At 67.0% G+C, this 112,961-nt stretch carries 103 protein-coding genes, 1 tRNA gene and 2 pseudogenes (2 of these 106 running past the window's edge); 36 read left to right on the top strand and 70 right to left on the bottom strand.

Annotated elements, in window-relative coordinates:
- Together aptA and PNO31109_RS02590 are read left to right on the top strand one after the other, a co-directional pair.
- On the top strand, window positions 1–1,120 hold the 3' portion of the coding sequence (gene aptA, locus PNO31109_RS02595; RefSeq protein ID WP_150554050.1) for an omega-aminotransferase AptA. It extends 209 nt beyond the left edge of the window; 1,120 of the gene's 1,329 nt are visible here — the last part of the coding sequence; its start codon lies beyond the left edge, outside the window; its stop codon occupies window positions 1,118–1,120.
- Window positions 1,121–1,270: 150 nt separating this feature from the next.
- On the top strand, window positions 1,271–2,797 hold the full coding sequence (locus PNO31109_RS02590; RefSeq protein ID WP_174966241.1) for a CoA-acylating methylmalonate-semialdehyde dehydrogenase: 1,527 nt from the start codon (window positions 1,271–1,273) through the stop codon (window positions 2,795–2,797).
- 190 nt (window positions 2,798–2,987) lie between these two features.
- Here PNO31109_RS02590 and pxpA read toward each other — a convergent pair whose 3' ends face one another.
- The 4 genes from pxpA to PNO31109_RS02570 are packed head-to-tail and all read right to left on the bottom strand — an operon-like array spanning window position 2,988 to window position 6,052.
- Window positions 2,988–3,728 carry a 5-oxoprolinase subunit PxpA gene (gene pxpA, locus PNO31109_RS02585; RefSeq protein WP_150554049.1) on the bottom strand — a complete coding sequence of 247 codons (741 nt, stop codon included), beginning with the start codon at window positions 3,726–3,728 and terminating at the stop codon, window positions 2,988–2,990.
- Between the two features lie 33 nt (window positions 3,729–3,761).
- Window positions 3,762–4,772 (bottom strand): 5-oxoprolinase subunit C family protein, encoded by a 1,011-nt coding sequence (locus PNO31109_RS02580; protein WP_150554048.1) that lies wholly within the window; start codon window positions 4,770–4,772, stop codon window positions 3,762–3,764.
- Window positions 4,769–5,422, bottom strand: coding sequence for a 5-oxoprolinase subunit PxpB (gene pxpB, locus PNO31109_RS02575; protein ID WP_150554047.1), 654 nt, complete (start codon window positions 5,420–5,422; stop codon window positions 4,769–4,771). The genes PNO31109_RS02580 and pxpB overlap by 4 nt, the downstream gene beginning before the upstream one ends.
- Window positions 5,423–5,425: 3 nt before the next feature.
- Window positions 5,426–6,052, bottom strand: coding sequence for a 5-formyltetrahydrofolate cyclo-ligase (locus PNO31109_RS02570; RefSeq protein WP_174966240.1), 627 nt, complete (start codon window positions 6,050–6,052; stop codon window positions 5,426–5,428).
- 23 nt (window positions 6,053–6,075) lie between these two features.
- Here PNO31109_RS02570 and PNO31109_RS02565 point away from each other — a divergent pair, with 23 nt between their 5' ends.
- The 4 genes from PNO31109_RS02565 to PNO31109_RS02550 all read left to right on the top strand — a co-directional run bounded on the left by PNO31109_RS02565 (window position 6,076) and on the right by PNO31109_RS02550 (window position 11,040).
- The gene (locus tag PNO31109_RS02565) at window positions 6,076–8,082 is read left to right on the top strand and encodes a lytic transglycosylase domain-containing protein (protein ID WP_150554045.1); all 2,007 of its coding nucleotides are present in this window, start codon (window positions 6,076–6,078) and stop codon (window positions 8,080–8,082) included.
- 51 nt (window positions 8,083–8,133) lie between these two features.
- Window positions 8,134–9,084, top strand: coding sequence for a complex I NDUFA9 subunit family protein (locus PNO31109_RS02560; protein WP_150554044.1), 951 nt, complete (start codon window positions 8,134–8,136; stop codon window positions 9,082–9,084).
- A gap of 64 nt (window positions 9,085–9,148) precedes the next feature.
- Window positions 9,149–9,793 carry a glutathione S-transferase family protein gene (locus tag PNO31109_RS02555; protein WP_150554043.1) on the top strand — a complete coding sequence of 215 codons (645 nt, stop codon included), beginning with the start codon at window positions 9,149–9,151 and terminating at the stop codon, window positions 9,791–9,793.
- Window positions 9,790–11,040: a multifunctional CCA addition/repair protein gene (locus tag PNO31109_RS02550; protein WP_150554042.1), complete on the top strand. Its 1,251-nt coding sequence runs from the start codon at window positions 9,790–9,792 to the stop codon at window positions 11,038–11,040. The genes PNO31109_RS02555 and PNO31109_RS02550 overlap by 4 nt, the downstream gene beginning before the upstream one ends.
- Window positions 11,041–11,113: 73 nt before the next feature.
- On the opposite strand, the gene PNO31109_RS02545 is transcribed toward PNO31109_RS02550, so the two are convergent.
- The 3 genes from PNO31109_RS02545 to PNO31109_RS02535 form a co-directional block, all read right to left on the bottom strand.
- Window positions 11,114–12,016 (bottom strand): glutamate/aspartate ABC transporter substrate-binding protein, encoded by a 903-nt coding sequence (locus tag PNO31109_RS02545; RefSeq protein ID WP_150554178.1) that lies wholly within the window; start codon window positions 12,014–12,016, stop codon window positions 11,114–11,116.
- Between the two features lie 270 nt (window positions 12,017–12,286).
- Window positions 12,287–12,481 carry a DUF2905 domain-containing protein gene (locus PNO31109_RS02540; RefSeq protein WP_150554041.1) on the bottom strand — a complete coding sequence of 65 codons (195 nt, stop codon included), beginning with the start codon at window positions 12,479–12,481 and terminating at the stop codon, window positions 12,287–12,289.
- Window positions 12,482–12,530: 49 nt separating this feature from the next.
- Window positions 12,531–13,754 carry a class I SAM-dependent methyltransferase gene (locus tag PNO31109_RS02535; protein WP_150554040.1) on the bottom strand — a complete coding sequence of 408 codons (1,224 nt, stop codon included), beginning with the start codon at window positions 13,752–13,754 and terminating at the stop codon, window positions 12,531–12,533.
- Between the two features lie 290 nt (window positions 13,755–14,044).
- On the opposite strand from PNO31109_RS02535, the gene PNO31109_RS02530 reads away from it, so the two are divergent.
- From PNO31109_RS02530 to glmS, 5 genes are all read left to right on the top strand, one after another.
- Window positions 14,045–14,887 (top strand): SDR family oxidoreductase, encoded by an 843-nt coding sequence (locus PNO31109_RS02530; protein ID WP_150554039.1) that lies wholly within the window; start codon window positions 14,045–14,047, stop codon window positions 14,885–14,887.
- A 21-nt stretch (window positions 14,888–14,908) separates the two neighbouring features.
- On the top strand, window positions 14,909–15,304 hold the full coding sequence (locus tag PNO31109_RS02525) for a dihydroneopterin aldolase (RefSeq protein WP_150554038.1): 396 nt from the start codon (window positions 14,909–14,911) through the stop codon (window positions 15,302–15,304).
- A 1-nt stretch (window position 15,305) separates the two neighbouring features.
- Window positions 15,306–16,262, top strand: a complete 957-nt coding sequence (gene ttcA / locus PNO31109_RS02520; RefSeq protein WP_370749666.1) for a tRNA 2-thiocytidine(32) synthetase TtcA — start codon at window positions 15,306–15,308, stop codon at window positions 16,260–16,262.
- Window positions 16,263–16,423: 161 nt separating this feature from the next.
- Window positions 16,424–17,785 (top strand): bifunctional UDP-N-acetylglucosamine diphosphorylase/glucosamine-1-phosphate N-acetyltransferase GlmU, encoded by a 1,362-nt coding sequence (gene glmU, locus PNO31109_RS02515; protein WP_150554037.1) that lies wholly within the window; start codon window positions 16,424–16,426, stop codon window positions 17,783–17,785.
- A 113-nt stretch (window positions 17,786–17,898) separates the two neighbouring features.
- The gene (glmS, locus tag PNO31109_RS02510; protein ID WP_150554036.1) at window positions 17,899–19,728 is read left to right on the top strand and encodes a glutamine--fructose-6-phosphate transaminase (isomerizing); all 1,830 of its coding nucleotides are present in this window, start codon (window positions 17,899–17,901) and stop codon (window positions 19,726–19,728) included.
- A 287-nt stretch (window positions 19,729–20,015) separates the two neighbouring features.
- On the opposite strand, the gene PNO31109_RS02505 is transcribed toward glmS, so the two are convergent.
- The 3 genes from PNO31109_RS02505 to PNO31109_RS02495 form a co-directional block, all read right to left on the bottom strand.
- The gene (locus PNO31109_RS02505; protein WP_150554035.1) at window positions 20,016–21,479 is read right to left on the bottom strand and encodes a DUF1254 domain-containing protein; all 1,464 of its coding nucleotides are present in this window, start codon (window positions 21,477–21,479) and stop codon (window positions 20,016–20,018) included.
- A 45-nt stretch (window positions 21,480–21,524) separates the two neighbouring features.
- Window positions 21,525–22,928 carry a DUF1214 domain-containing protein gene (locus PNO31109_RS02500; protein ID WP_206111354.1) on the bottom strand — a complete coding sequence of 468 codons (1,404 nt, stop codon included), beginning with the start codon at window positions 22,926–22,928 and terminating at the stop codon, window positions 21,525–21,527.
- 275 nt (window positions 22,929–23,203) lie between these two features.
- Window positions 23,204–23,587, bottom strand: coding sequence for a hypothetical protein (locus PNO31109_RS02495; protein ID WP_150554034.1), 384 nt, complete (start codon window positions 23,585–23,587; stop codon window positions 23,204–23,206).
- A gap of 204 nt (window positions 23,588–23,791) precedes the next feature.
- Between PNO31109_RS02495 and PNO31109_RS02490 the strand changes: the two genes are divergently transcribed.
- From PNO31109_RS02490 to PNO31109_RS02480, 3 genes are all read left to right on the top strand, one after another.
- Window positions 23,792–24,229, top strand: coding sequence for an Hsp20/alpha crystallin family protein (locus tag PNO31109_RS02490; RefSeq protein WP_150554033.1), 438 nt, complete (start codon window positions 23,792–23,794; stop codon window positions 24,227–24,229).
- A gap of 10 nt (window positions 24,230–24,239) precedes the next feature.
- On the top strand, window positions 24,240–24,647 hold the full coding sequence (locus PNO31109_RS02485) for an Hsp20/alpha crystallin family protein (RefSeq protein ID WP_150554032.1): 408 nt from the start codon (window positions 24,240–24,242) through the stop codon (window positions 24,645–24,647).
- 96 nt (window positions 24,648–24,743) lie between these two features.
- Window positions 24,744–25,109 carry a hypothetical protein gene (locus PNO31109_RS02480; protein ID WP_150554031.1) on the top strand — a complete coding sequence of 122 codons (366 nt, stop codon included), beginning with the start codon at window positions 24,744–24,746 and terminating at the stop codon, window positions 25,107–25,109.
- Window positions 25,110–25,212: 103 nt separating this feature from the next.
- Here PNO31109_RS02480 and PNO31109_RS02475 read toward each other — a convergent pair whose 3' ends face one another.
- Complete coding sequence (locus PNO31109_RS02475) at window positions 25,213–26,370, bottom strand: porin (RefSeq protein WP_150554030.1); 1,158 nt, start codon at window positions 26,368–26,370, stop codon at window positions 25,213–25,215.
- A gap of 642 nt (window positions 26,371–27,012) precedes the next feature.
- Between PNO31109_RS02475 and PNO31109_RS02470 the strand changes: the two genes are divergently transcribed.
- From PNO31109_RS02470 to PNO31109_RS02460, 3 genes and pseudogenes are all read left to right on the top strand, one after another.
- Window positions 27,013–28,137 carry a saccharopine dehydrogenase family protein gene (locus tag PNO31109_RS02470; RefSeq protein WP_150554029.1) on the top strand — a complete coding sequence of 375 codons (1,125 nt, stop codon included), beginning with the start codon at window positions 27,013–27,015 and terminating at the stop codon, window positions 28,135–28,137.
- A gap of 261 nt (window positions 28,138–28,398) precedes the next feature.
- Window positions 28,399–29,556 (top strand): annotated as a pseudogene (locus PNO31109_RS02465) (cysteine desulfurase family protein); the annotation flags it as partial.
- A gap of 237 nt (window positions 29,557–29,793) precedes the next feature.
- Complete coding sequence (locus PNO31109_RS02460; RefSeq protein ID WP_150554027.1) at window positions 29,794–31,263, top strand: catalase; 1,470 nt, start codon at window positions 29,794–29,796, stop codon at window positions 31,261–31,263.
- Between the two features lie 259 nt (window positions 31,264–31,522).
- Here PNO31109_RS02460 and PNO31109_RS02455 read toward each other — a convergent pair whose 3' ends face one another.
- Window positions 31,523–32,455, bottom strand: coding sequence for a DUF72 domain-containing protein (locus PNO31109_RS02455; RefSeq protein WP_150554175.1), 933 nt, complete (start codon window positions 32,453–32,455; stop codon window positions 31,523–31,525).
- 239 nt (window positions 32,456–32,694) lie between these two features.
- Between PNO31109_RS02455 and PNO31109_RS02450 the strand changes: the two genes are divergently transcribed.
- The 5 genes from PNO31109_RS02450 (at window position 32,695) to PNO31109_RS22380 (ending at window position 37,080) form a co-directional block, all read left to right on the top strand.
- Window positions 32,695–34,779, top strand: a complete 2,085-nt coding sequence (locus PNO31109_RS02450) for an ATP-dependent helicase (protein ID WP_150554026.1) — start codon at window positions 32,695–32,697, stop codon at window positions 34,777–34,779.
- A complete protein-coding gene (locus PNO31109_RS02445) occupies window positions 34,766–35,257 on the top strand; it encodes a GNAT family N-acetyltransferase (protein WP_150554025.1) in 492 nt (163 codons plus the stop codon). Before PNO31109_RS02450 ends, PNO31109_RS02445 begins: the two co-directional genes overlap by 14 nt.
- Window positions 35,258–35,543: 286 nt before the next feature.
- Window positions 35,544–36,335 carry a bestrophin-like domain gene (locus PNO31109_RS02440; RefSeq protein WP_174966239.1) on the top strand — a complete coding sequence of 264 codons (792 nt, stop codon included), beginning with the start codon at window positions 35,544–35,546 and terminating at the stop codon, window positions 36,333–36,335.
- Between the two features lie 77 nt (window positions 36,336–36,412).
- Window positions 36,413–36,694, top strand: a complete 282-nt coding sequence (locus tag PNO31109_RS02435) for a DUF1653 domain-containing protein (RefSeq protein ID WP_150554023.1) — start codon at window positions 36,413–36,415, stop codon at window positions 36,692–36,694.
- A 191-nt stretch (window positions 36,695–36,885) separates the two neighbouring features.
- Entirely contained in the window at window positions 36,886–37,080 is a 195-nt protein-coding gene (locus PNO31109_RS22380) for a DUF6726 family protein (protein ID WP_306345272.1), read from the top strand.
- A gap of 422 nt (window positions 37,081–37,502) precedes the next feature.
- Here the strand turns inward: PNO31109_RS22380 and PNO31109_RS02425 are convergent, their stop codons facing one another.
- From PNO31109_RS02425 to PNO31109_RS02395, 7 genes are all read right to left on the bottom strand, one after another.
- Window positions 37,503–38,675 carry an alpha/beta fold hydrolase gene (locus tag PNO31109_RS02425; RefSeq protein ID WP_150554021.1) on the bottom strand — a complete coding sequence of 391 codons (1,173 nt, stop codon included), beginning with the start codon at window positions 38,673–38,675 and terminating at the stop codon, window positions 37,503–37,505.
- Between the two features lie 157 nt (window positions 38,676–38,832).
- Complete coding sequence (locus PNO31109_RS02420) at window positions 38,833–40,245, bottom strand: HdeD family acid-resistance protein (RefSeq protein ID WP_150554020.1); 1,413 nt, start codon at window positions 40,243–40,245, stop codon at window positions 38,833–38,835.
- 216 nt (window positions 40,246–40,461) lie between these two features.
- A complete protein-coding gene (argG, locus tag PNO31109_RS02415) occupies window positions 40,462–41,796 on the bottom strand; it encodes an argininosuccinate synthase (protein WP_150554019.1) in 1,335 nt (444 codons plus the stop codon).
- Window positions 41,797–41,946: 150 nt separating this feature from the next.
- Entirely contained in the window at window positions 41,947–42,843 is an 897-nt protein-coding gene (locus PNO31109_RS02410; protein WP_150554018.1) for a LysR family transcriptional regulator, read from the bottom strand.
- Window positions 42,844–42,972: 129 nt separating this feature from the next.
- On the bottom strand, window positions 42,973–43,821 hold the full coding sequence (locus PNO31109_RS02405; RefSeq protein ID WP_150554017.1) for a DMT family transporter: 849 nt from the start codon (window positions 43,819–43,821) through the stop codon (window positions 42,973–42,975).
- Between the two features lie 531 nt (window positions 43,822–44,352).
- Window positions 44,353–45,354, bottom strand: coding sequence for a pyridoxamine 5'-phosphate oxidase family protein (locus PNO31109_RS02400; RefSeq protein ID WP_241014250.1), 1,002 nt, complete (start codon window positions 45,352–45,354; stop codon window positions 44,353–44,355).
- Between the two features lie 7 nt (window positions 45,355–45,361).
- Complete coding sequence (locus tag PNO31109_RS02395; RefSeq protein WP_150554016.1) at window positions 45,362–46,060, bottom strand: glutathione S-transferase family protein; 699 nt, start codon at window positions 46,058–46,060, stop codon at window positions 45,362–45,364.
- A gap of 142 nt (window positions 46,061–46,202) precedes the next feature.
- Between PNO31109_RS02395 and PNO31109_RS02390 the strand changes: the two genes are divergently transcribed.
- Window positions 46,203–47,096, top strand: a complete 894-nt coding sequence (locus tag PNO31109_RS02390; RefSeq protein WP_150554015.1) for a LysR family transcriptional regulator — start codon at window positions 46,203–46,205, stop codon at window positions 47,094–47,096.
- 177 nt (window positions 47,097–47,273) lie between these two features.
- Here the strand turns inward: PNO31109_RS02390 and PNO31109_RS02385 are convergent, their stop codons facing one another.
- From PNO31109_RS02385 to PNO31109_RS02360, 6 genes and pseudogenes are all read right to left on the bottom strand, one after another.
- Window positions 47,274–47,570, bottom strand: a complete 297-nt coding sequence (locus PNO31109_RS02385; RefSeq protein WP_150554014.1) for a hypothetical protein — start codon at window positions 47,568–47,570, stop codon at window positions 47,274–47,276.
- Between the two features lie 410 nt (window positions 47,571–47,980).
- Window positions 47,981–48,057 (bottom strand) — tRNA-Val (locus PNO31109_RS02380).
- 84 nt (window positions 48,058–48,141) lie between these two features.
- Window positions 48,142–48,927: pseudogene (locus PNO31109_RS02375) on the bottom strand (NYN domain-containing protein); the annotation flags it as partial.
- A gap of 68 nt (window positions 48,928–48,995) precedes the next feature.
- The gene (locus PNO31109_RS02370) at window positions 48,996–50,429 is read right to left on the bottom strand and encodes an MFS transporter (RefSeq protein ID WP_150554012.1); all 1,434 of its coding nucleotides are present in this window, start codon (window positions 50,427–50,429) and stop codon (window positions 48,996–48,998) included.
- 142 nt (window positions 50,430–50,571) lie between these two features.
- The gene (locus PNO31109_RS02365) at window positions 50,572–50,766 is read right to left on the bottom strand and encodes a DUF2783 domain-containing protein (RefSeq protein WP_150554011.1); all 195 of its coding nucleotides are present in this window, start codon (window positions 50,764–50,766) and stop codon (window positions 50,572–50,574) included.
- 29 nt (window positions 50,767–50,795) lie between these two features.
- Window positions 50,796–52,490: an FAD-dependent monooxygenase gene (locus PNO31109_RS02360; protein WP_150554010.1), complete on the bottom strand. Its 1,695-nt coding sequence runs from the start codon at window positions 52,488–52,490 to the stop codon at window positions 50,796–50,798.
- Window positions 52,491–52,681: 191 nt separating this feature from the next.
- Between PNO31109_RS02360 and PNO31109_RS02355 the strand changes: the two genes are divergently transcribed.
- Window positions 52,682–53,140 (top strand): MarR family winged helix-turn-helix transcriptional regulator, encoded by a 459-nt coding sequence (locus PNO31109_RS02355; RefSeq protein WP_150554009.1) that lies wholly within the window; start codon window positions 52,682–52,684, stop codon window positions 53,138–53,140.
- A gap of 73 nt (window positions 53,141–53,213) precedes the next feature.
- Here PNO31109_RS02355 and PNO31109_RS02350 read toward each other — a convergent pair whose 3' ends face one another.
- Both PNO31109_RS02350 and PNO31109_RS02345 read right to left on the bottom strand, forming a co-directional pair.
- A complete protein-coding gene (locus tag PNO31109_RS02350; RefSeq protein WP_150554008.1) occupies window positions 53,214–54,926 on the bottom strand; it encodes an acid phosphatase in 1,713 nt (570 codons plus the stop codon).
- A gap of 275 nt (window positions 54,927–55,201) precedes the next feature.
- The gene (locus tag PNO31109_RS02345) at window positions 55,202–56,131 is read right to left on the bottom strand and encodes a LysR family transcriptional regulator (protein WP_150554007.1); all 930 of its coding nucleotides are present in this window, start codon (window positions 56,129–56,131) and stop codon (window positions 55,202–55,204) included.
- 124 nt (window positions 56,132–56,255) lie between these two features.
- Between PNO31109_RS02345 and PNO31109_RS02340 the strand changes: the two genes are divergently transcribed.
- Both PNO31109_RS02340 and PNO31109_RS02335 read left to right on the top strand, forming a co-directional pair.
- Entirely contained in the window at window positions 56,256–56,996 is a 741-nt protein-coding gene (locus PNO31109_RS02340; protein ID WP_150554006.1) for a DsbA family protein, read from the top strand.
- A 79-nt stretch (window positions 56,997–57,075) separates the two neighbouring features.
- Window positions 57,076–57,696 (top strand): NAD(P)-dependent oxidoreductase, encoded by a 621-nt coding sequence (locus tag PNO31109_RS02335; RefSeq protein WP_150554005.1) that lies wholly within the window; start codon window positions 57,076–57,078, stop codon window positions 57,694–57,696.
- Window positions 57,697–57,834: 138 nt separating this feature from the next.
- On the opposite strand, the gene alkB is transcribed toward PNO31109_RS02335, so the two are convergent.
- The 5 genes from alkB to PNO31109_RS02310 all read right to left on the bottom strand — a co-directional run bounded on the left by alkB (window position 57,835) and on the right by PNO31109_RS02310 (window position 61,936).
- A complete protein-coding gene (alkB, locus tag PNO31109_RS02330) occupies window positions 57,835–58,494 on the bottom strand; it encodes a DNA oxidative demethylase AlkB (protein ID WP_150554004.1) in 660 nt (219 codons plus the stop codon).
- Window positions 58,491–59,225 (bottom strand): 2OG-Fe(II) oxygenase, encoded by a 735-nt coding sequence (locus PNO31109_RS02325; protein ID WP_150554003.1) that lies wholly within the window; start codon window positions 59,223–59,225, stop codon window positions 58,491–58,493. Before PNO31109_RS02325 ends, alkB begins: the two co-directional genes overlap by 4 nt.
- A complete protein-coding gene (ada, locus tag PNO31109_RS02320) occupies window positions 59,222–60,424 on the bottom strand; it encodes a bifunctional DNA-binding transcriptional regulator/O6-methylguanine-DNA methyltransferase Ada (RefSeq protein ID WP_241013706.1) in 1,203 nt (400 codons plus the stop codon). Before ada ends, PNO31109_RS02325 begins: the two co-directional genes overlap by 4 nt.
- Window positions 60,425–60,512: 88 nt before the next feature.
- Window positions 60,513–61,502: a CopD family protein gene (locus PNO31109_RS02315; protein WP_150554002.1), complete on the bottom strand. Its 990-nt coding sequence runs from the start codon at window positions 61,500–61,502 to the stop codon at window positions 60,513–60,515.
- Window positions 61,502–61,936, bottom strand: coding sequence for a copper resistance protein CopC (locus tag PNO31109_RS02310; RefSeq protein WP_150554001.1), 435 nt, complete (start codon window positions 61,934–61,936; stop codon window positions 61,502–61,504). Before PNO31109_RS02310 ends, PNO31109_RS02315 begins: the two co-directional genes overlap by 1 nt.
- A gap of 350 nt (window positions 61,937–62,286) precedes the next feature.
- Between PNO31109_RS02310 and PNO31109_RS02305 the strand changes: the two genes are divergently transcribed.
- Complete coding sequence (locus tag PNO31109_RS02305; RefSeq protein WP_150554000.1) at window positions 62,287–63,537, top strand: GTP-binding protein; 1,251 nt, start codon at window positions 62,287–62,289, stop codon at window positions 63,535–63,537.
- Between the two features lie 130 nt (window positions 63,538–63,667).
- Here the strand turns inward: PNO31109_RS02305 and PNO31109_RS02300 are convergent, their stop codons facing one another.
- On the bottom strand, window positions 63,668–64,387 hold the full coding sequence (locus PNO31109_RS02300; protein ID WP_150553999.1) for a pirin family protein: 720 nt from the start codon (window positions 64,385–64,387) through the stop codon (window positions 63,668–63,670).
- Window positions 64,388–64,738: 351 nt separating this feature from the next.
- Here PNO31109_RS02300 and PNO31109_RS02295 point away from each other — a divergent pair, with 351 nt between their 5' ends.
- Window positions 64,739–65,620 carry a PhzF family phenazine biosynthesis protein gene (locus PNO31109_RS02295; protein WP_150553998.1) on the top strand — a complete coding sequence of 294 codons (882 nt, stop codon included), beginning with the start codon at window positions 64,739–64,741 and terminating at the stop codon, window positions 65,618–65,620.
- Between the two features lie 24 nt (window positions 65,621–65,644).
- Window positions 65,645–66,226 (top strand): IMPACT family protein, encoded by a 582-nt coding sequence (locus PNO31109_RS02290; protein WP_150553997.1) that lies wholly within the window; start codon window positions 65,645–65,647, stop codon window positions 66,224–66,226.
- A gap of 69 nt (window positions 66,227–66,295) precedes the next feature.
- Here PNO31109_RS02290 and PNO31109_RS02285 read toward each other — a convergent pair whose 3' ends face one another.
- From PNO31109_RS02285 to PNO31109_RS02265, 5 genes are all read right to left on the bottom strand, one after another.
- Window positions 66,296–66,835, bottom strand: coding sequence for a cupredoxin domain-containing protein (locus PNO31109_RS02285; RefSeq protein WP_241013707.1), 540 nt, complete (start codon window positions 66,833–66,835; stop codon window positions 66,296–66,298).
- Window positions 66,832–68,178, bottom strand: coding sequence for a multicopper oxidase family protein (locus tag PNO31109_RS02280; protein ID WP_150553996.1), 1,347 nt, complete (start codon window positions 68,176–68,178; stop codon window positions 66,832–66,834). Before PNO31109_RS02280 ends, PNO31109_RS02285 begins: the two co-directional genes overlap by 4 nt.
- Window positions 68,175–69,839 carry a TolC family protein gene (locus PNO31109_RS02275; RefSeq protein WP_150553995.1) on the bottom strand — a complete coding sequence of 555 codons (1,665 nt, stop codon included), beginning with the start codon at window positions 69,837–69,839 and terminating at the stop codon, window positions 68,175–68,177. The genes PNO31109_RS02280 and PNO31109_RS02275 overlap by 4 nt, the downstream gene beginning before the upstream one ends.
- Before the next feature lie 1,311 nt (window positions 69,840–71,150).
- Window positions 71,151–71,552 (bottom strand): hypothetical protein, encoded by a 402-nt coding sequence (locus PNO31109_RS02270; RefSeq protein WP_150553994.1) that lies wholly within the window; start codon window positions 71,550–71,552, stop codon window positions 71,151–71,153.
- 155 nt (window positions 71,553–71,707) lie between these two features.
- A complete protein-coding gene (locus PNO31109_RS02265) occupies window positions 71,708–72,196 on the bottom strand; it encodes a hypothetical protein (RefSeq protein ID WP_150553993.1) in 489 nt (162 codons plus the stop codon).
- Window positions 72,197–72,825: 629 nt separating this feature from the next.
- On the opposite strand from PNO31109_RS02265, the gene PNO31109_RS02260 reads away from it, so the two are divergent.
- The 4 genes from PNO31109_RS02260 to PNO31109_RS02245 all read left to right on the top strand — a co-directional run bounded on the left by PNO31109_RS02260 (window position 72,826) and on the right by PNO31109_RS02245 (window position 76,624).
- Window positions 72,826–73,341, top strand: a complete 516-nt coding sequence (locus tag PNO31109_RS02260; protein ID WP_150553992.1) for a hypothetical protein — start codon at window positions 72,826–72,828, stop codon at window positions 73,339–73,341.
- A gap of 318 nt (window positions 73,342–73,659) precedes the next feature.
- Window positions 73,660–73,926, top strand: coding sequence for a hypothetical protein (locus PNO31109_RS02255; RefSeq protein ID WP_150553991.1), 267 nt, complete (start codon window positions 73,660–73,662; stop codon window positions 73,924–73,926).
- A 549-nt stretch (window positions 73,927–74,475) separates the two neighbouring features.
- On the top strand, window positions 74,476–75,516 hold the full coding sequence (locus PNO31109_RS02250) for a porin (protein ID WP_150553990.1): 1,041 nt from the start codon (window positions 74,476–74,478) through the stop codon (window positions 75,514–75,516).
- Window positions 75,517–75,775: 259 nt separating this feature from the next.
- The gene (locus tag PNO31109_RS02245; protein ID WP_150553989.1) at window positions 75,776–76,624 is read left to right on the top strand and encodes a 3-hydroxybutyryl-CoA dehydrogenase; all 849 of its coding nucleotides are present in this window, start codon (window positions 75,776–75,778) and stop codon (window positions 76,622–76,624) included.
- A 109-nt stretch (window positions 76,625–76,733) separates the two neighbouring features.
- Here PNO31109_RS02245 and PNO31109_RS02240 read toward each other — a convergent pair whose 3' ends face one another.
- The 9 genes from PNO31109_RS02240 to PNO31109_RS02200 form a co-directional block, all read right to left on the bottom strand.
- Complete coding sequence (locus tag PNO31109_RS02240; protein WP_150553988.1) at window positions 76,734–77,681, bottom strand: NAD(P)H-dependent flavin oxidoreductase; 948 nt, start codon at window positions 77,679–77,681, stop codon at window positions 76,734–76,736.
- A gap of 370 nt (window positions 77,682–78,051) precedes the next feature.
- Window positions 78,052–78,975: an MBL fold metallo-hydrolase gene (locus tag PNO31109_RS02235; RefSeq protein WP_150553987.1), complete on the bottom strand. Its 924-nt coding sequence runs from the start codon at window positions 78,973–78,975 to the stop codon at window positions 78,052–78,054.
- Between the two features lie 37 nt (window positions 78,976–79,012).
- The gene (locus PNO31109_RS02230) at window positions 79,013–79,444 is read right to left on the bottom strand and encodes a MaoC family dehydratase (protein WP_150553986.1); all 432 of its coding nucleotides are present in this window, start codon (window positions 79,442–79,444) and stop codon (window positions 79,013–79,015) included.
- A gap of 79 nt (window positions 79,445–79,523) precedes the next feature.
- Window positions 79,524–79,802 carry a DUF1289 domain-containing protein gene (locus PNO31109_RS02225; RefSeq protein ID WP_150553985.1) on the bottom strand — a complete coding sequence of 93 codons (279 nt, stop codon included), beginning with the start codon at window positions 79,800–79,802 and terminating at the stop codon, window positions 79,524–79,526.
- Between the two features lie 8 nt (window positions 79,803–79,810).
- Window positions 79,811–80,248 (bottom strand): thioesterase family protein, encoded by a 438-nt coding sequence (locus PNO31109_RS02220; protein WP_150553984.1) that lies wholly within the window; start codon window positions 80,246–80,248, stop codon window positions 79,811–79,813.
- A gap of 40 nt (window positions 80,249–80,288) precedes the next feature.
- A complete protein-coding gene (locus PNO31109_RS02215) occupies window positions 80,289–80,807 on the bottom strand; it encodes a YbaK/EbsC family protein (RefSeq protein ID WP_150553983.1) in 519 nt (172 codons plus the stop codon).
- A 51-nt stretch (window positions 80,808–80,858) separates the two neighbouring features.
- Window positions 80,859–81,794, bottom strand: coding sequence for a hydroxymethylglutaryl-CoA lyase (locus PNO31109_RS02210; RefSeq protein WP_150553982.1), 936 nt, complete (start codon window positions 81,792–81,794; stop codon window positions 80,859–80,861).
- 47 nt (window positions 81,795–81,841) lie between these two features.
- Window positions 81,842–82,786 (bottom strand): 2-hydroxyacid dehydrogenase, encoded by a 945-nt coding sequence (locus tag PNO31109_RS02205; RefSeq protein WP_150553981.1) that lies wholly within the window; start codon window positions 82,784–82,786, stop codon window positions 81,842–81,844.
- A 486-nt stretch (window positions 82,787–83,272) separates the two neighbouring features.
- Window positions 83,273–83,824, bottom strand: coding sequence for a YaeQ family protein (locus PNO31109_RS02200; RefSeq protein WP_150553980.1), 552 nt, complete (start codon window positions 83,822–83,824; stop codon window positions 83,273–83,275).
- A gap of 208 nt (window positions 83,825–84,032) precedes the next feature.
- Here PNO31109_RS02200 and PNO31109_RS02195 point away from each other — a divergent pair, with 208 nt between their 5' ends.
- Complete coding sequence (locus PNO31109_RS02195; protein ID WP_150553979.1) at window positions 84,033–84,869, top strand: alpha/beta fold hydrolase; 837 nt, start codon at window positions 84,033–84,035, stop codon at window positions 84,867–84,869.
- Window positions 84,870–84,961: 92 nt separating this feature from the next.
- On the opposite strand, the gene PNO31109_RS02190 is transcribed toward PNO31109_RS02195, so the two are convergent.
- From PNO31109_RS02190 to PNO31109_RS02165, 6 genes are all read right to left on the bottom strand, one after another.
- A complete protein-coding gene (locus PNO31109_RS02190) occupies window positions 84,962–85,339 on the bottom strand; it encodes a helix-turn-helix domain-containing protein (protein WP_150553978.1) in 378 nt (125 codons plus the stop codon).
- A gap of 575 nt (window positions 85,340–85,914) precedes the next feature.
- Window positions 85,915–86,733 carry a helix-turn-helix domain-containing protein gene (locus PNO31109_RS22340; RefSeq protein ID WP_306345227.1) on the bottom strand — a complete coding sequence of 273 codons (819 nt, stop codon included), beginning with the start codon at window positions 86,731–86,733 and terminating at the stop codon, window positions 85,915–85,917.
- Between the two features lie 128 nt (window positions 86,734–86,861).
- Window positions 86,862–87,785 (bottom strand): DMT family transporter, encoded by a 924-nt coding sequence (locus tag PNO31109_RS02180; protein WP_150553977.1) that lies wholly within the window; start codon window positions 87,783–87,785, stop codon window positions 86,862–86,864.
- Between the two features lie 381 nt (window positions 87,786–88,166).
- Complete coding sequence (locus tag PNO31109_RS02175) at window positions 88,167–88,412, bottom strand: hypothetical protein (protein ID WP_150553976.1); 246 nt, start codon at window positions 88,410–88,412, stop codon at window positions 88,167–88,169.
- Between the two features lie 1,137 nt (window positions 88,413–89,549).
- Window positions 89,550–90,764: a porin gene (locus PNO31109_RS02170; RefSeq protein WP_150553975.1), complete on the bottom strand. Its 1,215-nt coding sequence runs from the start codon at window positions 90,762–90,764 to the stop codon at window positions 89,550–89,552.
- A 214-nt stretch (window positions 90,765–90,978) separates the two neighbouring features.
- Entirely contained in the window at window positions 90,979–91,887 is a 909-nt protein-coding gene (locus PNO31109_RS02165) for an NAD(P)-dependent oxidoreductase (RefSeq protein WP_150553974.1), read from the bottom strand.
- A gap of 240 nt (window positions 91,888–92,127) precedes the next feature.
- On the opposite strand from PNO31109_RS02165, the gene PNO31109_RS02160 reads away from it, so the two are divergent.
- Window positions 92,128–92,940, top strand: a complete 813-nt coding sequence (locus tag PNO31109_RS02160) for an AraC family transcriptional regulator (protein WP_150553973.1) — start codon at window positions 92,128–92,130, stop codon at window positions 92,938–92,940.
- A 124-nt stretch (window positions 92,941–93,064) separates the two neighbouring features.
- Here the strand turns inward: PNO31109_RS02160 and PNO31109_RS02155 are convergent, their stop codons facing one another.
- From PNO31109_RS02155 to PNO31109_RS02080, 16 genes are all read right to left on the bottom strand, one after another.
- Window positions 93,065–95,086 carry an acetyl/propionyl/methylcrotonyl-CoA carboxylase subunit alpha gene (locus PNO31109_RS02155; protein ID WP_150553972.1) on the bottom strand — a complete coding sequence of 674 codons (2,022 nt, stop codon included), beginning with the start codon at window positions 95,084–95,086 and terminating at the stop codon, window positions 93,065–93,067.
- 200 nt (window positions 95,087–95,286) lie between these two features.
- The gene (gene bioB / locus PNO31109_RS02150) at window positions 95,287–96,342 is read right to left on the bottom strand and encodes a biotin synthase BioB (protein ID WP_150553971.1); all 1,056 of its coding nucleotides are present in this window, start codon (window positions 96,340–96,342) and stop codon (window positions 95,287–95,289) included.
- A 51-nt stretch (window positions 96,343–96,393) separates the two neighbouring features.
- Window positions 96,394–97,188 carry a dethiobiotin synthase gene (bioD, locus tag PNO31109_RS02145; protein WP_150553970.1) on the bottom strand — a complete coding sequence of 265 codons (795 nt, stop codon included), beginning with the start codon at window positions 97,186–97,188 and terminating at the stop codon, window positions 96,394–96,396.
- The gene (gene bioF, locus PNO31109_RS02140) at window positions 97,181–98,389 is read right to left on the bottom strand and encodes an 8-amino-7-oxononanoate synthase (protein WP_150553969.1); all 1,209 of its coding nucleotides are present in this window, start codon (window positions 98,387–98,389) and stop codon (window positions 97,181–97,183) included. Before bioF ends, bioD begins: the two co-directional genes overlap by 8 nt.
- Window positions 98,386–99,762, bottom strand: coding sequence for an adenosylmethionine--8-amino-7-oxononanoate transaminase (bioA, locus tag PNO31109_RS02135; protein WP_150554171.1), 1,377 nt, complete (start codon window positions 99,760–99,762; stop codon window positions 98,386–98,388). Before bioA ends, bioF begins: the two co-directional genes overlap by 4 nt.
- A 320-nt stretch (window positions 99,763–100,082) precedes the next feature.
- Window positions 100,083–100,874, bottom strand: a complete 792-nt coding sequence (locus tag PNO31109_RS02130) for an enoyl-CoA hydratase/isomerase family protein (RefSeq protein ID WP_150553968.1) — start codon at window positions 100,872–100,874, stop codon at window positions 100,083–100,085.
- A gap of 18 nt (window positions 100,875–100,892) precedes the next feature.
- Entirely contained in the window at window positions 100,893–102,500 is a 1,608-nt protein-coding gene (locus PNO31109_RS02125) for a carboxyl transferase domain-containing protein (RefSeq protein ID WP_150553967.1), read from the bottom strand.
- Between the two features lie 153 nt (window positions 102,501–102,653).
- Window positions 102,654–103,076 carry a YchJ family protein gene (locus PNO31109_RS02120; protein WP_150553966.1) on the bottom strand — a complete coding sequence of 141 codons (423 nt, stop codon included), beginning with the start codon at window positions 103,074–103,076 and terminating at the stop codon, window positions 102,654–102,656.
- An 18-nt stretch (window positions 103,077–103,094) separates the two neighbouring features.
- On the bottom strand, window positions 103,095–103,700 hold the full coding sequence (locus PNO31109_RS02115) for a 2-hydroxychromene-2-carboxylate isomerase (protein WP_150553965.1): 606 nt from the start codon (window positions 103,698–103,700) through the stop codon (window positions 103,095–103,097).
- 210 nt (window positions 103,701–103,910) lie between these two features.
- Window positions 103,911–104,588, bottom strand: a complete 678-nt coding sequence (locus PNO31109_RS02110) for an SDR family oxidoreductase (protein ID WP_150553964.1) — start codon at window positions 104,586–104,588, stop codon at window positions 103,911–103,913.
- A 40-nt stretch (window positions 104,589–104,628) separates the two neighbouring features.
- Window positions 104,629–105,813, bottom strand: a complete 1,185-nt coding sequence (locus PNO31109_RS02105) for an acetyl-CoA C-acetyltransferase (protein WP_150553963.1) — start codon at window positions 105,811–105,813, stop codon at window positions 104,629–104,631.
- Between the two features lie 150 nt (window positions 105,814–105,963).
- Window positions 105,964–106,644: a carbonate dehydratase gene (can, locus tag PNO31109_RS02100; RefSeq protein WP_150553962.1), complete on the bottom strand. Its 681-nt coding sequence runs from the start codon at window positions 106,642–106,644 to the stop codon at window positions 105,964–105,966.
- A gap of 48 nt (window positions 106,645–106,692) precedes the next feature.
- The gene (gene aceK, locus PNO31109_RS02095; protein ID WP_150553961.1) at window positions 106,693–108,531 is read right to left on the bottom strand and encodes a bifunctional isocitrate dehydrogenase kinase/phosphatase; all 1,839 of its coding nucleotides are present in this window, start codon (window positions 108,529–108,531) and stop codon (window positions 106,693–106,695) included.
- Window positions 108,532–108,631: 100 nt separating this feature from the next.
- Window positions 108,632–109,813 carry an isovaleryl-CoA dehydrogenase gene (locus PNO31109_RS02090; RefSeq protein WP_150553960.1) on the bottom strand — a complete coding sequence of 394 codons (1,182 nt, stop codon included), beginning with the start codon at window positions 109,811–109,813 and terminating at the stop codon, window positions 108,632–108,634.
- Between the two features lie 126 nt (window positions 109,814–109,939).
- On the bottom strand, window positions 109,940–110,404 hold the full coding sequence (locus PNO31109_RS02085) for a PaaI family thioesterase (protein ID WP_150553959.1): 465 nt from the start codon (window positions 110,402–110,404) through the stop codon (window positions 109,940–109,942).
- Between the two features lie 278 nt (window positions 110,405–110,682).
- Window positions 110,683–111,120, bottom strand: coding sequence for a MerR family transcriptional regulator (locus tag PNO31109_RS02080; RefSeq protein ID WP_150553958.1), 438 nt, complete (start codon window positions 111,118–111,120; stop codon window positions 110,683–110,685).
- A gap of 251 nt (window positions 111,121–111,371) precedes the next feature.
- Here PNO31109_RS02080 and PNO31109_RS02075 point away from each other — a divergent pair, with 251 nt between their 5' ends.
- Window positions 111,372–112,454: an MBL fold metallo-hydrolase gene (locus tag PNO31109_RS02075; RefSeq protein ID WP_150553957.1), complete on the top strand. Its 1,083-nt coding sequence runs from the start codon at window positions 111,372–111,374 to the stop codon at window positions 112,452–112,454.
- Window positions 112,455–112,589: 135 nt separating this feature from the next.
- Here the strand turns inward: PNO31109_RS02075 and PNO31109_RS02070 are convergent, their stop codons facing one another.
- Window positions 112,590–112,961: the 3' portion of an MFS transporter gene (locus tag PNO31109_RS02070; protein ID WP_150553956.1), read on the bottom strand. 948 nt of this gene lie beyond the right edge of the window; only the last 372 of its 1,320 coding nucleotides appear in the window; its start codon lies beyond the right edge, outside the window; the stop codon is at window positions 112,590–112,592.

The raw sequence follows: 112,961 nt of genomic DNA, 5'->3' as shown, positions 1-112,961 counted from the left end.
CCAGCAGGCCGGCGAGATGGACTTCGCCCCCACGTTCCAGATGGGCCATCCGAAGGCGTTCGAGGCGGCGAGCAAGATCGCCGCGATCACGCCGCAGGGCCTCGATCGCATTTTCTTCACGAATTCGGGCTCGGAGTCCGTCGACACGGCGCTCAAGATCGCGCTCGCCTACCATCGCGCCCGCGGCGAAGGCCAGCGCACGCGCCTCATCGGCCGCGAGCGCGGCTACCACGGCGTGGGTTTCGGCGGCATTTCGGTCGGTGGCATCTCGCCGAACCGCAAGGCGTATTCGGGCCAGTTGCTGCCGGCCGTCGATCATCTGCCGCACACCCTGAACATCAAGGAAGCGGCTTTCACCAAGGGGCAGCCGGCTTGGGGCGCCCATCTGGCAGACGAGCTCGAGCGCATCGTCGCGCTGCACGACGCCTCGACCATCGCGGCGGTGATCGTGGAGCCGCTCGCCGGCTCGACGGGCGTGCTGGTGCCGCCGCAAGGCTATCTGCAGAAACTGCGCGAGATCTGCGACAAGTACGGCATTCTGCTGATCTTCGATGAAGTCATCACGGGTCTGGGCCGCCTGGGCAAGCCGTTCGCCGCGCAGTACTTCGGCGTGACGCCGGACATCATGACGATGGCCAAGGGCGTGAACAACGCGGCCGTGCCGATGGGCGCCGTCGCCGTGAAGACGAGTGTGCACGACGCCATCGTCGACGCCGGCAACGCGGGCGCCATCGAGTTCTTCCATGGGTACACGTACTCCGGTCACCCGCTTGCGGCGGCCGCGGCGTGCGCTGCGCTCGATCTGTACAGGAGCGAAGGCCTGTTCGAGCGCGCCGCCAAGCTCGCGCCGCACTTCGAGAAGGTCATCCACGGCCTGCGCGACCTGCCGAATGTCGTCGATATCCGCAACCTCGGCATGGTCGGCGGCATCGAGCTGGCCACGCGCGACGGCAAGCCGGGCGCGCGCGCTCACGAAATCTTCGTCAAGTGCTTCGAGAAGGGCGCGCTGGTCCGATACACGGGCGACATTCTCGCGTTCTCGCCGCCGCTGATCATCAGCGAAGCGCAGATCGACGAGTTGTTCGGCATCGTCGCCGAAGCCATTCGCGAGACCGCTTAAGGAGCACCGCGGGCGACGGCGCCGCGGCGGCACAGGGCCGCCGGTCTTTCTCAACCATTCCCATCACATGATGGCGACACCGGCGCGTGCCGCCGGCGTCGTCATCGGACAGCAACGTCTGTCCTCGACATCGTCTTTACGGAAATCGACATGAATCAACGAGTGAGCACCGAGCGTATCGAACATTGGATTGGCGGCGCGAGCGTCGCATCGGGCGAAGCCGAGCTGCGCTTCGGCGAAGTGACGAACCCCGCCACCGGCGAGGTGATCCGACAGGTCGCGCTGGGCGGCGCGGCGGACGTTGCGAAGGCCGTGGCCGCCGCGCGTGCCGCGCTGCCGGCATGGCGCGCCACGCCGCCGATGAAGCGCGCCCGCGTCATGATGAAGTACCGCGAACTGCTCGAAGCGAATCGCGAGGCGCTCGTGCAACTGATCACGCAGGAACACGGCAAGACGCTGGACGACGCGCGCGGCGAAGTCACGCGCGGCATCGAGGTGGTGGAGTTCGCCATCGGCATCCCGCATCTGCTCAAGGGCGAGATCGCACCGCAGGTCGGCACGGGCGTCGATACGTATTCGATCCATCAGCCCGTCGGCGTATGCGCCGGCATCACGCCGTTCAATTTCCCGTCCATGGTGCCGCTGTGGATGTTCCCGATGGCGGTGGCCTGCGGCAACACGTTCGTGCTCAAGCCGTCGGAAAAGGTGCCTTCGGCGGCGCTGCTGCTCGCGCGCCTGGCCAGGGACGCTGGCCTGCCCGACGGCGTGCTCAATGTCGTGAACGGCGACAAGGCAGCCGTCGATGCGCTGCTCACGCACCCCGACGTGAACGCGGTGTCCTTCGTGGGCTCGACGCCGATCGCGCAGTACATCTACGGCACGGCGTCGGCGCACGGCAAGCGCGTGCAGGCGCTTGGCGGCGCGAAGAACCACGGCGTGGTCATGCCCGACGCCGATCTCGACTTCACCGTCGACGCGCTGATCGGCGCGGCCTACGGCTCCGCTGGCGAGCGCTGCATGGCGATTTCGGTGGCCGTGGCCGTGGGCGAGGTGGCCGATGAGCTGGTGGCGCGGCTGGCACGGGCGGCAAAGGCGCTGCCGGTTGGCGATGGCACCGACCCTGCTGCGCAGATGGGCCCGCTGATCACGCGCGTGCATTGCGACAAGGTGCGCGGTTTCGTCGACGCGGGCGTAGAGGAAGGCGCCCGGCTGGTGGTCGATGGCCGCGGCCTGAAGGTCGCGCAGCGCGAGGACGGCTTTTTCATCGGCCCGTGCCTGTTCGATAACGTGACGCCGGAGATGTCGATCTATCGCCACGAAATCTTCGGGCCCGTGCTCTCGGTCGTGCGGGTGAATACGCTGGAAGAGGCGATCGCGCTGATCAACCGCAACCCGTATGCCAACGGCACGGCGGTCTTCACGACGTCGGGCGGCGCGGCGCGCCGCTTCGAGGACGAGATCGAAGTCGGCATGGTCGGCGTGAACGTGCCGATTCCGGTGCCCGTGTCGTACTTCTCGTTCGGCGGCTGGCGCAATTCGCTGTTCGGCGACCAGCATATCTACGGACCGGAATCGGTGCGCTTCTACACGCGCTCGAAGGTGGTCACGCGCCGCTGGTCGGAAGGGCGCGCGGCGAACGCGACGTCGTCGCTCGTCATGCCGACGCTCGGCCAGTAAGCGAGGTCGGTAAGCGAGGTCGGTAAGCGAGGTCAATAAGCGAGGTCGGCAAGCTGGCCCGGTGAGCTGGCCCAGCAAGCCGCGAGCCGCCGGCAAGGACGGAGAGCCGCAAGGGGCGCCGCCGCAATGCAAACGCCGTCCGGGGCTGCCCCGCGGACGGCGTTTTTTTACGCGCATGGTGCGGCAACGATCAGCGCACCGGTGCGATCTCGACGCCCTCGCCGATCAGGAAACTGCGAATGCGCTGCGCGAACTGGAGCGCATGTTCGCCGTCGCCATGCAGGCAGACGGTCTCGGCCCGGATGGGCACCAGCGAGCCGTCGATGGCGCGCACATGCTGCTCGCGCACCATCATGAGCGTCTGCGCGAGCGCGTCTTCTTCGCGCTCGATGAGCGCGCCGGGCGTGCCCCGTTTGACGAGCGATCCGTCGGGGTTGTAGCCGCGATCGGCGAAGACTTCTTCGACGGCGCGCATGCCCGCCGCGTGCGCGGCCTTGACGAGCTCGCCGCCTGCCAGCCCGAAGATTGCCAGATCGGTGTCGAAAGCGCGAATCGCCTCGACCAGCGTCTCGGCGAGCGCCGGGTCGCGCGCCGCCTGGTTGTACAGCGCCCCGTGCGGCTTGACGTGCGAGAGCCAGCCGCCTTGCGCGCGGACCATCGCGGCGAGCGCGCCGATCTGGTAGAGCATGCCGGCGCGAATTTCGTCGAGCGGCAACTGCATCTCGGTGCGGCCGAAGTTCTCCCGGTCGGGGAAGCTCGGGTGTGCGCCGATGGCCACGCCATTGTCCAGCGCCCAGCGCACCACCTGCTGCATGGTGCCCGCATCGCCCGCGTGCCAGCCGCATGCGACGTTGGCGGAGCTGACCAGCGTCAGCAAGGCCTCGTCGGAGTCGCAGCCTTCGCCGAGGTCGACGTTCAGATCGATCTTCATGTTGCGTATTTCTCCTGCGGGGGACGTCTCGCGTCAGCGTTTGCGCGAGACGGCGGGCATGCGCGGCGGCTTCAGGATGCCGCGATCATGCCAGGCGAGCGCGCGCTCGATCTGTGCAAGATAGCGCAACTGCTCGCGCCATGCTTCGCGCGCTTCGGCCGCCGCGCATTCCGAAAAGTACAGCGTGCTGCCCAGACGCGCCTGCCCGAGGCGCCACAGATCCGCGCTGATCACCGTGCCGATCTTCGGGTAGCCGCCGGTGGTCTGGGCGTCGGCCAGCAGGATGATGGGCTGGCCCGACGGCGGCACCTGAATCACGCCCGGCAACACGCCGTGCGAGAGCAGGTCGTGCATGCGGTTCTTCTTGCGCGCGAGCGGCTCGGGGCCCGAGAGCCGATAGCCCATGCGGTTGCTGTTGGGCGTGACCTGCCACGGATTCTCCCAAAATTGCCTGTGGGTGGCGGCGGTGAAGTCGTCGTATTCGGGGCCGGGCAGCACGCGCACGCGGTGGGCGAGCGGGTCGGACAGCCACAGCGGCGGACGCACGCCCAGCGCTGCGGCCTTGCGCGCTTCGGCGCTGGCGTGGCCCATGGCGATGCGATCGCCGTCGCGCAGGGCACGGCCCTCGAAGCCGCCGAAACCGGCCGTGAGATCGGTGCTGCGCGAGCCGAGCGCCTCGGGCACGTCGATGCCGCCGGCGACCGCGAGATAGGTGCGCATGCCGAAGCGCGCGGGGCGCAGCGTCAGCGTCTGGCCGCGCGTGACGGGAAAGCGCCACCACGACCACACGGGCGTGCCGTCGAGATCGGCACGGCAGTCGGCGCCTGTCAGCGCCACCAGCGTGGAAGATGTGAAGCGCAGCGCGCACGCCCCCATCGTGATCTCCAGGGTGGCGGCATTCAGTTCGTTGCCGACCAGCCGGTTCGCCACGGCACAGGCGAGTGGGTCGACCGCGCCGCCGCTCGCGACGCCGAATTCACGTTGTCCGGTTCGGCCCAGATCCTGCACCGTGGTGAGGAGGCCGGCTCGCAGGATGTCGATCACAGGTCGAGGCTCGCGATGGTGAAACGCACGCGATCGCCCGGCGCCAGCAGGGCGGGCGGGCTCGCGGCGGGGTCGAACAGGGCGCGCGCGGTATGGCCGATGATTTGCCAGCCGCCCGGCGACGACAGCGGATAGATGCCGGTCTGGTTGCCGCCGATGCCCACCGAGCCGGCCGGCACCGACAGGCGCGGTTCGGCCCGGCGCGGCGCGGCGATCGACTCGTCGAGGCCGCCGAGATAGGCGAAGCCCGGCTGAAACCCAATGAAATAGACGATGTATTCCGGCGCCGTGTGGCGTTGCACGACCGTCTTCGGCTGCAGGCGCGCGTGTCGCGCGACCTCGGCGAGATCGGGGCCGTGCCGGCCGCCGTAGTGCACCGGGATTTCGATCTCGCGCCCGACCTCGCCGGCGCTCGGGGGTGTGTGCCAGAGCTCGCGCAAGCGCTCGCCGAGCACTTCGATGTCGGTGGCGAGCGGATCGAACAGCAGCGTGAGGTTGTTCATGCCGGGCACCACTTCGCGAACGTCGGGCCAGTCGCGGGCGAGTGCGGCGACGTGCCACACGCGCCGCTGCGTGGCGAGCGTGGGCGTGGCGCCGGCTTCGCACACGAGCGCGCTGTCGCCAAGCGGCAGGATTTTGAGCGTTGTCATGAATTAGCGATCGTTGCCGCGCGCACGCGCAAAGGTGGCCGATTCGGTCACGATGGCGTCGAGCGCCAGGTCGTGGGCTTCGGCGTCGAGATGCTCGATCTCGAGCGCGTCGTAGGCGATGCCGAGCGTTTGCGGCGGCGGTGTCATCGAATGCAGCGTGCGATCGTAGAAGCCGCCGCCGTAGCCCAGCCGCAGTCCGTCGCGCGTGAAACCCACGCACGGCACGAGCAGCAGGTCGGGCACGAGCACTTCGGTGTCGAGCGGCACGGGAATGCGATAGCGGCCTTGCGTCATGGGCGTGTCGGGCGTCCAGTGATGAAAGACGAGCGGGGTTGCGGGCGCGGCGACGACCGGCAGGGCGGCCAGGCGCGGTTCCCCGGCCGGCGCCTTCGCCAGCCATGCCGAGACGGCGCCGCGCGCGTCGAATTCTCCCTGGATTGGCCAGTAAAAACCCACGCACCGCGGCGCGCGGCGGGCCAGTTCGTCAGCGAGCCTCGCGGCGAGCGCGGCGTCGCGCACCTCGCGCGCGTCGAGGTGGTTGCGCACGGCCAGCAAAGCCCGCCGCAATTGGGCTTTGCCGGACGTCTGCGCCGCCGATCGGGCGGGGTCCCGTGCTATGCTTGAACTCACTTTTTACCCGACGCTCCACGAAGATGTCCGAACGTTTGACCCGAGTATATCGCGCCGCCGCGCTTGCCCTGAGCGCCGCGGCGCTCGTCGCATGCAGCACGACCCAGGCAACCGGTCGTCCCAAGGCGCCGGCGGCGGCCACTCGCGCCGCGCCTTCGGCCGACGTGCTCTCGCAACGCTCGCCCGACGACATCTTCGTACAGCTGCGCGAAGCGGCGCGCACCAACGACGCCCCGCGTGCCGCGGCGCTCGCGGCCATGCTCACCGATTACGACGTGCCGTCGTATGTGCAGTACTTCCAGATCAAGCCGCGCATGTTCGACCGCTCGGGCAAGGCGCTGCTCGACACGCCCGACGACGAGATCCGCGCCTTCCTGCGCACCTACGAGGGCCAGGCAATTGCCGATCGCCTGCGCAACGACTGGCTGCTCGTGCTGGGCAAGCGTCACGACTGGCAGACGTTCGACGCCGAATACCCGAAGTTCGTGCTCGACGACGACACCCAGGTCAAGTGCTACGCGCTGATGTCGCGGGCCGCGCGCGGCGAGAACGTGACGCAGGCGGCCATCGACCTGCTCACCGCGCCGAAGTACTACGGCGAGGGCTGCGTCGACATGATCGGCACGCTGGCCGCGAACGGCCAGTTGCCGCGCAAGGAGGTCTGGCACCAGATCCGCCTCGCCTACGAGGAAAACTACACCTCGCTCGGCAAGCAGATCGCCGATGCGCTCGGCAGTGTGCGTCCCGACGACAGCCTGCTCGATATGGCGGCCTCGCGTCCGGCGCAGATCCTCTCGCGCGGCGTGGACGGCTCGGAGGCCTCGCGTCAGCTCGCCCTGCTCGCGACCGTGCGCATGGCGCGCAGCGACGCGATGCTCGCCGCGAGCAGCTTCGCGGGCATTGCGGGCAATCTCTCGCAGGACGAGCGCGCCGTCGGCTGGGGCGCCATCGGCATGCGCGGCGCGCTGTCGCAGAACCCCATGGCGATCAACTGGTACCGTCAGGCGGGCAACGCCAAGCTCTCGAATACCGCGCAGGAGTGGAAGATCCGCGCCGCGCTGCGCGCTGGTGACTGGAACCTCGTGCGCGCGGGCATCGAAGCGATGCCGCAAGCGCTGCGCGACGACGGCGTGTGGACGTACTGGTATGGCCGCGCGCTGCGCGAAGCCGGGCAGGGCGAGGCCGCCCGCGCGCAATTCCAGAAGATCGCTTCGCAGCCGAATTTCTACGGTCAGCTGGCCAACGAAGAGCTGGGCAACAAGACGACGCTGCCGCCGCGCACGACCGTCACGAAGGCCGAGGTCGACGCCAACAGCGCGAATCCGGGCTTTCGCCGCGCCGCGAAGTTCTACGACCTCGGGCTGCGCTTCGAGGGCAACCGCGAGTGGAACTGGGAGTTGCGCAACATGACGGACCGTCAGTTGCTCGCCGCCGCACAGTACGCCAACAAGATCGAGCTGTTCGACCGCGCCGTGAACACGGCCGATCGCACCAAGCTCGAGCACGACTTCACGCTGCGCTACCTGATGCCGTTCCGCGACAAGGTCGAGCCGCGCGCGGCCGCCGTCGATCTGGACGAAGCCTGGGCGTATGGCCTGATTCGTCAGGAGTCGCGCTTCATCATCAACGCCCGTTCGTCGGCGGGCGCCGGCGGGCTGATGCAGATCATGCCGGCCACGGCGAAGATGGTCGCCAGGCAGATCGGCATGGACTATCAGCCCGGCATGATGCACGACATCGACACCAACATTCGTCTGGGCACGAGTTACCTGGCGGACATCTACAACAAGTTCGACGGCTCGGCCGTGCTGGCCTCCGCGGGCTACAACGCCGGACCGGGACGCCCGCGCGCGTGGCGCTCCACGCTGGATCGGCCGGTCGAAGGCGCCATCTTCGCGGAGACGATTCCGTTTAACGAGACGCGCCAGTACGTCGAGAACGTGCTGTCGAATACCACGTACTACGCGGCCCTGATCACGGGCCGCCCGCAATCGCTCAAGGAGCGGCTCGGCATCATTCTGCCCCAGTGACGGGCAAGGCCCGCGAGCCGCGAACCCACGGTCCTGATGCGGAGGTGACGCATGCGCTATAACGTTTGTGTCGTCGGTGGCACCGGTTTTATCGGCGGCCACCTGGTAGCCCGGCTCGTGACGATGGGGCACGTCGTTCGCGTGCCGACGCGGCGCGCCGAGGCCGCCAAGGCGCTCGGTGTGCTGCCGGGCGTGGAGCTCATCGAGTGCGATGTCCACGATCCGCGTGCGCTCGAGCGCGTGATTGCCGGCTGCGATGCCGTCATCAATCTCGTCGGCGTGCTGCACGGCGATCGCGGCACGCCATACGGCCAGGCGTTCGCGAAAGCCCACGTGGAGTTGCCGCGCAAGATCGCGCAGGCATGCAGCAATCGCGGCATCGACCGAATCCTTCACATGAGCGCGCTGGGCGCCGACCCCCACGGCCCGAGCATGTATCAGCGCTCGAAGGGCGACGGCGAGGCGGCCATTCGCGAGACGGGCATCCCGGCGACGATCTTCCGTCCGTCGGTGGTGTTCGGCCCCGGCGACAGCTTCCTGAATACGTTCGCGAAGCTCCAGCGTCGCCTGCCGATTGTGCCGCTCGCCTGTGCGAGCGCGCGCTTCCAGCCGATTTACGTGATCGACGTGGCGCAGGCGTTTGCCAGTGCACTCGAGAACGACGCCACGCTCGGCAAGACTTACGAACTGGGCGGGCCAGCCGTCTACACGCTGGAGGCCATCGTGCGCTTTGCCGGGGCGGTGTGCGGATGCGAGCGGCCGATCGTGCCGTTGCCCGACGGCGCCGCTCGCCTGCAGGCCGCGCTTTTCGAGAAGCTGCCGGGGGACCCGATCATCACGCGCGACAATCTCGACTCGATGCGCGTCGACAACGTGATGAGCGGCCCGCTTGCGCCCGAGCTCGGCCTCACGCCGAACGGGCTGGAAATCGCCGTCGACTATCTCGACGGCGATAGCTGGGAGCGCCGGCTGTCGGCGTACCGGCGTCTCGCGGGACGCTGAACGCCCCGGCGTCATTTCAATCGAGCGCGCCCGCATGAACGAGGCGCGCGCAAGGAAGACTCTCATGCAACTGATCGTCGCGAACAAGAAATACTCCTCCTGGTCGATGCGCCCGTGGGTGCTGCTCAAGCACTTCGGCATCGCGTTCGAAGAATGCAACGTGTGGCTCGCGCAGCCCGATACGCGCGAGCAGATCCTGCGCTATTCGCCTACCGGCAAGGTGCCGTGCCTCGTCGACAACGGCATCACGGTGTGGGACTCGCTCGCAATCTGCGAATACCTCGCGGAGAGCTATCCGCATCTGCCGCTGTGGCCGAAGTCGCGCGAGGCGCGCGCGCATGCGCGCAGCATTTGCGCCGAGATGCACAGCGGTTTCACGGCGCTGCGCACCAATATGTGGATGAACGTCGCGGCGCATTGGCCCGGCGCGGGCGCCACCCCCGAGGTGCTGGCCGACGTCCGTCGCATCGAGGCGGTCTGGGAAGACTGTCTTGCGCGCTACGAGGGTCCGTTCCTGTTCGGCGACTTTACGATTGCCGACGCGTTCTACGCCCCCGTGGTCATGCGCTTCGCGACCTTCGAGCCGGCGCTGTCGGCCCGCGCGCAGGCATACGCCGATCGCATTCGCGAAGTGCCGGCCGTGCAGGCGTGGGTGGCGGCGGCGCGGGGCGAGACCCACAGCATCGCTTACTACGACGTGCATCCATGAAGATTTACGCGGTCGGCGGCGCCATTCGCGACGCCATGCTGGGCCTGCCCGTCAAGGATCGCGACTACGTCGTCGTGGGCGCCACGCCCGAAGAGATGGTGCGGCGCGGCTTCAAGCCGGTAGGCCGCGACTTTCCGGTGTTTCTTCATCCCACCACGCGCGCCGAGTACGCGCTCGCCCGTACCGAGCGCAAGACCGCGCGCGGCTACCATGGCTTCTCGTTCTACTTCGCGCCCGAGGTCACGCTGGAGGAGGACCTCGTGCGGCGCGACTTCACGATCAACGCCATGGCGCGCGAAGTTCTGCCCGACGACAGCCTGTCCGAAGAGCTGATCGATCCCTACGGCGGCAAGCGCGACCTGGAGGCGGGGTTGTTTCGCCACGTCGGGCCGGCGTTTGCGGAAGATCCGGTGCGGATTCTGCGCTGCGCGCGCTTTGCCGCGCGTTTCACGGCGTTCTGCGTCGCGCCGGAGACGCTCTCGCTCATGCGGGAGATGACGGCCAACGGCGAGGTCGACGCGCTGGTGGCCGAGCGCGTCTGGCAGGAGATCGCACGCGGGTTGATGGAGCATCGTCCGTCGCGCATGTTCGATGTGTTGCGCGATGCGGGCGCGCTCGTGCGCATCCTGCCGGAGATCGATCGCCTGTGGGGCGTGCCGCAGCGCGCCGACTACCATCCGGAAGTCGATACGGGCGTTCACGTCATGATGGTGCTCGACTACGCGGCGCGGCAGGGCTATTCGCTGCCGGTGCGGTTTGCGGCGCTCACGCACGATCTCGGCAAGGGCACCACACCGGAGGACGTGCTGCCGCGCCACGTCGGGCACGAGGGGCGCAGCGTGGGCCTGCTCGGGCCGTTGTGCGCACGTCTTCGCGTGCCCGTCGAGTGTCGCGAACTGGCGCAGGTCGTGGCGCGCGAGCACGGCAACATCCACGCGAGCGAGAAGTTCGGCGCGTCGGCACTGGTGCGTCTGCTGGAGCGTTGCGACGCGCTGCGCAAGCCCGAGCGTTTCGTGGAGATCCTGCAGGCATGCGAAGCGGATGCGCGGGGGCGGGGGGGGGACTTCGCCACGGCGCCCTATCCGCAGCGGGAACGCCTCATGGCGGCGCTCGAGGCCGCGCGGAGCATCGATGCCGGCGCCGTGGCGCGCCAGTACGCCGATCAGCCGGCGAAGATCCGTGACGCCGTGCAGGCCGCGCGCATTGCTGCGCTCGAGGCGGCCGGGTTCAAGGACCCCGCCGCCTGAACGCCGTGGCGCGCAGCGGTTCTCGCTGCGCCCGGGCGGCCGGCGTGGGAACGGCGTCGTGCGAACGCCGAAATTACTCGAACGCCTTGTCGTTCGGGTTCGCGTAGAGCTGCTTGAGCTGATCGCTCATCGGGAAGTTGAAGTTGATGTGCTTCGGCGGCACCGGCGATTCGAACCACTTCTTGTACATCGCATTGATTTCACCGCTCTTCATCACGCCGGCGAGCGTGTCGTCGACGAGCTTTTTGAACTCGGTGTCGCCGTGTTTCATCATGAAGCCATATGCCTCGAACGATTGCGGCGTGCCCGTCACGATCCAGTCGTCCGGGGTGCGGCCCATGGTGCGCGCGCCGGCGAGCAACACGTCGTCCATCATGAAAGCCTGGACGCGACCGCCCTGGAGCATGGTGAACGACTCGCCGTAGTCCTTGCCCGAGATGACGCTCATGTTCATCTTCTTGTCGTTGTTCATCTTGTTCAGAATGCGCTCCGACGTCGTGCCCGCGTTGGTCACCACGGGCTTGCCGGCCAGATCCGGGAAGTCCTTGATGCCCGAGTTCTTGTTCACGAGCAGGCGGGTGCCGGCGATGAAGAACGTATTCGAGAAATTGACCTGCGCCTGACGCGCCTTCAGGTTCGTCGTCACGCCGCATTCGATGTCGACCGTACCGTTCTGCACGAGCGCAATACGGTTTTGCGACGTCACGGGAATGAAGCGCACCTGCAGATCGGGCTTCTTCAGACGCGTCTTCACGCTGTCGACGATCTTGTTGCAAAGGTCCTGCGAGTAACCGATGACGTTGTGGTTGTTGTCGTAGTACGAGAACGGAATCGACGACTCGCGATGGCCGATCGAGATGACCCCGCTGCTCTCGATCTTCTGCAGCGTTTCCGATGCGGGCTGCGCCGTTGCGGCCCCCGCCGCGACACTCATCGCCACGCCCAGCATTACCCCGGTCCATCGCATCTTGATCATGTCCTGCTCCTGAAATGGTCTCACGTCGATATGAATCATTTGTTGCATGGTAATTTTTTTGCAACATATGATCAAATGGTCGTTAACCCTAGCGGAGCGGGGCCCGTAGGGCGAGAGGACCCCACCGGGACGTGAAAGCGCGGTGCGGTGGGGTCGTTGGCAGGAGGGGGCGGAACATGCACCGCCCGCCGAAGTGCGGCGGGGGGGCTGCGGGGGCGGCGGAGCGGTGGGGGGCGCGTTGCAACGGTTGTTGCGGATCGATGCGCTGCGTTACAGGACGCGGATCAGCAAATTGAAAACGAGCGAAAGCAGGACGGTCGAGGCGAACGGGAATACCACCTCACGTCCGCGCCAGCGGATGCGCACATCGCCGGGCAGACGGCCGATGCCGATCTTCGCGAGCCAGGGCGAGGCTGCCGACAGGACGCATATCGCGAAGAAGATCGTGAACATCCAGCGAAACATCGGCGAGGCCTCTCGATGAGAAGGAGGGAAGGCGCGGGCGTGGTGGACGTCAGAGGGCGTGACTGCGCTCGCCCGTGGCGAAGCCGATCAGTCCGGCCCATTCATCCATGCCGCGCCCGAACGCGATGACCTTGAAGAGCTCGCCCATTTCGGCTTCCGACAGCAGCTTCTGCGCGGCGGCCGCTGCCGGCAGATACGTCTTGGGATCGCTCGGATCGAGCGCGCTCATCAACTCGACGATACCGGCGTTCATCAGGAAGCGCGCCTGCGACGTGAAGCCGAGCAGATCGAGCCCGGCTTGTACGCCGGCGTCGGCGATGCCGGAAAATTCAACGTGCGCCGTGATGTCCTGCAGGCCCGGATAGTAAAACGGGTCGTCGTGCGCGTGATGACGGTAGTGGCACATCAGCGTGCCCTGTGCGCGCTGCGGATGATAGTACTCGCGCGCCGGAAAGCCGTAGTCGACGAGTAGCAGCACGCCGCGCGCGAGCAGCGGCGCGACGCTGCGCACGAAGGCCGCGGCAGCTTCATGCGTTTCGGTCAGATATTCCTGAGCCGGGGGCAGCGCCGCGAGCGGCGCGAGTGCCTCGGGCAATGCGCCGTCGTACCGCCGTTCTTCCCAGGCGAAACCGTCGGGCGTGCAGACCACGCCGCGCTCGAACCAGACCGGTCGGCCGTCCTGGCCGTTGGCCGGGGCGCGGCGCGCCCACAGGCGCACGGGCATGGCGTCGAGGACTTCGTTGCCGAGCATGACGCCGTGAAAGGCGTCAGGCAACTGATCGAGCCAGCTCACGCGATCGAGCAGATGCGGGGCCACACGGGCGATCGTGTCGCGCTGGCGCGCACGCAATTCGCCAGAGAGTTCCATGATCGAGTAACGCTCGCAAGGCGCCCCTTCGGCTTCGAGCGCAAGGAGCAGGTCCGCGGCGAGCCGCCCGGATCCCGCGCCGAATTCGAGCACCTTTGCATCGCCCGTCTGCTCGAAGATCTCGCTGACCTGGCGTGCAAGCGTGCGCGCGAAGAAAGGCGTGAGCTCCGGTGCGGTGACGAAGTCGCTGCCGTCGGCGGCCAGACGGCCGAACTTGGCGGCGCCCGCGGCGTAGTAGCCGAGGCCCGGCGCATAAAGCGCCAGCTCCATGAAGCGATCGAACGGGAGCCAGCCGCCGGCGTCGCGGATGGCGTCGGCAAGGTGCGCCGTGAGGCGGCGCGAGTGTTCGAGCGCGTCCGGCTCCGGAACGGGTAAACTATGGGGTTTCGGTGCGGCCTGATTCATGCGGGCATTGTAACGGAGTCGGTGCAGACTGGCTGCTGGCCATGACGATGCCTCTGCGGTGACCGATTTCGGTGGATTTTTTGGTGATTTCCTCCGATTTTCAGTCATTTTCACCAGTTTTCCGCCGGTCGGGGCGGGCGGATGGTCCGAACCCGAAGCGCCCCGAACGCCCGTTTGCCAGCGAGCGGGGCGTGCGGGCCGCACACCGTCCCGTGCCCCGGCCGCACCGGGATCGTTTCAGGCCCATCCGCTGACCCGCCCATTGACAGGAATTGACAGGAATTCGCCGCATGACCGTTGCATCGACGCCACGCTCCACGCCTGCCGCAAGCGAGCTCACCCGCACGTCCGACGTGCCGCGTGTGGCGCTCGTGACCGGCGGGGCGCGCCGCATCGGCCGGGCCATTGCGTTGCGGCTCGCGGCGCAGGGCTGGGACGTCGCCGTTCACTACGAACGCTCGCACGACGAAGCGCTCGAGACGGTCGCTGCCATCGAGGCGCTCGGCCGTCAGGCGGTAGCGCTGCAGGCGTCGCTCGCCGACGAGGCGGCGACGGCCGGGCTGGTCGGGCGTTGCGCCGCGTCGCTCGGCGTACCGGGGTGCCTGGTGAATAACGCGTCGCGATTCGAGTACGACTGTGCGCAGGACTTCGGCTACGAGGCGCTCGAGCGCCATATGCGGGTGAACGCCGGCGCGCCGCTGGTGCTCGCGCGCGAAATGCACGAGGCGCTGGGCGATGCCGGGCGCGGCGTCGTCGTCAACCTGCTCGACCAGAAGCTGGCGAATCCGAATCCGGACTACCTGTCGTACACACTGTCGAAGGCGGCGCTCGACGCGGCGACGACATTGCTCGCGCAGGCTTTCGCGCCGAGGCTTCGAGTGGTCGGCGTCGCGCCTGGCGTGACGCTGCTCTCCGTGGACCAGACGCCGGCCGGCTTCGCGGCGGCGCATGCCTGCACGCCGCTGGGCGCCTCGTCCACGCCCGAGGACATCGCGCAGGCCGTGGCGTATCTGGCCGATGCTCCGGCCGTCACCGGCACGGTACTGTACGTCGACGGCGGGCAACACCTCGCGAGCTCACCGCGCGACGTGAAATTTCTGACCGAGCCGGCCGACGCCGACCGGTCTCGTTGATAGTCATTACGAGTTTTCAAAATGCATAGCGCTCTTTCCCACCCTCGCCTGATGGACTGCCGTCGCATGTTCCTGCGCGACTATGAAGTGTTCATCAACATCGGCGTGCACGATCACGAGAAGCGTGGCGAGCAGCGCGTGCTGATCAACGTCCAGTTGTTCGTGCCGCTCGCCGAGAGCACGCCGGTGGCGGACAAGCTCGAGGAAGTCGTCGATTACGACTTCATGCGCCTCACGATCGCCAGGCGGGTGGGGCAGGGCCATATTCATTTGCAGGAGACCCTTTGCGACGACGTCGCGCGTGCGCTGCTGGCGCATCCGCGCGTGCGTGCAGTGGGCGTGTCGACCGAGAAACCCGACGTTTATCCCGATTGCCACTCGGTGGGCATCGAAGTGTTCATGATGAAGGATGCCTGACATGAGTGCCGTCATGCCCGAGACCGGTGCGCCGCTTGCCGCGACCGGAAATGCCACTGCCGACAGCGTGAAGAAGGCGCAGAAGCTCGCTTTCGAGAACAACAAGCTGGAAAAGCGCCTGTTCCGTCTGACGGGGCAGGCCATCGGCGACTACAACATGATCGAGCAGGGCGATCGCGTCATGGTGTGCATGTCCGGCGGCAAGGACAGCTACGCCATGCTCGATATCCTGCTCAAGTTGCGCGAGCGCGCGCCGATCGACTTCTCGATCGTGGCCGTCAACCTCGATCAAAAGCAGCCGGGCTTTCCCGAGCATGTGCTGCCCGATTACCTGCGCTCCATTGGCGTGGAGTTCCACATCGAGAACCAGGATACGTACTCGATCGTCAAGCGCGTGGTGCCCGAAGGCAAGACCACGTGCTCGCTGTGCTCGCGGCTGCGCCGCGGCATTCTGTATCGCGTGGCGGGCGAGCTCGGCGCGACCAAGATCGCGTTGGGGCACCACCGCGACGACATCATCGAGACGGTGTTCCTGAACCTGTTCTATGGCGGCAAGCTCAAGGGCATGCCGCCCAAGCTCCAGTCGGACGACGGCAAGAACGTGGTGATCCGCCCGCTCGCCTACGTGCGCGAATCGGACCTGGAGCGATACGCCGAATACAAGCAGTTCCCGATCATCCCGTGCAACCTGTGCGGCAGCCAGCCGAACCTCAAGCGCGCGGAGATGAAGGCGCTCATCCGGCAATGGGAGAAGCAGCATCCGGGGCGCATCAAGTCGATTTTCAGCGCGCTCTCGAACGTGATTCCGTCGCACCTGATGGACGCGAGCCTCCATGACTTCAAGAATCTTCGCGCGACGGGGCAGCCCGACCCGCTCGGCGATATCGCATTCGACGAAGCACCGTGCGGCGACGAGAACGATGCGGGCATCATTCGCATCACGCAGTTCGACGACTGATCGCCGGTCGCTGGCTCGTCCCAACTTGCCCCAATTTGTCCCAACTCGCTCCAGCTTGCCTCGGCCGCTCAACGTACTCTGACTCGCGGGTAGTCCCGCATGAGGCGCCGGACTACCCGATCCCGACAACCGCATTCCCGATTTCGTAACCTCACGACGCCATGAATATTGTGATTCTCGCCGCTGGTATGGGTAAGCGCATGCGCTCGAAGCTACCGAAGGTGCTGCAGCCGCTCGCTGGCCGACCGCTCCTGTCCCACGTGATCGCCACGGCGCGCAAGCTTGCCCCGCAGCGGCTCATCGTGGTGATCGGGCATGGCGGGGACGCCGTGCGCGAGGCCGTGGCCGGCGAGGGCATTGCGTTCGCCGAGCAGGCGCAGCAACTGGGCACCGGCCACGCCGTGCAGCAGGCCGCGCCGCTGCTCGACGAATCGGCGCCCACGCTCGTGCTCTACGGCGACGTGCCGCTCACGCGAGCCGAGACGCTGCAGGCGCTGCTCGAAGCCGCCGGCCGCGACAAGCTGGGCGTGCTCACGGTGGATCTGGAGAATCCGTCGGGCTATGGCCGTATCGTGCGCGACGCCGCGGGCAACGTACAGCGCATCGTCGAGCAGAAAGATGCCAACGAGGCCGAGCGCGCCATTCGCGAAATCAACACCGGCATTCTCGTGGCGCCCACGCGCGCGCTCAAGGGCTGGCTCGGCGGGCTCAAGAATCAGAACGCGCAGGGCGAGTACTACCTGACCGACGTGATCGCCTGCGCCGTGGCCGACGGCGTGCCGGTCGTCACCACGCAGCCGGCCTTCGCGTGGGAGCCCAACGGTGTGAACGACAAGGCGCAGCTCGCCGAGCTCGAGCGCGACTATCAGCGCAATGCGGCCGGCGCGCTGCTGGCCGCGGGCGTCACGCTCGTCGATCCGGCGCGTTTCGACGTGCGCGGTGAGATGACTTGCGGCACGGACGTCACCATCGACGTCAACTGCGTATTCGAGGGCAAGGTAACGATTGGCGACGGCGCGTTCATCGGCGCGAACTGCGTGATCCGCAACAGCACCATTGGCGCGGGCACCCGCATCGAGGCGTTCAGCCATCTGGACGGCGCGGTGGTCGGCCGCGACGCGCACGTGGGGCCGTATGCGCGGCTGCGCCCCGGCGCCGATCTTGGCGACGAAGTTCATATCGGCAACTTCGTCGAAGTGAAGAATGCCTCGCTCGCCAAGGGCTCGAAGGCCAATCATCTGGCGTATGTGGGTGACTCGACCGTGGGCGAGCGCGTGAACATCGGTGCGGGCACCATCACATGCAATTACGATGGCGCGAACAAGCATCGCACGGTCATCGAGGACGACGTGTTCGTCGGTTCCGACACGCAGCTCGTGGCGCCGGTGACCGTGCGCCGTGGCACGACCATCGCCGCCGGCACCACGGTCTGGAAGGACACGCCCGAAGGCGCACTCGTGCTCAACGGCAAGACGCAGGTGGCAAAGGAGGGCTACGTCCGCCCGCGCAAGCAGAAGCGGTAAAATCCGCAGTCATGTGTCGGTGCGCGAGCGGAGTCGCGCGTCGGCGAATCCAATACGGATCGGGATGGGTCCGAGTCATCGAGCCAGGGCCTCTGGCGTAAAGGAAAGCGAATATGTGCGGCATTGTCGGCGCGGTGGCGCGACGTAATGTAGTACCGGTGTTGGTCGAAGGGCTGCGTCGTCTGGAGTACCGCGGCTATGACTCGTGTGGCGTGGCCGTGCTGAAGGACGGCGTGCCGCAGCGCGCGCGCAGTGTGTCGCGCGTGGCCGATCTCGACGAACAGCTAACGCAGACGCATCTGGCCGGGCAGACCGGCATTGCCCACACCCGGTGGGCGACGCACGGTGCGCCAGTCACGAACAACGCGCATCCGATCTTCTCGCGCGACGAAGTGGCGCTGGTGCACAACGGCATCATCGAGAACCACGAAAGCCTGCGCGAGGAACTGCGCGGCCTCGGTTACGAATTCGTGTCGCAGACCGACACCGAGGTGATCGCTCACCTGATTCATCACCTCCTCACGAACGGCGCGGCCGGCGATCTGTTTCGCGCGGTGCGGCTGGCCACGCGACGTCTGCATGGGGCGTATGCCATCGCCGTGTTCCGCAAGCAGGAGCCGCATCGCGTGGTGGGCGCACGCGCGGGTTCGCCGCTGGTGGTCGGGGTGGGCGAGGGCGAGAACTTCCTCGCTTCCGACGCCCTGGCGCTGGCCGGCACCACCGATCAGTTCATCTACCTGGAGGAGGGCGATGTCGTCGAGCTGACGCTCGACGGCGTGACGATCGTCGATCGCAACGATGCGGACGCGCAGCGTGAAGTTCGCACGGTGCAGGCGTATTCAGGCGCGGTGGAGCTTGGCCCGTACCGCCACTACATGCAGAAGGAAATCTTCGAGCAGCCGCGCGCCATCGGCGACACGATGGAGGGCGTGGAGGGCGTTTCCCCCACGTTGTTCGGCGATAAGGCCGAAGCCGTGCTGAGCGGTATCGACTCGATTCTGATTCTCGCGTGCGGCACGAGCTACTACTCGGGCATGACGGCGAAGTACTGGCTGGAGTCACTCGCGCAGATCCCTACGCAGGTCGAAGTGGCGAGCGAGTATCGCTATCGCGACAGCGTGCCGAACCCGAAGGCGCTGGTCGTCACCATTTCGCAATCGGGCGAGACGGCCGACACGATGGCGGCGCTGCAGCATGCGCAGTCGCTCGGCATGACCAACACGCTCGCCATTTGCAACGTGGCGACGAGTGCGATGGTGCGCCAGACGGCGCTGCACTATCTCACGCGCGCGGGGACGGAAATCGGCGTGGCGTCGACGAAGGCCTTCACGACGCAACTGACCGCGCTGTTCCTTCTGACGCTGACGCTCGCCAAGCTGCGCGGCCGTCTGTCTGCAGCGCAAGAGGCCGATTACCTGACGCAGTTGCGTCACCTGCCGGCAGCGCTCAACAGCGTGCTGGCGCTCGAGCCGCAGATCATTGCGTGGGCGGAGGAGTTCGCCCGTCGCGAGAACGCGCTGTTCCTCGGACGGGGTCTGCATTACCCGATCGCCCTCGAAGGTGCGCTCAAGCTCAAGGAAATCTCGTATATCCACGCCGAGGCATATCCGGCGGGCGAACTCAAGCACGGCCCGCTGGCGCTGGTGACCGATCAGATGCCGGTGGTTACGGTCGCGCCGCGCGACGCGCTGGTCGAGAAGCTGAAGTCGAACATGCAGGAAGTGCGGGCGCGCGGCGGTCAGCTATACGTGTTCGCGGATGCCGACACGGAGATTTCGAGTGCCGAGGGCATCCACGTCATTCGTATGCCGGAACACTACGGCCTGCTCTCGCCGATTCTGCACGTGGTGCCGCTGCAACTGCTGGCGTATCACACCGCCTGCGCACGCGGCACCGATGTCGACAAGCCGCGCAATCTGGCGAAATCGGTGACGGTGGAGTGACACGGGATTCTGCTCGGACTCGCTGTCTAAAACAAATGGAAGCGCTTCAAAACACCCGCAAAGTTCTGACTATATGAGGGTCTCCTCCCATGGGAGCCGACCCGATAAGGCCAACGATGCTTTCGCTCGTTGGCTTTTTTTTGCGCAAAAACTCCCGGAAACACCTCTACCCTTTCCTCCAGCGCAGGCGCCACGTGGCTGTGCGGCGCCGGACGTATTAGATATGACGCCGGTCACATCCGTGCAGGGAATGACCTTGTGAGCTCGACGCCACTTCGGCAATGGAACTAACGAACTTCGTGGCGTACTACGGCGGGCGGGGTCCACGCGCCCGTTGTGGTTTCCATCTTCGGCCAATAAGCCCGGATGTACAGGGAAAAATCACCACTAGCCGGAGCGGGCAGCCAGTTCGCGGCGTGTGCGCTGTCGGGAGGCGTCGATTGCACGTATAGCGTCAACGACCCGTCGTCGTTGTATTTCAGGTCGCGGTTTTTTGTGCCGAGAGAGTATCGCTTGAGGCTGTTCGGAACAAAGAAGTGATGCTCGTTGTAAAGCGTGAGCGACCAAAATCCATTCACCGGCGGTGTGGCGCCTTTGGGAAACGTGACTGTGTACGCCTTTGCGCCGTTCAGTCGCTGCCCGTCGCTGTCGAAGTCCTGGTAAAAATACTTTGTCTCCGAAGGACCGTTGACGAAAATATTCGATTTTGCGACGGCCGTCCGGGTGAGGTAGTCGACGCCAAAGGCGGCATTGTTGTTCGTCGTGGACCAGTGGTTGGGCAGCGGGATGCCGAAATTCCGGAATTCGAATAACGGCGCGATCAGTTGAGCGTCTGCAAGCTTTAGCTCGTCATCAATGGCTTTGCGCATCGCCGGGCTTGACTTGGCCGCCTCGACCAGGGCGAGCGCTTGTGCGTACATGGATTCCTCGCCGGGGAGTGCCGGGGAGTCCGCGAGCGCTGCCGGAAGCACGTCGATAAACTTCTCTGGCACAACCCAGGACGTTTCACTGTCCCCCGAGTCTTGTGAAGGCACGCGCTTGAGAGAGCGCCAATCCGTGTGCTTGAACTTGCCATCGTACTGCGCCAGCGGATACATCATGACGCTGCCAAGAACCTCCTGAATCGCCGCCCGGTCGGCAGCCGTATCGTCCATAAACACGCGCGGAATCACGTTGCCAATATTGGTGGAAGCGCGAAACACCCGGCTAATACCTGGCGGAACATCGCCTTTCCAGTTTGGCCCCACCAGCATGTAAAAGCCGGGTTGGGTGTTGTACATCTTGCCGAGCTGCGCAAAGCTGTCGGTTCGCCCATCCACGACCTGATAGACCCAGAACCGGTTGCCAAAGTCCGGGACCTGGATAACGACGGGCGAAATATCGAGGGCCAGCAATCCTCCCCCATAAACGACGTCCTGATTAGGGCAGGCAACGAGACGAACATCCGGCGGGAAATAGTCCGTCAGCATGGTCAGCTCATTGAGCGGCGCCATCGGAGCCGCGCCGACGTACATGCGCGATTTGATCTGCGAGTACGCAAGTCTGCGACTCTCCATGTTGACCAAAGGCCATGCCCAGAAGAACGTGTTTCTGGCCACTTGTCTCGCATAGGCCTCCGTCATTCGGGTTCCGGTGGCTGGTCCCTCGGGCATGGATGCGGCCAGCGTCGGCGTTAGCGAAATTGGCGCGGCCGCGACGCCGACGCTACAGACGATAAGACATGTGGCGAACAGGCCAGTCAACGCTTTCATTTGAGTCACTCAAGGGGCGTCGTGCATAAAAGAGTGGCCGGGCCGTTACAGACCAACCTCGGTAACCGGAGCGGGCGTCCATTTACCTTCTCTGACCACGGTCTTTGGTACGTAGGCACGGAACGTCAGGGAAAACGGTTTTCCCCGAGCGGACGGCAACCAGTTGGACAGATACTCCGGTGATGGCTCGTCCGGGCCGATGAAAATTTTGAGTGAGCCGTCCGCTTCATGCTTGAGCGGCGAGTAGCTGTTCAGGTTGTAACGCTTGAGCGCGTTCGGTACAACGCGGTAGTCCGGCACACCCACCAGAATGATGGACCAATAGCCGTCCACCACCGAGGATGGAAGCTGGTCTGGCGGGAAGGACATCACATAGTTCTTCCCGCCATCGAACGTGCGTCCACTCGCGTCCTGCGTGCCAATAAAGTACAACACTTCATCGGGAACGTTTGCCCAGATTCCGAGATAGTTGGCGGCGGCACGCAGTCGATAATCGGTCCCATAATGACCGACGGTGCCGCCCCCGGTCCAACGGTTCCGGCTCGGGGCCGAGTCGTTGACCGCATACGCTTTAAATTTCGGAACCACTATCTGCTGTAGTTGGCTTGCGACTGCCGCACGCGTCGAGGCATCGGTTTGAACGCGGGTAGCCACGTCCCTTGCCGCTTGTTGTTGCTCCGCGGCTTTCGGCGAGACGTCCGCAGCACTGGCGATAAGGGCATTCACGTTGTCAAAAATGTCCACACCCGCGAGGTCCGCGTTGGAGAAATCCTTGAGGGCTGGCGGCGGGGAGATGCGCGGCTTGCCGATGACGCTCAGGCGGAACTGACGCTGAAGAGCCATCGCGCCGTCAGGGTCGTCTTTCAGTTCCACCCGCGCGAGCATCTTCGCCTTGGACGAGTGGAGCACTACCGGTGAGGCATCTGCAGGCAGCTTTACCTTGCTTGCCGGTGACACGAATGCAAATTTTCCATATGGCTTCGACGGGAAAGTGCGCTCATTAATGTTTGTGATGACTTCGCCCCATTCGTCAATGATTTGCGCGGTGTAATACCTTCCCGTGATCTTCGGGATATCAAGCACTGCTGCCGAATTGTCGTCGACGGCTATCCACGCTTCCAGGTAAGCGACGTCGAGATTGGGATTTACGAAATCGGCTGAACCCCTTGGGTTGTACTTGATGGTGTTGTATTTCACACCGGTTGCCGCTGCCAAATCGTGCTGTTCCTGGCGGACAACGAGCGCACGCCCCAGCAAATAAGTGTACGCAGTGGTCAGGGACGCCTCGTTCACAGAGGGCTGTGCAAAGGCGCGGGGCGCCGAGAGGACCAATACACCAACCGCGAACGCGAGGCGCATTGGCCAGCCGCGTGCCAGGGTGCCTGATCGCCTGCAGCCCCAAAAGGTGTTCCTAAAAGAACAGGAACGAAAAAGGAAGGCAACGGACATTTGAACTCCATCAGAAATAGATTTCAACGTCGACGCAACACCGAGGCGTGTCCAGAATACCTAAAGTTCGTTTCAATTGCCATGCGCGGGGTCACGCTGGCCTCCAAGCTGGAGGCGAGAGGTTCGCAGCCCGACTCATTGATGGTTTTCCGCAGACGAGATCGGCGAGACGTGCTTCTCGCCACTCGCCCGATGTCCTGACGATGGCCCCGGGCGGCTGCATGCGGCGAGCAACGCGTTGCGGCCGGTGACGGCAGGCGCGTCGCCGTGCGGCGTCAGTGCAAGGGCGGGACGGCGCCCACCTTCTCGGCGAGCATGCGCTCGTAGACGCCGAAGTGGAGATCGACTTCGCTTTGCGTGACGACGGTGACGTTCATTTGGATGGCTTCAGGCGGCAGTGCAAACACGGTTGCGAGCGCAACGCAGATCTGCGGCACCACGTTGACGTCGGCGTCGACGGTCGTCCCGGCGTCGACGCGCAAGCTGCCGTCGCGCGAGAACACGATTTCGACGATGCGCGCGCGAGCGCTCATGTTGTTCTCGATGGCCAGCGCGATGACGTTGGCCATTTTCCGCATTCCCTCCGTGGGAAATCCACGCTCGGCGCGCAAGCGCAGACGGTGGACGCCGATTGTCAGCCAATCCCATTCGAAATCCATTGTGCACCTCCGGATGTGGTCAACTGTGCCGTCAAATTGAGGGGCACATTTTTGATTTCAAGACCCCTTGAAATCCGGCGGAAGCGATCTATCTTAATGTTCCGTCAGTGCCTGCTGGCGCAAGGTTTGATGACCGCGTGTCATCGTGTTTTCGTTATTAACTCCGTCGCATCGATTGGGCGGAATTATTAGGAGAATGCGACCATGAGCGAATTTGACCTGAGCAATGGGATATTTGGAGAGCTGGACCGCCTCCACCGGGAGATGACGAACCTCTTTTCCGGCTTCCCGACCAGCATTCGGTCCTCACGCCCGGGAGCTTTTCCTCCCATCAATATCGGCACCACCGACGACTCGGTGGAAATCGTCGCCTTCGCGCCCGGCATGGATGCCAAGGCCTTCGACGTGACCATCGACAAGGGCCTGCTGACCATCTCCGGCGAGCGCCGGCGCGCCAGCGAGGAAGCGCGCGATACGCGATCGTACGCACAGGAGCGATTCACCGGCACCTTTCGCCGGGCGATCGAATTGCCGACCCACGTCGACCCGAACGACGTCAAGGCGCGCTACGCCAACGGCTGTCTGAGCATCAGCATCGGCAAGCGCGAGTCGTCCAGGCCGCGCGCCATTTCCGTGCAATGAGGAGGACATCATGAACGCGAACTCGCAACTCACGACGACTTCCCAAGGCCAGGCGCCATCGCGCCCGACGACGCAGGAGCCGCGACACCTCACCGTCTGCCCGGCCGTCGACATCGTGGAAGACGAGCATGGCGTGACACTGTGGGCTGATCTGCCCGGCGTGTCGAAGGACAAGCTCGACATCCGCGTGCAGGACGGTACGCTGTCCATCGAAGGCGAAGCGATGGTCCCCGCGCCGCAGAACCTCCGGCTGCAGCACGCCGAACTGAAGGAGCCGCGCTTTTCCCGCGCCTTCATGCTGAGCGCCGATTTCGACACGTCGAAGATCGAGGCGCAGCTCAGAGATGGCGTGCTCAGACTGACGGTGCCGCGTCGCGAGGAAGCGCGCCCGCGCAAGATCGAAGTGCAGGCAGCCTGATGCAGGCGGCCCGTGAATTTCGATGCGGGTTGATTCCTACGGTTCGCGCCTGCGGGCGTATGCCCGCGGGCGCATTTTTCGACATGCGAGAACAACATGAGAATGCTCTGGCCGAAGAGCGACGAGCCGCACGTAAAGACCAAGGTATTCGCGGTGCAGGCAAATCTCGACGAAACCGTGGCACTGATCCGAAGGTTCGCGCATGACGAATTCGCGCGCGCCATCGGTACCGAAACCCCGTCCGACCAGGACATCCGGGGCTTCATCCTCGATCGCCTGCGAAGCATGAAGCTCGATGCGGCCGAACCGTGGACGGAGCCTACCGTGCAACGCGTATTCGGCAGCGTGTACGTCATGCCGATGTTCGCGAAAATTGAAGGCGTGCGCGCCATCGAGGCCCGCCTTGTCGTGATGCCGGACGCACGCTACGCGCCGCGCACCTATATTCCGATATCGAATTAGCGGCGCGCCGACTCTGCCCGCAAAAAAGGGGAGCCCCTTGCAGGGCTCCCCTTCAAGCTGGAGCACTCAAACCAACAGTGGAACGTCTCGCGAAGACGTGGGCTCAGAACTTGTGGCGCAGGCCCGAGATCACGGCAGCCTGGGTCTTGGTGCTCGACGCACCGCCCGCGCCGTTGATCGACGCCGCCGTGGCGTCGCCCGCGGCCTTCTGGTAGATGCCCACGAGGTACACGTCCGTGCGCTTCGAGAGCGAATAGTCGACGGCGGCGTTGACCTGATGGTACTTCGGGCTCAGGTCGGCGAGCGTGGCGCTGCGCGTGCTGGCGTCCGTGTAGGTGTACGACAGGCCGAGCAGCAGCGACGGCGTGAGGTTGTACGTGCCGTTCAGTTCATAGTTCGACACGCGCGCGCCGGTGCCGCTCACGTACTTGAGTTGCGTGTTGCTGTACACGAAGCCGACGGCGGCCGGGCCGAAGCTGTAGCTGCCGCCCGTGGCCAACACGCGTTGCTTGTCCACGCCGACGGTCGCGGTGCCGATGCGCGCCGTATAGAAGTCGCCACTGTAGTCGCCAGCCACGGCGCCGCCCGTGTTCGTGCTGTTCGGCGAGCTCACTTCGAGGTAACCAATGCCGAACTTGACCGGGCCGTTGGCGTAGCTCGCACCTACGCTGTAGGCGCGGTTGTTGGCGAAGCCTGTGCCGCCCGTGCCGCTGCTGGCCTGGTTCGAGAAGCCATACAGGCCGCCGAACGTGAAGCCGGCATAGTTCGCGCTCGTGTACTTGATCGAGTTGTTGATGCGAAACGAGTTGTACAGGTTGTCCACGTCGCCGACGTGGGCGCCGAGCTTCGTGGCGAAGAGCTTCGCCGAGGTGAGGCCGCTCACGAAATCGACCACGGAGTCGTACTGACGGCCGATGGTCAGGCTGCCGAACGACTTGCTCGACAGGCCGACGAACGCCTGGCGGCCGAATTCACGGCTGCCCTGGCCCAGGCCGCCGTTCGTGAGGTTGAAGCCGTTCTCCAGGGTGAAGATGGCCGACAGGCCGCCGCCCAGATCCTCCGAACCCTTCAGGCCCCACCGGTTGCCGGATTGCAGGCCGTCGGCGGTGCCGAAGTTCTTGCTGCCGCCGACATTGCTCACGTAAGACAGGCCGCCATCCAGAACGCCGTACAGCGTGACGTTGCTCTGTGCCTGTGCCGCACCCGCGGCGCACACGGCGAGAACACCGCCCAGCGCGGCGGCCAATTGCGTCTTTTTCATTGGTCTATTCCTTTTCGATAACTTTGGATTGATGCGAACCCGTCGCTTTTTGACGAGCGCCCCGTGGGTTCGGGCCGAACTATATCGAAGGACCCGGCCATTCCATAGGTGTATTAACGAAATTCCGCGTGCAATGTATTGCCACTACAACGCAGCGCGATTTATCGCCGCGCAGTTCCGGAATTTCATGTGGATGACATATGCGAGCGCTATAAAACGCTGTGCGCGAGCCCTGCAGACACGGGGTGCGGTGCGGCGTGGCGTGGTGTCCGGTCATCCGGTCATCGCGCCGCCCCCCGCTCTCTTGCGCTCTCTTGAGCTTCTCCCGCCTTTATCAATCCCCGTTTTTCCCGTTTCGCCACTTCCTCTGGCTGTTTGTCCCACGGCCTATCCCGCTTGTCCTGTTCCGCGGCACGCGTGTCGACATCGACACTGCGTCCATCCGGCTTTGGCAGCGACACATGCCGCTTCTGTACAGTTCGTCATAAAGATCGTCAGTTCGACGTCAAATAAATGTTTATTGACGATTTGACGCTACATTTCATCTGATCCCCTCCATAGAATTGAGGCAGGGCACACGCAGTCAGAAGTGCTCACAAGGCGGCCTGCCGCACCGACCGTTGCTTTTTCGAGGGAAAGAACATGAAAAAAATCGCCTTGCTTGGCGCAGGCCACATCGGCCAGACCATCGCCCGCCTGTTGCACGACAGCGGTGACTACCGCGTGACCGTGCTGGACCGGAATCCGCAATCGCTGGCCTTCGTGCGCGAACACGCGCACGCGCTTGTCGAACTCGCCGGCGCGGGTACGGGAGATGCGGCGCATACAGGTGATACGGGCGCGTTGCAGCGCGCGGTCGCCGGACACGACGCCGTGATCAATGCGCTGCCCTATACGATGGCCACGAGCGCCGCAACGGCCGCGGTGGCCGCCGGTTGCCACTACTTCGATCTGACCGAGGACGTGGCGGCCACGCACGCGATCGCGCAGCTCGCCGAGGGCGCGTCGACGGCGCTCATGCCGCAATGCGGGCTTGCACCGGGCTTTATCTCCATTGCGGCGCACCATCTGGCGGCCGCCTTCGATCAGGTGGATTCGGTGAAGATGCGCGTCGGCGCATTGCCCGCATTCCCGACGAACTCACTCAAATACAACCTGACGTGGAGCGTCGATGGACTGATCAACGAATATTGCCAGCCGTGCGAAGCGATTCGCGACGGTGCGCCATTGACCGTGCAGCCGCTCGAAGATCTGGAGCACTTTTCGCTCGACGGCGTGGAGTACGAGGCGTTCAACACCTCGGGCGGCCTGGGGACCCTGTGCGAAACGCTGGACGGGCGCGTGCGCAATCTCGACTACAAATCGGTGCGCTACCCGGGGCATGGCGCGCTGATGAAGGTGCTGCTCAACGAACTGCGGCTCAAGGAAGATCAGGAAACGGTCAAGGCGATCCTCCGGCGCTCGATTCCGAGCACGCTGCAGGACGTGGTGCTCATCTTCGTGGTGGTGAGCGGGCTGCGGGCGGGCGTGCTCACGCAGGAGGTGTTTGCACGGAAAATCTTCGCCGAGCGCAACAATGGCCATAGCGCGAGTGCCATCCAGATCACCACGGCGTCGGCGATCTGCGCGGCCGTCGACATGTTTTTCGCGGGACAACTGCCGCAACGCGGCTTCGTGCGGCAGGAGCAGATCGCGCTGCCGGACTTTCTCGCCAACCGCTTCGGCCACGTCTACGCCCGGTCGACGCATATCGAATCGCTCTCGTAACGCCAGGAAAGCACGAGGGTCCGGGATGCATGCAACGCATCGCCTGCCGTGGCCCGACGATGGGGCCCGACGATGGGGCCCGACGTCATCTCGGGACTCCGGGGCCGTGAACGTGCTGGACTGGTGTTGGAAGGATTTTTCAAAAAAAGTGGGATTTTGGGAGGCAATTTTCGTGATGTGGCGCTTTGGCGAGTGATTCCGCAAGCCTTTTCTCTCATGCGGCGCGTAGGATCGATGCACGTTTTTTGCCCGAGACCGATCATGCGCGATAAGGAAACCCTCCACTACTTCGATTACGCCGCGACTACGCCGGTGGATGCCGCCGTCATTGCCGCGATGTCCGACTGCCTGGGCGTCGACGGGGTCTTCGGCAATCCGGCGTCGAGTTCGCACGCGGCGGGCGTGAGCGCGCGGCGCCTCGTGGAGCGCTCGCGCGCGCAGGTCGCGGCACTCATCGGCGCGCAGCCAGCCGAGATCGTCTGGACCTCGGGGGCCACCGAATCGAACAACCTGGCGATCAAGGGTTACTCGGAGCGCGGCCAGGCCCGCGCGCATCTGGTCACGAGCGTGCTCGAGCACAAGGCGATTCTCGATACGATGGCGAGTCTGGAGGCGCGCGGCGTGCCCGTGACCTATGTCACGCCATCGGCCACGGGCGAGATCACGGCCGACGCCGTGGCGGCGGCCATGCGTCCCGATACCGGTCTGGTGTCGCTCATGCTCGTGAACAACGAACTCGGCACGTTGACGGACGTGGCCGCGATCTCGAAAGTCGTGCATGCCGCCGGCGCCCTGCTGCACGTGGACGCCGCGCAGGCGCTCGGCAAGACGCCCATCGACGTCAAGGCGATGGGCATCGACATGCTTTCGATGTCCGCACACAAGGTGTACGGTCCGAAGGGCATCGGCGCGCTCTACGTGGACAAGGACGTCATGTCGCGAATCGCCCCGCAGATGCATGGTGGCGGACACGAGCGCGGCCTGCGTTCGGGGACGCTGGCAACCCACCAGATCGTCGGCATGGGCACGGCGTGCGAACTGGCAATGCGCAACATGGCGGCGGACAATGCGCGCATCGCGGAATTGAGCCGTCGGCTGCTCGACGGCGTGCTGGCGCTCGAGGGCGTGACGCACAACGCGGCGAGTGCGCAGCGCATTGCGCATACGCTCAGCCTGACGATCGGGCATCCCGGCTTCTTCACGTTCATGCTCGACCCGAACCTGGCGGTCTCGTCCACGTCGGCCTGCAATTCGGCGTCGGGACAGCCGTCGCACGTGCTGACGGGTATCGGCATGGACCGCGAGGCGGCCAGCCGGACGGTGCGCGTGAGCCTCGGGCGCTTCACCACGCCGGCATCGGTGGATTTCGCCATCGCCTGCTTCGAGCGCGTGGTTGGCCAGTGCCGCGCGCTCGCCGCCTGATCGGCGCGGGTCACTCTCGCCAGCAGGCCTCACCGGCGCCATCGGTTGGCGGCTATCGGGTCGGCGGGGGAAGAAGCGGTGGCGGACGGATCGCGCGCAAGCTGACGTTTCTTCAACGCATTGGGTGACATGAGACGAAAGTCACCGTCCTGTACTATGCTTTGAACGACTTGCGGATCCGCTGGCATCGATTCTCTCCTCTCCCCCCACCCCACCTTGATGTTGGAGGTCTGTATGAGCCAAGAGAAAGAACGTCTGGGCACCGGTTCGACCACAGGCGCGGGCGCGCCTGCCGCGAGCGACCGGAATACGTTGTCGGTCGGCGCCGACGGTCCGCTGCTGCTGCATGATGTCCACTTCATCGAGCAGATGGCGCATTTCAACCGTGAGAAGGTGCCTGAGCGCCAGCCGCACGCGAAGGGCGCCGGGGCCTTCGGCGTGTTCGAGACGACCGAGGACGTGAGTCGGTACACCAAGGCATCGCTGTTCCGCAAGGGCGCCAAGGTCGAGCTGCTGGCGCGCTTTTCCACCGTCGCCGGCGAGGCCGGCAGTCCCGATACCTGGCGTGACGTGCGCGGGTTCTCCCTCAAGTTCTACACCGACGAGGGCAACTATGATCTCGTCGGCAACAACACGCCCGTCTTCTTCGTGCGCGATCCGATGAAGTTCCCGCACTTCATCCGCAGCCAGAAGCGTTTGCCGGACTCGGGCCTGCGAGACAACCACATGCAGTGGGACTTCTGGACGAACAATCCGGAGTCGGCGCATCAGGTGACCTATCTGATGGGCGATCGCGGCTTGCCGCGCACCTGGCGTCATATGAACGGCTATGGTTCGCACACCTATATGTGGATCAACGCCAGCGGCGAGAAATTCTGGGTCAAGTATCACTTCCATACCCTGCAGGGTATGGAGTTCTTCACCAATGCGCAGGCCGCTGCGATGTCCGGTCAGGACGCCGACTTTCACCGCCGCGACCTGTTCGACGCCATCGCGCGGGGCGAGCATCCGAGCTGGATCCTGTCGGTGCAGGTCATGCCGTATGCCGACGCGAAGCAGTATCGCTTCAATCCGTTCGATCTCACCAAGACGTGGTCGCACAAGGACTATCCGTTGATCAAGGTGGGCAAGATGACGCTCAACCGCAATCCGGAGAACTTCTTCGCACAAATCGAGCAGGCGGCGTTCTCGCCGGGCAACACCGTGCCGGGGATTGGGCTGTCGCCCGACAAGATGCTGCTTGGCCGGGCGTTCGCATACAACGACGCGCAGCGCCACCGCATCGGCGCGAACTTTCACCAGTTGCCTGTGAACCGTCCGAAGGTGCCGGTGCAGTCGTACATGTTCGACGGTCAGATGGCTTTCGAGCACAGCGGCAACGCGCCGACGTATGCGCCGAACAGCGGCGGACGTCCATACGCGGATCAGACGGGCCCGGCCGAGGACGGGTGGGAGTCGGACGGTGACATGGTGCGCAGTGCCTATACGCTGCACAAGGACGATGACGACTTCTCGCAGCCGGGCGACCTCGTGCGCCGCGTGTTCGACGACGCGGCGCGCGCACGCCTGGTGGAGACCGTGTCCGGCGCCCTGCTCGCGGGCGTGCGCAGCCCGGTGCTCGAGCGCGCGTTCGACTACTGGAAGAAGATCGACGCCGACATTGGCGCCCGCATCGAGCAGGCGGTAATGAACGCGAAGGGGTAGGGGGCGTCACCAACGCATCAACTGCGGCAGGGGGTGGGGCGGCGTCCACCCTCTGCGCCAGGAAGCCAGCCGTCACGGCGGATGTGTTGCGTGTCCCCGGTTCCGATGTCGTGCCATGGCGCGGTTTCCGAAGGGACCCGGCTCGCCGATTTGCCGGCCTGGCACAGGAGGCCGGCAAATCGGCGTCGAAGTCCGGTGAATCGCGGCAGGCCCGAGGCGCTACGAGGGAATACGGAACGATGATGGTGCGAGCGGCGCGTCACCCTGTCGCGCGTGCGAGATTGGCAAGCGCCCGCTCGAAGGCAGCGGCGTTCTTCATGCCCTGGTCCTCGTGGTTCGTGTTGAAAAGCACGTGAGTGTCGTCCGCGAGCGCAGCGATGCGCTGCACGCGCGCCGAAATGTCGATCAGCTCGCTGGCGCTGTATTCGTAGACGAAGCGTCCCGACGAGGCCGTGACGTCGCGCCGGTTCCAGGCCGCCGCATTGCGGCCATGCAGGCGTACCACGCACAGGTCGTCGCGCGTCGTCGCCCATACCGCGGGCACGGTGTTGTCGAAGCCCGCGGGGCTGTCGACGATAGTGTGCGCGGCGCCGGTCTCGCGCAGCATCGCCAGCGTGGCGGCCTCGCGCGATGGCGTATCGAACCAGCTCCGATGCCGAAACTCCACAGCGTGCCGTTCGCCCTCGAGGCGACGCGCCGTCTCGAACACCAGTGCCCGCCCGGCGCGGTCGTTGCGCACGCGCGGCGAGAACTGGAAGTGGATCGCCGCCAGTTGCCCGCTCTGCCGCAACGGCTCGACGGCTTCGGAATATCGCCGCCAGAGCTCGTCGGTCAACTCCGCAGGCATGTCGGCCGGGGCGATCTCCATGCCGCCGCGCGCCGACTTTGCCCGAGGCGCCGCCAGCGCGTCGGCGATGTCCGGCGGCAGCGCGCTCAGCGGCGTCATGTGGCCGGTGAACGCGCGAAACGCCTTGACGTGAAATCGGAACGAGGGCGGTGTGCGTTGCGTCCACCGCCACGCCACGGCGGCATCGGGCAAGCGGTAATAGCTGCTGTCGACTTCGACCAGATCGAACTGCGACGCGTAATGGCGCAATCGGGCCTCGGGCGTGTCGACGCCCGGCGGATAGAAACGCCCGCACGCGATGAGCGTCGGGTCGGTCCAGGACGAGGTGCCGGTGCGAATGGTCATGAGCTTGCCGCACGGCCGCGGACGCAGCGCCGGCGCCGCGATGCGGCGGCGCATGGCCCGTGGCTCGAAAAGAGCGCCCGCGTCGGAAGCGAGGCGGGACTCGATGGGGGTTGAACCCATCGTTATAATGTACAAATATACAGTACTCGGGGTGCGTGCTCGCATGTGGATCACATGGGGCTCACATGCGCCTGCGCTGCCGACATTCGTCCGCACCCCCCGTTTTCCCGACGCTTCGCATGTCAGAACAGCCGACCCCGACCGCCCGCGACCCGTGGGCCGAACTCAATGATCGCCAGCGCGAGGCGGTCCACCATGGCGTGGGCGACGACGGCTCGCCCGGCGGGCCGCTGCTCGTCATCGCGGGCGCCGGGTCCGGCAAGACGAGCACGCTCGCGCACCGCGTGGCCAATCTTATCGTGCGGGGTGCGGACCCGAACCGAATCCTGTTGCTCACGTTCTCGCGCCGTGCCGCCAACGAGATGGAGCGGCGCGTCGGGGCGGTGCTGCAGAAGGTGCTCGGCCTGGCGTCCTCGCAGCCGCCGGCGCTGCCGTGGGCGCGCACCTTCCACGCCATCGGCGCGCGCCTGCTGCGCGATTTCGCGCCGCGCATCGGCCTCTCGGAAGCCTTCACCATCCACGATCGCAGCGATGCGGAGGACTTGCTCGGCCTGTCGCGTCATGAGCTCGGCTTTTCGAACACGCAGTCGCGGTTTCCGCTCAAGGGCACCTGCCTGTCCATCTATTCGCGCGTGGTGAACAGTCAGGCGCCGCTCGCCGAAGTGCTCGCCAAGCACTTTCCGTGGTGCGCGCAGTGGGAGGCGCAGCTCAAGACGCTGTTCGGCGCCTATGTCGATGCGAAGCAGGCGCAGCAAGTGCTCGACTACGACGATCTGCTGCTGTACTGGGCCGAGATGATGAGGGCGCCGGAACTCGCGCGAGCGCTTGGGGCGCGTTTCGACCATGTCCTCGTCGACGAGTATCAGGACACCAACCGCCTGCAGGCGCAGATCCTGCTCGCGATGAAGCCGGACGGGCGCGGGCTCACCGTGGTCGGCGACGACGCCCAGTCGATCTACGCCTTCCGGGCCGCCACGATCCGCAACATCCTCGACTTCCCCGGGCAATTCGCCGAGCCGGCGCACGTCGTGACGCTCGAGCGCAACTATCGTTCGACGCAGCCGATTCTCGATGCGTCGAACGCGGTCATCGCGGAATCGAGCGAGCGCTATGCGAAGGCGCTGTGGACGGACCGCCAGTCGGCGCGCCGCCCCCAGCTCGTCAACGTGAGCGACGAAGCGGGGCAGGCGCGCTGGGTGGCCGACCAGGTGCTCGCGCAGCGCGAGACGGGCACACGGCTCATGCAGCAGGCCGTGCTGTTTCGCACCGGCAGCCACAGTGCCGCGCTCGAGCTCGAGCTCACGCGGCGCAACATTCCTTTCGTGAAGTTCGGCGGCCTGAAGTTTCTCGAGGCCGCGCATGTGAAGGACATGCTCTCGATACTGCGCTGGGCCCACAACCCGGCAAGCCGGTTGTCGGGGTTTCGCGTCGCACAGCTCGTTCCCGGCATCGGGCCGGTGAGCGCAACGCGGCTGCTCGACGCGATGGCGCAGTCCGCCGCGCCCGCGCAGGTGCTGGCCGGGTTCAAGCCGCCCTCGGCGGCTGCGAACGACTGGCGCAGCTTCGTGGACGTTTTCCTGGCGTTGCACGACACGCGCGTTGCGTGGCCGGCCGACGTCGATCTGGCGCTGCGTTGGTACGCGCCGCTGCTCGCACAGCGCTTCGACGACGCGGCGGTGCGGCAGGCCGACCTGGAGCAGCTCGCCCGCATCGCCGGCACCTACGGTTCGCGCGAGCAGTTCCTGACCGAGCTGACGCTCGACCCGCCCGACGCGACCAGCGCGCAATCCGGCCCGCCGTTGCTCGACGAGGATTACCTGATCCTCTCGACGATCCACAGCGCCAAGGGCCAGGAGTGGCACTCGGTCTATGTGCTCAACGTCGTCGACGGGTGCATTCCGTCGGACATGAGCACCGGCGACGACGAAGACATCGAGGAAGAACGGCGCCTGCTCTACGTGGCGATGACGCGCGCGAAGGAGTCGCTGCAGCTCATCGTGCCGCAACGGTTCTACGTCCATCAACAGACAGGGCTCGGCGATCGTCACGTGTACGGCACGCGCAGCCGCTTCGTCTCGGACGCGATGCTGCCGTTGTACGAGCGGCTGCCGAAGCCGCGCGAGGGCGAGGCGCCGCAGGCGCCGGTCGGCGACGTGGCGTTACACATCGACGTGGCGCGCAGGCTTCGCAATGCGTGGTCCTGAGATTGTCTTGCGCGCCGCGCGTGCGACGGACGCCGATGCGCTGACGTCGCTGCTCATGCGGACCTATCACACGACGTGGGCGCCCATGCTGCGTGCCGAGGTCGCGGCGACGTTCGCGTCCGGCGAGCGCACGCGTGCCTATGTGCAGGCGCAGTGTCCCGCGTTCACGGTGGCGGTGCCGTGCGACGAGGCAGCGCGCGTCGTCGGCATGGTGCATGTGATCGGCGACTTCATCGATGCGCTCCATGTCGCGCCCGACCGGCAACGGCAAGGTATTGGTGCGCGGCTGCTCGCCCACGCGGAAGCCGGCATGCGGGCCAACGGCCACGCGCTGGCGCGGCTCGAGACCGATACGTTCAATACGCAGAGCCGCGCGTTCTATGCCCGGCACGGCTACGCCGAAGTCGCCATGTATCCCGACGAGGCCTGGGACAGCGGCTTCACGACGGTACTGCTGACGAAGCCTCTGGTTGCCTAGTACGTCAGGCATGGCCCGCATGTTCGGCCCTTCGGCTCCTTCGGCTCCTTTGGCGCTTCGGCTCCTTAGGCTCCTTCGGCCCCTTCGGCCGCTTCGGCATGGCCGCCGGGCCTTCCGGTTCGGTCCGTTCGTCAGGCAGCGAAATTTTCGGAAGTTGCCGTCCTCCATGCATCGGGTATAGTCGCCGCATCGGCGGCGCATGCCGGGGCGCGACCCTGGTGCTCTTGCCGTCGCCTGTCGCGCTGCCCCGCTGACATTCGAGAACGACAGAACAGGAAAAACCGGAATGCACTGGCTGGTTGATCAGATGACGTTGATGCCGACGGGCGTGCTGCTCGTCAGTCTGGCGCTTGCCACGGCATTGCTCGGGATCGGTGTGGCGTGGTTCGCGCGCGTCTTTCTGTTCGACCGGCTCCCGCACCCGTCCGATGCGCGCGGCACCGTGGCCGACGTCGTGCACGGCAGCTTGCTCGCCTTCATCGTCTTCGTGCTCGCGCACGTGCTGGGCGACGTGCGCGCCAATCTCGGCCACGCCGAAGACCAGGCGCTGCGCGAGGCGTCGGTGGTGCGGCGCCTCGATCGTGAACTCAAGGCCGTAGGCGACGCCGACGCACAGGTGGCGCGCGCCATGCTGCGCGACTACGTGCGCTCTGTCGTCACCGATGAGTGGTATACGCTGAGCACGGCCGATCCCGACCTGTCGCCGCGCACCGAAGACGCGCTGACGGCTTTCGTCGGGGCCACGCGCCGCGTCATTGCCGGGCATGAGGCCAGCGCCAGTTCCATCCGCACGTTGCTCGATCGCCTCGAAGAAGCGCGGCAGGGTCGTTTCGAGAATGCGACCAAGACCGTGCCAAGCGTGTTCTGGTGGGTCATTTCGCTCTTCATGCTGGCCGCGATGGCGATGAACGGGCGGTATCCGGCCACGTGGAAGAGCAATTTCATCGTTGCCATGCACATGGGAGCGATCGGTATGGTGATCGCGCTGATCGTCAACCTGGACGAGCCGTTTCGCGGCGCGTCCGGTATCTCGTCGGCGCCGCTGGCCAAATCGGTCGGCATCGTTTTGCCGCGCTGAACGTGCGGCGCCCTGAAGATTCATTCCGCGGCGGCGGCACGCCGTATCGTCCCGCGCACAAGCCGGAGAAGAGAACCATGGTTTCCAACGTGAACGCGCCGTCGGCGGAATCGACGCCGGAGATCGAGGCATTTCGCCCCGGCGTCTATCGCCATTACAAAGGCAACTGCTACCTCGCGCTGGGCGTGGCGCGTGCGGACGAGACGAACGAGCCGGTGGTCGTCTACACGCGGCTCTATCCACGTGACGGGCTGCCGATGAGTACGCGGTTGTTGCGCATCTGGAACGAACCGGTGATGACGGACGAAGGACCGGTCGCGCGCTTCACCTATATCGGCCACACGACGCCGGCTGCCTGAGCGGTGCTCCGGGGCATCGACTCATCGTTTCCGCACACCGCGGCACTCCCGCCTTTTCAGGACATTCCATGAATCCGCTATCGAACATGCGCCGCCAGGGCGCCACCGTCTCACCCGCCGGGCCCGCGGCGGTGAACTCCCAGGGGGACGCTGCGGCTACCCCTGCCGACGCGAACAGGGCGGGGCCGGCGATGTCGAGGCGCGCGCCGCGCGGCTTGCGCCGGTGGTGGGCGCTGTTTGCGATCCTGCCATTCGTGACGCCGGTGTCGGGATGCGGGTTGGTGGCCGCGCCGTGTCGCGTGGCGTCGGCCGGGCTGAAGATCGTGCCGGGCGTGGGCGGCGTGCTGGCCGCACCGACCGATGCGTGCGCGGCCGCCATCGATTGACGGGGCAGCGTTCGACGGGGCGCGACCGGTAGCGATTGGGCAGCGGTTGGACAGTGGTCGGACAGTGGTCCTGCGCTCGGGACAGGCGGGAAAGACGCCGGGGAAGATACTACGACGTCGCCACGAGGTCGCCACGAGGTCGCCGGAGTCCGCCGATAGCGCTCCCCTTGCGGGGAAACCGGGCGCAGAAAAAAAGAAAGCCCGCGCGTTTGCGGGCTTAATCCATATCAGGAGGAGACATGGAGGAGACAGGTTCAGTATAGGACGACTTGTTGCGACGCACCATATGTAGTTTTGCGTAAGTGTCCGTCCGTTGCGTATTCACAACGTCAGATAAACTCCCATGAAAACAAGGAGTTGCATGAACGTTCTGCCCTCCCGATCGGCTGTCATGGGCGAAGATCTCCGAAGATTTCCTCTATTTATTGTGCGCGTGCACGCTTGTCCGCCGCCAGGCGCTTGAGCACGAATGGAATCGAGTCGCGCAGCGACGGGTTGAGCGTCGCGTCGTGATCGAGGCCCGGGTACAGACGGACCACCGTGGCCGTGCCCGCCTCGGCGACATCGCGCGCGAAGGCCTGTTGCATCATCAACGGCACGTCGATGTCCTCCGAGCCCATGCCGATGAACACGGGATGCCGGATGCGCAGTGTCGGGTAGCGCAGCGACGGCGTCTGGTCGTGCAACAACTTCTGGATGTTCGGCTGAAGGCTGTTGCCCGCATTCAACCCCGCTGACGTGGAGCGCGCGGTGAGTTCGTCGATGCACAGCGTGCGGGCCGCTTCCAGTACGGGCAGCGCGTGCGCGGAGAAGTACCGCGCGGCCTGCAGAGACGGATTGCGGTCGGCCGCCGACAGGAACAGGTACATGGCGTAGGGGATCTTCGGATCGGGCGCGCCCGGGTCGGGCTGGCCCGCGAAGAGCATTGCGGCCGACGTCTTCGCATTGAAGTACGGCGTGCCGGTCAGCACCGTGGCGATCACCTTGACGTCCGGTGCGTAGGTCGGCTGATAGCCCGCTGCCGCGAACGCCGCGTGCGCGCCCTGCGACTGGCCCACGAGCACCACGCGGTTGCGCAAGGGGAAGGCGCTGCGCGCCGCGAGCAGACTGTCGAGCACGCTGTAGGCTTCGGCGCGCGCGTCCAGATAGTGATGCAGTCCCTGCGAGCCCAGCCCGGCGTAATCGGGGGCCACGACGGCAAATCCGAGCGAGAGCCAGGTGCCGAGATACTGGATGTCGCGCTGGCTGCGCACGTTGAGCGACGGCGCGCATGCGCTCGCGACGCCCACCGTTCCATGCGCCCACAGCACAACCGGCCAGCCACCCGGCGGCGGCGGTCCCTTGGGCAGGAACACGGCGCCGGTGTCCTCGCGCGCCTCGATGCCGCCCACACCGTCGATGGAACTGTAGCGGATGCGAAATTGCTCGCCGGCTTCGGGCAGGCCGTGATCGGCGTCGAGCGGCAGACGCTCGACCATGGCGCCGTGCGGGATGGCGGCGGGAGCGGCTTCGGGGGTGAGCGCGTGCGCGGCGCGTCCGATGACCAGGCTGGCGAACAGGGCGGCGCTCGCATAGCGCCACAGGCGGTTGAACATGTTGGACTGTCCTCGTCGTGGGTTGCGCTGCTGAAGCCGGGCCGGCCGGAAGAGCGCGCCCGGATGCCTGTCGTGCCGTCTCGTCAGTATAAGGGACGTGTCGCGTCACCTCATGTCGGGGCCTGCCCGTAGAAATTGCACCATGCTGCTTGGCCGGTCAGCCGTGCGAGGCCTGACCGCCCTGCGCCTGCGCCGCGGCCTGCTGCGCCGCCTGCTGTGCGGCCTCGCGCCACGCGCGCCGCGACCGGCGCATGCGGCGCAGCGCGAGCGACGACATCGTGATCCAGCCGAACGGCCGCGGATCGACCAGCATGCTTACCGCGCGTGCGTAGTCGAGCACCAGCCCCGGCGTCCATGCCATCGTCTTGGCCCGCTTGCGCAACTGTGCCGCGACCCAGAGTTCGGGGGTGAGCCACAGCCGCACGAACGTCCACCAGCCAGCATCGGCGCCGTCGGCCAACCGACCGATGCGCCCCTCGATCGCCGCTTCCAACGCCTTCGCGACACTGCTCGAACAGTTACGGTGCGTGAGGTTGTAGGTGGTGTTCTGCCGGTACGTCGCCCAAAACGCAGCCAACTGCTGCGGGCTGTAGTTGCGTATCCGGACCTTGACCGTCGACGGGCACCAGGCCTTCGATTCGGTCGCATAGTCCGGCTGGAAGACGCCCGGCACGTCGTTTTCCCGCGTCGCGCGCAGCAATTGGCCGAACTGGTCGGGCGAGCGATCGATTTCCTGCGCGGGGTAGAGGCTCACATACACGCCCTCGGGGCTCTCCAGGGCCGCATGACCGGTGGAGATCACGCCGTTGCGATCGACGGCGGCAATGTAACGGTCGATGACGGGGTGGCGCCGCGCGGGCGCCTTCGAAGAGCCCGACGGCGTCCACACGTGCACCGTGAGGGCCGGTTCGGATTCGGAGGGCGGGCCTTCCCAGCGAGGCGCGCGGGCACGCTGCGCCCACAGTCCGCGTTTGTCCTCCGGGCTGCCCAAGATCTGCTCCACGCGGAAATCACGCCGCATGCGCCGCGCGCGCATGGCCAGCACCAACACGTTCCAGCCGGTGAAGGCGAGGCCTAGACCGATGGCGTAAGGCAGCGTGCCCTTGTAATGCGTCGGGTACGGCTGATAGAAAAAGATGGCCACTGCGATTTCCAGCAGGCCGCCGGCCATCGCCCACGCCCAGCGCGGATAGCGCACCACGTAGGCGGCCGCGCACTGGAGCAGGCCGTCGGCGAGGAACAGCGTGCCGAAGAGCATCGAGAGCCAGAAGTTGCCGTGACTTTCGGGGAACATCAGCACGAGCAGCGCGGCGACGCTGAACGTGCCGCCCTTGACACCGCGCACCACGCGCTGGCCGCCCACGCCGATGCCGACGATCGCCAGCGTGGCGAGCCCCTCGAGCAGCAGCAGCCAGGCGAATACCTTGAGCGGGAAGTGCACCACGCCGTCGAGCGCGTCGACGATCAGTGCCAGCCCGAAGGCAAAAAACAGCGCGCCGATCCAGATCAGCGCGCGGGCCCGCCGGCGCAAATAGTCGACGCCAAGCAACAGCAATATCAGACGTACCAACGTTAGGTCTCCATCGCATGCCGCGCTGGTCCCGCGAGGGCGGGCGTCCGCGTGCATTATCGTGACGGGGGAATTATGAGAAAAAGCCTATTTGTCGCTATGTTAGCGCGGGATCGATGACAGGCCAAAAACAAAGGCGGCGCGCTCCTTTCGGGGCGCGCCGCCGGGTGCGGCAGGCGACGGGGCATCGCCTCGCGGGCAATGCCGTCAGCCGGCTCAGTCCTTCTTGCCTTCGAGCTGCGGCAGGGCGTCGTCGCTCGATGCGGTGAGCAGGCCGGTCTTGGCGTAGGTCATCAGCTTCTCGCGCGTATCGACGATGTCGAGCGTGCGCATGGTCAACTGGCCGATACGGTCGAGCGGCGTAAACACCGACTCGCCCTTTTCCATCGTCAGGCGCTCGGGCTTGTACGTGAGGTTCGGCGAGGTGGTGTTGAGCAGCGAGTAGTCATTGCCGCGGCGCAGCTCGATCGTCACTTCGCCGGTCACGGCACGCGCCACCCAGCGTTGCGCCGTCTCGCGCAGCATGATCGCCTGCGGGTCGAACCAGCGGCCCTGATACAGCAGACGGCCCAGGCGGCGGCCGTTCTCGCGGTATTGCTCGATGGTGTCTTCGTTATGGATGCCGGTCACCAGACGCTCGTAAGCGATGAACAGCAGCGCGAGACCCGGGGCCTCGTAGATGCCGCGGCTCTTGGCTTCGATGATGCGGTTTTCGATCTGGTCGCTCATGCCCAGGCCGTGGCGGCCGCCGATGCGGTTCGCTTCTTCGAACAGTTCGACGGCGTTGGCGAACGTCTTGCCGTTGAGCGCCACCGGCTGGCCTTCCTCGAAGCGCACCGTGACTTCCTCGGTCTTGATCGCGCAGTCGTCGCGCCAGAAGGGCACGCCCATGATCGGCTGCACGATCTTGATGCCCGTGTTCAGATGTTCGAGGTCCTTGGCCTCGTGGGTCGCGCCGAGCATGTTCGAGTCGGTCGAATAGGCCTTCTCGACCGACATCTTGTAATCGAAGCCGTTGGCGATCAGGAATTCGGACATCTCCTTGCGGCCGCCCAGCTCGTCGATGAACGTCTGATCGAGCCACGGCTTGTAGATTTGCAGGCTCGGGTTGGTCAAGAGACCGTAGCGATAGAAGCGCTCGATGTCATTGCCCTTGAACGTGCTGCCATCGCCCCAGATATTGACGCCATCTTCCTTCATGGCGGCGACCAGCATCGTGCCCGTGACGGCGCGGCCGATCGGCGTGGTATTGAAGTACGTGACGCCGGCCGTCGAGATGTGGAACGCGCCCGATTGCAGGGCGGCGATGCCTTCGGCGACGAGTTGCGCGCGGCAGTCGATCAGGCGGGCGTTCTCGGCGCCGTAGGCCATGGCGCGGCGCGGAATGTCGTTGTAGTCGGGTTCGTCCGGTTGACCCAGATTGGCCGTATAGGCGTAGGGAATCGCGCCTTTCTTGCGCATCCAGAGGAGCGCAGCGCTGGTGTCGAGACCGCCCGAAAAGGCGATGCCGACCCGTTGTCCCGTGGGGATGTGTTGCAGAATCGTGGTCATCGGCGTGCAAAAGCTGGGTTTTTAACCTGTCAAGTATCCCCGTCCGAGCTATGGATGGTCAAGTCTGGCGGCCAATTCCCGCCCGGACGGGAGTGCGCCGGGATCGCGCACGTTGCCTGAATCTTCGGCAGGCCGGCGATTGCGCCGGCCTTACCACCGGGCGCCGGCCACGCCGCACGCCGCGGCCAGAAAGTCCGCGAAGGCCCGAATGACGAGCGATGCCTGACGATGCTGGGGGTAGACGACATGAATGGCGGCCTCGGGCGGGGCGAACGCGTCGAGCACCGTCACGAGGCGGCCGTTGAGCAGGGCGGGCGCGACGATGAACACGGGCAGTAACGTGATGCCAAGGCCGGCCACGGCGGCGTCCCGGGCCAACTCGCCGTTATTGACGCGCAGACGGCCCGACACCGGGATGTCGAGGGCGTGGCCGTCGCGCTGGTACGTCCACGTCACGCGCTGGCTGTGGCCGTAGGGCAGCAGCGCGTGCTCGCGCAGCGCCTCCGGGGTCTCGGGCGTGCCGTGCGCCTCCAGATACCGCGGACTCGCGCACGTCACCATGCGCATGGGCGCGATGTTGCGGGCAATCAGCGACGAATCGGCCAGCGCGCCGATGCGCACCGCCGCGTCATACCCTTCGCCGATGATGTCCACCGTGCGGTCGTTGAGCTCGAGCTCGATGCTCACGTCCGGATAGGTCGAGAGAAACGACGGAATCACCGAGCCCAGGAACATCGTGCCGAACGACATCGGCGCCGAGACGCGCAGATTGCCGCGCGGGCGCTCGCCTTGACTGCTCACGGCGAGGTTGGCGGCCTCCACGTCTTCGAGAATGCGCCGCGCGCGCTCGTAGTAGATGCGGCCCAGGTCGGTCACGGCAAGCCGCCGCGTCGTGCGCAGTAGCAGCCGTGCGCCGAGCGACTGCTCCAGCGAGGCGATGCGGCGGCTCACGAACTGCTTCGAAAGCCCGAGTTTCGTGGCGGCGCCGGTAAAGCTCATCGCCTCCACGGCGTTGACGAAGATGCGCATGTCGTCGAGCAGATCCATCGTCCGGCGTCCTGTTGTAAGAGATGGGCAAGAGGCGGCGGGTGACAACGGGAGGCGGCGCCTCGTCATTGTCACCCGGCAAACGACAATCTTAGCCGGAAGCGCCCGACGCCGGGCGCCGCGCGGTGCTCATCGCAGGGCCAGCCGCAGCCCGAGCAGAATCGCTGCCGTTCCCGCCACCGCAAGCGCCGTCGGCCGGTGGCCGAAGATGCCCCAATCGAGCAGGGCGGTGACGACCGGCACCAGATAGAACAGGCTGGTGATGGTAACGAGGTTGCCCATCGCGATCATGCGGTAGAGCAGCAGCGTTGCGCCGACCGAAATCACGAGCCCCATGTACAGCAGCGCAAGCCAGAAGCCGGCGGACGCATCGACGTGCCAGGGCTGCGTCGGCACGACGACGAGCGCCATCGCGAGCCCGACCGCGTATTGCAGCGGCAGCACGTCGAGCGGCGTCTGGCGCGAGCCCTTCTGCGCGAGGGTCCCGAGCGTCATGCACGCGAGCGCGGCGAGCGCCCAGGCCGAGCCCGTGATGGAGAGCTGCGCCGAGAGCAGGCTTTGCGCGACCACGAGCGCCAGGCCGCCAAGGGCCAGCGCGAGCCCGGCCAGACGCCGGCCGCCATGCGCGCGTTCGAGCGCCACGAGCGTGAGGATGGGTTGCACGCCCATCACGGTGGCGAGCGCACCTGGCGTGATGCCATAGGCGAGCGAGAGCAGATACGCCGTCTGATAGCCGCCCACGAGCAGCACGCCGGTGCCGGCTACCTGCCAGCGCGTGCCCGCCGCCGGCCACCATTGACGCCGGGTGAGCGCGACGAGCGTGAGCGCGGCGAGCGCCACGCCCAGCCGGATCACCAGAAACGCGAACGCCGACGCGTGCGCGAGTCCCCACTTGGCGGCCAGCGCGCCGCCGCTCCACAACAGAACGAACAACAGCGTTGCGCCATGACGGCGCCACGCGAGTGCATCGACTTGCATCGATCTTCCCCTGCAAAAGGATGTCCGGCCCGGTGGCGTATGGCCCGCACGCCGCACATGCCGCGCACGTTGCGCACGTTGCGCGCGAAGGCGAGGCGAGCGGAGCGCAGGCCTGCAACGCAGGCGCGCAACGCGCGGGCCGAACAATCATTCGAATGAAAACGTGTCGGGACGGGCGACAGGCACCCGGCGACGTCGGACGTGGCCTCAGGCCACTGCGACGATGGCGACGGCGCTCGCCACTGCGGGCGATGCCACGCCGGCCGGCGGGGGAGGGGCGACTGCGACGAAGCGGGCGCGCAGCCGCGAGCCCGCACCGCGTTGCGGCGGCGCGACGGCAAATCGGACGGATGCGCGTGCAGTCATGGGTCGATCAGGGAAGCCGAAATCGAGAATGACGTCGAAAGGAGAATGACATCGAAACTGCCCGTCACTCGACGGGCGTGCGCACACTGTACACGGAGCCGGTTCCCGCGGCAAGCGGGCGGCAAGCAGGCGGCAAGCAGGCGGCGAGGGGGCAGCCAGATGGGCTCAGGCGCCCGGCCACATGCCGGTGCGCTCGAGCGTGGGCGACGCTTCGCCGTCGCGCCACGCGGCGGGCAGCGCACCGCGCACGCGTCGCGCTTCGCGCACGTGCAGCCTCACGAGCCGCTGCGCACCGGCGAAGCCGCTTTGCGATTCGTCTTGCCAGAGAATTTGCGCGTCGCCCGCCACATGCAGGAAGTCGCCCGTGGCGAAGTCGACGAAGACGAGGCCGGCGCGAGGATTCGCATGCAGATTGCCGAGCGTGTTGAAGTACGCGTTGCCGCGAAAGTCGGGCCACACGAGCGTGTTCGCGTCGTCCACCCGCACGAAGCCGGGCTTGCCGCCGCGATGCGAGACGTCCGTGCCGGCGCTGCGCTCGCTCGCGCCTTCGCCGGCGTAGTGCGTCGCGATGAAGAACGTATCGCTGCTTGCGATTTGCCATTGCGCGTCGTCGTCGAGCGCACTCTGCGGCGGCTCGGCCCGTGGTGGCATCTCGTGCTGCTCGGAGGTGATATCGCGCTTGCGGATGTATTGCGGACAGTTGCCGAAACTCTGCGCCACCCGAATGGCGAAGCCCTCGGCATCCGCCTCGACGATTCGCCCGTTGACGCGATTGCGACGCCGCGTGGAAGGCTCGAGCCCCAGCATGCCAACGCAGGCGCCGGCCGTGAGGGCGCCGTGCAGCGGATCGGTCGCGGGTGGCAGTGCGTTCACGCGCAGCACCGTCGGATCGGGCGAGTGGGCGAAACCTGGCGCGCCGCTCACGAGCGTGGCCCACGGCTGGCCGTGCGCGTCGAGCGCGCCGACGATCAGAAACGGCAGTTGCGCGAAGAACGTGCGGTGCTGATCGGGCATCGCGGTGCGGATCACGCGCGTGCCGAGTTCGGCCATGGCGTCGAGCGAGCCCGCGCGTTGCTGCACGGCGAGTTCGCCGGCATGGAATGGCGACAGCGGCGGGGCGGCGCAGGCGTCGGCCACGGCTCCAGGGCGAGAGGCGGGGACGGTCATGATGGCCTCACGCGGCCTTGCCGGCGTTCAGGCCGCACGGCGACGACGCCATCGGCAGGAAGCGCGGCAGGCTCGCCACGCGATCGAGCCATGCGCGCACGGCCGGGTACGGCTCGAGCGAGACGTTGCCCTCCGGTGCGTGCGCGAGATAGGCGTAGCAGGCCACGTCGGCGATCGTCGGGGTGTCGCCCGCGAGAAAGCGCGGCGCGCCCGGCGACGCCAGATGGGCCTGCATGCGCGTGAGCAGCAACGTCGCGCGTTCGTGCATCGCCGTGGTGTCCACGTCGCGCCTGAACAGCACGACGACGCGTGCCGCCGCCGGGCCGAACGCCAGATCGCCCGCGGCCACCGACAGCCAGCGCTGCACCTTTGCGGCGCCAAGCGGATCGCGCGGCAACCACGTGCCGCTCGCGTCATAACGGCTCGCGAGATAGACGAGGATGGCGTTCGAGTCGGCGAGCACCACGCCGTCGTCATCGATCGCAGGCACCTGTCCGAACGGATTGATGGCGAGATACGCCGGCTGCTTGTGCTCGCCTGTGGCGAAATCGATGTCCACCGTCTCATACGGCAGATCGAGCAGATGCAGCATCCACTCGACGCGATGGCAGTGTCCCGACAGCGCGTGGCGATACAGGCGGATGGGCCGCGCTGGGCGGGCGGGGGCGGTGGCGTGGGGTGTTGCGGTTTGGGCGGACTGGTTCATGGCGCGTCTCCGATAGTGAACTTGCCGCGAGCCGGACGACGGGGCCGGCGGCGGATGAGCCCATTCTCCATCTCGCCGTTTTACGGATAAATACGGGAAAGTTGATTTGACTACTCCAATATTCGGAGTAATGATGCGCGGCATGGACAAACTTCGTGCAATGCAGACATTCGTCGCCATCGTCGATCAGGGCAGCCTGAGTGCGGCGGCGCGCGTGCTGGGTGCTTCGCTGCCCGCGGTGGTGCGCACGCTCGCGGCGCTCGAGGCGTCGCTCGACGTGCGACTGCTCAATCGGACCACGCGCCGTATCGCGCTCACCGAAGAAGGGCGCACCTATCTGGACACCTGCCGGCAGATCCTGAGCGAACTGCACGAAGCCGAGGCGCGGCTCGCCGCACGGCACGAAGCGCCGAGCGGCACGCTCGTGGTCACCGCGCCGGTGCTCTTCGGCCAGTTGCATGTGGCGCCCGCACTGCACCGGTTCCTGCGCGCGTACCCGGCGGTCAAATGCCGGTTGCTGCTCAACGATCGCGTGGTCAATCTGTGGGAGGAGGGCATCGACGTCGGCATCCGCATCTCGCCGCTGGACGATTCCACGCTCGTCGCGCAGGGCATCGGCGCCATTCGACGCGTTGTGGTCGCGAGCCCCGCCTGTCTGGCCGAGCAGGGCGTTGTCGCGCATCCGCGCGAGCTGATCGGCAAGAACTGCATTCGCTCGCATGGCGGCGGCTACGGGCAGTGGCGATTCTGGGAGGCGGGGCGCGAGTTCGTCGTGCCGGTCGACGGCAACCTGGAGATCAATCACGGACTGACCGCCGTAGAGGCGTGTCTTGCCGGCATGGGCTACGGCTGCTTTCTGTCGTATCAGGTGGCCGCGCCGGTGGCCGACGGGCGGCTCGTGCGCGTGCTCAAGGATTACGAAGGCCCGGCCCGGCCCGTGAACATCGTGTATCCGCATGCGCGGCTGCTGCCTTCGCGCACGCGCGCGTTCGTGGAGTGGATGAAGCGGGAGCTGCGAGACGTGCCTGTGGTGTGAGCGCTGGAGGGGCGCAAGAGGGGGGCGAAGAGTGGGCGCAAGGGACGCAAGAGGGCGCGCAGATGGCCGCGTACCGGCAAGGGGGCCGGATAAAAGAACGCGGAAAGCGACAAGGCCGCTTCCCGCTTAAAAAGCCCGCCGACGCCACCGGCGGGCCGCTTCGTCCTTCATGAGCGATCAGTCGTCGCGGTCCCGACGCCAGCCGCGATGCCAGCCGCGATCGTGACGGTCTTCCCAGCGGCGCTCGCGCCAGTCATCCCACCGGTCGCGACCGTAGTACACGACCGGGCGCGGCGCCACGTAGACCGGTCGAGGCTGCACGTATACCGGTTGCGGTGCGACGTACACGGGCGGCGCCGAGACGACCGGTGCCGGCACGCCGAGATAGAGGCCCACGTCGACATGCGCCGAAGCGGCGCCCGAGGCGAGTGCGGCGGCGGCGCCGAGTGCCGCGATGACGAGAATGCGTTTCATGATGTCCTCCGTTGCGCGCGACGCTCGAGGCTTCGGTGGCGAAAACGCCGCGCGTGCAGGCAATAGTGATGCCGGTGATTCGGCGCGATGGGCGCACACGGCGGTGTTTGCCAGTGCTGGTGCGCGTGTCGTCGAATCGTTGTTGCCAGTGTATGGGCTGCGACGCACGACAGGTGCTACGAGTTTGTCGGGTGTGTGTCGTTTTGTAACGCCGGTGGACGGGCCCCCGCGCCGCCGTCCCGCCGGATGTCGCCGGAGGTGTCGCCAGAGGGGGCGCCATTCATCGACAGGCGGGCGACGCGTGCGTGACCGAAGCCCACGCAAAGCGCACGACAATGCACACGAAAGCGGGCACCGAAAAAACAAAAGGCGTCACGCGAAAACGCGCAACGCCTTGTGTCTTGATTCGTTGGTAGGCTCGATTGGACTCGAACCAACGACCCCCACCATGTCAAGGTGGTGCTCTAACCAGCTGAGCTACGAGCCTAGAAAGACCGCGAGTATAGGGTCAATTTTCGGAGCTGGCAAGTCTTTCGCGCGAAAATCCGGAAAAAAGTCTTCGGCGGCGTCACTCGCCGCGCTTGGCCGCGCCGCGACGCGGCTTGAGTCGCACCCAGATGCCCTTGTTGCCCCCGCTCCCCGAGCGTTGCTCCACGTCGAACAGGCCGATGGTGGCGACCAGATCGCTTAGCTTGCCGAAGCCGTAGTTGCGCGCATCGAAATCCGGCGCCTGCTTCGCGATGTGGCTGCCGATCGCGCCGAGACTCGCCCAGCCGTCCTCGTCGGACACGCCGTTCACGGCATTGCGCAGCAGGCGCACCAGCCGCGCATCGCGCTTGAGCTCGGAGGCACTGCGGCGCTTGCGCGGCGTCGGCGCTTCGTCGTCGTCCGGTTCGTCCTCCTGGCGCAGCAGTTCGGTGTAGATGAACTTGTCGCAGGCCGTGACGAACGGCTGCGGCGTCTTGCGCTCGCCGAAGCCGTACACGATCAATCCCTGCTCGCGGATGCGCGAGGCCAGACGCGTGAAGTCGCTGTCGCTGGACACGAGACAGAAGCCGTCGAAGCGCCCGGTGTAGAGCAGATCCATCGCGTCGATGATCATGGCGCTGTCGGTGGCGTTCTTGCCGACGGTGTAGCGGAACTGCTGAATCGGCTGGATCGAGTATTCGAGCAGGCACTTCTTCCATCCGTCGAGATTGGGCTTGGTCCAGTCGCCGTAGATGCGTTTCACGCTCGCCACGCCGTACTTCGCCACTTCGGTCAGCAGCCCTTCGACGATGGCGGGTGCGGCGTTATCGGCGTCGATCAGGACGACGAGCGTGGGGCCCTGGGCGGCCACCGGCGTTGTGACAGGCATGGCGAGGCTCCTTGAACGCGAAACGTTGCGAGATCAGGCGATACGGTACCGCATTATGGCCCGGATCCTCACGCATGCCGCGAGCGCGTTCCATCGTCGCGGTGTTGCCCCAGCGGCGCGAACCACAATACCGCAACGCCCGCGAGCAGACTCGCGGCGGCAAACATCAGCCCGGCGGTAAACGAATGCGTCCAGTCGCGCAGCGCGCCCACCACGATCGGGCTGAGCGCCGAGCCGAGATTGCCCACCGCGTTGATCACCGCGAGGCCCAGGGCGCGCGTGTGCGGCGCGAGCGTGCGCTCGGGCACCGTCCAGAAGATGGCCATCGCGGTGTAGGCGCCGGTCGAGGCCATGGCCACACCGGCCAGGCGCCACGACGGCTCCGGCGCGAAGCACGTCACCCCCCAGCCGGCGGCGGAGAACAGCATTGGCAGCACGAGGTGCCAGCGGCGCTCCTGCAGACGGTCGGAGCGGCGGCCCCACCAGATCATGCCGGCGATCGTGCATACGGACGGGATGGCGGCGAGCAGGCCGATCGTTACGTTGCTGCTCGTCGTGCCGAAGCTCTTCACGATCTGCGGAATCCACAACGATGCGAGCGAAAGCGTATTGACGAGGCAGAAATAGCCGAGCGCGAATTTCGCCACGCTCGGCGCGAGCATTGCGCGCCACATGCGCTGATCGGCGGCGTTCGCGCGCGGTGCGAGCCGGGCGGCCGCGCCCATGCGGTCGCGGGCGATCATTGCCAGCAGCGTCTGCTTTTCGGCGGCGCTCAGCCAGCGCGCGTCGGCGGGCTTGTCGTCGAGATACCACCACGTCACCAGACCGAGCAACACGGTCGGCAGGCCTTCGAGCACGAACAGCCATTGCCAGCCGGCGAGTCCGGCTACGCCGTCGAGCCGCAGCAGATAGCCCGACGCCGCGGCGCCGAGCGCAGACGTTACCGGCATCGCGATCATGAACCACGCATTGGCGCGCGCGCGCGCGGTGCTCGGGAACCAGTCGCCCATGTAGAGCAGCATGCCGGGGAGAAAGCCGGCTTCGGTGATGCCGACGACGGCGCGAATGAGATAGAGGCTCGTGGCGTCGTGCGCGAACATCGTGGCGCTCGACGCCAGCCCCCAGGCGACCAGGATGGCGCCGATCCAGCGGCGCGCGCCGAACTTCACCAGCATCAGGTTGCTTGGCACGCCGCACAGCACATACGTGAGATAGAACACGCTCGAGGCCATGCCGAACATCGTGCTCGTGAGGCCCAGGTCCCGGCTCATCGTCAGCGCGGCAAAGCCGACGTTGATGCGATCGAGGAACGAGAACAGGAACAGCACGAACAGAAAGCCGAGCAGGCGACGCGAGATCTTGCGCACGACCTGGCGCTGCGCGATCTCGCTGGCCGGGTCGGACAGCGCGCGCGTTGCCTCGGAGGGCTCGGCAGGGTTCGCGAGAGCGCAAGGGGTGGGGGCGATCGCCTGCGCGGACGCGGCGGACGTGATATGGCTCATGATGGGTGTCTTCTCCAACGCTCCCCGCCTTGTCTGGATGGCGGTGTTATGAAGTGGGCCCGCCATCGGGGGCGGGCGCCGGAAGTCAAGGCACGAAAGGTACGGAACGGTTCAGGGCGATGTGCGGTGGGCTGTGGGGACTTCAGGCGGGCTGCCGGCGCGACGCCTGCCCGATGAGATCGATCACGCGTTGCGGATCGTCGATCTCATGCGCGAGCAGCAGTGCGACCTTCGCGAGCCGCAACTCGCGTTCGTCTGCGGGAGCGTCGTCGATGGCCAGCGCGAGGGCGTCGTAAATCTCCTCGAGTCCGGCAATGGCGGTTTGTGCGTTTGTCATGGCGGTGCTTCCTTCGGCGTGCAGGCGATTCAGGCGCGGGCCGTCGCCTGCGTCAGCGCACGGCCCAGGCGGGCGGCGTCGAGCCGCTGCCAGCGTGCGCAGATGTGATGGTCGGGGCGCAACAGGTAGGCAGTGCCGTCCGTTGCACCGTACTTGCGGGCGGCGCGCCCGCCCGGATCGGGCAGCGTGAGGTCCGCGCCCGCGACCGCCTCGCGGGCCTGCGCGAAGGCGATCGCCGTCACCGGGATGCCGCGCTCGCGCCAGTCGGCGATTTCGCGCCGCAGCGCCTCGTCGAGCGGTGCGTCACCGAACGTCACCAAGTGGAAGGCGGCGCCGAGATGGTCGTACAGATAGTCGTCGTGGCCGAGCTTCACGTTGGGCGCCGGGGCGCCTGCGCACGGGCCGGCGCTCATGCGCGCATTGTCGTCGTCCCGGCTGTTGAGCGGCGAGTCGCGATAGTCGTGCGCGCGCGACGTGCGCCAGTGAAACAGCGGCCGCACGAACTCGTGATCGAGCGAGAGGTCGAGCACCGCGTCGCGCAGCAGGCGAAAGCCGTGCGTGGGTGGCGTCATGAAACGGGTGCTTTTGCCGGCTTCGGCGATGATCTCGCGCGCGGCGCCCACGCGGTCGTGCGTGTACGAGCGCAGCAGTTGCGCCGGCGCCGCGCCGCTCGCCACGGCCGCGAGTTTCCACGACAGGTCGATGGCGTCCTGAAAGCCGGTGTTCGCTCCGCGCACGCCGAAGATCGGCAGCAGATGCGCCGCGTCGCCCGCGAACAGCACACGACCATGCACGTAGTCGGGCAGTGTGAGCGCACGGGCCGAGTACACCGAACACCAGTCGAGCTCCCACGGCTTGCCGCCAAACCCCATCATCTCGAGTTGCGCGTCGATGCGCTCGCGGATCGTCTCCGGCCGCAATGCGTGCTCGGAGGTTTCGCTCGCGGGCAACTGATAGTCGACGCGCCAGATGCCGTCCGGCTCGCGATGCATCAGCACCGTATTGCCGGGGTTCCAGTCGGGCGCGAAGTAGGCGAGCCGCTCCGTCGGCAGGTCGAGATCGATGCGGATGTCCGCAATGACGAAGCGGCCTTCGTAGCTTGCGCCTTCGAGGCGCAGCCCGAGCGCGCCGCGCACCGTCGAGCGTGCGCCGTCGGCGGCCACGAGCCAGCGCGTGCGCTGCGCGTATTCGCCCTCGGGCGTGTCGATCCGCAGCGCCACGTGATCGTCGTGCTGCGTCAGGCCCACGAGCTTGTTGCCCCAGCGCATCTCCACGAGCGGCTCGCGCTCGATGGCATCCGCCAGATAGCTCTCGAGCACGTTCTGCTGCAGGTTGATGAGCGGTGCGAAGCGGTCGTCTTCATCGACCGGCGACTCCATGCGAAACACGCGCTGGCCGCGGTAGTACGAATTGCCGCTGGTCCACGGCAGGCCTTTGGCCACGACGGCGTCGGCCACGCCGACGGCCTGCAGGATCTCCTGCGAGCGACGCGTGAAAACGATGGCACGGCTGCCTTCGGACACCTGCTGCTCGGCGTGCAACACGACGCAGCGCACGCCGTGGCGGGCGAGCGCGAGCGCCGTGACCATGCCGATGGGCCCGCCGCCGACGACGGTTACCGGCGCTTCGGCCAGGTCCTCCGGCGCACAGCGCGGGAAGGCATGAGGATGGACGCGGTACGCGTGATATAGCGACGCGCGCGGCGTGGTCTCCGGTCGATGCATGATGCGACACCCATGAGGCTGCTCGGCGCACGCGCATCGGGTCCCGTGTCAGCGCAGAAACAGCGGATGCGCAGCACGCGATCGACAAAAAACGTCATCGAGCATTTGGTTGCTAACGCAACAATTCTAGTGTGCTAATGTTGCGTTAGCAACCAAATCACGACCCATTTCGCCTAGGGGAAAACACTGAAATGCGGCCAGCCCACAAGACCCTCGATCAGTTCCTGACTTACAAGATGCACCGCCTGATGAAGCAGCACGACAAGCGCATTGCGCAGTCGTATGCGCAGGGCGCGCAGCTGAGTCTGGCGGAATCGCGCGTATTGGCGGCCGTGGGGACGGCGGGGGCCTTGTCCAACTCGGAGCTCGCGCGCCGCGCGAATCTCGACAAGAGCCAGGCGAGCCGCGGCGCCGACGGGCTGGTGTCGCGCGGCCTCGTGCGCCGCAGCCCCGACGAGCACGACGGCCGCGCGGTCAAGGTCACGCTCACGCCCGAGGGCGAACGCGTGTGGCGCGTGGTGATCGCGGCGGCGCGCACGCACTACGACCGCCTGTTCGAGGCGCTCACCGACGACGAAATGCGCGTCTACGAGCGCCTGCTCGACAAGCTGCTGCTGCGCTCGGACGAACTGGACGAACAGGCGGACTGAGGGCGGCGCGGCCTCGGAGATCTCACGCGGCTTGCCTGCGGCCGATGTTGTCCGGGCGCCCAAGCCCGGGGCGTTACGCGAACGCGAGCGACTTCGTCAGATCGCCGGGCGGCATGGCGCCGCGCGCCGCAAACGCGGCGTTGCGGTGCGCGATGCCCTCGAGCGTGGGCAGATCGTACAGACGCGTGATGAAGCGCAGGATCGACGTGGTGTCGTAGAACGTATGGTCCACGTTGGCGCGCCTGGCGAACGGCGAGACGACCAGCGCCGGAACGCGCGAGCCCGGTCCCCAGCGGTCGCCCTTGGGCGGCGCCACGTGATCCCACCAGCCGCCGTTCTCGTCATACGTGATCACGACCATCATGTTCTGCCACTGCGGCGACTTCATCAGGTGCGCGAGCACGTTGGCCACGTGCTGATCGCCCGACGCCACGTCCGAATAGCCGGCGTGCTGATTCAGGTTGCCCTGCGGCTTGTAGAACGTGACGGCCGGCAGCTTGCCGGCGATCGCATCGGCGATGAATTTGTTGGAAATCGGGCTGTCGCCCTCACCGCCGTCGCGCAGGTGTCGCTCGCGCGCCGCCGTGCCCGGCGCGAACTGCGCGAAATAGTTGAACGGCTGGTGGTGGTACTGGAAGTTCGGCCTGTCCGCGCCGCCCTTGTGATCGAGCGCCGATTGCCACGCGCCGGCGTACCAGGCCCACGACACGCCCTTGTTCGAGAGCAGGTCGCCGATGGTGGCGTAGTTCTGCGGCGGCAGCGTCGCCGGGTTGGACGGATCGGCCAGATGCCGGTCTCCCGACGCGGCCGGCTTGATCGGCGACGGCTGGTAGGGCGGCATCATCGTGTTGACGGCGAAGCCGTCCGGCGTGATGGCGCCGTCGCGCACGAACCTGGGCTTGCCGTCCGCGGCCGAGGCGGGCGAGTCCGGCGCCACGGCCAGGCGGGTGCCTTGCGGGCCGTCGGCGAGCACCGCGATCTTGTCCTTCGCCGGGCTCTGTTCGGCATTCGGGTACACCGGCGGGCGCGCCGAGACCAGAAACTGGTGATTCAGGAACGAGCCGCCGAAAGCCGCCATGAAGAAGTTGTCGCACAGGGTGTACTGCTGTGCGATCTTGTACAGGTCCAGCGTTCTGGCGGTTTCGCCGTAGTAGCCCATCACGAGCCCGCCCGAGTCCGCCCACGCGGCGAACTGGTTGTTGGCGCCGCCGTTGATCTGCATCTGGTTCTGCCAGAACAGATGCCACAGGTCGCGCGTGATGACCGACTCCGGCAGTAGCTTGCCATCGGCGTCCTTGAGCATGTACGGCGCGTTCGGCTGACGCGCGAGGTCCTTTTCCGTGATGTGGTACTTCTTGCCGCCGATCGTCTGCGCGCGCGGCACCAGACCGTCGAAGACGGGCGGCAGCAGCGACATCGGCGTCTTGCCGTCGCGATCGAGCTGCGTGTAGACGGACGCGGGCACCTTCGAGAGCGGCGCTTGCACGCCGGGGAAATCGGCGAACAGATTGTTGAAGCTGCGGTTCTCGAGATAGATCACGACCACGGTCTTGATGTTGGCCTTGAGCTGGGCGTCGAACGTGCCGCCGGCAGCGACGGCCGTCGGTGCGCCGGGGTCTTGCGCGGCGCAGCCGGACAGCGCGCTCGTGGCGCCGGCGGCGCCGGCCGCGCCGATGGCGGCCAGGCCCTGCAATACGCGGCGGCGCGACGGGTCGGTCGGATCGTTGTCCTGGGCGCTGGGGTGTTGCGCGGGATCGTTCGGTCGGGATTTGGCGTCGTGGGTCATGATGTCCTTGTTGGCAAGTCAGGCGAGTCAATCGAGTGAGGCCAGTCGGGCGGTCGGATCGAGTGGATCGGCTGGATCGGCTGGATCGGGCACCGAGGCGCTGGCGTGCCCGCGACCGGACGGCAACAGGTAACCCGCGAGCGACGGCGTCACCCTGCCCGGGCGGGCGAGGCAGACGACGTTTTTACGCGCGGATCGTGACAATTCGGTGACGCCGCGATGGCGTCACGCGGTGCGAAACCCGGCAGGGGAGAGGCGGTGGCGGCGGCGCCGCGTCAGGCGGATGGCGGGGCGTGCGCGCCCGCGTAGCCGGAGTCCTCGAACAGCTCGGTGCGGAACTGCTCGGCCAGATCGTCGAGCAGCGCGCGCAATGCGCTCGGCATTTGCTTGCGCGAGATGTAGACGCCGTAGGCGGTCATGTCGCGCGGCACGTAGTCCGGCAACAGCGCACGCAGCGTGCCGGCGCGCAGATGCGGCAGCGCGGAGTACACCGGCTGCATGGCGATGCCCGCGCCCGCGAGCGTGGCCGCGAGCACGACGTTGGCTTCGTTCGCGGAGAAATTGCCGTCCACCGGCACACCGAGCGGCGCCCCGGCGTGCGTGAACTGCCAGAGGCTCTTGCTGAAGTACGCGTATGTCAGACAGTTGTGCAGCGCGAGGTCCTCGGCGCGTTGCGGCGTGCCGTGCCGCTGCAGATACGAGGGCGCGGCGCATACCACCGAGCGGCACGTCGCGAGCCGGCGGGCAATGAGGCCCGGCGACGGCTCGGTCGTCACGCGTATCGCGAGGTCGATGCGTTCGTCGACGAGGTCCACCGTGCGATCGGCCACCACGAGATCGATCGCCACGCCCGGATGTCTGTCGATGAAACGCGCGACCGCGGCCGCCAGAAACGCCTGCGCGAGCGAAGTGCTGCAGGCCACGCGCAACAGGCCGCGCGGCGCGCTGTCGGCGTGCGACGCGCAGGCCAGATCGTCGGCGATGCCGAGCATCTCGCGGCACCGGGGCAGGGCGTCGTTGCCGGCGTCGGTCAGGCTCACCGCGCGCGTCGTGCGATGCAGCAGCCGCGTGCCGAGCCAGGCTTCGAGTTCCGCCAGATAGCGCGACACCATGGCGCGCGACATGTCGAGCCGCTGCGCCGCGGCCGTCAGCGAGCCGCGATCGGCCACTTCGGTAAAGACGCGCATGGCAGTCAGACGGTCCATGATTTGCTCGAACGATGCAACAAAGTGATCGTCATTATGGGCTTTTTTGGAGCGATCGGCGCGACTACGATGGCAGGTATGAAACGCGCCGCGTATCGACGCCGGCATTGCACGGGACACACAAATGACGCAAGCACGATTGCATTACATCGCCGACCCGCTGTGCGGGTGGTGCTACGCCGCGGCGCCGCTGGTCAAGGCCTCGCGAGACGTGGCGGGGCTGGACATGGTCTTTCACGGCGGCGGCATGATGGCCGGGCCCAACGTGCAGCGCGTCACGCCGCAACTGCGCAATTACGTGATGCCGCACGATCATCGCATCGCTTCGCTGACCGGTCAGCCGTTCGGCGAGGCCTACTTCGAAGGGCTGCTGCGCGACACCACGGCCGTCTTCGATTCGGCGCCGCCCATCGCTGCGGTGCTCGCCGCCGAAGCCCTGGGCGGACGCGGCCTCGACATGCTCGCCGCCGAGCAGCAGGCCCATTACGTCGAGGGCCGGCGCATCGCCGATCGCGACGTGCTTGTCGAGCTCGCGGCGCAGCTCGGCCTGGCGCGAGACGCGTTCGCGAAGGCGTTCGATGCGCAGGACGCCCACGCCCTCATGCTGCACTTTCGCGACAGCCGTGCCTGGCTTGCTCGCGCGGGCGGCAGCGGCTTTCCGACGTTCGCGCTGGAAGTCGATGGCCGGCTCGAGCGGCTGGAGCCGGGCCGCTATTTCGGTCGGCCCGACGCCTGGCGCGACGCATTGCGCGAGCGGGTGCTCAAGGCACAGGCGGCACGGGCGGCAAAGGAGGCACGGGCGGCATCCGGCGATGGCGACGCCGCGCCGCTGCCGCAGTGCGGCCCCCAAGGCTGCGCCCTCTGAGCGGGGCGTCGGCATTGCGTCTCGTCCCCACACCGAACCGCGAATCGAATTTCCCCCCCTCGCTCCCAGGAGAGTCCTGATGAAAGTTGCCTTGATTGGTATCACCGGCCGCGTCGGTACGCGTGTCGCAGAAGAATTGCTCTCGCGCGGCCACACGGTCACGGGCATTGCGCGCAATCCGGAGCGCGTCGAGGCCGAGAAGGGCTTGACCGTGCTCAAGGGCGACGCCGCCGAGCCGGCCTCGCTCGCCCCGCTGCTCGCCGGCCACGATGCCGTGATCAGCGCCGGCCGTTTCGTGTCGGTCGATGCCGCCAGACTCATCGACGCGGTCAAACGCGCGGGCGTGCCGCGTCTGCTGGTCGTGGGCGGCGCCGGCAGTCTCGAAGTCGCGCCGGGCAAGGCGCTCATCGATACGCCGGAATTCCCGCAGGCGTACAAGGCCGAGGCCGGCGCAGGCCGCGAGTTCCTGCAGGTGTTGCGCGCCGAGCCGGCCGATTCGCCGCTGAACTGGACGTTCCTCTCGCCGTCCGCGCTGTTCGAGCCGGGCGAGCGCACGGGCAAGTTCCGCCTTGGCGGCGATGGGCTGCTCGTGGACGCCAACGGCAAGAGCTGGATCTCGATGGAGGACTACGCCATCGCGCTTGTCGACGAGCTCGAGAAGAACCAGCATCCGCGCTCGCGCTTCACGGTCGGGTACTGAGCGACGGCGCAACGCTCCGCCAGCCGCCCCCCCCGGCGCTCGCACTGCGCGCGCGCGTTGCCGGTGTGTTGCCAGTGTGTTGCCAGTGTGTTGCCGATGGGGTGCGATGTGGTGCGATGTGGTGCCGTCGGCGTCCGGTCAGCGCGCCTTGCGCAGCGTCAGGTTAAAGCGCACGGCGTTCGCGTCGAAACTGCCCTCGACGCTCGCGATGCCGTGATAAGCGAGCCGCGATTGGCCGCCCCACACCACCACGTCGCCCGGCTCGAGCCGGACTTTGCGCGTGCGTGCGCCACGCTGCAATCCGCCCCACAGGAAGATTGCCGGCAATCCCAGCGAGACGGACACGATGGGCGCACCGAGCTCGCGTTCGTCGCGATCCTGATGCAGCGTGAGGCGGGCGTCGAGCGTGTAGCGGTTGATGAGGCAGGCATCCGGCGCAAAGTCGGGATAGCCGGCCGCCTGCGCCGCGTCGCGCGCCAGACGCGCGAAAGACGCCGGCATGCGCGGCCACCGCTGCTTCGACAGCGGATCGTGCGTGCCGTACCGATAGCCCATGCGGTCGCTGATCCAGCCCACGTCGCCGCAATTGGTCATCGCCACCGACATGCGCTTGCCGCCGGGCGTCAGCCAGTGGCGCAGCGGCGCCTGGGCAATCACCGCGTCGATGTCGGCCTGCAACGCGGCCAGCCGTTCGAGCGCGAAGCCGCGCAGCACGAATGCGCCCGGGCCGAGCGTATCGGCGTTCGGGCCGCCACGGGCCGAGTCGTCGGGTGCATGGCTGAAGAGGTCCGGCGTCATGTGGCGTCGTGCAGGATCACGCCGAGCGTGTGCCGATGGCCGCTGCGCACGCGGCTCACACCGTGCCGCATGTTGACGCGATACGCGCCCCGCGTGCCGTTGACCGGGCGATGATGCACGGCGAACACCACGGCGTCGCCGCGCGCGAGCGGCACCACCTCGGCGCGCGACTGCATGCGCGGACGCTGCTCGGTGAGAACGAATTCGCCGCCGGTGAAATCCTCGCCGGGCTGCGAGAGCAGGACGGCCACCTGCAACGGGAAGACGTGATCCCCGTAGAGGTCCTGGTGCAGACAATTGTAGTCGCCGGGGCCGTAGCGCAGCAGCAGTGGCGTGGGACGGCGTTGCCCCGCGGCGTGGCATTGCGCGAGATAGGCGCGATGCGTGGGCGGGTAGCGCGCGTCGATGCCCATCGCCTTGTGCCAGCGATGGGCGATCTGGCGCAACGGCGCATAGAACGCTTCGCGCAGTTCGGCCACGAGCGGCGGCAGCGGATACGCGAAATACTGATACTCGCCCCGCCCGAAGCCGTGGCGCGCCATCACGATGCGGCTGCGAAATCGCGGCGAGGCCGGCGCCGCGCCGGTGCGCCCGTGCACCGTCTCGCCGTACATCTCGCGCAGCGATGCGCACTCGTGCGCATCGAGCAACGCGGGAATGCGCGCCGCGCCGAAGCCGTTCAACGCGTCTTCGAGCGCAGCCCAGTCGAGCTTGTGCACGCGATCGCTCACGATTTCTCCTCGCCGTGCGCGCGTGGCTGCGCCGGTTGTCCGTCGTGCGCCTCGAGGCGCTCCTGCGAGAGCAGCGCACGCTTGCGCTCGACGCCCCAGCGATAGCCGGACAACGCCCCGTCGTTGCGAACGATGCGGTGGCACGGGATCACCACCGCCAGCGGGTTCGATGCGCACGCCTGCGCGACGGCTCGCACCGCTCGCGGTGCGCCGATCCGGCCGGCGATCTGCGCGTAGCTTGCCGTCTGTCCGGCGGGCACTTCGCGCAGCGCTTCCCAGACCCGTTGCTGGAACGCGGTGCCGCGCACGTCGAGCGGCAACGACAACCCGATGCGCGGCGACTCGACGAAGCCCACCACCTGCGCCACCCAGCGTTCGAATTCGGCGTCCGCGCCGACGAGCTCGGCCTTCGGAAAGCGATCCTGCAAGTCGCGCACGAGCGCGTCGGGATCGTCGCCCAGCGCGATGGCGCACAACCCGCGCGAGGTCGCCGCCACCAGCAGCGCGCCGAGCGAACACTGCGCGACCGCAAAGCGGATCGACTCGGCCCTGCCGCCTGCGCGGAACGCCGCCGGCTTCATGCCGAGCACGGCGTCGGCGTTGGCGTAGAAGCGGCCGTTGGAATTGAAGCCGGCGTCGTAGAACGCCGACGTCACGCTCTGCGCGGCGGGCAACGTCTCGCGCACGCGTTGCGCGCGGCGCCCGTTCGCATAGGCCCGCGGCGTGACGCCGGTCACTGCGCGAAACAGCCGGTGAAAATAGTGCGGGCTCAGGCCGGCTTCGGCTGCCAGCGCTTGCAGACGCGGCGGCTCGTCGGCCGTCTCGATGCGCCGGCACGCCGCCGTGACGAGCGCGGCGTGGCGCGCGTCGAGCGTGTCCTGATCGGGCCTGCAGCGCTTGCACGGGCGAAAGCCGGCGCGCTCGGCGGCGGCCGCATCGGCATGGAACGCGACGTTTTCGCGCCGCGCCAGACGCGCACCGCACGACGGGCGGCAGTACACGCCGGTCGTGCGCACGGAATAGAAGAATTCGCCGTCGGCCTGCTTGTCGCGCGCGACGATGGCCGCCCAGCGGGCGTCATCGCTCGCGTAGCGCGAGTGCGCCGCGCGATCGTCGGCCGGCGCGCGGCGCGCGGGCGGGGCGCCGGCGCTGCGGCCGGCGCGGGACGGGCGTTTGGCGGTCATTGGATTGGCATGCATTGCGAGGGTCTCCCGTGGACTGATCACTTGCCTTCAGTGTAGGGAGTCGCGCTCGCGGGTGCGCTCCGTTTCTTGCTGTCGAATTCGGTCAGACGCCGGGCGGCAGGGTCGTGCCGAGCTTGGCGGCCAGGCTCATCACCATCACGAGTACCAACGCCTCGACGCCCACCACGCGTGCGAAGGCCGACGTGTCGAGGGGCTTCTCGCCGGCATCGAGCGCCAGGCGCGGCAGCAGGCGCCAGCGGTTCCACGCCCCCAGCATGGCGGCGCACGCGACCAGCAACAGCTTTGTCCCCAGCCATGAAACATACGGCGCGTTCGGCGTGGCGAACCACAGCGACGGCGTTTCGCCGAGCGTGCGCCATGCGTTGAAGCCGCCGGTCACGAGGGCGACGAACATGGCGAGCGTCGCGATCGACGACAGACGTTCGCCATAGGCCGCCCGCGCGCCGACCGGCCAATGCCGCCAGCCCGGTATCACGCATCCGGCGACGAGCAACGCGCCCGTCCACGACGCCGCTGCCGCTACGTGCAGCGAGTGAATGCCGATGGCCAGCCACGGCATGGCAGCGTCTGCCGCATGGCCCGTGCCGGCGCGCGCGAGGGCGAGCACCACGGCGCCGGCCGCGTACACCATGCGCGCGTGACGCTCCTGCCGGTGCTCGCGGCGATGGTGCCGGTCGCGCGGATCGTCGGCGATGGGCGGCGAGGCAAGAAGCCTGCGCCGGGCGTCGTACCAGGCCCAGGCGCCCGCACAGAGCAGCAGCGCACCGAGCCCGGCGACCCACTGCATCCGGCCGAAGTACGAGCGCGTGAGCACCCGCCACACGTCGCCGAGCATCGCGTCCGTGCTCTCCCAGTCGCCGCCGGTCATGGCCTCGGTGCTCGCGAGTACGTAGGCCATCCAGGCGAGCACCGCGAGGCCGGCGGCGAAGCCGGGCAGCACACGCCGGGTCAGGCCGCTGCGCACCGCGTGCGGGCTGCGCAGGAGCAGCACGCCGAATGCGAGCGCCAACGCGAGGTTGAGCAGGCCCGCCGTGGCGGGCTGCCAGGTGCCGGCGGCAAGCTCTGCCGACATCACTTCACGGTGAACTTGAAGTTGCCCTGCGTGCGGTGGCCATCGCTCGCCACGGCCACCCAACTCACCTGATAGCTGCCCGCGCCGAGCGCAGGCAGCGAGAGCGTGAGGGTTTTGCGGGCGGCGTCCAGTCCGGCTTGGGCGTCGGTGACGGACCTGCCCTTTGCGTCGATCACCGTGAGCTTCGAAAAGGCGCCTTCGAGCGCGGAGTCGAATGTTACGCGCACCGACGTCGGTGCTTCGACGACGGCCTGCGCGGCCGGCTCGCTCGACACCGCATGCGCATGCGCCCACGCGCCTTGCGAGAGTGCGGCCAGACTGACGGCCGCGGCAAGCGCGAGGCCTTGCGCCGCGCGACGCAGGGCGCGGCGCGATGGCAGCGGCAGGGGGCTGCGGGCGGCGCAGGCCGGGGAGGCGATCTTGATAGTACGCATGTCGTGTCTGGCTAAGGAGTCAGGGAAGCGGCAGCGGGACGCGGAGATGATGACGCGAAATGGTGACGCAAAATGGTGACGCAAAATGACGACACGAACCCCCGCCCCGAATTGGCCAGGCGTGCCAGAGGTCGTGATGGCGGCCCGCCCCGTTCCGAAGGGGTACGCAATCTGCGTCGCTTACGCAGTATCGCAGACCTTGCAGACCGATGCAGCCGCCCGACGGTTCCGCCTGAGCGCACCTGATGCGGCGATGCGTCCGTCGTTTTGCAACTAAGTTGCAAAAATAGCGGAGGCGCCGTATCATCGCGCCGTATTGCAACTTGGTTGCATTAATGAGGCGCGCATCCATGACATCCCCTTTCGCTTACGCCGGCGGCACGGACGGTCGTCTGCCCGTGACCGTGCTGTCCGGCTTCCTCGGCGCGGGCAAGACCACGCTGCTCAATCACGTGTTGCGAAATCGCGAGGGTCTGCGCGTGGCGGTGCTGGTCAACGACATGAGCGAGGTGAACATCGACGCCTCGTTCGTGGAGCGTGGGGCCGCCGCCGCGGGCGCCGCCCTCTCGCGCACGCAAGAGCGTCTCGTCGAGATGAGCAACGGCTGCATCTGCTGCACGCTGCGTGAGGATCTGCTTATCGCCGTGCGCGAACTCGCGCAGGATGGCCGGTTCGACTATTTGCTCATCGAGTCGACGGGCATTGCCGAGCCGATGCCGGTGGCGGCGACGTTCGAGTTTCGCGACGACGCGGGGCGCTCGCTCGCGGATGTCGCCCGACTCGACACGATGGTGACCGTTGTCGACGCGCTGCACGTACTCGAGGATTTCCATGGTCTCGACACGCTCGCACAGCGCGGCGAGGTGGCCGGCGACGAGGACGAGCGGCGTCTTGCCGAGTTGCTCACCGAGCAGATCGAATTCGCCGACGTGGTGGTCGTGAGCAAAGTCGATTGCGTCGACCCGGCGCGGCTCGAGGCCGTCAAGGCGCTCATCGCGGGACTCAATCCTTCGGCACGCATCGTGCTGGGCGAGCGCGGCGCGGTGCCGCTCGGCGAAGTGCTTGGCACGGGGCGCTTCGATGCCGGGCGCGCCGCGCAGATGGCGGGCTGGGCGCTGGCGCTCGCGGGCGAGCACGACCCGGAGACCGATACTTACGGGGTGACGAACTTCGTGCTGCGCCATCGCGAGCCGCTGCATCCGGCGCGCTTCGCGGCATTCATGTCGAAGCCGTTCGACGGGCTGATCCGGGCAAAGGGCTACGTCTGGACGGCGAGCCACCCGGCGTGGGCGCTCGCGTATTCGCGCGCCGGCAACACGGCCACGCTGGAGACCGTCGGTCAATGGTGGGCCGCGGCCGACACGGCGCAGTGGCCGCCCGAGGGCGACCCGCAACGCGCCGCGATCGAAGCGAACTGGGAAGCGCCGTGGGGCGACCGGATCAACGAGATCGTATTCATCGGCCGCGACATGAACCGCGCGGCCATTGAAAAGGCGTTCGATGCCTGCCGGCTGAGCGCCGTCGAACTGTCGCAAGGGGACGCCGCGTGGCGCGGCAGCGAGCATGCGTTGCCGCTGTCGATGACGGAAGACACGGCATGAGCCGTGGGCGCATGCGCTGACGCACGGCATCATCCCATGCGCCGCGGCCCGCGAGATCATGGCGGCCGGCACGAAGCCGTACCGGCCGCCATGGCGCCTGCCGCGGACATTGCGCCGCCGTGCCGATGCCTCAGAAGTCGGGTGTCTCCACCGCACGCAGGTCGAACACGAGCACTTCGGCATCGCGGCCGTTGGCGAGCGTGAGTGCCGTTTCTCCACGAACGCGCACACCATCGCCTTCACCGAGCGCCACCCCGTTCAGGCTGACGCTGCCGCGCGCTACATGCACATAGGCGTAGCGGTCCGGCGCCAGCGCGAGCGTGGCCGACTCGTGCGCGTCAAACAGACCCGCGTACACGCGCACGTCCTGGTGAATGCGCAGGGAATTCCCGGCGCCGTCCGGCGAGAGGATCATGCGCAGGCGGCCGCGCTTTTCTTCGGGCGCAAAACGCTGCTGCTGATACTCGGGCGCGATGCCGGTCCGATCGGGCACGATCCAGATCTGCAGGAAATGCACCGGCGACGTGTGCGAGTGATTGAACTCGCTGTGCGCCACACCTCGTCCCGCGCTCATCAGTTGCACGTCGCCCGGCTCGATCACCGACCCCGTGCCCATGGTGTCCTTGTGCTCGAGCGCGCCCTCGAGCACGTAGGAGAAGATCTCCATGTCGCGGTGCGGATGCTTGCCGAAGCCTTGCCCGGGCGCGACGCGATCGTCATTGATCACGAGCAGATCGGAGAAGCCGACCTGCGTCGGATCGTAGTAGTTCGCGAACGAGAACGTGTGGCGCGACTTGAGCCAGCCATGGTCGGCAACGCCTCGGTCCGCAGCTTTTCTGATGTCCAGCATGATGGGCTCCTGTGTCTTCATCGATTCGTCGGGAGGCCGTGAGCGGCCTCGATGAATAGGATTGTAGGGTCCTGACGGATAACAACAATCCGTCTGAAATGCGAATTATTGTCATCTGAAATGTGACAATCTTCGGGGGCAAAAGCCTGTCTTCCTAGGCGGGGGGCGGACGATTCCGCGGCTCGGGCTTCGAATTTCCGAAAGCGGGGAGGGCAATGCGCGTGGTGGCGCGCGATGTGCGAGACTACGAGCCTTCTTTCGCCGGGTGGACCGGTCCGGTCGCCCAACGAGGCCGCCGGCATCGCACCCCGCGCCGCAAAGCCGTCCGAATGCCCCCACAGGAGAGTCGTCATGAGCCGCACCTATGCCTTTCGTATCGTCAACGTCTTCGCCGAGAGCACCTTCGGGGGCAATCCGCTGTGCGTCTTCGAAGACGGGGAGGGACTGAGCGACGAGGAGATGCGACTGCTCGCCAGGCAGTTCAATCTTTCCGAGACGACGTTCATCTTCGCCTCGGAAATTGCCGACGCGCATGTGCGGATCTTCACCCCGGGTTACGAAATGCGGTTCGCGGGACATCCCACGCTCGGCACCGCCCATGTGCTGCGCGCCATGCGCGGGCTCGGCGACCAGGTGACGCTGCAATTCGCCGCCGGGCTGGTGCCGGTCGAGGCGCGCGGCGACCACTGGACGCTCACGGCGCCCTCGTCGGGCGAGCCGAAGATCGCGAAGGCGTCGGAAGCGGATGCGGATATCGCAGCGCTCGTGCGCCTCGGCCGCGACGATCTCGCGCAGTCGCCGCAGTGGGTCGACACCGGGGCGGATCAGTTGCTCATTCCGCTGCGCACCGCCGATGCGGTGGCGCGCGCGCAGCCGGACAGCGCGCGCATGGATCGCTGGCCGCTTTCGAGCCTCGAGCGCAAGACCGGCTATGTGTTCTCGCTCGACGGCGAGAAGGACGGCGAGTTGCAGGTCACGGCTCGCTATTTTTTCACCACGCAGGGCGGCGGCGTCAGCGAGGACCCGGGCACGGGCTCGGCATGCGCCAACCTCGGCGGCTGGCTGATCGGCCAGGGCTATCCGTTGCCCGTGCGCGCGCGCGTGTCGCAGGGCGATGCCATCGAGCGCCCGTGCCGTCTCACGCTTGAAGTGACGGCGGATCGCCAGATTCGCGTCGGCGGCAACGTGATCGAGCTCGCTCGCGGCGAGGTGAACCTCGAAGCGAGCCTGTAAGCCGTGCCGGGAGACGACAGTCGTATGTTTGCTCTGGCCGCACCCGTCGAGACCGAACTGGAGATCAGGAAGAGCCGGTTCATCGGCATCGTCATGCCCGTGGCGTCGCGCGAGGCCGCCATGCGCGAACTCGACGCGCTGCGCGTGCGCTATCCCAACGCCACGCATTACTGCTGGGTGCTGCTGTGCGAGGGCGCGTCGGGCTTCGACGACGATGGCGAGCCGGGCGGCACGGCCGCCAAGCCGATGTACAACGTGCTCATGCACAAGGGGCTCGCCAACGTGTTCGCCGTGGTCGTGCGCTACTACGGCGGCATCAAGCTGGGCGCGGGCGGACTGACGCGCGCCTACGGACAAGCCGTGAGCGAGGCGCTCAAGCTTGCCACGCTCACGGCCGTGGAACCGGTGACGCAGATCCGCTATCGGGTGGCGTTCGCGCACGAAGCGACGCTGCGCCGCCTGGCCGAGCGCTTCGGCGCCGAAGTGCTCGACGCCGTATATGACGACGCCGTAATCCTGCGCCTGCGCCTGAAGGCGCGCGACGTGCAGGCGTTCGAGACCGACGCCACGCAGGCGCTGAGCGGCGGACTCGAACGGCGCGATTGACGGCGCGATTGAGGGCGCGATTGAGGGCGCGATTGACGGCGGGCGTCGGTCTGCTGCCGGCGCCTGGCGCTATCGCACGTTGATGACGCCGCGCATGCCGGCCTCGAAGTGACCGGGCTCGAGGCACGCGAAGTCCACGGTGCCCGGCTGCGTGAAGTGCCACACGAGCGTCTTGCGCTCGCCGGGCTCGAGCGTTACCGCGTTCGGTTCCTCATGCGACATGCCGGGCGTCGTCTGCATCATCTTCGCGTGCTCGGCGAGCGAGGCCGAGGTGCCGAGCATCATTTCGTGCCGGAGCTTGCCGCTGTTGGTGACGACGAAGCGCACCGTATCGCCGCGTCGCACCGTGAGGGTGGCTGGCGAGAAGCGCATCGTGTCGCGCATGTCGACGTCGACGGTGCGCGTGGCCCGCGCCTCGTCGCCGGCTTCACCGATGGCGGTTGCGCCGCCGCTGCCGTGCGACGCGTGCCGGGCCTGTTGGGCGTGTTGCGCCTGCTGCATGTGCATGGCGTGCGGATCGTCCGCAAACGCCGGTGCGGCGAACATCAGGCTGGCCGCGCACAGGGCCAGTTGCGCCGGGATGGCGCGCGCGAGGTGAGAACGAATCATGACTTGCCTCCTGTTTTGCCTGCGCCGGCAGGCGGACGATGGGAAGAGGGTAGCGCGGAGTGGCTGCCTTGCCACGGGCGGGCGACCGAGCCGCGCGGCGCGCGATACCAGCCGGGATCGCGGTAGCTCTCGCGCGGCAGGTCCGGCCGGACCTTCAGTGTGGTGAACATGCCGCCCATTTCGATGGGGCCGTAGGGGCCCGTGCCGGTCATCATCGGCAGGGTGTTTTCCGGCAACGGCATCTCCATGCCGTTCATCGATCCACCGGTCTCGCCCATTGCCATGTAGTCGGGAATGATGCGCGCGATCCTGGCGGCGATCTCGCGCTGGTTCACGCCGAGCATGGTGGGAACCTCGTGGCCCATCGGATTCATCGTGTGATGAGACTTGTGGCAGTGGAACGCCCAGTCGCCCGGCTCGGTGGCGTCGAACTCGATGGCGCGCATCTGGCCGACGGCCACGTCGGTCGTGACCTCGGGCCATTGCGCCGATGGCGGCACCCAGCCGCCATCGGTGCCGGTCACCCTGAACTCGTGGCCGTGCAGATGGATCGGGTGATTGGTCATCGTGAGATTGCCCATGCGAATGCGGACACGGTCGCCCTGACGTGCGAGCAGCGGGTCGATGCCGGGAAACGCGCGGCTGTTCCACGTCCAGAGGTTGAAGTCGGTCATCTCGTTCACGCGTGGTGTACGTGTGCCGGGGTCGATGGCGTATGCGTTGATGAGGAAGACGTAGTCGCGATCGACCGGCTGGAACGACGGGTCTTTCGGATGCGTGACCCAGAAACCCATCAGGCCCATCGCCATTTGCATCATCTCGTCGGCGTGCGGGTGATACATGAAAGTGCCGGCGCGCTTGGCTTCGAACTCGTAGACGTAGGTCTGCCCCGGCGCGATGGCGCGCTGGTTCAACCCAGCCACGCCGTCCATGCCGTTGGGCAGACGCTGACCGTGCCAATGCACGCTTGTCGCTTCGGGCAGGCGATTGGTCACGTAAAGCCGCACGCGATCGCCTTCGACGACTTCGATGGTCGGCCCGGGGCTCTGGCCGTTGTATCCCCACAGATTGGCCTGCATGCCCGGCGCGATTTCCCGCACCACTGGCTCGGCGATCAGGTGGAACTCCTTGACGCCGCCGCGCATGCGCCACGGCAGCGTCCAGCCGTTGAGCGTGACGACGGGGTGGTACGGGCGGCCGTTCGGCGGCGCGTGCGGTTTGGCGGTGCTGGCGTCGGCGCGCGAAGGGGCGTCGGGCAGGGCTGCGAGGCTGGTGCGCTCGACGGCGGCCGCGCCCATGACGGCGAGGCTCGCATCGCGCAGGAATCGTCGGCGCGAGGTCATGCGCCACCTCCATGTCGATGACTCTGATGCGTGGGCAACGGTTGCGGCGACGTCGGCACGGCGTTGCCGGGCGTCGGCGCGAGAGCGGGCTGCGATGTTGGGGCACGCGCGGTGTCCGACGTGGCGCCGGCTGCGTGCGCCGCGCCAGGGTCGCCGCCGCCGACGCTTTCGCGCAATGCGGCCTCTGCGAGCCAGTAGTCGGCGCTCGCGTCGACGTAGGCGAGCACCGTGTCGCGCTGTTCGCGCGCGTCGTCGAGCAGATCGAACACGCTCGCGAGCATGCCGTTGTAGCGCAGCAGCATTTCGTCCGAGACCCGCCGGCGCAACGGGAGCACCGTGCTGCGATAGTGCTCGGCGATCTCCCAGGCGGCGAGCGCCTGGGCGCGCCGCGTGCGCACGTCGGCCCGCGCGGCCACGGCCGCATCGGCCAGCCGGTCCAGGCTTTGCCGGTAGCGGGCTTCGGCGCCGGCCACGCGCGCGCCGCCCCAGTCGAAGAGCGGCACCTCCAGCGAAATCTCGTAGCCGCGCTCGTTGGGCGAGCCGGTGGCGCTGTTGTCGCGATACGCCGTGTCCAGTACGTTGACGAAGCGCGTGGTGCGCGTGAGGCCGAGGTCGCTCGCCGTGGCCGCCAGCGCGGCGCGTGCGGCGTGAATGTCCGCTCGCTCGCGCATGGCTTGCGCCTCGGCGTGGGGCCAGCCGGGCCGGGTGGTCGGGAGCGCGGGCAGCCGGTCCGGCAGCGTGAAGTCCAGTTGCCGGCCCCACAGGCCCATTTGACGCGCAAGGTGTTCGCGCGCGCTGCCGGCCTGCTCGCGTGCTCGGGCGAGCCGCGCCGCGGTATCGGCGTACACGAGGTTTGCCTGCAGGCGTCGCATCGCGCTGAAGTTGCCGGCGCGGGCCATGCCGTCAGCCAGCTCGCTGGCAGCCTGCGTGGCGAGGCGCGTCTGCTCGAGGATGCGGACGCGCTCGTGCGCCGCGACGGCTTCGATCCACGCGCGCCGCGTGAGCGTGGCCTGCGCGACGATGGCCTGCGTTACCTGCGCCTGCACCTGCGCGAAGCGCCGCGCCTCGACGCGCGAGGCGAGCGGCAGGGTAAGCAGACGCACGACGTCGAGTCCCCAGGTGCGCTCGATGCCGACGTCGCCGCCGCCCTGCACGCGCTGGAACGAGAAGCGGGGATTGGGCAGGCGTCCGGCTTGCACAAGTGAAGCTTCGGCGATGCCGAGTTCCGCGTAGGTCGCCTGCAGGCCGCGGTGGTTGAGCAGCGTGAGTTGCACGGCGTCGTCGACGTCGAGCGGTTTGGCGAGCAAGGCGTCGCGTGCCTGCGCGAGCGCCTGGGCCGCCGCGTCGTCGCGGGCCCAGACGGCGGACTTGCCGAGGCGTTGGTGCGCGGCATCGGCGACCGCGGCAAAGCCGCCGTCGTCGCTGAATGTCGCGCAGCCGGACAGGACGAGCGCGGCGGTAAGGGCTGCGGCAAGCGTGGCAGTCAGCGTGGCGGGAGCAGCGGGAGCAGCGGGAGCAGCGGGGGCTGCGGGGGCTGCGGGGGCGGTCGGCGCGCAGCGATGCGCTTGCGCCGACGTGCCCACAGGACCGGACGCCGTGGCGCGAGCGCCGCGCGCATGGGCGAGACGCGCGACGTCAGGGTAAGGCAGCGAGGCGTTCATTGTGAACCTCCTGCGGCGTCATGGCCGGCGTGCGCGCCGCGGTGCCCCGCATGAGCGTTCGCGGTGGCTTCCGCGGGCGGCGGTATTGGCGTTGCGTGACCCATCGCGGCATGGTCGAGAGCGCCGGCGCTGGCGTTGTTGGCGCTATGAGCGCTATGGGTGCTGTGGGCGCCCGCGTGTGCGCCGCGCGACCCATGCGTTGCCGTCGATGGGGAAACGTCGGCGTTGATCTTTCGCCAATCGGTGGCGGGAACCGACAACGGCGGCCTTGCAAAGTCCTGCAGCACGGTCGCCGCCGGAGGGCCGGCGGGGGCGTCCGGCGAGGCAGCGTCGCGGGTAGTCGACGACTCGGCGCCCTGTGCGAGCGTCGGTTCGGGAGATGGCGCGCCGCTGGCCACATCGGCCCCGCGGACGCCGTTCGCGCTGAAGGCGGGCGCTGGCCCCGTGCTCCACAGCGATAGCGCGACGGGCACGATCCACGCGCGCCGCCGGAAGAGATGCAATGTCATCGAAGACTCGTCCAGATAGCGAGACCGGCGGCCGCGCGTCGTCGACGCGGGCCGCGCGGCATCGCACGTTTATCTGAGGGACGGACGCGGCGTGCGCGCGGCGGGCATGCAATGCCACTGACGTGCAGGCAAACGAAATCCGTCCAGCGGGGAACAGACGGCATGCGCGCTCAGAGGGCCGCCCGCTTCAACACGACAGGAAGCGAAGATCGGCGCGGTGCGCAACCGTCACGCGGCGAGCGATTTGGGAGGACGTTCTGGAACGGCGACGATGGCGCTGGCGGCCGTTGTGCGCAGGAAGGGAATGGCAGCCGAGGGGCCGGTGTCGGGAAGACGAATGGCCATGCTGGGCGGAAGTGCCGTGCATGCCACGCATGCAGCACACGCGGAACAACTCGTGTGGCCCGCCGCATCGTGCGCGGCCAGCATGCCGGGTGTCGCGCCGTGGTCGCCGGCAGAGGCGGACGTTGTCGCAGAAAGCGCGTCGTCGTGATGAGAAGACGGCGGCGTGGCCGCGTTGCCGTCGCTCACCATTGCGTGAGGCATGCCCGTGAGCGCGGCGTGGCTCGTCCGGGTTTCGGCAGTCGGGGCACCTGGCGCACCCGGCGCACCTGGCGCGCAATGCGTGCGCAGCGCGGCCATTGCCTGCAACGGCATGGTCACGCACAACAGCCACAGCACGAGGAGTTTGCGCCAACGATTCATGCCGCGCAGTCTAGCACCGCCCGTGCGCCGCTCGCAAATTGGCCTGTTCCTGTATCCGCGTCAGCGCGGCGCGCCGGCAACACGGTGCTACGCGGGCTCACTGCTCGAACAGGTGGAATGCCTCGAAGTGGGTGCGTCGCCGCGAGAGCGCGACGAGATTGACGATGCACACGGCGGCCACCAGCACGAACAGCGGCGCCGAGACTTCAAGCGTATCGCGTGCGAGCAGCGAGACGAGCGTCAACGCGAGCATGATCGCGAGCAGAAGCCGGTGCAGCCACGCCGCGAGACGCAGATGGCGCTCCGATTGCGCAACCAGCACGACGAGGGAGACATAGAACGGCGCAGCGATCAAGGCGAGCACGCATAACGCGAGCACGATGCCGAGCACGCTGGCCAGGCGCTCGCCGCTGGACGCGCTCGATTGCACGCCGACGACCGTGGCGGCAGCCAGGTAAAGCAGCATCAGACCATCCAGAACGATTGCGAGTCGGGTCATGACATCTCTCCGGCCATCTCTTCGCCTGTCTCTTCAGCCATCCATACGCCCGTCCATTCGCCCGTCCATTCGCCCGTCCATTTGCCCATCTCGCCGGCCATGGGGCGGAGGTGGCATGGCTCCGCCGGGGCACTCGAGCCGCGCGAGTGCCGCCGTCAGCGAGGCGGCTGCGCAAGGCCCGCGTGCGGCGGCCGGGCGCCGCGCGATGATGCCGTCGGGCGGGAAAGGCCCAGCCACGCCGCGGCGGCTTCGGTGCCTGCCGGTCCCGACGGCGCCTGCACGCGGTAGATCGACACGTTGCCGCGGTCGTCCACGCAGAACAGGTCGCGCTCGAGATCGGCCACGACGTCGAGCCGTTGCTGGAGCAGATAGAAGCCCAGCGGCGTGAGGTCCTGCACCAGCGCCGCGAGCGTCTCGGGGTAAAGAAACAGGTGACGAGGCCAGTGTCCGTGGCGCGACCGAAAGGCCCCGAGCGCGCCGAGCACGTGCGCCAACGTACCGCCGTGCCCGCGCAGGTGATCGATCGGAGGCGCGCCGCCGCGCAGCCCGGCAGCGGACGAATCATCGGCGGCGACGACGACGTCCGGGCGCTCGATGCCGGCCTCATCGGGCCGCAGTTCGCAAGCCTGGGTAGGGTGTCCCATGCGTCACCCCGCACGCCCGGCACGGGCGAAGGCGCACTGTGGGCGGCACGCCGGCGATGAGGTACAGGTGTCCACAAAAACCTCCGCAAACTTCCGAAGGTGAGTGCCCGGTAAGTATTGATCTTGTGATTCGATAGTTGCAGACGGCGAGCACGGATGGAATCCGCACTTTCGCTTAGTCCGTCGTCATGAGGCGGCGGCGTGTGGCCCTGCAAACGGAAACCGGCGGACCAAGCCGCCGGTTGAGGCCCCGTCGGGGCATCGCCAGCCGCGTGTACCGGCGCGGCATGGTAAGGGCCAAGAAGACTTGGCGCCAGGGGGCATTACCGTCATGCGTTGAACCGCCATCGGTTCCCGGCCGTGCCCATGCAGTTCGACTGCAGTACGAGTATAGGTCGCCCGACGCGCGCGTGAATCGGCTTTTTGGATGAGAGGCCGTCGCGCGCGAACTTACACGCGGGCGCACACTCGAATTGGCGCGAGAATCCCCCTGTGACCGTGGTTTCGTCCGCGCCGACTTTGCGATTTAATGGCAACATTCGTGGCGGCATCGCGCGTCGCGCATCCCGGCAGCACATCGCGCCATACATCGCACCCTACATCGCCGTACCCTGAAAAACATGCTAACGATGGCAACAAATTCTCTACGACGTTGGGCCCTGCTGACTTGCCTGTGTGCCGCGCAGAGCGCCCTTGCCGCCGATCAGTGCGAAGGTATCCTGCTGCTGGCCAAGAGCGCGCAGGGCGGTTTCGAGGACATCACCGGCCCGCTGGCCGCGAAAAACGAGCGCGGCGAGAGTTATCAGGCCACCTATTCGGTGCCGGGCGGCGACTGTAAGGTCTTTCGCGCGACGGGCCTCGCGCCGACTTACGAATGCGTCTGGGATTACCAGAAGATCACGCCGATGGACCTGCGCAACCAGGCGCAGTCGTTCGCCACGCAGGTCTCGCGCTGCACGCGCGGTGTGACGACCATGCGCACCACCACCACGAACGCGGCAGGCCTGCCCGCCGAATGGCAGAGCGCGAGTCGCAAGTACGCGCGTCCCGTGAACTTCACGGTCACGGCACAGGACCTCGTGACGCCGCGCGGCGAGCGGATTCGCGAGATCTCGCTGTCGGTCGAGAAGCAGGTCGAGAAGTAAGCCGCATCGCGACGCCCGCCCGGCGACGGGCGAAGCGGGGCGGTTTCCTGCCACCGCGCTCGCCGCGCCCCGGCGCCCGCGCCGTCGCCGCTCGGGGCCGGCGTCGTTTCAGGGGGCGCACCGGTTACAAACGGTTGCAGTCCACTTGACGCATTAACACTTTTTCGGTCGACGCTCGTTCGGCCGACCCGGTACAGTCATTCCTGAGGCGTATGGCATGCCTGCGATCCGCGGCGCCATGTCCCGCCCCGTGCCAACCGGTCCCACCCCAGGACCGGACGATGTCGGCCCGACGTGCCGATCCACGGCTGAACCCAAATGAGTGCCCGAATTCGCTGTTCCCTCCTGTTGCTGCTGGTGTGCGCCTACCCTGCCTGGGCCGATGGCGGGCGCGGACGCGACATGCTCGACGTGAACAAGGCTTCGCTGCGCGAAGACATCAGCCGGTTCAATGCCGACCGCGGGCGCGCTCAGGCCGCTTACCCGAACTGGGCCGCGCCGGCAGAACCGCGCGAGCGCCAGTACACGCCGCAAGGTATGCCGCGGAGTCCGCGCGGCGAAGGCGGCGGCCGTCGCGGCCGCTGAAGCCCCCTTCACGGGCTCCCTTAATCGTTTCCCTGAGTCGATTCCCTGAGTCGATTCCCTCAGTCGACTCCCCAGTCGATTCCCGACGGCCGGCCGCACCTTGCCTCTCTCCGCCCGCCTGCTTTCCCCTCCCCGTGCCTCTCCATGCCGCGCGGCACCGAATGTTGCACATGCGCAACATCGCGCGCCCTCGCTCGAGCCGGCAGCGCACCACGTCTGCTGCGTCCCGATGGTCTGTTCTCTCCGCCGGATCCGCGCCAATCGTGGCGAATGTGAGTAGTTGCTAACCGTCTGATGTAACCCATATATCGATCTCGTTATACCGGGATTAATTGTGGCGCGGATGGTCGGCCGATTTTTGTCTCCCCACCATTTCCCGGCCATCTCGTGTGGCGCATTTTTGCGCGGTGCGACAGCCTTTCTGAGCACGGCGGGGCTGTGCGAGAATCACGGCCGTTCAACAGGGAGGCGCTTCTCGAACAGGGCGCCGGCGGGTCCCCGCGCAACGCGGGAGCAGGCACACAAAAGACATAAACCAAGGAGAAGTCAATGAAGCGGAGTATGGCCAAGGGCATCGGCGGGGCCCTCGTGCTGGGCGCGTGCATGAGCGCACCGGCACTCGCGCAATCGAACGTCACGCTGTACGGTCAGGTCGACGCCTGGGTCGGTGCGGTCAAGAACCCCGGCAGCGATCGCGCCTGGACGCAGGGCGGCGGCGGGATGTCGACGTCGTACTGGGGCATGAAGGGCAACGAAGATCTCGGCGGCGGCCTGAAGGCCGTGTTCGTGCTCGAAGACTTCTTCCGTCCGCAGAACGGTCAGTACGGCCGCTTCCAGGGCGACTCGATGTTCTCGCGCAATGCCTACGTCGGCCTGCAGTCGGACACGGCCGGCACCGTCACGCTGGGCCGTCTGACCACGTCGTACTTCGTCTCGACGATCCTGTTCAACCCGTTCGTGGATTCGTACACCTTCAGCCCGATGGTGTTTCACACGTTCATCGGCCAGGCGGGCCAGGGCATCGTCGGCGACTCCGGCTGGAGCAACGCCGTGATGTACACCACGCCGAACTTCAAGGGCCTGTCGGGCAGCGTCTCGTATGCGTTCGGCAACAAGGCGGGCGAAGCCGGCCAGAACAAGTGGAGTGCGTCCGCGCTGTACTTCAACGGTCCGTTTGCCGCGACCGTCGCGTATCAGCAGGTCAAGTTCGACTCGCAGCCGGACGACATGGCCGGCATGGCGGGCTTTCGCAGCCAGCAAGCCGTGCAGTTGGGCGCCACGTATGACCTGCAGGTCGTGAAGCTCTTCGGTCAGTACCAGTACATCCGCAACAACATTACCGGCGGCGGCGTATCGGAGAACGGCGGCCAGCTCGGCGTGTCCGTGCCGCTCGGCAACGGCAAGGTGCTCGCCTCGTATGCGTACACGAAGAGCTCGGGCGCGAGCAACGTGAACCGCAAGACGTGGGCGCTCGGCTACGACTACAACCTGTCGAAGCGCACCGACATCTACGCCGCTTACATGAACGACAAGGTGAGCACGCTCTCTGGCGGCGACACGTTCGGTGGCGGCATTCGCATGAAGTTCTGACGCTGCGCGGCGCGCGCCAGCCGGGCGTGCGCCAGCGGCAAACGAGACGGGGGCAGACGCCGCTCGGCGCGTCTGTCCCCCTTTTTTTGCCTCCCGTCGCCTCCTGTCGCGTCCTGTCGCATCCCGTTGCGGGCTTCGCGTTCGAAGGCGTTTCGCACAGCGGTCTTGCGCGTCACCGTTCAGACGTGTCCGCGCTATGATTTGTGCACCGCGCAAGACGGTATTCCCGCCACTTCAGTACAAACGGAGCAGAGACGACATGACGATTCAACACGTAGGCATCATTGGCGCAGGCACGATGGGTAACGGCATTGCACAGGCCTGTGCGGTGGCCGGACTGCCGGTGACGATGGTGGACATCAGCGACGCCGCCGTGCAAAAAGGCGTGGCCACGATTGCCGGCAGCCTCGACCGTCTCATCAAGAAGGACAAGCTCACGGCGGCCGACAAGGAAGCGGCGCTCGCGCGCATTGCCACGTCGACCGACTACGCCGCGCTTGGCAAGGCCGACATCGTGATCGAAGCGGCCACCGAGAATCCCGACCTGAAGATCCGGATTCTCAAGCAGCTCGAGGGCGTGGCCAAGGAAGGTGCGATCGTGGCGTCGAACACGTCGTCGATCTCGATCACGAAGCTCGCGGCGGTGCTCGCGAAGCCCGAGCGGTTCATCGGCATGCATTTCTTCAACCCGGTGCCGCTCATGGCGCTCGTGGAAATCATTCGCGGCCTGCAGACGAGCGACGAGACGCATGCCCGCGTCGAGGCGCTCGCGCGCCAGCTCGGCAAGTCGCCGATCACGGTGAAGAACGCGCCGGGTTTCGTCGTCAACCGAATTCTGGTGCCGATGATCAACGAGGCGTTCTTCGTGCTGGCCGAGAATCTCGCAACGCCCGAAGAAATCGACGAGGGCATGAAGCTCGGCTGCAACCATCCGATCGGGCCGCTCGCGCTGGCCGACATGATCGGGCTGGACGTCTGCCTCTCGGTGATGAACGTCTATTACGAAGAGTTCGCCGATTCGAAGTATCGCCCATGCCCGCTGCTCAAGGAGATGGTCGCCGCCGGCTATCTGGGGCGCAAGACGGGGCGGGGCGTCTACACGTACTGAGCGACTCCGCGTGCGTGGCCGCTTTCGATGGCTTTCGATGGCATTCGGCCGCGCATGGCCCCGGACGACGGCGGCGCGACCGCGCCGCCCGGGGCGCGCGCCACGGGCCTCAGAGGGCCAGCCGTCTGCGCGTGTCGTCGTATTCGCGCTTCAGGCGGGCGATGATTTCCGCGGCGGGGCGCACGTCGTCCATCAACCCCACGCCTTGCCCCGCGCCCCAGATGTCCTTCCAGGCCTTCGCCTTCGAGAAGTTCATGGCGGTCTTGTCTGCCGTGGGCAGGTTGTCGGGATCGAGCCCCGCGTTCACGATGCTCTGCCGGATGTAATTGCCCGAGACGCCGGTGAAGAGATTCGTGTAGACGATGTCGTTGGCGCTTGCGTCGACGATGGCCTGCTTGTAGTTCTCGCTCGCGTTGGCTTCGCTCGACGCGATGAACCGCGTGCCGATGTACGCGAGATCGGCGCCCATGGCCTGCGCCGCAAGGATCGAGCCGCCGTTGGCGATCGAGCCCGAGAGCACGATCGGGCCGTCGAAGATCTTGCGCACTTCGCCCACGAGCGCGAACGGCGAGAGCGTGCCCGCGTGCCCGCCGGCGCCGGCCGCCACCAGAATCAGGCCGTCGACGCCGGCTTCGAGCGCCTTGTTCGCGTGCCGCAGGTTGATCACGTCGTGCAGAACGATGCCGCCGTAGCTGTGCACGGCGTCGAGCACTTCCTTGGGCGGCGCGCGCAGGCTGGTAATGAAGATCGGTACGCGATGCTCCACGCACACGCGCACGTCGTGTTCGAGACGTTGATTCGACTGATGCACGATCTGGTTGACGGCGAGCGGGCCGACCACCGCGTCGGGATTGGCGGCCTGGTATGACGCCAGCTCCTCGGTGATGCGCGCGAGCCAGTCTTCGAGGATCTGCGGCTCGCGCGCGTTGAGCGCGGGGAACGAGCCGACGATGCCGGCCTTGCACTGCGCGAGTACCAGCTCGGGGTAGCTCACGATGAACATCGGCGAGGCCACGACGGGCAGCGCCAGGTTTTGCAGAATCTTCGGAAGGGCCATGAAGTCTCCTTGGTCTGGGCGTTCACGAGGGACTCGCGCGGCGCGCGCATCTCGGCTTGCGACGCACCACGGCAGGCCGCGCCGTTTCGCGAACGATCGTTCGATTATAGGGGGATTCGCGCGCCGGCCGGGGGGCGGGCACTCGAAGAAAGCTTCGGTTCCGCACAGGCGTGCGCGCGGTATCAGGGAAAGTCCCCTTGGGGGGCCGCGGGGCGCACATCTACGATGAAGTTGCGTGCCAGGCGTTGTCCGGACACCGGAGACGCAAGGACGGGTGCCGCGTTAGCGACCGTGGCGCTCGCCCGGCACGTCACGTCCTCAAACGCCGCCTGCCCTTACCGGCAAGCGGCGTTGTTTTTTGGGGCGCGCCTCATACGGCATGCAACATGCCCGCGTCGGCATCGACGCGCAGCGCACCGGCCCTTGCCAGTTCGTCGACGAGCGTGTCGAGCAGCCGCGGCCACGCCGAGGGCGGCGCGAGCATTGCCGCTGCGCCACGCCACGCGCGCGCGGTGTCGAGCGTCGCTTTGAGCGTCGCGCGCGGCATGTCGCCTTCGGCCATCAGACGGAACACGATCAGTACCTTGAGCGCGTTGCGCGCATTGCGCGCCGGGTCGCCGCGCAGATAGTCGAGGCGGCTGCGCGCGGCGGCGAGCGCGCCGTCGATGTCGCCGAACGGCTGGCCGTGGCCGGGAATGACCTGCGCGACGTCGAGCTGCTCGATGAGATCGAGCACCGCGGCCTGTTCGGCGAAGCCCGACTCGCCGTCGAGTTCAGGGAAGATCACGCCGAAGCCGCGCTCCCACAGGGCGTCGCCCGAAATCAGAATGCCGTCGGCGGCGTTGTAGAGCATGAGCGCGTGCGGGTCGTGGCCCGGCGCACCAAGCACCAGCCACTCGTGCTCGCCAAGCGTCATGGTGTCGCCGGGCGAGAGCGTTTCGTCGAACGTGAAGCGCGCGCATTGCTGGCCGGTGGCGTCGAACGACAGGCGCTGTGCGTCCCAGTGGCGGACCGATTCCGCCTCGGCGGCGGGCACCCAGGTACGGCATCCGTAGCGGGCTTGCAGGGCGGCGTTGCCGCCGCAATGATCGGAGTGCAGATGGGTGTTGATCAGCCGCGCGAGCGGCTGGCCGTGCGGCAAGGCATGTGCGACGAGCGCGAGCGTCTGTTCCGAATGCGAGACGTAGCCGCTGTCGACGAGCGCCGGCTCATCGCCGAGAAACAGTACGTTGTTCGATGAAAGCCAGCCGCGCTCGAACACGCGCAGCCCGTCGGGCAGAGCAGGCGAGGTCATGGGCGTATTCCGTGAAGTAACGCGTGCGGCAGGCCGGTCAGGCCGGCTTGGGGCACACGAGGATCTTGGCCGTGGCGACGATCACCGTCTCGCCGCGCTGGTTCGTCGCGTCGCCCTCGAGCGAAACGATGTCGCCCGCGAGCTTCTCCTTCCACACGCTCTCGGTGACGGTCCAGCGCACGGTGACGTCGTCGCCGGCACGCACGGCGCGCCGCAGCTTCATGTCGAATTCGAGGCCGAGCGGCTGCGCCGTCTTCGAGTAATGCGTGGCGAGCAGCGCCGCGAGATACGACATCTGCTGCGTGCCCGACGAGATCAGGCCGCCGAAGCGCGGGTCCGCGGCGGCGTATTCGGCGTCGAGATGCAGCGGGTTGAAGTCATGCGCGAGCGTGGAGAACTCGCGGATCGACGCTGGCGAGAAGTGGTGCGTGGCGCAGAACGTTTCGCCGACGGCAACGATTTTTCCCATAGGGCTTTGCGAATACGCGTTGAGGGTTGCAAAGGTGCGCGCAAGCCGGCGGCATCTGCGCGCGGCGTGCTCAGGGGCCTCAGGGGCCGTTGGCGCCCGCGTCGTCCGCGCCGGCGTCGTCCGCCCGCACGCGGCGATGCGTCGCCGGCGGCTCGGCGTTGGCCTCGCGTCGCCCGGGGAGCAGCGACCAGACGCGGCGCTTGTCGTCGTCGGACATCGCCGACCAGGCGGCGATCTCGGCGAGCGTGCGCCAGCAGCCGGAGCACCAGCCCGTGCCGGGGTTCATGCGGCAGACGTTGATGCACGGCGAGGGCACGGGCGAGGCGGCGCGCGCGCAAGGGGGGCTCGGCGAGGTCATGGCGAGCCTTACACGGCCAGGCCGAGCCTGTCGGCCTTCTCGCGCAGCCGGGCGTGAAAGCGCGCCTGATCGACGATGACGCGCTCGTGCGTGCCGGCGCTCACCTTGTCCTGGCCGTCCCAGGCCTCGACTTCGAAGCGCAGCGTGCGGCCGGCGATGTCGACCAGCTTGCCGCGAATGCGCAGCGTATCGCCGGCCGGCGTCGCGGCCAGATGCGAGAACGACACGAGCGTGCCGAGCGACTGCTCGCGCGGCCAGTCGAGGTACGGGCGGATCGCCTGCAGGCACGCACACTCGAGAATGCCCGCGAGATAGCCCGTCGCCAGCACGGCCGGCATGTCTCGGCACAGTTCCACGTCGTCGTAGAGCTCGGGCACCACGGCCTTTCGCGGCACGCGGTAGGTCCACTCGAAGGTCAGGCCCGGGACCAGTTCGGGACTCGGCATGGCTTGTCTCCTTGTGTCGTGCTTCTGGCGAGAGGCTGCCTCAGTCGCGCAATGCAACGTCGACCACGGGCGCGCCCGTCATCGCCACGAGTTGCTGCGGCGTGAGGTTGAACACCGCGTGCGGGTGGCCCGCCGCGGCCCACAGGCTCGTGAGCTTGAGCAGGTCCTCGTCGATCAGCGTGACCGGCGAGACGACGTGCCCGATCGGGCTCACACCACCTATGGAGTAGCCGGTCTTTTCCTTGACGAAGCGGGCGTCGGCGCGTGCCAGTTCGCCGACTTGCGCGGCGACTTTCTTCTCGTCGACGCGATTGGCGCCGCTGGCGATCACGAGCACCGGCGTGTCGTCGGACGCGCGACGGAAAATGATCGACTTGGCGATCTGCGCGACTTCGCAGCCGAGGCCGGCCGCCGCTTCCGCCGAGGTCTTGCCGGTGGCGGGCAGCAGCACGATGGGCTGGTCGTGTCCCATGCCCGCCAGAAGACGGGCGACGTGGCGGGCCCCTTTGGGGAGATCCTGTTCGCTGGCAGTCGCGGTTATGTGCGGTGTCTGGCTCATGGTAGGGTCAGGCGTGTCGGTTCATCGGGACGTGTGGACGTGCGGAGGATGTCAGGCGGTGGCGCCGTCCCGCAGCTTCGCCAGCATGGCGCGGCCCACGCGCGAAGCGTTCTGGCGGCCGATGGCCTGCGAGATGAAGTCGCCCGTGCGCACGACGGCGTCGAGATCGATGCCGGTCTCGATGCCAAGACCTTGCAGCAGGTAGAGCACGTCTTCGGTGGCCACGTTGCCGGTCGCGCCTTTCGCGTAGGGGCAGCCGCCGAGGCCGGCAACGGACGAGTGGAAGATCGAGATGCCGGAGAGCAGCGCGGCGTAGATATTCGCCGTCGCCTGACCATAGGTGTCGTGGAAGTGGCCGGACAGGCGCTCGATCGGGAACACTTTGGCGCAGGCTTCCATCACTTCGCGCGTGCGCGCGGGCGTGCCCACGCCGATGGTGTCGGCAATGTCGATCTCGTCGCAGCCGAGCGCGGCGAGCCGTTGCACGACGTCGACCACGCTGGCCACGGGCACTTCACCCTGATACGGGCAGCCGAGCGCACACGAGATGCTGCCGCGCAGACGCAGGCCGGCGTCCTTCGCGGCCCGCGCGACCGGCTCGAAGCGCGCAATGCTCTCTTCGATCGAGCAATTGATGTTGCGTTGCGAGAAGGCTTCGCTTGCCGCGCCGAAGATCACGACCTCGTCGGCCCGGGCCGCGAGAGCCCCTTCGAAGCCGCGCATGTTGGGCGTGAGCACCGAATAGATGGTGCCGGGGCGGCGCTCGATGCGCGCCATCACCTCGGCGCCGTCGGCCATTTGCGGCACCCATTTCGGCGACACGAACGAGGTCGTCTCGATATTGGCGAAGCCAGCCGCCGTGAGTCGGTCGACCAGCGCGATCTTGATGTCGGCGGGCACCATCTGCTTTTCGTTCTGCAGGCCGTCGCGCGGGCCGACTTCGACGACTTTCACGCGCTTGGGCAGCGACGTCGGGGTAATGGACATGGAGGTCTCCTCGGTGTGTTTCGGGGCTGCGTGCGGTGCGTGGCGGCTCAGTAGCCGCGCGCCAGATCGACGACGCCCGTAATGGTTTCGCCGCGCTCGAGGGCGGCGATCTTGCCCGCAATCTGCGCGACGGTTTCGTCGCGCAGCGTCAGGGCCGAAATGTGCGGCGTGACCGTAATGCCAGGCGTGCGCCAGAACGGGTGCCCGGCCGGCAGGGGCTCGGTGCGGAACACGTCGAGCGTGGCGCCGGCGATCTGGCCGCTTTGCAACGCGGCGAGCAGATCCTCTTCCACGAGATGCGCGCCGCGCGCCACGTTGATCAGGAAGGCGCCGGGCGCGAGCTTCGCGAACAGGCGGGCGTTGAGCACGTCGAGCGTGTGCGGCGTGAGTGGCAGCAGGTTGACGAGAATGCGTGCGCCGGACACACAGGCCTCGAAGCCCGCATCGCCGTGATGCAGCGCGATGCCGCTGTCATCGCGGCGTTCGCTGCGGCTCCAGGCGCGCACCGGAAATCCGAACGATTTGAGCGCGCGTGCGACGTGCGAGCCCAGCGTGCCGTAGCCCAGCACGGCCACAGAAAAGTCCGACAGCCGGTTCGGCTTGAGGAATTTCCATTGGGCCTGCGACTGCTGTGCGTCGAATTCGTCCAGCCGGCGAAAGTAACGCAGCGCGGCGGCGCTCACGTATTGCGCCATCTGGTCGGCCATGCCGGCGTCCTCCAGACGCACGAGCGGCACGCCGGCCGGCAGGCGCTGCGCGCCCTCGCCCTGCGTGCCGAGCACGCCGTCCACGCCGGCGCCCAGGTTGAAGATCGCCTTCAGACGCTCGCGCGGCCGCAGCACCTCGGCGTTCGGCTTCCAGAGCACCAGGTAATCGGCGGCGGCGCTGTCGCCGGGCTGCCAGCCGCGAATGCGGGCGTGCGGCAGATGCTCGGCGAGGCCGGTTTCGTAGGCGGCGGTCTTGCCGTCCGGGGAAAAGATCAGGATGTCCATGAATGCGGCGGGTGCAGTGGGCGCGAATACGTATGGGGCGATGCAAATCCATGCCCGACGGCGTTGCCGGCTCGCGCTGGCCGGTGCGGCGTGGGGCGCGGGGGAGCGCAGGCGGCCGGGCGGCCGGGCGGCGCTTGGCCGGCCGCAGCCGTGCGAACGCTGCTCGCTGTTCGATGCAAAAAACCACCGAGCCGCCGTGGCGGTCGTTCGGCCAGCGGCCGACTGTCCCGGCGCGTCCCGCGCCGTGGTCCGATCGGCTCCGGCGAGGCCGCGTCGACTCGATTTACGTTAACGTCAAGTGTAACGCAGCTTGTGCCCTGGCGCGTATCGGGCGGGGCCCTGACGGACCTGGGGGCGCCTCGAGGGGGCGCGTCGGCCCCAACGCGGGAGGGGGACGCTGGCGGCGATGGCGAGGATAGTGTGAGGATAGGGTGAGGATAGCGTCGGGAGAGAGCGGGGATAGTGCAGATAGCGCAGATAGCGCCGTCAGTCGTTGGCCGCCGTCCGCAGCGTGGTGAGGCCCACGGCGAAGTTATGGCTGTCGTCGGCCACCCAGACTTCCCCGTCCTGAATCGTGCACTGCAGGCGCATCGAGCGCGAAGCCAACGCGGTAAGCGCTTCGGCCGAAGCGTCGTCGAGCATGCGCACGGTCAGGTTCTTCAGCCGCGTGACCTGGGGTTCGGTGGTCTGCCACCAAATCGCGGCGGGCTTGCCGCCATATGCCAGCACATCGACATGCTCGGCGCGGCCCGCCGCCTTGACGAGGCGCCGCGCGTCGGGCTGTCCGACGTCGATCCAGCGCACGATGTCGTTGCCGAAGTCGTGCTCCCACAGGTCGGGTTCATCGGCCGTGGAGAGCCCCTTGCCGAACGAGAGTCGCTCGCCGGCATAAAGCATGAACGCCAGCACGCGCACCATCATGCGCTCGTCGGTCTCCGACGGATGACGCGCAATGGTCAGGCCATGAGACGCGTAGTAGTGGCGATCGAGGTCGGTGATCTGCACCTCGGCCTTGTAGATGGTGGCTTTCAGTGCCATACCGGGAAACCGCAGGGTTGAGGAAAGCCGCAAGCATACACCAGTGCCCCATCGTGGACTCCGCCCGATCGCGGGAAGTGTACTGCGCGCCGGTGATGGCAAAACGCGGCGCATAGCCGTGCCGGAACACCGCCCACGGCGGCCCCGCCGCGGCAAGGGGACCGCAAGCTCGGTATACTGGCGACCCCGTTCCCCCCGATGTGTTCCCATGCCGGTTCCCGCGCCGCAAACGATAGCCGTCAACGGCTACCCGATGGCCTACGTCGAAACGCCAGCACCCGCCGGCGCCACCGGCGCCCCGCTCGTACTGGTGCACGGTTCGCTGTGCGATTTTCGATATTTCAAACCGAACATGGCGCCGCTGGGGCAGCATCGGCGTGTCATTGCCGTGAGCCTTCGCCACTACTGGCCCGAAGCGTGGGACGGCCGGGACGGCACGTTTTCCGGCGAGCAGCACGCCGAAGATCTCGCGGCGTTCATCGCGGCACTCGGCGTGGGGCCCGTTCACGTACTCGGCCATTCGCGCGGCGGCTATGTCGCGCTGCGCACGGCGTTGCTCGCGCCGGACACCGTGCGTTCATTGATTCTGGCCGACCCGGGCGTGGAAATCAGCGGCGGCCCCGTGCAGGTGCCGCTCGACAGCGAACGCGGCAACTTCCGCGAGCGGGCGCTCGCGCAGATCGAAGCGGGCGACATCGATGGCGGGCTCGCGCTGTTCATCGACACGGTGAGCGGGCCGGACACGTGGCGTCGCATGGTGCCGTGGTTCAAGCAGATGGTGCGCGACAACGCGCGCACGCTCATCGGTCAGGTCGCCGAACCCCGTGCACCGTTGCCGATCGACGCCCTCGGCGCGCTGCACGCGCCGGTACTCCTGATGGGCGGGGCGGAGAGCCCGGCGCCGTACCCCGACGTGATCAACGCGCTGGCGCACGCCATGCCCGAAGCGCGCCGGATGGTGATTCAGGACGCCTCGCATGGCATGAACCTCGCCAATCCGATCGCGTTCCACCGCGCGGTGGACGCCTTTCTTGGCAACGACTGAGCCCCGCTCACGCGCCGCACCCCATCGCGCCCCATCGGAGCCCATCGCACCCCGTCTGCCCGATGACCTGGGCCGGGGTCGAGCGCGCGCACTCATTCGTCCTTCGACGCCCCGTGGCCCAGCCGCAGGCTCAGCGTGCGCACGAGATCGGCCATCCACGCCTGGTCCCGCTCGGACAGTTTCTGCATGGCCCGATTGAGCGAGGGGTACGGATCGCTGGGCGTCGATGCGCCCGTGTCGGCCGCAACGCCGTTCGACGAGTCGAAGGCAAGCAACTCATGCGGCGGCAGCCCGAGCGTGTCGGCCAGAATGCAGATGTTGCGCAGCGAGATATTGCGTTTGCCTCGCTCGACACCGCTCAGATACGAGCGCGCCAGACCGCTTTCGAGCGCCAGCTTGTCCTGTGCCCAGTTGTACTTCTTGCGCAAACCGGCGAGATGCCTGCCGAATCGAAATAAGTTGGTGTCCATAAGAAATTTTCCTTGTTAGGGACGAGAAGGTTGGAACAAAAATCCGGCATTGGGAATGGTGCCTCGGGTGTCCCCCGTTCGCGAGGCACGAACTGCTGAGTCTGCAACGCGGATTTTTTGCGAACTTTCGGAGAAGACACAAAAGATGCGAGCTCTCAGCAGAAATGACTGCGCCAAATGCGTACCGCCACGACGGTGACGTGATACGTTTTGTCGCACTTCCGTCAACCGGAGCCGCGCAGTGTGACACCGGACTTGTCGGAGGAAATGGAATCGCGATTCTGGTGGGTTCCGCGCTGGGATGTCACTCGATGTTGACGTCGGGAAGGCCGTCCGGGGCGGGCCGGCGCGGGTCCGTGTGAGCCGCCGGCGCGCCGCGGTGGCCCGTCGCGATTGGAATGTGTGCGTCTCGGGCGACGCGGCGACGCCCGATCATGCAAATTTCTCGCGTTCCGCGCCTGCCGGATTTTGATGGGTGTGCCGTTCACTCCTACTAGACGAAGCATCGCGCTCCGCCCCCGTCCGGCTGTGGGGACTTTGCGCGATGTCCTAAGCGCAGATTGCCCTGCTATCGCTCAGTTTTCGTCGCCTGTGGGCGGACGTTGTGAATCGTCGTGGCGCGGCATGCTGGGATGCACAGGGATATCTTGTGCGCAGGAAACGCGAGTTGCGTGCGGGGCGTCGCGCTGTGGATGGCTCATGCGGACAACGGCTTCCTGCAAGTCGCAGTCTCGATATCCCTCGCTCCCGGCGCTTGCGTAGGCGCGACGCATCGGGAGCCCGGCTTCGAACCCCGTATCGACCGTATCTTGCGGGGGCGGATCACTGGCCTCGGGCGACGGGTCCGCGGCAAGCGGCGGGTGTGCGCCAGCCGCCGCGTCGGTGCGCGCGCAGACTTTGGCGTCTTCGCCATCGGCGCTGCCGTGGTTGTCGTTATCCGGGGAGTTGTTATCGTGGCTGTCGTCCTCATCGGGGGCGGCAGGGGACGCCGGGGGAGCCGCCAGCGCGGCGGCGTCGTCCTGGGGCGGCGCGCAATGACTCAGACGGGAACTCAGACTTCGGATCACTTCCGCGAGCCAGACCTGATCGCGGCTCTCCAGTCGACAGAGCGACCGGCTGATTTGCGGCAGCGGCGTGCGCTCGGCGGTCGGTGTGGCGTCTTCCGCTCCCGGCGGCGTCGTGGTGAACCTCAGCATCTCGGATGTCGGCACGCCCAGCGTGTCGGCCAGGACACAGATGTTGACGAGCGCGACGTTGCGTCGGCCCCGCTCGATGCCGCTGACATACGAGCGTGCCAGGCCGCTCTCGAGCGCAAGTTTCTCCTGCGACCAGCCGCGCGACTTACGCAAGCGGGCCAGATGGTCTCCGAACAGCGCGAGTGGATTGGTTTGCATGGCGGACTCCGTTGACGAGTCACACAGAGTAATCAATCCCCCCGCGTCCTGCGACGTTATATCGCTCTCCTTCCCATGCGTGACGGGCGGGCTTCTATAAAGAGTGGGTAACCCGAAAAGCGCAGAATTTATCGGACATTTCCCAACTCATCGGGGATGGGCGATATCCGTTCACGCGCTTTCCGGATCGGCAGATGCCAGTTCTCGCCGAGTGCCACGCCCGCCAGGATCAGTGCGCCGCCCACGAGGTGATAGGCGGCGAGATGCTCGCCGAGCCCGAACGCGGCGATCAGCGCCGTGAAGATCGGCACGAGATTGATGACGACCGTCGCCCGCCGCGGCCCGATTCGCGCCACGCCGAGCATCCAGATAAACGGGGCCGCGATCGAGACCGGGATCGTGGCGAAGGCGAGCTGCGGCAGGTTGTCCATCGACACCCCGGCCTTTTCCGATACGAGGTAGAAGGGCAGCAGCGCGATCACGGCGAACAGGATTTGCGCATAGAGCGACGGCAGCGGCGCGAGCGGCAGACGCCATTTGCGCAGCAGCACGCAGTACACGGCGTAGGCGAGCATGGCGAGAGCCATCATGGCGTCGCCAATGCCGATGCCCTGATCGGCCAGATGCAGCAGCGAGCCGTGGCCCACGACGAGCAGCACGCCGAACACGGACAGCAGACCACCCACGAGTGCGCCGGCGCTCAATGCGTCGCCGAGCACGATGACCGCGAGCGCGAGGGTGGTGAGCGGCAGCAGTGCCAGGATGATGCCCATGTTGGTCGCGCTCGTGTAGTGCGCGGCGCTGTAGGCGAGCCCCTGGTAGATCGCCATGCCCAGCACGCCGAGCGTGGCGTACTGCGCGAGATGCGGCAGCGCGGCTCGACGTGCGCGCCACAAGGCGGGCAGCGCGAGGGGCGTGAGGAGCAGCGCGGCGGCGAACCAGCGCAGGAACGCGATTTCGGCCGGAAAGATATGGCCGACGGAAAGCTTGTTGACAATGACGTTGGCCGACCAGATGAGAACGGCCGTCAGCGGCAGGACGAAATTGACCATGGAACGTCGCAAGGGGCGCCGAATCGGCGGCAGGCGGGACTTCGGATCGGACACGAGGCGCGGGCGACGGCGCACGAAGTCCGCGCTCATCGCGGCCGAACGCGCGCCTCAGGTGGCCGGCATAGCGCGAATTCTCCGCCCGAACGCGTGCGCACGCATAGCGAATTTCAGACAAACGATAGCGAATTTATGACGCGTTGTCGGCCACGCGGCTCGTCGCTTACCGCCCAGACTGCCCAGAGCGTCCAGACCTCCCAGAGCGTCCAGAGCACCGAGCTGTGGGGGCCGACCACGGTCCCGCTTGGATTTCGGGACGGCGAGATCCGACGGCAGCGAATTGCCCAGGCACTGCGCCGGCGGCATGGGGACAGACCTACCGGGTCAGCGAGTGCACAGGCGATTGAAGGCGCTGCGAAGCGCGGCGGGCAGGGTCGCGGCGAAACCGAACGGACGCGCCAGTGCGGCCAGTCCCTCGCCATTGAGCACCCGAGCCCCTTCCAGATGCGTGGCCAGCACGCAGAAATCTTCCCGTTTCATGCCAACGCGGTGGCACGCCCGGTCAAGCTGTTTCAGGTCGTTCGGATGCAGCGTAATGGTGAGGGTGATGCGCTCGGGGTCGGTGTTCATTTCCGTGGGCTCGTCTTCAATCAAGCGGCATGCGGCGCGGGTGGTCGCGCATGCCTGGCGCCCACGCGGTGACGGGGGCGTGTCTGTGTTCCGACAGCGCGGCATCGGCCGGTATGGCGCATGACGCACAACATGAACGGCCGTGAAGATGCCGTTCGGTGATGGGCGCATGTGTGATCGGCGCGTCGGGTTGTCTGGTGCAACGCGTGGGCAATACGAGGCTGTGGGCGCGCGATCCGCCGCCTGAACAGCCGGCGGCGGTACGGCTCTGACGCGTGAGAGCGATGCCTCGTAACAGCAGGGAGGATGACTCTCCATCCGGCGATGATCCTATGCCGGAGAACAGCGATGAGTACTGCGAACTGCAACTGCGGGTAACGCCTTAATTCCCTACGACAACAACAATCGTCAAACCGCAACGACGAATACTGCGGTGATGCGAGACCTTCTGAACTGCCAGGACTGCGGGTGATGCGTGAACAGCGATGCACGCGCCAGACATCGGCAATGGCATTTCGCTGAACGGCTACTGCGGATAATGCTGAACTACGGAACTACGGAACTACAGCTGTTACTGCGGACGCAGCGCGGCGAGGCTTACGCCACGTCCTTGAAGCGGATACGCGCGCAGGGCACGCGGCGATGGCTTCGGCGATAACGCAGTATGCGATCGACGTGAGCGGCAGCCGACTCCCGCATGGCACGGCGATGCAGCTGAATGACTCGCGCTGCCGAAACCGAACTGGCCATGACTGCGATCAACAACCAACTGACGAAACCCACAACACTTCTCCCTCATTCATGACAACGCGATAAAACCGGCGCGTCGCATTCAAAGGGAACGTCGAGAGACATGGCTACCGTCGGTTTGCATCTGCATCGAACTTCAATGGAGATGAATTCTAAATAGATTCCCTAATAGGGTAAACACCTAAAAACGCCAGCAGTGTATTTTTTTAGACGAATGAATCCCATTTTTCCAAACATGCGTTTGAAAACTGGGTTTCCGACTTCATTCATCAAATCGGCCGAAACCCGCATGTTTCAACGAGTTCGACCGATGCCGGCGCGGCCGTTCGCGTCCCGTGGTCCGGGCGCGACCGGGACACGACCGGGACACGACCGGAACACGGTTCGTCAGAAGCTGTGCTTCAGTCCCATGCCGACCAGCAGTTGCGTGTTGGCCCCGGCGTCGATCCCGTAGGCGCCGACGGACGCGGTAGCGCTGCCCACGCTGCCGTTGGCCCGCAACGTCCTGCCGGCAGCATGCTGGTAACCGCCGATGACGTAAGTCGACGTGCGCTTGGACAGCGCATACGTGATGCCCGCATTGAACTGGTTGTAGTGCGCAGCCAGATCGCCCGCCGCCCGCATGCGCGTGTAGCTGTAGCCGATGCCGGTGTTGACGGCCGGCGTGAGCGCATACATGGCGAAGGCGTTGACGGTGTCGAACCGCGCGGTGCCGTTGAACATCGACAGCGCGTCGCTCGCGTATTGCGCGTTGGAGAACGACACGCCAAGGATCGCCGGCCCGATCGCATACTTCGCGCCGGCGCGCGCAATGCGCACGTGGCTCGCGGTGCGAAAGCCGCTGTTGATCGGCGAGTTGAAGAGCGAGCCCGCGCTGCCAGACCATTCACGCATGCCGAACTCCGGCGTGAACTGGCTCACGCGTTTGCTACCACCATCCGCGAAGAAGTAGCCGGCGGCGAGGGCAACCGGGCCGTTGCTGTATGCGGCCGCCAGCCCATAGGAGCGGCCCGCGCCCGCTTTTCCGGCGACGTTGCCGGTCGCATACATCCCCTCGAACTGCAGGCCGCCGAAGTTCGGCGTGGCGTAGCGGATCGCGTTGTTGATGCGTGCGCCATTGTCGTAGTTGTCGACGTCGCCGGGCGTGGCGAAGAAGCCGCCGAAGTAGCCGTCGGCCGTCAGCCCCTGCACCAGGTTGACCACGGGATCGTACTGGCGGCCGATCGTGACTTCGCCCCAGTCGTCGCCGCGCAGGCCGATGATGGCCTTGCGCCCGAACGCAAGACCGCCGTTGCCGAGGTGACCGTTTACGGCGCTAAAACCGCTCTCGATCTGAAACAGCGCCGACAGGCCCCTGCCGAGCGACTCGGTGCCGCGCAGCCCCCAGCGGCTGCCGGAGATGATGTTGCTGGTGATCGCGGACAGCGACTCGGGTCCGCTGCCGGTCATCACATGGTTGGCGTGGACGAAGCCGGAATCGACCGTGCCGTAGAGCGTGACGTTGCTCTGCGCCTGAACGCTTGCGGGCAGGGCAACCGATGTGAGCGTTGCGGCGAGCGCCAGAGCGCGCAGGCCGGTGTTGAGGTGTGGGCGTTGAGTCATGGTGTCGAGCGCTTTGCCGCGCATGGTTGAAATCGACACCGAGAATATTGGCGAACCCTTGTTCGGATTCCTTATGAAGATTCCGAAACGCCAGCTAGCCCTTCAGGCCGCGCGCAGCGCAGAACTACGCGCGGCATTTCTAAGAACTGTCCTCACGGTTCGCTGCGAAGCAACGCAAAAAACGGAAAAGCGGGCAACGCAGGGAGCGCCAAGGTCATGCGTCGCCGCGTGGTTGTCCCGCCCGGCGTGCGGACACGCGCGACAACGCCGCCCAATCGAGATGCCCCTCGCCGTGCGCAAGGCTGTCGAGGTGGTTGTCGCGCAGCACGCTGCCGAATGGCATCGGCACGTTCGCCGCTTCCGCGGCGAGCAGCGCGAGGCGAACGTCCTTGGCGCCCAGCGCGAGCTTGAAGCCGGCGGGCTCGAACACCTGCTTCGCAATGGCCGACCCGTAGCCGGTGTACGCGGGCGTTGCGAACACCGTGTTCGTGATCATGTCGATGAAGTCGGCGCCGGCCACGCCGTGGCCTTGCGCGAGCGCGGCGGCCTCGCTCATCGACTCGATGGCGCTCGCGATCATGAAATTGGCGCCGAGCTTGACGACGTTGGCCTGCTCGGGCGCCTCGCCGAAGCGCCACGTGCGCTGGCCGAGGACGTCGAGGAGGGGCTGCACGGTGTCGAGCGCGCTTGTCTCGCCCGCGGCGAGAATGTTCAGCCGGCCCGCTTCGGCCACGTTGACGCGCCCCAGCACGGGCGCCGCGACGTAGCGCAGGCCGAGCGACTCGCAGCGGGCGCGCATCTCGCGCGCAAAGTCGAGCGAGACGGTCGCCATGTTGACGACGATGGCATTGCGCGCGAGGGCGTCGAGCGCGCCGCCGTCGCACAGCACGGCGCGCGTCGTGTCGTCGTCCGCCAGCATGGCGATGAGCACGTCGACGCCGCGCGCGGCGTCCGCCGGGCTGTCGCACGCGGCGGCACCGTCGGCGCCAAGCGTGTCGACGGGGCCGCGCGAGCGATTCCAGACGCGCAGGGCAAAGCCCGCCTTGAGCAGATTGCGCGCCATCGGGGCGCCCATGGTGCCCAGTCCGAGAAATCCGATGTTCATACGTTCTCCTGATGTCATGAAGTCGCGGCGGCGATGCTCGCCGCGAGCGGGGGCCGCCCGCCTCAGGCGAAAGCATGACACCGAACGCGGATCGGCGCACAGGAGCGGGCACGGCGAAAAGACGGGTGCCGCCGCGCCGCAGTAAGATGCCGCCATGCGGGGGCAGGGGTGGGGCATTGCACCCACCGCCCCCGAGCGCCCCGAGCATCCCGGCCTCGACCGCCTCGCCACACTCGCCCAACACATACCCGTGCCGCCATGACCGTGCGCAACAACTGGCCGACATTCAAGACGTTGCCGTATCCGGTGTACTTTCGCTACGACGAGTTCGCGGCGAAGACCGCGTGGGTGCCGCATCGGCACGACTGGGGGCAATTGAACTATGTCGCCAATGGCGTGATGCAGTTGGAGATCGAAGGCGCGCGCTTCGTGTCCCCGCCGCAGTATGCGGTGTGGATTCCGCCGAAAGCGGCGCACGCGAGCTTCAATGCCCGCGCCGTGATTTACCGGTCGGTGTACATCGACGCCTCGCTTGCCACCGCGCTTCCCTCCCACGCGGCGACGCTGCGTATCAGCGGCTTGCTGCGCGCGATCCTGTCGGACTTCGCGGAGCGAGGCGTCGCGTGCCCGAAGACCGACGCGGACCGGCGCCTCGCGCACGTACTCGTCGACCAGTTGGCGCTCGCGCCGGCCGAGCCGCGCTTCCTGCCGCAGGCGAGGTCCGCGGCGCTGATCCGTGTGCTGGAGGGCTTGCAGAACGAGCCCGGTGACAACCGCACGCTGCGAGCGTGGGCAAGCACCGTTTCGATGACCGAGCGCACGCTGGCGCGTCACTGTCGCTCGGAACTGGGGATGACGCTGGGGCAGTGGCGCGAGCGCATGCGCTTCTTTCGTGCGATCGAGGGCCTGGAGGCCGGGCGCACCGTGAAATCGATCGCCCTCGATCTGGGCTACGCAACACCGTCCGTGTTCATTGAAATGTTTACCCGCCAGTCGGGCCTGACGCCGGAGCAGTTCCGGCGTCGGACGATCCTCGGCGAAGTCGGCGCGGCGCCGGCGGATCGCGCCTGAACCGGTCTGCCGCCGCACCGCTGCGACCGTCCCGGGCCGCCATATCGCGGCCATATAGCGGCCATATCGCCGCTATATCCCACTATCCCGCTATCCCGCCCTGTCCCGCCACCCCCTTGCCGCCCTACCGCTTGAACGCGAGCAACTGGGCGCCCTCGGGCACCTGGTCGCCCACGGCGTACAGCACTTCCTCGATCTCGCCGTCCGCGGGCGCGCTGATGGTGTGCTCCATCTTCATCGCCTCCATGACGAGCAGCGGCGCCCCCTTCTCGACCTTCGCGCCCGCCTGTGCGAGCACGGCGATGACCTTGCCCGGCATCGGTGCCGTCAGACGGCCTTCGCCGCCCTCGTGCGCCCCCGCCTGTGCGAGCGGGTCATGCCAGCGCAGCGCCCACGACTGGCCGTTGGCGAAAACGTGTGCCGTCTCGTGCTCGAAGTCCACGTGTCCCTGCACGCGATGCTCGCCGAGCGTCACGCGGTACACGCCGCCGTCGTGCGTGTAGTGATACGGCAGGGTCTTGCCGTCAACGGTCAGCGAGCTCGTGTGCGCGCCGCTCGTGAGCACGACGTCGATGCGCGTCTCGCCGTGATCGAACGACATCGTGCGCTGATAGTCGCCGTTCAGACGCCAGCCGGTGGCGAGCTGCCACGGCGAGTGATGGTCGACGCTGTCCAGGTACTTGCGCCGGCCCACGACCGCCTCGCGGCCGAGCTGCGCGGCAACGGCCAACGCGAGCGCCGTGGCGGGCACGGGCGCGGCGTGCGGGAACAGCGTGTCGCGGTGGCGCTCGATCAGGCCGGTGTCGAGATCGGCGCCGGCGAACGGCTCGCTCGCGACGAGCCGTCCGAGGAATGCGATGTTCGTCTGCACACCGACCACGCGGTACTGGCCCAGCGCGCGGCGCATGCGCGCGAGCGCCTCGTCGCGGTCCCGGCCCCAGACGATGAGCTTGGCGATCATCGGGTCGTAGAACGGCGAGATGGTGTCGCCTTCGCGCACGCCCGAGTCGATGCGCACGGGCGCCGGTGCGCCCGCGCCGCCGATCTCGAACTGTACGGCTGCGGGCGGGCGCAGCGTCGAGAGCGTGCCCGTCGAGGGCAGGAAGTTGTTGTCCGGGTTCTCGGCGTAGATACGCGCCTCGAGCGCGTGCCCGTGGATCTGCAGTGCTTCCTGCTTGCGCGGCAGGACCTCGCCGGCGGCCACGCGCAACTGCCACTCGACCAGATCGAGGCCCGTGATCATCTCGGTGACCGGGTGCTCGACCTGCAGACGGGTGTTCATCTCCATGAAGTAGAACGAGCCGTCCTGGTTGGCGATGAATTCGACTGTTCCCGCGCCGACATAGCCCACGGCACGCGCGGCGTTGCAGGCGGCTTCGCCCATGGCGCGACGGCGCGCTTCGGTCATGCCCGGCGCGGGCGCTTCTTCGAGCACCTTCTGGTGACGGCGCTGCACCGAGCAGTCGCGCTCGAACAGGTACACGCAATTGCCGTGCGTGTCGGCGAAAACCTGGATCTCGATGTGGCGTGGGCGCGTGAGGTACTTCTCGACGAGCACGCGCTCGTCGCCGAAGCTGCTCGCCGCCTCGCGCTGGCACGAGGCGAGCGCGGCGCGAAAGTCCTCGCTGCGCTCGACCACGCGCATGCCCTTGCCGCCGCCCCCGGCGCTGGCCTTGAGCAGCACCGGGTAGCCGATCTCGTCGGCGCGGGCATGCAGGAAGGCGGGGTCCTGGTTCTCGCCGTGATAGCCGGGCACCAGCGGCACGGCGGCGCCTTCCATGAGCGTCTTGGCGGCGCTCTTGCTGCCCATCGCCTGGATGGCGCCGACCGGCGGACCGATGAAGACGATACCCGCCTCATGGCATGCGGCGGCAAACGCCTCGTTCTCGGACAGGAAGCCGTAGCCGGGGTGGATGGCCTGGGCGCCGGTGGCCCTGGCGGCGTCGATGATGGCATCGATGCGCAGGTAGCTGTCGCGCGCGGCCGCGCTGCCCACGTGCACCGCCTCGTCGCACACGGCGACGTGCTTGGCGTGCGCATCGGCGTCGGAATAGACCGCGACCGTGCGAATGCCCAGCCGGGCGGCCGTCGCCGCGACGCGGCATGCGATTTCGCCGCGATTGGCGATGAGGATCTTGTCGAACATGTTGCCTCCGGAAAATGATCGATTGGGGCGGCGCTTGCGTGCCGCGCCGCCCGCTCGTGACGGACGGCCGACGCACTCGCGCCATTGTCTTTGCTATCGGGCCTCGCCGTGGCGGCCGATCGTCTCGAGCGATCTCGCGCCCGCCACGGCGCTCATCCTTCAATCCTTCAACGCCGGCTCACGCGGCACGGGCGCCATGGTCAGTGCGTGGCGCACGCCGCCAGGCCGTCGCCGGCGTCGGCTTCTTGCGCGGCGAGTTTCTCTTCGCTCGACGCGCGCATGCCCAGACGCGCGAGCAGTGCGCGGTCGTGCTCGGCCTGCGGGTTCTGCGTGACGAGCAGTTTCTCGCCGTAGAACATCGAATTCGCGCCGGCGAGAAAGCACAGCGACTGCAGGGCGTCGTCCATCAGCTCGCGCCCGGCCGACAGGCGCACCATGGCGCGCGGCATCGTGATGCGCGCCACGGCGATCATGCGCACGAAGTCGAACGGGTCCACGTTCTCGTTGTTCTCGAGCGGCGTGCCTTCGACCTTCATCAGATGGTTGATGGGCACCGACTCGGGATACGGCGACATGTTGGCGAGCTGCGCGATCAGGCCGGCGCGCTCGCGGCGCGTCTCGCCCAGACCGACGATGCCACCGCAGCAAACCTTCAGGCCGGCCTCGCGCACGCGGGCGAGCGTGTCCAGGCGGTCCTGATACGTGCGCGTGGTAATGATCTGCCCGTAGAACTCGGGGGACGTATCGAGGTTGTGGTTGTAGTAGTCGAGGCCGGCCTCGCGCAGTTGCTCCGCCTGGCCGTCGCGCAGCATGCCGAGCGTCACGCACGTCTCGAGGCCCAGCGCCTTGACGCTGCGGACCATCTCGCCGACGGCGTCGACCTGATGCGGCTTCGGGCTGCGCCAGGCGGCGCCCATGCAAAAGCGCGTGGCGCCGGCGTCCTTGGCGCGCTGCGCGGCGGCCACCACTTCTTCGATCGGCATGAGCTTCTCGGCTTCGACCCCGGTGTCGTAGCGCGCCGACTGCGGGCAGTATGCGCAGTCTTCGGGGCAGCCGCCGGTCTTGATCGAGAGCAGCGTGGAGAGCTGCACGGCGTTCGCGTCGAAATGCTGGCGGTGCACCTGCTGCGCGCGGAAGATCAGGTCATTGAACGGCAGCGCGAAGAGCGCCTCGATGTCGGCAACGCTCCAGGGCGTGTCGTTGCGGCGCAGCGCTTCGTCGTGGCCGTGTGCGGCAGTGTGGGCGTGAACTTGCATGGTGAGAATCCTTGTATTCGTATATTCGTTGGTGTCGCGCGTCGGGCGTGTTCAGGGCGCCGTGTGCGGGCGCGCCGCGAGCGCCGTCTGTGCGTGGCGCTGCAGCGTCGTGTCGACGAGCGGGGCGATGTCGAGGTAGCCGGAGGCCGTCGCGGCGTCGGGGTGCGGCAGATGCGGCACGCGTCCGAGCAGGGGCGCGGCGAGCCGCGACGCGATGGCTTCCACGTTGGCGTCCACGTGGCGCATGTCCGGATCGACGTGGTTGGCGACCCACCCCGCGAGCGTCAGGCCGCGCGAGGCGATGGCCTCGGCGGTGAGCAGCGCGTGGCTGATGCAGCCGAGCCGCAGGCCGACCACGAGAATCACCGGCAGCCCGAGCTGACGGGCGAGATCGGCCGTGTCCGGCGCGCCGGCGTCGGGGCCGAGCGGCACGCGAAAGCCGCCCACGCCCTCGACGATCACGAGGTCTGCGCGTGCCGCAACGCGTGCATAGCCGGCGCGTATCACGCTGCAGTCGAGCGCGATGCCTTCGGCGGCAGCGGCGATGTGCGGCGCGGCGGCGTCCTTGAGCACATATGGGCAGTACCAGTCGTCGGGCAGCTTCAGGTTGCTCGCGGCGTGCAGTTGTTCCACGTCCTCGTTGACGAAGCGGCCGTTGTGTTCCAAGGCGCCCGCGGCGACCGACTTCACGCCCGCGCAGACAAGACCGCGTCGCGCGGCGGCGTGCAGCAATGCCGACGAGACGAGCGTCTTGCCGATCTCGGTGTCCGTGCCGGTGACGAAGAACGCGTGCCGCGCGGGCGTGGCGCGTTCGGCCGGGGTGGCGATGAGCGATTGATCAGTCATGGGCATGCGCCCTCCAGTCGCGGTCGAGTTGGTTGATGGCCGTGACGAGCCGTGCGACGTCGTCGGCCGTGTGCGCCGCGCTCAGCGTCACGCGCAGGCGCGAGGTGCCGGGCGCGACCGTCGGCGGCCGGATGGCCGGCACCCACAAGCCCGCTTCGGCAAGGCCCGCCTGCGCGTGCAGCGCGGCGGCGTTCTCGCCGAGGATGATCGGCTGCACGGCCGTCGGCGACATCATGTGCCGCCAGTGCGTGAGCGATAGCGAGTCGCGCAGTTGCGCAATGCGCGCCTGCAGCGCCGCGCGGCGCTCGCGCCCTTCGTCGCCCGCGATGAGCGCGAGGCTCGTGAGCAGCGCGTGCGCCTGAGATGGTGCGGCGGCGGTGGTAAAGATGTACGGGCGAGCGCGATTGACGAGCCACTCCACGACGCGCCGGTTCGCCGCCACGAATGCACCGCCCACGCCTGCGGCCTTGCCGAGCGTGCCGATGATCACGAGGTTCGGCGAGCGCAGCTCGAAGTGCTCGAACACGCCGCGGCCGTTCTGGCCGACCACGCCGAAGCCGTGCGCATCATCCACGATCAGCCATGCATTGTGACGTTCGGCCAGCGCGAGCAACTGCGGCAGCGGCGCGATGTCGCCATCCATCGAGAACACGCCGTCGGTCACGATCAGCTTGGTCTCGGCCGTGCTCGCTTCGAGCAGCGCGGCGAGCGCGGCCACGTCCCCGTGCGGGTAGACGTGGGTGCGCGCGCGCGACAGTCGTGCGCCGTCGATCAGCGACGCGTGGTTGAGCGCTTCGGAAAAGATGTCGGCATGCTTGTCGGCGAGTGCGGAAATCGTCGCCAGATTGGCCATGTAGCCCGTGCAGAAATACAGCGCCCGGGCGTCGATCAGGTGCGGCGACATGAAGGCGGCGAGCGCCTCTTCGAGCTGCGCGTGCGCTTGCGAATGCCCGCTGATGAGGTGCGACGCACCGCTGCCCGCGCCGTAGCGGCGTGCGCCGTCGACCAGCGCGTCGACCACCGCCGGATGTGCGGCCAGGCCGAGATAGTCGTTGCTGGCGAACGCGAGCACGTCGCGGCCGTCGGCGCGCAGGTGTGGCTGGCAAGGCGTGGACACCACACGGCGATGACGACGCAGATGGGCGCGGTCGATCGCGGCGAGTCCCGCGTCGAGGCGCTCGAACAGGGCGTGGGCGCTCATGCGGCCGCCTCCGCGCGTTGCGACATCGCGGCGTCGAAGGCGGCGAGCGTTTGCGCCGCCAGCCAGTCGATGGTGTCGTCCTCCAGCACATACGGCGGCATCAGGTAGACCGTCGCGCCGATCGGGCGCAGCAGCACGCCGCGGGTGCGCGCCTGGGCGGCGAAGCGCCGGCCGAAGTCGCGCTGCGCGCCCGCCTCGTCGGGGAGGACGGCGTCGAACGCCCAGATCATGCCGCACTGGCGAAAGTGTCGCGCACGACGGTCGTGCGCGAGCGGCGAGAGCGCCTGCGTGAGGCGCGCGGCGCGCCGTGCATTGCGGGCGAGCACGTCGTCATCGGCGAAGATGTCGAGCGTGGCGAGCGCGGCGCGACACGCGAGCGGGTTGCCCGTGTACGAATGCGAATGCAGGAAGCCGCGGGCGGTGTCGTCGTCGTAGAACGCGTCGTAGATCGCCTCGCGCGAGAGGACGAGCGAGAGCGGCAGGTAGCCGCCGCTGATGCCCTTGGACAGCGTGAGCAGATCCGGCCAGACGCCGGCCTGTTCGCAGGCGAAGAACGTGCCGGTGCGGCCGCACCCGACCGCGATCTCGTCGGCGATCATGTGTGCGCCGTACTCGTCGCACAGCTCCCGCACGCGGCGCAGGTACACCGGATCGTGCATCGCCATGCCGGCCGCGCACTGCACGAGCGGCTCCACGATCACCGCCGCGATACGTCCTTCGCGCTGCGCGAGCAGCACCTCGAGTTCGGCGGCCGCGCGTCGCGCGACGTCGGCCGCGCACTCGCCGTCGCGGGCGTTGCGCGCATCGGGCGAGCCCACCACATGCGCATGGCGCAGCAGCGGATCGTAGGCGTCGCGGAACAGGGCCACGTCGGTCACGGCCAGCGCGCCGAGCGTCTCGCCGTGATAGCCATGACGCACGCACGCGAATTCGCGCTTCTCGCCGTGTCCGCCATTGCGCCACGCGTGGAAGCTCATCTTGAGCGCGATCTCGACGGCCGAGGCGCCGTCGGATGCGAAGAACGCATGGCCGAGCACGCCGCCGGTGAGCGCGGACAGGCGCTCCGAGAGCGCGACCACCGGCTCGTGTGTGAAGCCGGCGAGCATGGCGTGCTCGAGGCGGCCGAGCTGGTCGACGAGCGCCGCATTGATGCGCGGATTCGCATGGCCGAACAGATTGACCCACCACGAACTGATGGCGTCGAGATAACGCTCGCCGTCGGTGTCGACGAGCCAGGGGCCTTCGCCGTGAGACAACGCGACGAGAGGCAGCTTTGCCTGTTGCTTCATCTGCGTGCAGGGGTGCCAGACCTGTCGCAGACTGCGCGCGGCGAGATCGCCGGGGCCGGCGTGGGGGCGCAGGGATGCGTCCATCATTGACTCCTTGGTTGGCCGGTGCGCGCGGCGTTCGCCGCGGGGCGATCGCCGTGCGTCCGGCTGGCCGCACGCGAGCCGTGCGCGGGGCACGGTGGCATGGGGCCGGAGGTGGGGGATGGGCGCATGGTAGGCAAAGCGTTTTGGCAGGGCAATAGGCGAAATTGGCGCGAAAACTCGCTGTTTTACGTGCCGTAGCATGACGTTATCGATAAATTCTCAAAACCCGTCGACAACGTTGCGGCATCTCCGCCGTCACCCCTTACGAAAAAAATTTGTAACCGCCGTTGGACCCGTTCGTGACAAAGCGCGCAAGGCGCTCAGGACGCGTCGCGCCACGAAGGCGCGCGCTTCTCGAGGAACGAGCGCACGCCCTCGCGGCCCTCGTCCGAGGCGCGGATTTTCGCGATGCGATCAGCCGTATCGGCAATGGCCGCGTCGTCGATCGGCCGGCTCGCGAAGTCCTGCACGAGACGCTTGCACTCCTTCACCGCGTTCGGGCTGTTCTGCGCGAGCCCCTCGGCGAGCGCCTGTACGGTGGCGTCGAGTGCATCGGCCGCGACGACCTCGTGCACCAGGCCGTGGCGCTGCGCCGCGGCGGCCGTAAAGCGTTCGGCGGTGAGGAAGTAGCGCCGGGAGGCGGCTTCGCCCAGCGCGCGAATGACGTATGGGCCGATCGTCGCGGGAATCAGCCCCAGGCGCGCTTCGGACAGGCAGAAGTGCGCGGTGTCGACGGCCACCACGATGTCCGCCACAGCGGCCAGTCCCACGCCGCCGGCATAGGTGTCGCCCTGCACGCGGGCGATCACCGGCTTCGGGCAGCGGTAGATCGTGTTGAGCATGACGGCGAGCGTCATCGCGTCGGCGCGGTTCTCGGCGTCCGAGTACCCGGCCATCTTCTTCATCCAGTTCAGATCGGCGCCGGCGCAGAACGCCACGCCTTCGGCGGCGAGCACGATGGCGCGCACGTCGTCGTTGGCGCCGAGCGCGCGAAACGCGCCGGTCAGCTCTTCGATGACCGTTTCGTTGAACGCATTGCGCACGTCCGGGCGGTTGAGCGTGACGGTGGCGATGTGGTGCTCGACGCTGAGTTTGAGCGTATCGAGTTGCATGGCGGGAGTCCTCGTCGATTACATGCGGAACAGGCCGAAGCGCGTGTCCGGAATGGGCGCGTTGAGCGCGGCCGACAGCCCGAGGCCGAGCACCGTGCGCGTGTCGGCCGGGTCGATGACGCCGTCGTCCCACAGGCGGGCGCTCGCGTAATACGGATGGCCCTGGCGCTCGTACTGGTCGCGGATCGGCTGCTTGAAGGCGTCTTCCTCTTCGGCGCTCCATGCGCCGCCCTTGGCTTCGATGCCGTCGCGCTTGACGGTGGCGAGCACCGAGGCAGCCTGCTCGCCGCCCATCACCGAGATGCGGGCGTTCGGCCACATCCACAGAAAGCGCGGCGAATACGCCCGCCCGCACATGCCGTAATTGCCGGCGCCGAACGAGCCGCCGATGATGACCGTGAACTTCGGCACGTTCGCGGTGGCCACGGCCGTGACCATCTTCGCGCCGTGCTTGGCGATGCCCTCGTTCTCGTACTTGCGCCCGACCATGAAGCCGGTGATGTTCTGCAGGAAGATCAGCGGAATCTTGCGCTGGCAGCACAGTTCGATGAAGTGCGCGCCCTTTTGCGCCGACTCGGAGAACAGGATGCCGTTGTTCGCGACGATGCCGACCGGATAGCCCCACAGGTGCGCGAAGCCGCACACGAGCGTAGTGCCGTAGCGCGCCTTGAACTCGTCGAACTCGGAGCCGTCGACCAGGCGAGCGATCACCTCACGCACGTCGAACGGCTTTTTCGTGTCGGCCGGGATCACGCCGTAGAGCTCGCGCGCGTCGTACTTCGGCTCGACGGGCGGCCTGAGCGCCACCGTGGCAGGCTTGCGGCGGTTGAGGTTGGCCGCGATGCCGCGCGCGATCGACAGCGCGTGTGCGTCGTTCATCGCGAAGTGATCGGCCACGCCGGAAAGACGCGTATGGACATCGGCCCCGCCGAGATCCTCGGCGCTGACTTCCTCGCCGGTCGCGGCCTTCACCAGCGGCGGGCCGCCGAGGAAGATCGTGCCCTGCTCCTTCACGATGATCGACTCGTCGCTCATGGCCGGCACATAGGCGCCGCCGGCGGTGCACGACCCCATCACCACCGCGATCTGCGGAATGCCCTTGGCGGACATCTGCGCCTGGTTGTAGAAAATGCGGCCGAAGTGGTCGCGATCGGGAAACACGTCGTCCTGGTTCGGGAGGTTGGCGCCGCCCGAGTCGACCAGATAGATGCACGGCAGGTGGTTCTGCTCGGCGATCTCCTGCGCGCGCAGGTGCTTCTTGACGGTCATCGGGTAATACGTGCCGCCCTTGACCGTGGCGTCGTTGCACACGATCACGCACTCCTGGCCGGACACGCGCCCGATGCCCGTGATGATGCCGGCGCCCGGCGCGTCGTCGTGGTACATGCCGAACGCGGCAAGTTGCGAGAGTTCGAGAAACGGCGAACCCGGATCGAGCAGTTGCTGCACGCGCTCGCGCGGCAGCAGCTTGCCGCGGGCGACGTGCTTCTTGCGGGCGGCCTCACCGCCGCCACCGGCGAGTTGCGCGACCCGGGCGCGCAGGTCGTCGACCAGGGTCTGCATCGCGGCCGCGTTGCGTGCAAAGTCTTCGCCGCGCGGGTTGAGTTTGCTGTCGAGAATCGGCATGTGACGAAATCCGGTGGAAAGTGAGTTGTCGTTGAAAGCCTGAATACGGGAGTGCGACTACGGAAACACGGCGCGTGAGGAGCTCGAGGGCGCGAGGGGCGCGCGGGGACTCGGTGAGCGCCCGCCCGCGCCATCACCCGGTGCGTCGATCGCTCATTCGAGCAGATCGCCGTCGAGGTAGCGCCAGCGTCCGTCCTCCCCACGCTCGAAGCGGCTGCGCTCGTGCAGGCGATGGGCCCGGCCGCCGACCTTGTAGCGCGCGACGAATTCGACTTCGGCATGCGCGTCGTCGTGTTGCGCGTGTGCCTTGACCTGCAGGCCGAGCCACTGCGGGGCGTCGTCGAAGTCGAGCGAGGCCGGGCGCGTGCGGGCCGCCCAGGTGTCGAGCAGATACGGCGCGTCACGACGCACGTATGCGGTGTAGCGCGAGCGCATCAGCGCCAGCGCGCTCGGCGCGATGTCGCCGTGTTCCAGGTAGCGGCCACAGCAGTCCGCGAACGCGGGGCCGCCGCAGGGACACGCTTCGCGCTCGCAAGTTGTTGCGCGGGGTGCGCGCGACGAGTCGGGTCTTGCCATGTGTGTCTTGCCTTGTTGTCAGATCCTGCCGTTCTTCAGGCACGCTTCGACCTGGGCGAAGCGATCGAACCCCCAGAACGGTTCGCCGTCCACGATCACGAAAGGCGAGCCGAACACGCCGCGCGCCATCGCCAGATCGATCTCGGCCTTGAGGTGGTCCTTCGCAGCGGGCGAGTGCATGCCCGCGTCGAGCGCCGCGCCGTCGATGCCCAGGTTCTCGCCGAGCTTGACCAGCTCCGCCGGCTCGCCAATGTTCACGTCGTCGACGTATAGCGCGCGGAAGATCGACTTCGCGAATTCGGCCGACAGGTCGCCGCCGCGATGATCCTGCACCCACAGCACGGCGCGCTCGGCGCACTGCGTCGGAATGGGGAAGTGCGACGGTCGTTTGTACGCAATGCCGTGAAAGCGCGCCGTGCGCTCCACGTCGTGGCGCAGGTACTCGGTCTTGATCGGATGCTGCACCGGCGCGCCCGTGCCGTTTACCTTGTAGACGATGTCGAGCAGGATCGGATGCCACGCAACGCCGCGCCCGTGCTTCGAGGCGATCTCGTCGATGCAGGTGCTCGCAAAATACCCATACGGGGATGCGAAGTCGAAATAAAAGTCGATGGCGGACGTCATGTTGGCTCCGTGTCAGAGTGACGTGTCTGGCCCGCGAATCAAAAGATGCGGCGGTGCGGCTACAGCTTGTTATTCCGTCGATCGCCGGGCTTCATCGGCCCGAACGCTGCTCATTGTTCATTGCCCGTCGTTCGTTGCTCATTGCTTGCGGCTCACGTCCCGCTGCGCTCGATCCGCGTGGGTCGTGTCGCCGCCGCGCGCCCGCACGGCTCACCAGGCGAGTGCGCTGCCGTCGTAGTTGAAGAAGCCGCCGTTGTGAGTTGCGCGCTCGCCAGGTGCGCGGGCGAGCACGCGGCGCATGCCGGCCACGCTCGTCTGCACGTCGATGTCGGCGTTCTCGCCGCCCATGTCGGTGCGCACCCAACCCGGATGCAGGGCCACGCACGTCGCGCGCTGCGCCTCGAGCGAAGTCGCCCTGACCACCGAATTCACGGCGGTCTTGCTCGCGCGGTACAGCCAACTGCCGTTCGACTCCATCAATGCGATGCTGCCCATGCGGCTCGACAGGAACCCGAACGTGCCGCCAGCGGCCTCCACGAACGGCAGCACGAGGGGCGCGGCTTGCATGGCGCCGAGCACGTTCGTATGAAACACACGGTCGAACTCCGCTTGCGTGACGGGCGCGAGTCCCGTCGTGCGCTCGGCGTTCACGCCGGCGTTGTAGATCGCCACGTCGAGCGCCACGCCGTCGAGCTGCCACGGCAAGCCGGAGACGGACTCGATGCGCGTGACGTCGAGCTTGAGCGGTTCCGCGCCCTGCTCGCGCAGCGCGGCCAGACCGTTCTCGTTGCGGGCGGTGGCAATGACGCGCCAGCCCTGCGCGCGGTACTGGCGCACGAACTCCAGGCCGATGCCGCGCGACGCGCCGAGGATGAGAGCTGTTTTCATGACGGTTCGTCCTGTCCTGTGTGCGCCTGGCCCACGCGCATCAAACGAGCTCGACGGCCATCGCGGTGGCTTCGCCGCCGCCGATGCACAGGCTCGCCACGCCGCGCCTGCCGCCGGTCTTGCGCAGTGCGCCCAGGAGCGTGACGAGGATGCGCGCGCCCGAGGCGCCGATCGGATGGCCCAGCGCGCACGCGCCGCCGTGAATGTTCACCTTCTCGTGCGGCAGATTGAATTCGTGCATCGCCGCCATCGTGACAACTGCGAATGCTTCGTTGATTTCGTACAGATCGACGTCGTTGGACGACCAGCCCGTCTTCTCGAACAGCTTGCGCATGGCGCCGACCGGGGCCGTCGTGAACAGGCCGGGCTGCTGCGCGAACGTGCTGTGTCCGGCAATGCGCGCGAGCGGCGCGAGGCTCAGTCGTCTGGCGCGCGACTCGCGCATGAGCACGAGCGCGGCGGCGCCGTCGGAGATCGACGACGAGTTCGCGGCGGTGACCGTGCCGTCCTTGCGGAACGCGGCCTTGAGCGTGGGGATCTTTTCGGCGTTGGCCTTGAACGGTTGCTCGTCCTGCTCGACGACGGTGTCGCCCTTGCGGCCCGGCACCGTCACGGCCGTGATCTCCCACTGGAACGAGCCGTCCTTCGTGGCGCGCTGCGCGCGCTCGAGCGAGGCGATCGCGAAGGCGTCCTGCGCCTCGCGCGTGAAGGCGTAGCGTTCGGCGCAATCCTCGGCGAAGGTGCCCATCAGACGGCCCTTGTCGTAGGCGTCTTCCAGGCCGTCGAAGAACATGTGGTCGATGACCTGACCGTGGCCCATGCGCATGCCGGCGCGGGCCTTGGGCAGCAGGTATGGCGCGTTGCTCATGCTCTCCATGCCGCCGGCGACGATCACGTCGGCGCTGCCCGCGGCGAGCATGTCGTGGGCGAACATGGCGGCGCGCATGCCCGAGCCGCACATCTTGTTCACGGTGGTGGCGCCGGCGCCGAGCGGCAGCCCCGCACCGAGTGCCGCCTGGCGCGCGGGCGCCTGTCCCTGGCCGGCGGGCAGCACGCAGCCCATCACGACTTCGTCGACCTGCTCCGGCCCGAGGCCGGCGCGCTCGACGGCGGCGCGAATGGCGGCGGCGCCCAACTGCGGCGCGGCGACGTCGCCGAACACGCCCTGCAGGCCGCCCATCGGCGTGCGCGCAGCGGAAACGATAACGATCGGGTCTTGTTGCATGGCAGTCTCCTGTAATCGGTTGACGATGCCGGCGCGCCGTCGTCGGGACGGGCGCGCCGGCCTTGGAATTTCCAGTGCTTCAGTCCTCCGTCGTCCACGCGCGCTGCAGGAGTGTCCGGCCCGCCGCGGGGCCGGACCATGCCGGCAGGCTCAGGCGCGAGGCTGACGCAATTCGGCCATCGCGGCCACGCAGCGCTCATACACGCGCGGCAGGGCTTCGAGGCTGTTGACCGACATGCGCAGGTCGCGCACCAGGCCGTCGCGCAGGCCGTACACCCAGCCGTGCACCGTGACGGGCTGATGACGCGCCCAGGCGTCGCGCAATACCGTCGTGTGACAGATATTGACGACCTGCTCGATGGCGTTGAGCTCGCACAGCCGGTCGTGTCGGGCGTCGCGCGAGGGCAGCGCGTCGATCTGGTCGACGTGGCGTTCGTAGACGTCGCGCACATGACGCAGCCAGTTGTCGACGAGGCCCATCTTCGCGCCGTCGAGCGCGGCGCCCACGCCGCCGCAGCCGTAGTGGCCGACCACCATGATGTGGCGGACCTTCAGCACTTCGATGGCGAACTGCAAAACCGACAGGCAGTTCAGGTCGCTGTGCACCACCACGTTCGCAATATTGCGGTGCACGAACACCTCGCCCGGCGCGAGGCCGGTGATCTGGTTCGCGGGCACGCGCGAGTCGGAACAGCCGATCCACAGGTATTGCGGGGCTTGTTGCTTGGCCAGCCGCTCGAAAAACGCGGGATCTTCCGCGTTGACGCTGGCGACCCATGCGCGGTTGTTGTCGAGCAGATGGATGAGAGGTTGGTCTTTGTCTTCAGTCATGATCGTGTCATCCGGAGGCGGTGTCGTGCGCTGCGATGCGTGGTGCGCTCAGGCCGCCGCCGCGCGCGATCGCGCGGCATCCGCGGCATCCGCAGCATCCGCGGCGGCCGTGGCGCCGTGCCCGGCGCCGTAGCGGTTGACGAATCGAAGCGAGACATCATACGGATAGAAGTCGTGCATCTGTCCGGCTCGCACCCGGTCCTGATAGTCCTGCCACAGGCCCGGATCGAAGAAATCCGGATGATGCTGGCTCAGATAGCGCCGCACGCGCGCGTCTCCGGTCAGAAACGTCTCGAACGTCTGCGGAAACACGTCGTGCGGGCCTACACGGTACCAGACTTCACCCGACATCGCCTCTTCTTCGTTACGCGGTTCCGGCACCTTCCGGATGTGGCAATCCGTCAGATATTCCAGTTCGTCGTAATCGTAGAAGACCACGCGGCCATGGCGGGTCACGCCGAAATTCTTGTACAGCATGTCGCCCGGGAAGATGTTTGCCGCCATCAGCTCCTTTACCGCGTTGCCGTACTCGCGCATGGCGTGCTCGACCTGGGCGTCCGTGGCCGTCTGCAGCCACAGGTTGAGCGGCGTCATGCGGCGCTCGATGTAGCAGTGGCGAATCACCAGGGCGTCGCCATCGACCTCCAGCAGCGAGGGCACTTCGGCGCGCAACTGCGCGAGCAGGGCGTCGTCGAAGCGCGAGAGCGGAAAGGCCACGCTGGAGAATTCCAGCGTGTCGGCCATCCGGCCCACGCGATCATGCTGCTTGACCATCAGGTACTTGGCCTTCACCTGTTCGCGCGTTGTCTCCTTGGGCGGCGCGAAGCGCTCGCGAATCAGCTTGAAGACATACGGATACGAGGGCAGGGTGAATACCAGCATCACCAGCCCGGGAATGCCGGGCGCCATCACGAACTTGTCGCTCGAATGCTTCAGGTGATGCAGAAAATCGCGGTAAAACAGGTTCTTGCCATGCTTTTGCAGGCCGACCGAGGTGTAGATTTCCGCCTTCGGCTTGCCCGGCATGATCGTGCGCAGGAAATGCACGTAAGCCGACGGCACTTCCATGTCGACCATGAAATACGCGTGTGTGAAGCTGAAGATCACGCGCAACTGGTCGCGGCGCAGCAGCACGGCGTCGAGCGCGAGCTTGCCGTTCGCGTCGTGCATGATGGGGATGGCCAGCGGCGTGGTCTTGTCGCCGTTGACGATGCGCCCGACGATGTACGCCGCCTTGTTGCGAAAGAACAGCGACGAGAGCACGTGAATCTGGAAATTCGGCGCGGGCTCGAAGTCGGCGCCGAAGGCTTCGCCGAGGGCGCGCATTACATAGCCGACGTCGCGCGGCAGATCGGCGAAGGGGCGCGTGAGCTGGAAGTTCGTGACGATGCGCGCGAGCGTGGCGGCCATGCCGTCGTGCGTCGGGTAATAGACGCGGTACGTTGGCCTGGCCGCAGGCGCATCGTTCTCGATGTACTCCGTAGCCACGGCCGGGCGCACGAAGATGAAACGGTTGTTGAAATACGAACGGTGCAGGATCTTGCAGCACACCGAGTTGAAGAACGTCTCGGCAAGCTCCGGCTGGCGATGCTCGGTGAGCAGGCCAATGTAGTGCAGCTTGACCTGGCGCCAGACTTCGTCGTCGAGCGATTGCGCGTCGAATTCGTCCTCCAGCGTCACGATGCACTCGCGCACGCGCTCGTCGTAATAGGCGATGCGATCGCGCTGCAGCTTCTGGATGCCCATGAAGTCACCCGCCTCGAAACAGGCCTGCGCCGCGACACACACCTCGCGGAAGATGCGGTAATGCTTGTCGAAGCCGTCTAGCATCGTGCGGGCGACGTCGAAAGCAAACTGCGACGACAGGAGTTTCGGGAAGTGATTCATACCGGTCGTGACGGCCTGAGGGGCGCCGTGGCGCGCTTGCGTCGATTGTAGCGCCGCGCTCGGCGTCCGCAGGCCTGTCTCGTGTCTCGTAGGGGCTCGATTACATCGTTTCCGCGAACAGTTCCCGGCCGATCAGCATGCGGCGGATTTCCGAGGTGCCGGCGCCGATTTCGTAGAGTTTCGCATCGCGCCACAGGCGGCCGACCGGATACTCGTTGATGTAGCCGTTGCCGCCCAGGATCTGGATCGCCTCGCCGGCCATCCATGTAGCCTTCTCCGCCGTGTAGAGGATCACGCCGGCGCAGTCCTTGCGGACCTGACGAACGTGTTCGCTGCCCAGCGAGTCGAGCTGGCGGCCCACGGCATACAGATACGCGCGGCTCGCCTGCAGGATCGTGTACATGTCGGCCACCTTGCCCTGGATGAGCTGGAATTCGCCGATCGCCTGGCCGAACTGCTTGCGGTCGTGGATGTAGGGCACCACCACGTCCATGGCCGCCTGCATGATGCCGAGCGGGCCGCCCGCGAGCACGGCGCGCTCGTAGTCCAGGCCGCTCATGAGCACCTTTACGCCCCCGCCGACCTGGCCCAGCACGTTCTCTTCCGGCACTTCCACGTTCTCGAATACCAGTTCGCCCGTGTGCGAGCCGCGCATGCCGAGCTTGTCGAGCTTCTGGGCGACCGAAAAGCCCTTCATGCCCTTTTCCACGATGAAGGCCGTCATGCCGCGCGCGCCCGCTTCCGGGTCCGTCTTGCCGTAGACCACCAGCGTGTCGCAGTCCGGGCCGTTGGTGATCCACATCTTCGTGCCGTTGAGCACGTAGCGCTCGCCGCGCTTTTCCGCGCGCAGCTTCATGCTCACCACGTCCGAGCCGGCATTCGGCTCGCTCATGGCCAACGCGCCGACATGTTCGCCCGACACCAGCTTCGGCAGGTATTTCGCCTTTTGCGCGGCCGTGCCGTTGCGATGAATCTGGTTCACGCACAGGTTCGAATGCGCGCCGTAGGAAAGACCGATCGAGGCCGAGGCGCGCGAGATTTCCTCCATCGCCACCATGTGCGCGAGGTAGCCCATGTTCGCGCCACCGTATTCTTCCGAGACCGTCATGCCGAGCACGCCCAGCTCGCCCATCTTGCGCCAGAGGTCCATCGGGAACTGGTCGGTGCGATCCACTTCGGCGGCGCGCGGGGCGATTTCCTTCGCGGCGAAGTTCGCCACCGATTCGCGCAGCATGTCGAGGTCTTCGCCGAGCATGAAATTGAGGCCGGGCAACATAGTCATGACGCAGTCTCCAGAGGGCGGCGCGTGGCGTGGCGCCCGCGCGTATGTTCGATGATGAGGCGAAAAAGCGTTGCTTGCTTCGATGAATCCGGTGAACTCGCTGATTCGGGCGGCGCGCGGCGGCGCTTAGCGCGCGGGCGTCGCGCCCAGCACGAACAGCGTTTGTTGCATCAGCGCGCACAGCGTCCATTTGCCGTTGTCGATGGCGAACAGTTCGGCGGTGGTGACGATGAGCGTGCGTCCGGCCTTGACGACCTGGCCGCGCCCGACCAGTGTATCGCCCTTGCCGGGCGCGAGAATGTTGAGCTTGTACTCGGCGGTCACGAGCTCCTGCTCGGGCGAAATGCGCGTGTAGCCGGCGTAGCCGCCCGCCGAATCGGCAATGGCGCCGATGACGCCGCCGTGGAAGAAGCCGTGTTGCTGGTTGACCTTGTCGGAGAAGGGCAGCGAGATCTCGCAATGGCCGTCGGCCAGATGCGTGATGTGCGCGCCCCAATGCGTCATGACGCCCTGGCTGTCGAAGCTCGCGCGAATTTTCGCCGCGATGGCGTCATCGAGCGGTGCGGCATGAGAGACAGGGACGGTAACCATGGCGACAAAGTCCACAAAAACACGAGTGTCGAGATATTACTTTACGTTTACGTAAACGTAAAGTAAGGATTTTCCAGAGTACGAGAAACGAGAACGGGGCACCGGGGGGAGCGGGCCGCAAGCGACAAGGCGCCGACGAGCGCGGATTTGCGCCGGCCCCGGGCGTTGGCGTCGCCGCGGGAGCGGCTGTTGGGGGCGCGAAGCCGGCTGTGGCCTGCGGGTCGTGCGGTGCGATGCATGGGAGGCAGGAGGTGCCGGGTGCATCGGCCCGCCGGCCATCAGTGCGAAGGCGTGGTTGTCTTGCCGCGTCGAGACGGGGCGGGCGGCGGTGTCTCGCCGGCCGCCTCGAGCAGCGCGAGGCATTGGGCTTCGTGCTGAGACACCTCATCGAGCGTGGCATGCAGGTCTTCGAGTTGCTGCTCGAGCACTTGCCGGTGCTGCGACAGCGTCTCCAGAAACACCTTGAGCTGCGGCACCGTGTCCTTGGGCGACTCGTAGAGGTCAAGAATCGTCTTGATCTCGGAGAGCGTCAGCCCGAGGCGTTTGCCGCGCAACGTGAGCTTGAGCCGCGTGCGGTCCTGCCCCGTGTAGACGCGGTGACGGCCACCCGGACCCTCGCGGGCCGGCGTGAGCAGGCCCTGATCCTCGTAGAAGCGGATCGCGCGGGGCGTGATGTCGAACTCGCGCGCGAGATCGGTGATCGTGTATGTGAGCATCGGGTTAAGCGAGCGATTGAGCGAACGATTGAGCGGGCGATTGAGCGGGTGGTTAAGCGATCGGCTAAGCGGTCGGTTAGGCGATCAGTTAGGCCGGCGGTCCGGCAAGGGATTAAGCAGGTGCTTACCATTACAGATAGAATTGCCGTTTACGTTAGCGTCAACTCGACTCCTGTGCAATCGGTGTCGCCGCCAGCCCGAGCGCGCCGCCGCACCCACAAGAGAACAAGCCCATCTGGAGCGTGGTCCCCGTGAATGCCCTCGAACAACAACTGAATTACCCGCTTGGCGATTTTCTGCCCGACGGCGGCACCGTGCACGAAGTCGCCCCCGGCGTCTTCTGGGTGCGCATGCCGTTGCCGTTCGTGCTCGATCACATCAACCTGTGGCTGCTGCGCGACGAAATCGATGGCGTCAAAGGGTGGAGCGTGGTCGACTGCGGCATCACGCATGCGCAGATCAAAGCGTACTGGGAGCAGGTGTTCGACAACGCGCTCGGGGGAGAGCCCGTACTGCGCGTGATCGTCACGCACTGCCATCCCGATCACCTCGGCCTCGCGCACTGGATTTGCAACGGCGGCGACAAGCGGCGCTGGCAGGCACGTCTGGCGATGTCGCTGGGCGACTATGCCTGGGGACGGCTGATGTCCGCCGGCGACAACAACAATGCCGCCAATGCGGGCGGCGACTTCGCGGTCGCGCACTTCATTGCGCATGGTCTTGCCGACGAAGCCATGATCGACCAGATCCGCAATCGCAAGACGTACTTCAGCGACCTCGTGCCCGAAGTGCCATCGCGCTACTTCCGGTTGCGCGATGGCGACACGCTGCGCGTCGGCGGCAGCGACTGGCGCCTGATCGCGGGCTATGGGCATTCGCCCGAACACATGGCGCTGTACTCCGAGCAACACAACCTGCTCATCTCGGGCGACATGGTGTTGCCGCGCATTTCCACCAACGTCAGCGTGTTCGACATCGAGCCCGAGGCCAACTCGCTGCAGCTATTCCTCGACTCGCTCGGCGTCTATCTCGAATTGCCGGAGGACTGTCTCGTGCTGCCGTCGCATGGCCGTCCGTTTACCGGGCTGCACACGCGCATCCGCCAACTGCGCGATCACCACGCCGCGCGATTGCAGGAAGTGCGCGAGGCGTGTGGCCGGGCGCCGCAAAGCGCCGGCGACATCGTGCCGATCATGTTTCACCGCAAGCTCGACGCGCATCAGACCACCTTCGCCATGGGCGAGGCGCTCGCTCACCTGCATCTGCTCTGGCATGCCGGCGAACTCAGGCGTGAGCGCGACGAAAAGGGCGTCTGGCGATTCTCTCCCGCGTAACGGCGCGAAGCCATCAGACGAGACGCCGCCCCGGCGACGGATGTCCCCGGGGCGGCGTTCATTGCGCAGGCCTGCGCCGGTGTGAGCCGGCGCGTGGCTGGATGCGCGGAATGTGCGGAATGCGCGCGATAGGCGTTATGCGTGCTTTGCCGACACCGGCACGTGACGGCCGTCGCGACCAAGCAGGCCATACGTCAGCAGGCTGATGCCGACCGTGAGCAGGATGTAATACGCCGGAGCCAGCGGATCCTGCGTGGCCTTGATCAGATACGTGATCCAGAACGGCGCGAGGCCGCCGAACAGCATCACCGAAACGTTGTAGAGAATCGACACGCCCGTCGAGCGAACGCCCACGGGGAACACTTCCGTGACGGCCGTCGGGAACGCGCCCCACACGAAGCCCATGCAGATGGCCGGGAGAATTTGCGCGAGCAGCAGATTGCCCATCGAGGGCGCGCCGTGCAGACGCGTGAACATCCAGAACGACGTCAGACCGTAGAACAGCAC

The sequence above is a fragment of the Pandoraea nosoerga genome, assembly GCF_902459585.1.
Lineage (GTDB): Bacteria > Pseudomonadota > Gammaproteobacteria > Burkholderiales > Burkholderiaceae > Pandoraea > Pandoraea nosoerga.
The sequence above is the reverse complement of the archived record's forward strand: the minus strand, read 5'-3'. Positions and strand labels throughout refer to the sequence as shown.

Coding starts and splice junctions, on each gene's coding strand:
- PNO31109_RS02590 (WP_174966241.1), top strand. CDS start 1,271: ATGAATCAACGAGTGAGCACCGAGCGTATCGAACATTGGATTGGCGGC.
- pxpA (WP_150554049.1), bottom strand. CDS start 3,728: ATGAAGATCGATCTGAACGTCGACCTCGGCGAAGGCTGCGACTCCGAC.
- pxpB (WP_150554047.1), bottom strand. CDS start 5,422: ATGACAACGCTCAAAATCCTGCCGCTTGGCGACAGCGCGCTCGTGTGC.
- PNO31109_RS02565 (WP_150554045.1), top strand. CDS start 6,076: ATGTCCGAACGTTTGACCCGAGTATATCGCGCCGCCGCGCTTGCCCTG.
- PNO31109_RS02560 (WP_150554044.1), top strand. CDS start 8,134: ATGCGCTATAACGTTTGTGTCGTCGGTGGCACCGGTTTTATCGGCGGC.
- PNO31109_RS02555 (WP_150554043.1), top strand. CDS start 9,149: ATGCAACTGATCGTCGCGAACAAGAAATACTCCTCCTGGTCGATGCGC.
- PNO31109_RS02550 (WP_150554042.1), top strand. CDS start 9,790: ATGAAGATTTACGCGGTCGGCGGCGCCATTCGCGACGCCATGCTGGGC.
- PNO31109_RS02545 (WP_150554178.1), bottom strand. CDS start 12,016: ATGATCAAGATGCGATGGACCGGGGTAATGCTGGGCGTGGCGATGAGT.
- PNO31109_RS02540 (WP_150554041.1), bottom strand. CDS start 12,481: ATGTTTCGCTGGATGTTCACGATCTTCTTCGCGATATGCGTCCTGTCG.
- PNO31109_RS02535 (WP_150554040.1), bottom strand. CDS start 13,754: ATGAATCAGGCCGCACCGAAACCCCATAGTTTACCCGTTCCGGAGCCG.
- PNO31109_RS02530 (WP_150554039.1), top strand. CDS start 14,045: ATGACCGTTGCATCGACGCCACGCTCCACGCCTGCCGCAAGCGAGCTC.
- PNO31109_RS02525 (WP_150554038.1), top strand. CDS start 14,909: ATGCATAGCGCTCTTTCCCACCCTCGCCTGATGGACTGCCGTCGCATG.
- ttcA (WP_370749666.1), top strand. CDS start 15,306: ATGAGTGCCGTCATGCCCGAGACCGGTGCGCCGCTTGCCGCGACCGGA.
- glmU (WP_150554037.1), top strand. CDS start 16,424: ATGAATATTGTGATTCTCGCCGCTGGTATGGGTAAGCGCATGCGCTCG.
- glmS (WP_150554036.1), top strand. CDS start 17,899: ATGTGCGGCATTGTCGGCGCGGTGGCGCGACGTAATGTAGTACCGGTG.
- PNO31109_RS02505 (WP_150554035.1), bottom strand. CDS start 21,479: ATGAAAGCGTTGACTGGCCTGTTCGCCACATGTCTTATCGTCTGTAGC.
- PNO31109_RS02500 (WP_206111354.1), bottom strand. CDS start 22,928: ATGTCCGTTGCCTTCCTTTTTCGTTCCTGTTCTTTTAGGAACACCTTT.
- PNO31109_RS02495 (WP_150554034.1), bottom strand. CDS start 23,587: ATGGATTTCGAATGGGATTGGCTGACAATCGGCGTCCACCGTCTGCGC.
- PNO31109_RS02490 (WP_150554033.1), top strand. CDS start 23,792: ATGAGCGAATTTGACCTGAGCAATGGGATATTTGGAGAGCTGGACCGC.
- PNO31109_RS02485 (WP_150554032.1), top strand. CDS start 24,240: ATGAACGCGAACTCGCAACTCACGACGACTTCCCAAGGCCAGGCGCCA.
- PNO31109_RS02480 (WP_150554031.1), top strand. CDS start 24,744: ATGAGAATGCTCTGGCCGAAGAGCGACGAGCCGCACGTAAAGACCAAG.
- PNO31109_RS02475 (WP_150554030.1), bottom strand. CDS start 26,370: ATGAAAAAGACGCAATTGGCCGCCGCGCTGGGCGGTGTTCTCGCCGTG.
- PNO31109_RS02470 (WP_150554029.1), top strand. CDS start 27,013: ATGAAAAAAATCGCCTTGCTTGGCGCAGGCCACATCGGCCAGACCATC.
- PNO31109_RS02460 (WP_150554027.1), top strand. CDS start 29,794: ATGAGCCAAGAGAAAGAACGTCTGGGCACCGGTTCGACCACAGGCGCG.
- PNO31109_RS02455 (WP_150554175.1), bottom strand. CDS start 32,455: ATGACCATTCGCACCGGCACCTCGTCCTGGACCGACCCGACGCTCATC.
- PNO31109_RS02450 (WP_150554026.1), top strand. CDS start 32,695: ATGTCAGAACAGCCGACCCCGACCGCCCGCGACCCGTGGGCCGAACTC.
- PNO31109_RS02445 (WP_150554025.1), top strand. CDS start 34,766: ATGCGTGGTCCTGAGATTGTCTTGCGCGCCGCGCGTGCGACGGACGCC.
- PNO31109_RS02440 (WP_174966239.1), top strand. CDS start 35,544: ATGCACTGGCTGGTTGATCAGATGACGTTGATGCCGACGGGCGTGCTG.
- PNO31109_RS02435 (WP_150554023.1), top strand. CDS start 36,413: ATGGTTTCCAACGTGAACGCGCCGTCGGCGGAATCGACGCCGGAGATC.
- PNO31109_RS22380 (WP_306345272.1), top strand. CDS start 36,886: ATGTCGAGGCGCGCGCCGCGCGGCTTGCGCCGGTGGTGGGCGCTGTTT.
- PNO31109_RS02425 (WP_150554021.1), bottom strand. CDS start 38,675: ATGTTCAACCGCCTGTGGCGCTATGCGAGCGCCGCCCTGTTCGCCAGC.
- argG (WP_150554019.1), bottom strand. CDS start 41,796: ATGACCACGATTCTGCAACACATCCCCACGGGACAACGGGTCGGCATC.
- PNO31109_RS02410 (WP_150554018.1), bottom strand. CDS start 42,843: ATGGATCTGCTCGACGACATGCGCATCTTCGTCAACGCCGTGGAGGCG.
- PNO31109_RS02405 (WP_150554017.1), bottom strand. CDS start 43,821: ATGCAAGTCGATGCACTCGCGTGGCGCCGTCATGGCGCAACGCTGTTG.
- PNO31109_RS02400 (WP_241014250.1), bottom strand. CDS start 45,354: ATGACCGTCCCCGCCTCTCGCCCTGGAGCCGTGGCCGACGCCTGCGCC.
- PNO31109_RS02395 (WP_150554016.1), bottom strand. CDS start 46,060: ATGAACCAGTCCGCCCAAACCGCAACACCCCACGCCACCGCCCCCGCC.
- PNO31109_RS02390 (WP_150554015.1), top strand. CDS start 46,203: ATGGACAAACTTCGTGCAATGCAGACATTCGTCGCCATCGTCGATCAG.
- PNO31109_RS02385 (WP_150554014.1), bottom strand. CDS start 47,570: ATGAAACGCATTCTCGTCATCGCGGCACTCGGCGCCGCCGCCGCACTC.
- PNO31109_RS02370 (WP_150554012.1), bottom strand. CDS start 50,429: ATGAGCCATATCACGTCCGCCGCGTCCGCGCAGGCGATCGCCCCCACC.
- PNO31109_RS02365 (WP_150554011.1), bottom strand. CDS start 50,766: ATGACAAACGCACAAACCGCCATTGCCGGACTCGAGGAGATTTACGAC.
- PNO31109_RS02360 (WP_150554010.1), bottom strand. CDS start 52,490: ATGCATCGACCGGAGACCACGCCGCGCGCGTCGCTATATCACGCGTAC.
- PNO31109_RS02355 (WP_150554009.1), top strand. CDS start 52,682: ATGCGGCCAGCCCACAAGACCCTCGATCAGTTCCTGACTTACAAGATG.
- PNO31109_RS02350 (WP_150554008.1), bottom strand. CDS start 54,926: ATGACCCACGACGCCAAATCCCGACCGAACGATCCCGCGCAACACCCC.
- PNO31109_RS02345 (WP_150554007.1), bottom strand. CDS start 56,131: ATGGACCGTCTGACTGCCATGCGCGTCTTTACCGAAGTGGCCGATCGC.
- PNO31109_RS02340 (WP_150554006.1), top strand. CDS start 56,256: ATGACGCAAGCACGATTGCATTACATCGCCGACCCGCTGTGCGGGTGG.
- PNO31109_RS02335 (WP_150554005.1), top strand. CDS start 57,076: ATGAAAGTTGCCTTGATTGGTATCACCGGCCGCGTCGGTACGCGTGTC.
- alkB (WP_150554004.1), bottom strand. CDS start 58,494: ATGACGCCGGACCTCTTCAGCCATGCACCCGACGACTCGGCCCGTGGC.
- ada (WP_241013706.1), bottom strand. CDS start 60,424: ATGCATGCCAATCCAATGACCGCCAAACGCCCGTCCCGCGCCGGCCGC.
- PNO31109_RS02315 (WP_150554002.1), bottom strand. CDS start 61,502: ATGTCGGCAGAGCTTGCCGCCGGCACCTGGCAGCCCGCCACGGCGGGC.
- PNO31109_RS02310 (WP_150554001.1), bottom strand. CDS start 61,936: ATGCGTACTATCAAGATCGCCTCCCCGGCCTGCGCCGCCCGCAGCCCC.
- PNO31109_RS02305 (WP_150554000.1), top strand. CDS start 62,287: ATGACATCCCCTTTCGCTTACGCCGGCGGCACGGACGGTCGTCTGCCC.
- PNO31109_RS02300 (WP_150553999.1), bottom strand. CDS start 64,387: ATGCTGGACATCAGAAAAGCTGCGGACCGAGGCGTTGCCGACCATGGC.
- PNO31109_RS02295 (WP_150553998.1), top strand. CDS start 64,739: ATGAGCCGCACCTATGCCTTTCGTATCGTCAACGTCTTCGCCGAGAGC.
- PNO31109_RS02290 (WP_150553997.1), top strand. CDS start 65,645: ATGTTTGCTCTGGCCGCACCCGTCGAGACCGAACTGGAGATCAGGAAG.
- PNO31109_RS02285 (WP_241013707.1), bottom strand. CDS start 66,835: ATGATTCGTTCTCACCTCGCGCGCGCCATCCCGGCGCAACTGGCCCTG.
- PNO31109_RS02280 (WP_150553996.1), bottom strand. CDS start 68,178: ATGACCTCGCGCCGACGATTCCTGCGCGATGCGAGCCTCGCCGTCATG.
- PNO31109_RS02275 (WP_150553995.1), bottom strand. CDS start 69,839: ATGAACGCCTCGCTGCCTTACCCTGACGTCGCGCGTCTCGCCCATGCG.
- PNO31109_RS02270 (WP_150553994.1), bottom strand. CDS start 71,552: ATGACCCGACTCGCAATCGTTCTGGATGGTCTGATGCTGCTTTACCTG.
- PNO31109_RS02265 (WP_150553993.1), bottom strand. CDS start 72,196: ATGGGACACCCTACCCAGGCTTGCGAACTGCGGCCCGATGAGGCCGGC.
- PNO31109_RS02260 (WP_150553992.1), top strand. CDS start 72,826: ATGGCAACAAATTCTCTACGACGTTGGGCCCTGCTGACTTGCCTGTGT.
- PNO31109_RS02255 (WP_150553991.1), top strand. CDS start 73,660: ATGAGTGCCCGAATTCGCTGTTCCCTCCTGTTGCTGCTGGTGTGCGCC.
- PNO31109_RS02250 (WP_150553990.1), top strand. CDS start 74,476: ATGAAGCGGAGTATGGCCAAGGGCATCGGCGGGGCCCTCGTGCTGGGC.
- PNO31109_RS02245 (WP_150553989.1), top strand. CDS start 75,776: ATGACGATTCAACACGTAGGCATCATTGGCGCAGGCACGATGGGTAAC.
- PNO31109_RS02240 (WP_150553988.1), bottom strand. CDS start 77,681: ATGGCCCTTCCGAAGATTCTGCAAAACCTGGCGCTGCCCGTCGTGGCC.
- PNO31109_RS02235 (WP_150553987.1), bottom strand. CDS start 78,975: ATGACCTCGCCTGCTCTGCCCGACGGGCTGCGCGTGTTCGAGCGCGGC.
- PNO31109_RS02230 (WP_150553986.1), bottom strand. CDS start 79,444: ATGGGAAAAATCGTTGCCGTCGGCGAAACGTTCTGCGCCACGCACCAC.
- PNO31109_RS02225 (WP_150553985.1), bottom strand. CDS start 79,802: ATGACCTCGCCGAGCCCCCCTTGCGCGCGCGCCGCCTCGCCCGTGCCC.
- PNO31109_RS02220 (WP_150553984.1), bottom strand. CDS start 80,248: ATGCCGAGTCCCGAACTGGTCCCGGGCCTGACCTTCGAGTGGACCTAC.
- PNO31109_RS02215 (WP_150553983.1), bottom strand. CDS start 80,807: ATGAGCCAGACACCGCACATAACCGCGACTGCCAGCGAACAGGATCTC.
- PNO31109_RS02210 (WP_150553982.1), bottom strand. CDS start 81,794: ATGTCCATTACCCCGACGTCGCTGCCCAAGCGCGTGAAAGTCGTCGAA.
- PNO31109_RS02205 (WP_150553981.1), bottom strand. CDS start 82,786: ATGGACATCCTGATCTTTTCCCCGGACGGCAAGACCGCCGCCTACGAA.
- PNO31109_RS02200 (WP_150553980.1), bottom strand. CDS start 83,824: ATGGCACTGAAAGCCACCATCTACAAGGCCGAGGTGCAGATCACCGAC.
- PNO31109_RS02195 (WP_150553979.1), top strand. CDS start 84,033: ATGCCGGTTCCCGCGCCGCAAACGATAGCCGTCAACGGCTACCCGATG.
- PNO31109_RS02190 (WP_150553978.1), bottom strand. CDS start 85,339: ATGGACACCAACTTATTTCGATTCGGCAGGCATCTCGCCGGTTTGCGC.
- PNO31109_RS22340 (WP_306345227.1), bottom strand. CDS start 86,733: ATGCAAACCAATCCACTCGCGCTGTTCGGAGACCATCTGGCCCGCTTG.
- PNO31109_RS02180 (WP_150553977.1), bottom strand. CDS start 87,785: ATGGTCAATTTCGTCCTGCCGCTGACGGCCGTTCTCATCTGGTCGGCC.
- PNO31109_RS02175 (WP_150553976.1), bottom strand. CDS start 88,412: ATGAACACCGACCCCGAGCGCATCACCCTCACCATTACGCTGCATCCG.
- PNO31109_RS02170 (WP_150553975.1), bottom strand. CDS start 90,764: ATGACTCAACGCCCACACCTCAACACCGGCCTGCGCGCTCTGGCGCTC.
- PNO31109_RS02165 (WP_150553974.1), bottom strand. CDS start 91,887: ATGACATCAGGAGAACGTATGAACATCGGATTTCTCGGACTGGGCACC.
- PNO31109_RS02160 (WP_150553973.1), top strand. CDS start 92,128: ATGACCGTGCGCAACAACTGGCCGACATTCAAGACGTTGCCGTATCCG.
- PNO31109_RS02155 (WP_150553972.1), bottom strand. CDS start 95,086: ATGTTCGACAAGATCCTCATCGCCAATCGCGGCGAAATCGCATGCCGC.
- bioB (WP_150553971.1), bottom strand. CDS start 96,342: ATGCAAGTTCACGCCCACACTGCCGCACACGGCCACGACGAAGCGCTG.
- bioD (WP_150553970.1), bottom strand. CDS start 97,188: ATGACTGATCAATCGCTCATCGCCACCCCGGCCGAACGCGCCACGCCC.
- bioF (WP_150553969.1), bottom strand. CDS start 98,389: ATGAGCGCCCACGCCCTGTTCGAGCGCCTCGACGCGGGACTCGCCGCG.
- bioA (WP_150554171.1), bottom strand. CDS start 99,762: ATGGACGCATCCCTGCGCCCCCACGCCGGCCCCGGCGATCTCGCCGCG.
- PNO31109_RS02130 (WP_150553968.1), bottom strand. CDS start 100,874: ATGCAACTCGATACGCTCAAACTCAGCGTCGAGCACCACATCGCCACC.
- PNO31109_RS02125 (WP_150553967.1), bottom strand. CDS start 102,500: ATGCCGATTCTCGACAGCAAACTCAACCCGCGCGGCGAAGACTTTGCA.
- PNO31109_RS02120 (WP_150553966.1), bottom strand. CDS start 103,076: ATGGCAAGACCCGACTCGTCGCGCGCACCCCGCGCAACAACTTGCGAG.
- PNO31109_RS02115 (WP_150553965.1), bottom strand. CDS start 103,700: ATGACGTCCGCCATCGACTTTTATTTCGACTTCGCATCCCCGTATGGG.
- PNO31109_RS02110 (WP_150553964.1), bottom strand. CDS start 104,588: ATGAAAACAGCTCTCATCCTCGGCGCGTCGCGCGGCATCGGCCTGGAG.
- PNO31109_RS02105 (WP_150553963.1), bottom strand. CDS start 105,813: ATGCAACAAGACCCGATCGTTATCGTTTCCGCTGCGCGCACGCCGATG.
- can (WP_150553962.1), bottom strand. CDS start 106,644: ATGACTGAAGACAAAGACCAACCTCTCATCCATCTGCTCGACAACAAC.
- aceK (WP_150553961.1), bottom strand. CDS start 108,531: ATGAATCACTTCCCGAAACTCCTGTCGTCGCAGTTTGCTTTCGACGTC.
- PNO31109_RS02090 (WP_150553960.1), bottom strand. CDS start 109,813: ATGACTATGTTGCCCGGCCTCAATTTCATGCTCGGCGAAGACCTCGAC.
- PNO31109_RS02085 (WP_150553959.1), bottom strand. CDS start 110,404: ATGGTTACCGTCCCTGTCTCTCATGCCGCACCGCTCGATGACGCCATC.
- PNO31109_RS02080 (WP_150553958.1), bottom strand. CDS start 111,120: ATGCTCACATACACGATCACCGATCTCGCGCGCGAGTTCGACATCACG.